Raw genomic sequence first — 115019 nt, forward strand, 5'->3', positions numbered from 1 at the left:
CCGGCAAGAAGATCCCGCTCAAGGCCAACGTCGACGACGCCCTGACCAACCCGGAAACCAGCAGCATCCAGAAAGTCATCGTGTGCCAGCGCACCGGTGGCGACATCAAGTGGAACCAGCATCGCGACATCTGGTACGAAGACCTGATGAAAGTGGCGGGCACCGTGTGCGCGCCGAAAGAGATGGGCGCCGAGGAAGCGCTGTTCATCCTCTACACCTCCGGCTCCACCGGCAAGCCCAAGGGCGTGCAACACACCACCGGCGGCTACCTGTTGTACGCGGCCATGACCCACGAGCGGGTGTTCGACTACCGCCCGGGTGAAATCTACTGGTGCACCGCCGACGTCGGCTGGGTCACCGGCCACACCTACATCGTCTACGGCCCGCTGGCCAACGGCGCGACCACACTGCTGTTCGAAGGCGTGCCGAACTATCCGGACATCACCCGGGTGGCGAAGATCGTCGACAAGCACAAGGTCAATATCCTCTACACCGCCCCGACCGCGATCCGCGCGATGATGGCGGCGGGCACGGCCGCCGTCGAAGGCGCCGATGGCAGCAGCCTGCGCCTGTTGGGTTCTGTGGGCGAGCCGATCAACCCCGAGGCCTGGGACTGGTACTACAAGAACGTCGGCCAATCCCGTTGCCCGATCGTCGACACCTGGTGGCAGACCGAGACCGGCGCCACCCTGATGAGCCCGCTGCCCGGCGCCCATGCCTTGAAGCCGGGGTCCGCGGCGCGGCCGTTCTTCGGCGTGGTGCCGGCTTTGGTGGACAACCTGGGCAACATCATCGAAGGCGAGGCCGAAGGCAACCTGGTGATTCTCGATTCGTGGCCAGGCCAGGCGCGTACGCTGTATGGCGATCACGACCGTTTCGTCGACACCTACTTCAAGACTTTCCGTGGCATGTACTTCACCGGTGACGGCGCCCGTCGCGATGCCGATGGTTACTACTGGATCACCGGTCGCGTCGACGACGTGCTCAACGTGTCCGGCCACCGCATGGGCACCGCCGAGATCGAAAGCGCGATGGTCGCCCACCCGAAAGTCGCCGAAGCGGCGGTGGTCGGTGTACCGCACGACATCAAGGGCCAGGGCATTTATGTCTACGTCACCCTCAACGCTGGCGAAGAGACCAGCGAGCAATTGCGCCTGGAACTGAAGAACTGGGTGCGCAAGGAGATCGGCCCGATTGCTTCGCCGGATGTGATCCAGTGGGCGCCGGGGCTGCCGAAGACCCGCTCGGGCAAGATCATGCGGCGCATCCTGCGCAAGATTGCGACCGCTGAGTACGATGGCCTGGGCGATATCTCCACCCTGGCCGATCCGGGGGTGGTGCAGCATTTGATTGATACGCACAAGACCATTACTGCGGCCTGACAGCTGCCCCCCTTTCCTGAAAGCCGGCACTCACTTTCAAGGACGAAAGAGGCTTGTATAGGTATAGGGGGTATACCTATACTCCCCAAACGAAAGTAAGGGGGGTATCCCGTGAGTCATATTGCTGCCAACAAAGACGATCTTCTCAAGCGTGTTAAACGCATCGCCGGACAAATCCAGGCCGTTGAGCGCGCACTGGAATCGGATCTCGACTGCGCGAAAACATTGCATCTTGTCGCTGCCACTCGCGGGGCTATCAATGGCTTGATGGAAGAAATCATCGAGGATCACGCTCGCGAGCATGTCGCGAACCCTGCCCTCAGTGAAGATGAACGCAACAAGGGTGTTGAAGAACTGCTTGAAGCCATTCGCCGCTACGCCAAGTGAACTCAAGGAGTACCGGCTCATGAGCAGCACCCACATCAAACATGTACACGACCACGTATTCCTTGGGCCTGCACACGAAGAAAATGCCAAACGCACGCTTTGGGTCGTGGCGCTGACCCTGGTGATGATGGTGGGCGAAATCAGCGTCGGCTATATCACCGGCTCGATGGCGCTGCTTGCCGATGGCTTTCACATGGCAACCCATGCCGGTGCATTGGGCATCGCGGCGGCCGCGTATGGATACGCCAGGCGCCATGCGTCCAGCCGGCGCTACAGCTTCGGTACCGGTAAGGTTGGAGACTTGGGTGGGTTTGCCTCAGCGCTCATTCTCGGCATGGTTGCGCTGGCAATCGGCGTAGAGTCCGTCATGCGGCTGTTGCAGCCGACAACGGTCCAGTTCGGCACCGCCACGCTGATTGCGATTGTCGGCTTGATCGTCAACATTGTCAGTGCACTGCTGCTTGGCCACGGTCACAGTCACAGTCACAGTCATGGCCACGATCACGATCATCATGACCACCAACATCACGGCAACGATAATAACCTGCGCTCAGCCTACGCCCACGTCATCGCGGACGCGCTGACGTCCGTCCTGGCCATTGTGGCATTGCTCGCTGGCCGCTACCTCGGATGGGTATGGCTGGATCCTGCAATGGGCATCGTGGGTGCCGTTGTCATCGCGCGATGGGCATGGACCTTGATGGGTGTCACCGCGAGCGTCCTGCTGGATCAAACCGATGAGCACGTTGCAGAGGAAGTTCGCGAATTGGTTGAACGGCCCGGCGATGCAACCATCACCGACCTGCATGTCTGGCGGATCGGGCCGCAAGCGCATGCAGCGATCGTCAGCGTCATTGGCCAAGCCACTGCAAACACCGAAAGCATTCGTGAACGCCTGAAGCCGGTTCACGAAATCAGCCATCTGACTGTCGAGTTTCGACCTGTCTGATTTACCCGACAGGGAACCCCCACGACTTCTCACAAAGGAGCCCGCCATGCCCTTGGGCAAACGTGAACTTGCGCGAATCGAGCGCCGTTTGATTGCAACACTGACCGCCGCCTGCGAAACGGCAAAATCTGAAATCAAAGGCTTTACCTGGCTCACCCACACGGCTGACATGAACGCGTTTGCCCAGACGCTGAAGGTGACCTGGGTGTTCGAAACCCTGGGCGATAAAAAACTCGCCCAGGCTGGCGCGAAAGCGCGGGTATTTCAGTTGACGGCCATCGCGCTGGATGAGGCAGGCATCGCCCTGGAGCCTTCGGACCACACTGTCCGATTCGACTCTGAGGAGGAATGCCAACGCGCCCATGATGGCGATTGGCAAAAACGCCTGGCATCGAGGGGCCATTGACCATGGCCAAGGACATCGAAAACCCATGCATTTCCGTATGCCAACTGCGCGGCGATCTGTGCGTGAGCTGCGGGCGTAGCAAGGAAGACATCAGGAAGTGGAAACGCATGAAGCGGCCTGAAAAAATGGCCGCGGCGCAAAGGGCGACTATACGTTTGAAGGGACTGAAGAAGATCTCGTGAGCCATTCACTCACTCGCCCTGCGACGCGGCGGGCGAATGAGTGAACAGCTACATCCCATCGAGCTACAAGGTGTAGGAAATACCGACCTGAACCGTCCTCGGCGCACCCGGGTAGGCATAGACGTTACCAAAGGCGCCTTCTTCATAATCCCGGTCGAACAGGTTCTTCACATCGAGATTGAGCCGGACCTTGTCATTGATTTTGTAGAAGCCCAGCAGATCGACAACGGTGTAGCTGCCCATCGAAAACGCCGTGTTGGCCGTCTGCCCTGCGCGCTCATCGACGTACTTGAGCCCCGTGCCCAGCCCCAGCCCCTCGAGCGCGCCCTCCTGGAACTCGTAGACGTTGAGCAGGCTTAAGCTGTTCTTGGGAATATTCATCAACCGGGTGCCCGACTCGATCACGTTGTCCTGGGTAACCTCGGCGTCGACATAGGCATAGCCGCCAATCACCCGCCATTCAGGGGTGACATTGCCAGCCACGTTCAGGTCAAAGCCACGGCTGCGTACTTCACCGGCCGCCACACTGAAGGTCGAGTCCACGGGGTCGGTGGTCAGGACATTGCGTTTTTCAATCTGGTAGATCGCCGCGTCCACACTCAGTTGGCGATCCAGCGCTTCCCACTTGATGCCCATCTCATAGGACTTGCCCTTCTCCGGGTCAAAACCACCCCCCTCTCGGCTGGCGCCGCTATTGGGCTTGAATGAGCGCGCGGTATTGGCGTACACCGCCACGGTGTCGGTCAGGTCATACAGCACGCCGAGACGTGGCGTCACCGCGTTATCGCTCGCTTCCCAGCTCCTGCCACCCGGCACGAAGGTTTCGTAGTCATGCTCGAAGCGCTCGAAACGGGCGCCCGCCAACACCTTCAAGCGCTCGGTCAACGCCACCTGATCCTGGACGAAGGCGGCGTAGGTCTTGAGGTTTTCCTTGTCGTCGGTCGGCGTACGGGTCAGGGCCGGGCGAGGCTGGCCATACACCGGATCGAAGATATCGATCGGGTAGGCACTCACTGCACCGCTGGAGCGCTGGATGATCGACTTGTAGTCGTAATCCTCGTATTCGACGCCAGTCAGCAAGGTGTGATCGAAACCGAGCGCGGTGAAATGCCCGGTGAGATTGAGTTGGGTGTCCTTGTCTGTCCACTCAAGCTTGCGGTAGTTGAAGTTGCGCCCCAGGGTGCGTCCATCGGCCGCCACGCCATTGGCTTCAACGGCATTGCCCTGCAAGGTGCCATCGAGCCACTGGAAACCACCGCCCAATGTCCAGTCGTCATTCAGGAAGTGCTCGAACCGCAACTGGGCCATGTTGTTGTCGTTGTGCAACTTGCCAACGTCTTTTTCACCGAAGAACGTGTCGCGCGACGCGGTGCCAATCTGATTCGGATAGCGCGTCAGGCCACGATCCAGGGGGTGATTGTTGCGCATGAAATCACCTTCGAAGATCACCTTGGTGTCGTCGTTGGCCTGCCACGAAATAACGGGGGTCACGCCATAACGTTCGGTTTCCACGTGATCGCGGAAGGTATCGCCGCCCTCGCCCACCACGTTCAGGCGATAGGCCAGGCGACCCTCTTCGTCGAGCGGGCCCGAGGCGTCCAGGGTGCCACGCTTCATTCCCTGATCATCGAGCTGGCTGCCCAGCGTGACGGTGCGTTCGGCCAGCGGTTGCTTGGAGACCACGTTGAACGTACCGCCGGGATCGCCCCGGCCGTAAAGCGTGGTCGCCGGGCCGCGCAATACTTCAAGCCGCTCGATGGTGTTCGCATCCGGCATGTTCGGGTAACCACGGTTGATCGGGAAGCCGTTGCGATAGAACTCACCGGTGGTAAAGCCACGCACGGTGAAGGTGGTCAGCCCCTGGCCACCGAAATTGTTGGCCCGTCCCACGCCGCCGGCGTAATCGAGCGCGTCCTGCAGCCTTGTGGCGCTGATGTCCTCGACGACATCCCTGGGTACTACGCTGATGGACTGCGGGGTTTCGTGGATCGCCGTGTCGGTACGGGTTGCGCTGGCAGAACGGGTGGCGCGATAGCCGTCCACTGGCCCCGTGGCGGTTTCAAGGTCCGCTGTGCCAACGATGTCCGTCGCTTGCAACTCCAGACCGGTTGCAGCGGTTGTCGCTGGCTCAGCCCAGGAGGAAGTGGAGAATGCCTGAAGCACACAGATAGACAGCAGGGTACGACGCATCTAGGAAGCCTTGAGAGAATAGCCAAATGGGACGGCATACATGCCAATAATTTCGCGGCGCATGGTATACCGTATCAATAGCTTTTGATAGGCGTTCTCATTCGTATTTTTGCGGGTAGTGGTCTGAAAACCGTGGGTACGGGGAATCGAACGCAGTAACAATGGTCGAATCCGTGGCAGGACAGCATGCTCCTGCCCAAATAACTGCCTGCGGGAGTCCCCATTGTCAGCCGTCTTTCTACGTCAAGCCTTGCGCCTGGCGATTCCACTCTTGTGCGTTGGCACTTCGTCTTCTGCTTTCGCCTGCCCCCAAGGTCAGTACCAGGTGTGTGTAGTCACCTGTTTTTGTGCCCCAGGCTCCAGGGAGGACACCGGGGAACTCTTCGAAAACATGAACCAGATAGCGGCCGCAGGATTACAGAGCTGGATCGTTCAATCGCGCAACACCGCGGCAACCGGCAATGTTCAAACCATCCCGCTGAATATTCGCGCCCAGCTTGAACCCTACTACGACATACAGGTGCTCGACTCGGCCCGCTACAAGATCGGCGATGATGAAGAGTTCAACGCCGCGAACACCATGCTGCAGAACCCCGATGTCAATGCCGTCACCCTTGTCGACATCATCGTCTTTCGCAGTCAGGACGATGCGCTGAACAACGTCGCGCTATGGGCGCACGAGTTGAAGCACGTGCAGCAATACCAGCAATGGGGCGTCGGCGAGTTTGCCACTCGCTACACCCGTGACTACTCCGCCGTGGAGGCACCTGCCTACGAGATTCAAACCCAGGTAGCGAAGGCGCTGAGAGCCAGCGTAGCCTCGCCAGAGCTTCCTCGAAATCCGTGAGTTAAAGGGGCCGCTACCAAAGACTGGCAGTGGATGGAGCGATGGAAAATGACAGCTAAGCTTCTTCTAACTGTGGGGCGGTCCATTCAGGTCCGCCCCTTCACAACAGCCTCGGAGAGGAGCCAATGAAACGCATCGTCATGCTCATCGCGATCTCTTTGCTTACCACTGCTTGCCAGAGCGATAACGGCGTCACCCGACTCGACAATTGCGTCTGCTATAAAACAGTCGAGGGACAGAAAACCCAGGCATCACCCATGGACTGGCAAGACACCGAAAAGGTGCGGGAACAATTCTCCCATTGCATTTGCCGAGCCTGGGTTGACCTGGAGAAGGCCGATGATCCCAATCAGTTTTTCGGGCCTGAGACGCAAATAAGAACGGAAATGAAGTCGCAGGAGAAATAGCTGTTGTGCCGGATACGCTCTGCGTCCGACAGCCTCGCATCCGCCATCAATGGATCCCTTAATAAAAACAAATGAAGACGACCGATAATCGAACACTTTATAAATCAAACTAACTCATTGATTTTTATGTGATTTATTAAAAAAATAAAAACCTATCGATAAAAATCCAGTCAAACCCACTTTTCAATGGATCCATATCTTGATTGACTGACACTGCACGGTGTCAGGTACAGCGCCTGCCCGCTCATAAAAATAACAAGGGTGTCGGGATGAATGACTTCTCAATCGGGCTCAAGCTTCGGCTTGCACCCACCAACGCGTGCCTTTCTCGCTTTGCCTTTACCCAGCCTCTTCTCGAGGGGCAGCCATGAGTGTCGATCTCAAGAGCGTGGTAGATGAACGTCCCATGGCGCGCTTCCAATGGTTGGCGGTGGGCATCTGTATTGTCCTGAACATGATCGATGGGTTCGACGTGCTGGTGATGGCCTTCACGGCCTCTTCCGTGTCCGCCGAATGGGCGTTGAACGGCGCGCAGATCGGGCTGTTGTTGAGCGCCGGACTGTTTGGCATGGCAGCAGGTTCTCTGTTCATCGCGCCATGGGCTGATCGCTATGGTCGCCGGCCACTGATTCTGCTGTGCCTGCTGCTCTCGGGGGCTGGCATGCTGCTGTCGGCCCTGAGCCAGACGCCGCTGCAACTGGCGCTGCTGCGTGGTTTGACCGGCCTGGGTATCGGCGGGATCCTGGCCAGCAGCAACGTGATTGCCAGTGAATACGCCAACAAGCGCTGGCGCGGGCTGGCGGTGAGCCTGCAATCGACCGGGTATGCCTTGGGTGCGACCTTGGGCGGGCTGTTGTCGGTGTGGTTGCTGACGCACTTTGGCTGGCGTTCGGTGTTCCTGTTCGGGGGCGCCGTGACCCTGGCGGTGATTCCCCTGGTGCTGCTGTACTTGCCAGAATCGCTGGACTTCCTGATCGCCCGCCGCCCGGCAAACGCGTTGGTGCGCATCAACCGACTGGCCGCTCGCCTCGGCCAGCCCGCATTGCGCGAACTGCCGGCCGCCCACTCTGCGCCGATTTCAGGCAGAGGGCGCCTGGCGCAACTGCTCTCGCCTGATTCACGGCGCACCACCCTGCTGATTTGGCTGTTGTTCTTCCTGGTGATGTTCGGCTTCTACTTCGTGATGAGCTGGACGCCGAAGCTGCTGGTCTCGGCAGGACTGTCGGCACAACAAGGCATCAGCGGCGGCGTGCTGCTGAGCGTCGGCGGCATCTTCGGCGCCGCGCTGATTGGCGGCCTGGCCTCGCGCTGGCGGCTAACCCGGGTGCTGTCGCTGTTCATGCTGATCACCGCAGGGCTTTTGGTGCTGTTCGTCGGCTCCGCTTCATCGGTATCGATGGCACTCGGCCTGGGTCTGTTGATCGGGCTGTTCTCCAACGGTTGCGTGGCAGGTTTGTACGCACTGTCACCGATTGTCTACGACGCTTCGGTGCGAACCACAGGGGTCGGTTGGGGCATCGGTATCGGCCGCATCGGCGCCATCCTTTCGCCGACTGTGGCCGGCCTGTTGCTCGACAGCGGTTGGCAGCCACTTCACCTGTATGGGGTGTTTGCCGTGGTGTTCGTGATGGCCGCCGTCGTGTTGCTGCAACTGCGGCCCAAGGTCCAGGCGCAACCGGGCAGCGCACTCAGCCAGGCCTGAGCCGATACAAAAAAGAGGTAGCGAGGCCCTGCCCTCGCTGCCGACTACACCTCCAGGAAAATAACAATAATGACTTACCTTTCTCTCCCTCCCCGGGCTTTGCTCGGCGGTGCAATGGCGCTTGCCTTTTTACCTGCGGCACAAGCCGAAAGCGGCGGCTTTTTCGAAGATGCCAAGACCAGCCTGACGCTGCGAAATTACTACTTCAATCGTGACTTCAACGATCCCGGCGCCAGCAAGAGCAAGATCGATGAATGGGCCCAGGGTGCGATCCTCAAGTTCAGTTCAGGCTACACCCCTGGCGTTATCGGCTTTGGCCTGGACGGTATCGCGATGCTTGGCGTCAAGCTCGACAGCGGCCCTAAGCGCAGCGGTTCGGAGCTGCTGCCGGTGCACGACGATGGTCACTCCGCCGACAACTACGGGCGCGCCGGGGTGGCGGCAAAGATGCGTTTGTCCGAGACGGAGCTGATGCTGGGCGAACTGATGCCCGACGTTCCGCTGCTGCGCTACGATGACGGTCGCCTGCTGCCACAGACCTTCCAGGGCAGCATGCTGGTGTCCCGCGAGCTCCCTGGCCTGAACCTGCAGGCAGGTCGATACACCGCCGTGAGCCTGCGCAATTCGTCGAACATGCAGGACCTTTCAGCCTGGGCGGCACCTACCGTCATGTCGGACGGTTTCAACTATGCCGGCGCCGAATACCGCTTCAACGAACAACAGACCCTGATCGGCGCCTGGCATTCGCAACTCGAAGACATCTACCAGCAAAGCTACCTGAACCTGCTGCATAAGCAGAAGTTCGGTGACTGGACCCTCGGCGCGAACCTGGGCTATTTCATCGACAAGGACGATGGCAGCGCCCTTATCGGTAACGTGCAAAGCCATACCGCCTACGGGCTGTTCTCGGCCAACCTGGGTGGCCATACCCTGTACCTGGGGCTGCAAAAGGTCAGCGGCGATACCGCCTGGATGTCCGTGTATGGCAGCAGTGGCCGCACCCTGGGCAATGACATGTTCAATGGCAACTTCAGTAACGCCGATGAGCGTTCCTGGCAGGCGCGCTATGACTACAACTTCGTCGCCGTCGGCATTCCCGGCCTATTGCTCATGACCCGCTACGGCCACGGCGAGAACGCCACCACCAAGGCCGGCAGCAACGGCAAGGAATGGGAACGCGACACCGAGGTCAGCTACACCCTGCAAAGTGGCCCACTGAAAAACCTTAGCGTGCGGGTCAACAACGCCACCAACCGTCGCAGTTTCAACAGTGATTTCGATCAGACCCGCGTGATCGTCAGCTACCCACTGTCCCTCTGACCCCTCCCCCCAGGGGCGCTTGTCGCCCCTGCATCCGTCCCCTCCTTGCGTTACTATGGCGAACCAACCTCTGGAAGTCGCCTGCATGAGCAAACCGGGTCAAATGGTGCTGGTCGCACTGCGCAAAATGATCGCTTCGGGCGAACTGGCAGCCGGCGAACGGCTGATGGAGATTCCGACGGCGGAACGTTTCGGCGTCTCGCGGATGCCGGTGCGCATGGCCTTCGTGACCCTTGAACAGGAAGGCTTGCTGGTGCGCCATGGCGGACGGGGCTATCAGGTACGCTCGGTCAGTGCCGACGACATCGCCGGTGCCGTGGAGGTGCGCGGGGTGCTGGAGGGCCTGGCGGCGCGCCAGAGCGCCGAACGCGGCTTGAGCGAACAGGCCCAGGCGGCGCTGCGCGAATGCCTGGTGCAAGGCGATGCACTGTTCGACAAAGGCTACGTGACAGAAGAAGACCTTGAGGCGTTCCATGACCTCAACATGCGTTTTCACCAGGTCATCGTCGAAAGCAGCGCCAACCCGGCCATTGCCGAAGCTCTGGCGCGCAACGACCATCGCCCCTTCGCTTCAGTGTCGGCGCTGGCGATCGATCGTCAAGACATGGCCCGCGAATACCGGCGCTTCAACTTTGCGCACATGCAACACCACTCGGTGTTCGACGCACTGGTCAGTCGCCAGGGCGCACGCGCCGAAGCCATCATGCGTGAACACGCCAATGCGACGCTGCGTTACGCCGAGGTCTTCGGCGCAATCAGCCATGGCGAACGGGTGAAGGTGATCTCGCGAGGCGAATGATCGGCTCGCTTAGAGATCCAGCACCAACAGTGCCGAACGAGCCCTCGAACAGCAGGGCGTGAACTGGTCATTGGCCGCCTGCTCTTCCTCGGTCAGGAACAGGTCGCGGTGATCGGGCACCCCTTCGAGCACACGGGTCAGGCAGGTTCCGCAGATGCCCTGCTCACAGGAAAGCGCAATCTCGACACCGTGGCTCTCCAGCACCTGGACCACCGTCTTGTCCGCCGGAATGTCGAACACCTGCCCGCTACTGCCCAGCTTGACCTGGAATGCCCCATCGGCAGCGGTGTCCACCGGCGCTGCGGCGAAGTATTCACGGTGCAATTGCCCCTCGCTCCAGCCCTGGCCCCTGGCGCTGTCGAGCACGTGCTGCATGAAACCTGACGGGCCGCAGACATACAGGTGCACGTCAGGGCCCGGATTGGCCAGGACCCTGGCGGCGTCCAGGCGCGAATCGGCCTGTTCATCGAAATGCAGATGCACGCGATCGGCAAAGGAAGCGCCTTTGAGTCGCTCGACAAAAGCCGCACGCTCACTGGAACGCGCACAGTAATGCAGCTCGAAATCGGCGCCGCTGTGGGCCAGTTCCTCGGCCATGCACAGAATCGGGGTGATGCCGATGCCCCCCGCGAACAACAGGCTGCGCCGCCCCTCGACCACCAGCGCAAACAGGTTGCGCGGTTCACTGATGAACAGCCGATCGCCACGGTTGATTTGCTCATGCAGGCTCCGGGAACCACCGCGCGAGCCGACATCCTTGAGCACGCCGATCAGGTAGCGATGGCGCTCTTGCGGGTGATTGCACAGCGAATACTGACGAATCAATCCGCCGGGCAGGTGCACGTCGATATGGGCCCCGGCACTGAAGCCGGGCAATGCCCCGCCTTGCGCGCAGGCCAACTCGTAGCTGCAGATATCCAGGGCTTCGTTGTTGCGGGATGTCACGACGACTTCAATCATGGCGCACCTTCAAGACCGGCCACCGCAGTGGCCGCGAACAGGATCTATGGGGGTGGACTGGCGTAGCGCCCAGGGGCGCTGCCCTTGGCTATTTGACCGCGGCAATCAGCTCGGCAGCCGGCGCTCGCTCACGAGCAATGAGGCGTTCCAGCACGCGCCTGGATTGCACGCCACCGGCATCGATATTGAGCTTGAGCAAGTTGCGCTCGGGATTGGCCAGCAGGTTTTTCTGCTGCTGTTCGAGCATGTCGAGGTCTTCGCTGAAAATCTTGCCCTGGCCCTCGCGGATGGTGGCGGTCAAGGCTTCGTCGTGGGGATTGAAATTGCGCGCCATGCCCCAGAAGTACCAGATCGACGTCTCGGTTTCCGGCGTAATGAAGTCGACCACGATGCTCGCGGCCTTGTGTTGCGGCTCGGCGTCGTACCCCCCCTTGCCGGCGTGGGCCACGCCGACCTCGATCAAGACGTGACTGGGCGGAGTGAAGCGGCAGATCTGCCAACGGTCTACCGGCACGTCGTCGGCCAGGTTATTGCCACGCAGGGCCATTCGCCAGAACGGCGGCGCCATGATGTTTTCCATGTGCCGCGCAGTGACCACCTCGTCACCCTGGACGGTGGTGACCGGTGCCGCTTCATCGATCTCTTTCTGGCCGATGCTCGAGGCGTGCACGTAGGTTTCGTGGGTGAGGTCCATCAGGTTATCGATCATCAGTCGATAGTCGCAATTGATGTGGAACAGCCCGCCGCCGTAGGCCCACTCATCGCTGACCGCCCACTCCAGATGATGGATCAACGCAGGATCAGCCTTGTCCTGCTCCCCGGGCCAGACCCAGATGAAACCGTAGCGCTCTTGCACCGCGTAAGTCTTGTTGCACGGAAAGCCCCGTACGCGCTGGCCTGGCATTTCGACAGTCTTGCCGTCACAGCCCATCACCAGGCCGTGGTAGCCACAGACCAGGTTGCCATTCTCGACGTAGCCCAGCGAAAGAGGGGCGCCACGATGGGGGCAAAAATCCTCGACGGCAGCAACGCGCCCTTCATGACCGCGATAGAAGACGATTTTCTCACCGCATATTTGCCGCCCCAGGGGCTTGGAAGCAATCTCGTCGGGGGTGCAGGCGACGTACCAGGTGTTTTTGGGATACATGGGATCTCCGGGACAGGCTTGTTGTTATGGATCCATTGAAGCGAATAAAACTGACTATAGTCAAGCTATTTAAGGATTAATGCACATTAATGGATCCATTGATCTCAAACAGCGATGCCCAACCTTTCGAACATTTGATCCGGGCGAAGTCGGTACTGACTACGTGGATGACACTTTTGAAGTGAACAGCTTCAGCGCCTGCCTCGATAATCGATAGCTTACTGACGAACTGTCGAGGTCAAGCATGACGAGCACAACAACGGAACAAGTCAGCCCGAAAACACTGAGAAGAGTGATCGTGGCTGCCGGCATCGGCAATTTCGTGGAGTGGTTCGACTTCGCCGTCTACGGCTTCCTGGCCACGACCATCGCCCAGCAGTTTTTCCCCAGCGGCGATGCCAGTGCCGCGCTGCTCAAGACCTTTGCGGTATTCGCCGTGGCGTTTGCGTTCCGGCCCCTTGGGGGGATTTTCTTCGGCATGCTGGGTGACCGGATCGGCCGCAAGCGCACCCTGGCGATGACGATTCTGCTGATGGCCGGTGCGACGACCTTGATCGGTGTGTTGCCCACTTATGCCGCCATCGGGGTCACGGCGCCGATCCTTCTTTCGCTGATCCGTTGCGCCCAGGGTTTCTCCGCCGGCGGGGAATACGCAGGTGCCTGTGCTTACCTGATGGAGCATGCGCCGAGTGATAAACGCGCTTGGTACGGCAGCTTCATTCCAGTGTCGACATTTTCCGCCTTCGCCGCCGCCGCCGTGGTGGCCTACGCGCTCGAGGCATCGTTATCGGCTGAAGCGATGGGCAGTTGGGGCTGGCGCCTGCCGTTCCTGATTGCCGCACCGCTGGGCCTGGTGGGTCTTTACCTGCGCTGGAAGCTCGATGAGACACCGGCATTCCAGGCGGTGACCCAGGAACATGCGGTCGCCCATTCCCCACTCAAGGAAACCTTGCGCAACCATGGCGCGGCCATCTGCTGCCTGGGCGCCTTCGTGTCGCTCACGGCGCTGTCGTTCTATATGTTCACCACCTACTTCGCGACCTACCTGCAAGTCGCCGGTGGCTTGAGTCGCGCCACAGCATTGCTGGTGTCACTGATTGCCTTGCTGTTCGCGGCGGCAATCTGCCCGTTGGCCGGACTGTATTCGGACCGGGTCGGGCGCCGGATGACGGTGATGACGGCGTGCGCCTTATTGATCGTGGCCGTGTATCCATCGTTCCTGATGGCCAGCTCCGGCTCGTTCGCAGCGTCGGTCGCAGGCGTCATGCTCCTGGCCGTTGGCGCGGTGTTGTGTGGCGTGGTCACCGCGGCCTTGCTCTCGGAAACCTTCCCCACCCGAACTCGCTACACCGCCTCGGCCATCACGTACAACATGGCGTATACGATTTTCGGCGGGACGGCCCCGTTGGTGGCGACGTGGCTGATCAGCACCACTGGCAGCAATTTGTCGCCGGCGTTCTACCTGATTGCGATTGCATTGCTGGCGCTGGCGGGTGGGCTGGCCTTGCCGGAGACGTCACGGATTTCCCTGCATGATGTGCAGGCGGAGGGGAAAGGCGCAGGTGTGCGGGCTGTGGCCTGATCGCAGATTTGCCCCCGATCCAATTGTAGGAGCGAGCCTGTTCGCGATGAACGTCCTGACAACGTGCTCATCCAGACAGGCGCGCTATCGTTGACGTCCATCGCGAGCATGCTCGCTCCTACAAGTGACTCGCCGTAAGGGCGAAACCATAAGCCGCCGTTACCGCAGCAATGGATATGCCCCCCAAAAAATGGCCGGGACAACCACACAACCACTGCAAATCCAACAATAATAGAGGCCAAACCCTAAAAGCAGAGCCCCCCCGCTTGAACATCGATAACCGAATCAAATTCCGGCATCTGCTGTGTTTTCTCGAGGTGGCGCGCCAGGGCAGCCTGGCACGTGCCTGCGACAAATTGGCGATCAGCCAGCCAGCGCTTTCCAAAACCTTGAAGGAACTGGAAACCCTGCTCGATGCCAGGCTGTTTGAACGGGGTAAAAAGGGCTCCACGCTGACCGAGGCCGGCGTGGCCTTCCTGCGATACGCAGGGCCGAGCGTGCAAGCGCTGCGCGACGGGGTCAACAGTTTACGCTCGGGCGCGCATGAGCCCATTACCGTACAGCTCGGCGTGCTCTCCACGGTCGAAAGCCTGTTGGTACCGGAAGTAGTCTGCCGCCTGCACGACCGTCACCCGGCGCTGGTGGTCAGTGTCGTGACTGGCCCAAGTGCCTATTTGCTGTCCCGACTGCGGGTCGGTGAGCTGGACCTGGTGGTGGGCCGGATGACCGATAGCCCACTGATACAAGGGCTCGCGTTCGAGCACTTGTACAGCGAATCCATGACCCTGGTGGTCCGCAGCGGCCATCCAGTGCTTACCGATCCGTCGGGACAGAAAAACCTCGAAGACTATCCGCTGGTATTGCCGTCGGCGGGGACGACGATCCGCAAGTTCGCCGACAGCCTGTTCGTCCAGCACGGGATCACACCATCACGCCAACGCCTGGAGACCTTGTCGGTGGCCCTGAGTCGGCGCTACGTGCTATGCAGCCAGGCCATCTGGGTCGCCCCTCTGGACGCTGTCAGGCAGGATTTGCGACAGGGCGAGTTGGTCGAGCTGGACCTGGGAATGCGTGAGCCGGGTGGCTCCGTGGGGCTGTGCACCAATCCCGCGTTACCGGTATCGCCGGCGGCGCAGTGGTGCGTGGAGGCACTGCGCGAGGTCGGCCAGGAGTATCGCGAAGGCCAGTATCCATAACCATCTGGATATGCATAAGGTCGATTTTTTCAATGTTGCGCTGGGCCGAACAAGACGACACTGGGCCACCAGTCGCTGCCACGCAGTGCCTCCGTCCCACCATAACAATAGGAAAAACGACATGTCTGATGCGCACGACAGCCGCTTCGTCATTCGTGACCGTAATTGGCATCCCAAGGCCCTGACGCCTGATTACAAGACCTCGATCCTGCGCTCCCCTCGCCAGGCACTGGTGAGCATTCCCCAGTCTGTATCCGAAACCAGCGGCCCGGATTTTTCCCATCTGCAGATGGGGCGCCACGATAACGACCTGCTGTTGAATTTCAATCACGGCGGCCTGCCCATCGGCGAACGCATCATCGTCGCGGGCCGGGTTTGCGATCAGTACGGCAAGCCGATTCCCCACACCCTGGTGGAAATGTGGCAAGCCAATGCCGGTGGTCGTTACCGGCACAAGAAAGACAGTTACCTGGCCCCCCTCGACCCCAATTTCGGCGGCGTTGGCCGTGCGTTGACCGACCGCGATGGCAACTACAGTTTCCGCACCGTCAAGCCCGGCCCCTACCCATGGCGTAACGGCCCCAACGATTGGCGACCCGCGCATATCCATGTCTCCATCAGTGGCCCCTCGATTGCCACGCGCCTGATTACCCAGCTGTATTTCGAAGGTGATCCGCTCATCCCGATGTGCCCGATCGTCAAGTCGATCGCCAACCCGGACGCGGTGCAGAGCTTGATCGCCCGCCTGGACATGGGCATGGCCAATCCCATGGATTGCCTGGCTTATCGTTTTGATATCGTCCTGCGCGGCCAGCGCAAGACCCACTTCGAAAACTGCTGAGGAGGCCTGCGAATGCCCGTTCAACTTCTGCCTGAAACCCCGTCGCAAACCGCCGGCCCTTATGTGCACATCGGCCTGGCGCTGGAGGCCGCCGGCAACGCGCCGCGCGAGCAGGAAATCTGGAACGAGATGGCCAGGCCTGGCGCGCCAGGCGAGCATATTCTAGTGGTGGGCCACGTGTATGACGGTAATGGCCACTTGATTCGCGACGCCTTCCTCGAATGCTGGCAGGCCAATCACGACGGCGTCTACGACAGCGCTTTCGACCTGGAAAAACCCTTCAATTGTTTTGGCCGTACCGCGACCACCGATGCCGGTGAATGGACGATCAAGACCGTCAAGCCCGGCAGGCTGAAAAACGCCTCGGGCGTTACCATGGCTGCGCATATCAACGTGGCGTTGTTTGCCCGGGGCATCAACATTCACCTGCAGACCCGCCTGTATTTCGACGACGAGCCCGAGGCGAATGCCGTGGATCCGGTGTTGAACCTGATCGAACAGCCCCATCGGCGCGAATCCCTGGTCGCCAGGCGCTGCACCGTGGATGGCAAGCTGGCGTACCGCTTCGATATTCATCTTCAAGGCGAAGCGGAAACGGTGTTCTTCGACTTCTGACGCGGCGTGGGCAGACACCATGCTGCCCACAACCCTGAAATCAGTACCGGCGCGCTTCAAGCGCGCTGGGTAAAACCCACTTCCAGTTCCGCTATGCGTACCTGCAGGCGCTCACCGTTCAACTCATCGGCCTGCGCTCCCCGTGTCATGAAATGAAAATTCGCTGTCGTGCAATGCGAGGTGGCCGCCCCCTGCTACACCCTAGAGTCGGAGCAAAATAACAACCGGGTCAGCACCCGGATACAAGAGAGCCGACATGAGCAGATCCACCCGAACGAGCGATTCCGCCACCCCCACCCAGCATCTCCCGGCAACCGGCCGTAAACGTCGCATCCGCAAGGAAGGCGATCTACCGGGCGACACCCAGCAACAGGAGCTGATCGGCACGGCTTCCAACCAGACCCTGGCAGCCAATCCACTGGTCAGCGTGCGCACGGCGGACCTGGCCAGCTCGGCCGGTTACCTGCTCAAGGCCGTGGGCTTGTCGCCGCTCAAGGCTGGCGCTCATCTGGGTGGCTACCTGAAGGAGCTGCGCGGCATCGTCGGCGGCAATTCCAGCATCGCGCCGAATCCCAAGGACAAGCGATTTGCCGATCCAGCCTGGCAATCCAACGTCTTCCTGCGCGCGCTGCTGCAAAGCTACCTGGCCGGCCAAAGCGAGCTGACCCGCTTCATCGAATCCACCGACCTTGCCCCACTTGAAAAGAGCCGCGCCCGATTCGTCGCGGAACTGCTGGCCGATGCAGTGGCACCGAGTAATTCGCCGCTGACCAATCCGGCGGCACTGCGCAAGCTGGTGGACACCGGGGGCATGAGCCTGGCCAGGGGCCTCCGCCAGTTCGGCGATGACATGCTGAACAACCGTGGGCTCCCAAGACAGGTCGACAGCACGCCGTTCACGGTTGGCGAAAACATCGCCACGGCCAAGGGCCAAGTGGTGTTTCGCAACGAGATGTTCGAGCTTCTGCAGTTCGCCCCCACCACCGAAAATGTCCATGCCCGACCCTTGGTGATGTCGCCGCCGCAGATCAACAAGTACTACGCCATCGACCTGTCGCCGGAGAAAAGCCTGATCAAGTGGATCCAGGACAGCGGCGTGACACTCTTCGTCATCAGCTGGCGCAACCCCACCCGCGAGCACCGCGACTGGGGCTTGGCCGAGTACGCGCTGTGTCTCGACCAGGCCGTGGACGTGGCACGCCAGATCACCGGCAGCCCGGACGTGAACATGTGGGGCTCCTGTTCGGGCGGCATCACCCTGGCGGCTTACCTGGGCTGGCTGGCGGCCCGTGGCGAAGGCCACAAGGTGGCCAACACCAGCTGGGCCGTGTGCGTACTGGACATGCCTTCGGCACTGGACGACACCACCCTGGGACTGTTCACCACTGCGTCCGCCCTGCGCGCGGCCAAGGCCAGTTCCCGGCGCAAGGGCGTGCTGAGCGGCCAGGGCATGGCCCGCATGTTCGCCTGGATGCGGCCCAACGACCTGATCTGGAACTACTGGGTCAACAACTACCTGCTGGGCAACAAGCCGCCGGCCTTCGACATCCTGGCCTGGAACAACGACACCACGCGACTACCCGCCCAACTGCACGCGGACTACCTCGACCTGGTCCAGCTGAACCCCTACAGCAACCCGGGCACCCTGGAGATTGCCAGCGAGTCGATCGACATGACCCAGGTGAAGGTCGGCGCCTATGTGATCGGCGGCACCACCGACCACATCACGCCCTGGCAGGGCTGCTACGGCACTGCCCGGCTGTTTGGCGAGGACGCCACCTACGTACTGTCCAACGCCGGTCACCTGCAAAGCCTGGTGAACCCGCCGGGCAACCCGAAGTCGTTCTACTACGCCGCACCGGCCGCCGCCGAGACCCCGGAAACCTGGCTGCAGAACGCCGGTGAGCGCCAGCAAGGCAGCTGGTGGCCGCATTGGCGCGAATGGATCGGCCAGCGCTCGGGCGAAAGCCGGCCGGCGCCGAAGAAACTCGGCACGCGCAAATACCCGCCCCTCTGCCCCGCACCTGGCACCTATGTCATGGAGCGTTGAGGCTGCCTTTTTGGCCTTGAGCTGAGCCCACGACACCGTGGGTTTCAGCCTGCCCCTTGTGGGAGCGAGCCTGCTCGCGATGGGCGTCAACGGTTATACGGGCCGTCTGAATGAGAAATGAGTCGCACAACTTCTTATATCTTTATTTTGGCGTTGTTATTTTGCTTTAATCATCGCGATAAAACCACTATCAGATCTGATAGTGTATTTTTCTTCTGGCATGTGCGTGAATACCCGTGCATTTCAAGTGAACGAAATAACTGCGATCACTTTATCTTTTTAATTATTCAGGAGTGGAAGATGAACAGCTGCACGAATGATTTAAAAAGTGATGAGACAGCACTTACTCTTCACGAAAGCTGGGCAGAGCCTTATGCCATACATGTTGCCTGGCCAGGCGCTGACGAATTCAAACGATATCAGTTTCATGGAGCCCCAGGCTGGCCTTTTAAAACATCTGCACGCGAGACAACCATAACTGGATTGCAACCTGATACGACGTATAGATTTTATATTGCAGGGATGAGGCACAATGATCAATGGAGCGAAAACGGGCCCACGCTTACGATCAAAACAAGAAGTACTACATTTCCGATCTGGGAGACCGAGGTCACCAAAACATCATTCAAGTTGAATTGGGATGCTGATGGGAAGAGAGTTCTAGTAGACGTTGACGGGATACAAACGACTCATAGTTTACCCGCTTACAAAGTCATTCAGTCACTCGAACCGGGCCAAATGGTCAAGTGCAAGCTCAGGCTCGAGACCCAATCGGAATGGAACGATTTTACTTTTACTATTCCCAGGGACCTGCCGACCCCCCCTACCTTTCTTGAAGCCTATGATCAGTCGTCTGATCGGGTATCCTTGTATTGGAATAGCGGAGGTGTCGATGGGGGGACCCCCCGCTATCGAATAGAAAGAGACGGAAAGCTACTTGGCATAAAAGATCGGCCTCCCTATATCGACACAACGCCTCAACAGGGCTGCTCGCATGTCTACTCCGTTCAAACCATGGATGATCAGTCTAATCTTTCTGAAAAGATTACTCACACCGTGGATTTTGATGACTTTACCGCACCCACTGACCCGACTAATCTGTCAACTTCGCACCTTACCTTGACTCTGAAGTGGGATGAGTCTTACGACAGTGCTGGACAAGTTTTTTATGATGTCGATCAAGATGGCGATTATCTGGGCACCACGAAAGAGGTAGAATTTGCTATTACCGGCCTGGACTCAGGTCAACGGTATACCTTCGGTGTGACGGCTAAAGACCCTAGCGACAACAAATCCAATCGAGCAACGGTAACTTACCCCGCAATCGGTGTTCCGCTCAAACACCAACGGTAACCCTCTTACGCAGTTGGCTTATAACATCAATGGGTTGGGCAGCGCTCGGGCAACCCCCTGCCCCTCTGCCCTGTCCCTGGCACCTGTGCCATGGCGCGGTAAGGCTGCCCTCGGGGGAGCGAGCCTGCTCCTACAACGATAAATACGTCTTTCAGTCAGTAACCGGCCAGGCGCGGTCGACACCGCGCCGATTTGCATCTCATCGAAGGTGCAGGGCAAATCACGACCTACAGCTCCTGCGACTCCGTACTTCGTCAGTTTTGCAGCCAATGCGGCTCGTCGTTGTTCTGGTCAAAAAGCCAATACGCTGACTGGATCTCCATTGCGCTGGGTACCCTGGACACGTGCTTCACGTCTGAAAAACAGCGGCATCTCGAAGTGGCGTCCAAGGCGTCCTGGTTTGAAATTCAGGATCGGTGGCCCCAGTCTTGAGCGAGGTTTACGCTTCACCCTTAAATCAGCCCGCCCCTTCCTGACGCTGATACTGCCGCGGACATACTCCAAACCTCGCACGAAACTCACGGGAGAAATGAGCACCGTCGGAGAAGCCACAATCCATGGCGATCTGCGTGATGCTGCTCTGGCTGTTGAGCAACAGCCAGGCACCGTACTCGACCCGCAGCGAGCGTTGGAATTCCATGGGTGAAAGCCCCAGCGCCTGCTGGAACGCACGCGTCAGCTGGCGCCGCCCGAGCCCGACATAACGCGCAATGGCATCCAGGGTGGGCAGGCTGTCCATGCGTTGCTCGATATAGTGCGCAGCCTGGCGCACGCGCTCATCCTTGATGTCCGCCAGGTTGGCATAGAAATGCGCCTGGGGTTGCCGCCCCTGGCGTATTCCCTGCAGCATCATGTGCCGCACCGCCTGCTGGGCTTTCTCCCGTCCGCAATGCCGAGCCACCAGGTACAAACCCAGGTCGATGGCTGCCGTCGAACCGGCGCAGGTGATCAGGTCGCCCTCATCGATGAACAGGTGATCCACCGCCGCCGGGGTCTTGGGAAATCGTGCACGAAAGGCATCCAGCACATTCCAGTGCACGCACACCGAGCGATTGCCGACCACGCCCGCCTGCGCCAGGGCGAACGTGCCGGTGCAGATGCCCAGCAACCGCGTACGACTCTTCGCTACGCGCTGCAGCCAGTCGCGAAAATGGGCCGGCAGATGGGTGTTGAGATAATCGTTGCCACCGCAGATAGCCACGTAGTCGAACGCGTCCAAGTCTTGCGCCAGTCCCGAGGACACTTCCAGGGCGATCCCGGCACTGGAGGTGCGCGGCAAGCCGTCGACACTCATCACACGCCACGCCGTATGGATCTGCCGGCTGCCACCCCCCAGGTCGGCGGACAAGCGCAACACATCGATAAACCCTGAAAACGCCGCCAGTGTGAATTGATCCAGAAGGACCAGCCCCACCGACAGCTGCGGACGGTTTCCCGCCCCGGGGTCGAGGGCGTCAGGCAGATGGCAATCTCGATTTAGCTGAGTCATTTTTGGCATGACCTAACTATTCAACTTTAAGACCCCGAAGTGCAAGCGCTCGCCTCAACGATACGAGCAAGATGCAGGCAAGGGGAACAAGTCCAACAACGCCCCAGAGGACACACGATGAAACTGAAGACAGGTAAGAAGATCACCGTCGCTCTTTTAGTTACCGGCTGCATATCCTCACAGGCCGCCCTGGCTGAACAGCAAAAGCTGACCGTTGCGTTGTATGGCGGTAATTGGGGTGAAGCCTTCCTCAAATGTGTTGCAGAACCTTTCACGCAAGCGACCGGGATCGCCGTTGCACCCGAGGTCGGCACCTCGACCACCACCCTGGCCAAACTCCAGCAACAGAAGTCCAGCCCGACCATCGATGTAGCCTGGATGGACGGCGGCATCAGTGAAATGGCCTATGCCGCCGGGGTTGTCGCCGATCTTGATCCTGCGGCCATTACGAACCTCAAGAACGTGCAGGAAAAAGCCGTATACACCCAAGATGGCCATACCTTTGCTGTCAGCAGCGGCTTCTATTCCCTGGGCCTGACCTACAACACCAAGGAAATCAAAGAGGTGCCCGCCAGCTGGAAAGACCTGTGGAAGCCTGACTACGCCGGCGCCATCGCCCTGCCCTCGCCCGCCAACTCTTCCGGTGTGCCGTTCGTGTTTTTCATGGCGGATGTCTGGGGCATCGACCGCGCCAACCTGGAGCAGGTCTACGCCAAGCTGGGCGCACTGGACACCGCGCTGTTCTTCGACAGCTCGGGCGCCGCCACCAACGCCTTCCAGAGCGGCGAAGCCATCATCGGCGCGCATTTCAATGTGGGTGCCTGGGACCTGATCGACAAAGGCGCGCCCATCGGTTTCACCATTCCCAAGGAAGGTGCCTGGGCCACCGATGCGCGCCTGCACCTGATCAAGGGGGCGAAAAACAGCAAGGCCGGCGAACAGTTCATCAACACCGCGCTGACCCAGGAAGCCGCGTCCTGCCTCGCCGCCAAGCTGTACCTGGGTCCGGCGGTCAAAGGTGTCGAGGTTGCTGAAGAGGTGGCCCGCAAACTGCCATGGGGCGCGGGTGGTTCGATCGATAGCCTGCGCCTGTTCGACTGGAGCCAGATCAACGCGCAACGCGCCAGTGTCACCAACGACTGGAACCGAAAAGTCACCGCCAACTAGCTCAAGAGGTCTGCAATGTCAGTTTTGTTGAGCATCGACAGCGTCTGTAAACACTTCGGGTCGTTCCAGGCGCTGGACAACATTCACCTGAACATCGAGCAAGGCGAGTTCATCGTCCTGCTCGGGCCCAGCGGTTGTGGCAAGACCACCTTGCTGCGCTCGATCGCCGGTTTCATGCAGCCCGATTCCGGCACCATCGCCATCGACGGCCAGGATGTGAGTCGTTTGCCGCCTTACCGTCGCCCGCTCAATACCGTGTTCCAGAACTATGCGCTGTTTCCCCACATGACCGTACTGGAAAACGTTGCCTACGGACCGCGACGCCAGGGTGTCAATCGCAGCGAGTCACGGCTCAAGGCCCGGGAAGCCTTGGCGATGGTCGGCCTCGAAGCCCTGGAAGACCGCTATCCCCGTGGCATGTCAGGTGGACAGCAGCAGCGCGTGGCCCTGGCCCGCGCCATCGTCAACCAACCGAAACTGCTGTTGCTCGACGAGCCCCTTTCGGCGCTGGACATGAAACTGCGCAAACGCATGCAGCTTGAACTCAAGCACCTTCAGGCCAAGCTGGGTATCGCGTTCATCTTTGTCACCCACGACCAGGAAGAAGCGATGACCATCGCCGATCGCATCGTGGTGATGAATGCCGGACGCATCGAACAGGTCGGAAACAGCAGCGAGATCTACAGCAAGCCCGCGTCGCGCTTTGTCGCGGACTTCATCGGCGAGGCCAACCTGATCGGCTATCAGGCCAGCGATAGCGGCGAGATTCGCCTGGCGATCCGGCAGGAACCGATCTCACGCACGGAAAAAAACCTGCTGCCACGGGGAGTGGCCGTGCTGCGCCCCGAGCATGTGCTGGTGCTTGATGCATCGACCCCGGCAACGGCCGGTTGCCATGAAATCCACGGCACAGTGACCGATGTCGTCAGCGTCGGCAGCCACACCCTGGTCCACTCCTTGATCGACGGGCAGCCCATCGTGGCCCGCACCATGGGCTTGCCTCGGGCCGACCTGATTGCCGGAAAATCCGTGCGCCTGGGCTTCAATCCCGAGCACCTGCACCTGATCGGAGAGCCGGTATGAAACGCACGGCGCTCGCTCCGTGGTTGATGCTCTTCGCCGCCCTGGCGTTTTTCACGGCATTCTTTCTCGCACCTTTCGCGGTGGTGATCGTCGCCAGCCTGACCCAGGGCGCGGATCAGACGTTCACCCTGGATCACTACATTCGGGTGCTGGGCGACCAGTATCACTGGGATGTGATTCTGGTGACGTTTCGCATTGCCGCACTGACCACTCTGATCTCGCTGCTGCTGGGTTATCCGTTGGCCTGGTATCTGGTGCGCGTGGTGAAGTGGCGTGCCTGGCGCCGAGCCTGCGTCATCCTGTTGGTGGTGCCGATGTTCACCAGCAACATCGTCCGCTCGTTCGGCTGGATGGTCCTGCTGGGGCGCAAGGGCCTGGTCAACCAGAGCCTGCTGGAAACCGGACTGATCGATACGCCGATACGTTTCCTGGGCACGGAACTCGGGATCCTGATCGGCATGGTGTACATCCTGCTGCCCTTCATCGTGCTCGCGGCCGGCAATGCCCTGGCCCAAGTGGACCCGGCCTTTGAGCAGGCGTCCGGGGACCTGGGGGCCAGCCCCCGCGCGACGTTTTTCCATGTGGTGCTGCCGCTGACCATGCCCGGCATCATTTCCGGCTCGATCATGGTGTTCACCTTGGCGGCAAGCGCCTACGTCACGCCGGCGCTGCTCTCCGGGGGAAGGATCTCTGTGCTCTCGATGCTGATCTTCCAGCAATACAGTTCGGTCTTCGACTTCAACTATGGCGGGGCGCTGAGCGTGGTACTGCTGATCTTTACCCTGGTAATGGTCGGGCTGGCCGGGCGTGTCGGGAATATCCGGGGGAACAACCCATGATCACTCAACTCCTGGTCAGGCTGGTGGCCTGGGCCGTGCTGGGATACCTGCTGCTGCCACTGGTCGTCATTCTCGGCGTCTCCGTGACCGCCACATCATTCCTGGCATTCCCGCCCCAGGGCTGGACGCTGGACTGGTACGCCAAGATGCTCAGCGACCCAAGCTATGTGGCGTCCTTTGCCACCAGCACCGTGCTGGCCCTGGCGGCGACCTTCGCCGCGGTGCTGCTCAGCGTTCCGGCGGCCCTGGCGATGGCTCGCTACGACTTTCCCGGCAAAGGCACGATCCTCGCCGCCCTGACTTCCCCGCTGGTGTTCCCGCACATCGTGCTTGGCGCGGCGCTCTTGCAGTTCGGCGGCTACTTCGGATTGACCCGCAGCTTCCTCGCGTTGCTGATCGGCCACACCATTATCGTCTCGCCCTTCGTCCTGCGTTCGGTGCTGTCGATGTTGACGCCCGAGCAGCGCGCCTTGGAGGAAGCCTCGAGCGATCTGGGCGGCACCCCCTGGGCCACCTTCTTCCTAGTGGTGCTGCCACAGATCCGGCCGGGGCTGGTAACGGGATCGATCTTTGCCTTCATCTCGTCATGGATCAACGTGGAACTGTCGATCTTCAACACCACGCCGGACCTCAACACCATCCCGGTCAAGCTTTTCAACTACGTGCAGTACACCGTCGACCCGACCATTGCCGCCGCCTCCGGGGCCACCATCCTCGTCGTCGTTGTCGCCGTGATCATTCTGGACCTGTGCATCGGTCTCGACCTTTTGTCTGAACGCAAATAACCCTCCCCCATACATCCCGTAAGCCAGGAGTTTCGTCATGCGCATGCAAGACACGTTCGATGTCATCTACACCCATACCGAAGGCGAACCACTGTGCATCGTCCACAGCGGCATTCCCTACCCCGCCGGCTCCAGCATCCTGGCCAAGCGCAAGTTCCTCGAGCAGAACTATGACTGGCTGCGCAAGGCATTGATGCAGGAACCGCGCGGCCACAAGGACATGTTCGGAGTGTTCCTCACCCCGCCTTCGAGTAGCGAGTACGACGCCGGATTGATCTACATGGACGGCAGCGTGTACTCGCACATGTGCGGCCACGGCACCATTGCCGTGAGCATGGCGATGGTCGCCCTGGGCCTGGTGCCACGGGGTGAAAACGGCATCACCAAAATCCGCTTTGAAACCACCGCCGGCCTGGTGGTGGCCGAGGTGGCGTCGCAAGGCGACACCGTGCTCTGGACCCGCTTCGAAAACGTACCGGCCTACGTCGCCGCCCAGGACATCCCGATCCATCTGCCCGGCTATGGCGACCTCAAGGCGGATTTGGTCTGGGGCGGCAACTACTTCGGCATCGTCGACCTGAGCCACTGCGACTTGCGCATCAGTCCCGACAACGGCAGCGAACTGTCGCGCCTTGGCCTGCTGGCCCGCGACCAGATCAACAAGCAGCTGAAGATCCAGCACCCCACCGAGGCCCACATCAACGACCTCAACTTCATCACGTTCTGGCACCCGGCAACCATCGAAGGCGCCTTCTACAAAAACGTCCACGTCTTCAGCGCCGGTCAACTCGACCGCTCCCCCGGGGGCACGGGCACCAGTGCGATGATGGCGATGTTTGAAGCCCGTGGAAAACTCGGCCTGAACCAACCCATTCTGTCCGAAGGACTGTTGGGCAGCGGCACGTTCGAAGGTTGCCTGCTGGGCGAAGTCGACCTCAACGGCACGCGCGCGGTACGCCCGACCGTCAAGGGCACGGCCAGTATCCTGGGCACCTCGCGCTGGGTGATCGAGCGCAACGATCCGGTAGGGGCAGGCTTCGTGGTCAACTGACACGCAAGCAGACTCTGGAGAATAAAACGCCCGGGCATTCCCCGGGCGTTTGTCATGAGCGGGGCGTCAAGATGGCCAAGGCAAGCGCCACGATGAAGAGCGCCGGCACGTCACCTGCCAAGTGCCCCATTTGTCCTGGCTGGGTGACCGCCTGGACGGCCATGATTGCTCCATGTACGGCGCTGGACCATACGGTGAACCAGATCAGGCTCAGATTGGCTAATGGGTCACGCGCGGCCAGGATCAAGAACACGCCAAGTGTGGCGTAGATGCCAACGACCATCATCGGGTAGTCCGAGTGACCGACGTGCCAGGCCCAGCCGGATGGCCAGAACAACATAAGTGGGTAGAGAGCAAGGCACGCGAGGCCGGACAAAACCAGCACCACGCGCAAATACCTGAGGCGATTGACTACGGTCATGGCGGTCTCCTCTTTGGGCCTGGCTGTAATAGACCTAACGCTCTCACGGGCTTGGTGGATTACACGCCTTGTGCTGTCGTCTATCCCTGACCAGGCCAGGCTCACCCAGGGAAAGCGCCAGTCAATGGGTCTGGTTCGACGGATAGAGACCGGCAAGCCGCGCTATCACCACGCCAACGTAGAAGACCCCTGAAAATTCTTCGACCATCACCAGTGAGCGGGCGTGGTTGGTCAACGGGAGCACATCTCCGAAACCTGTGGTCGTGAGCGTCGTGAGGCTGAAATAGATCAGTTTGAAAAAAGTGCCGGGCTGTTCGAAGTCGAGGTGCGCAGGGCCGAATGAGCCAGCGCTGGAGATCTCGACCAGGGCATAGACGAAGGACCAGACGAAGGCCAGCATGATGTAACCCGCCAGCGCGCCATGCAGCTTGTCGGCTGTAATGGGTCCGCGCTTGAGGATATAGCGAAGCACTCCGGTGAACGAGACGGCAAGAGACGCCGCAAACACTATCCCGGCAACGAAAAGAATCGCGACACTTGCAGCCCACAACGCCGACCATTGAAGACCAACCCCAAGCAACGCCAGGCCCAGTTTGAGGATGAACCCCCGCCGCGTCTGCCTGGTGGCGAAAGCGCCCACGAGCAGCACGATTGAAAACAGAGTGCCGAGCATCGTACGAGCAACTATACCGTCCTCAAGAAACGGAAACAGGAGGATCAATCCTAGTAGGAGCAGCAACAGATAGGTACAGGGCCCTCGCCCTATCACCATCTGACCTAGATCCTCGTCGGATTCGGCTTTATCTTGCGGGTTTGTCATAGATGTTTCCCATAGTCCGAAGCAACGCTCGAGACCTGTCGCTGCACGGTGGAAATCTGACCTGGCTTTAGAAGCGTCGAAAGTGAAATTCTAGTCGCGAATGCCTGTGAGTGGTGTCAGCCTGACAGCTATGGGTTGATGCCTGCCGATCGACAGAACTCGCCATTCAATCCCCGGCAATCTTGTCATTTGCCAAGGCTTAGGGCAGGGTCGATACCAATGACATCTCTGCCAAAGGAGTCACTCCATGTCAAAGCTATATCCCAGTATCGATCCTGAGGGGCTGGTCGAGTACTCAGTGGTCTACACCGACCGCTCGCTCAACCACATGTCGCAGTCGTTTCAAGGCGTGATGAAGAACATTTCCAAGACCCTGAAACAGGTCTACAACGCCCAGGCTGTTGCGGTGGTCCCGGGCAGCGGCACATTCGGCATGGAGGCGGTGGCGCGACAGTTTGCCACCGACCAGCAGTGCCTGGTGATACGCAATGGCTGGTTCAGTTATCGCTGGAGCCAGATCCTCGAGATGGGCAACATCCCGGCAGCCACCACGGTGCTCAAAGCCCGACCGGTCGAGACGGGTCGCCAGGCTGCCTACGCCCCACCCCCTCTGGACGAAGTGCTGGCAGCCATTGCGGCGCAAAAGCCGCAAATTGTCTTCGCCCCACACGTTGAAACCTCATCCGGGATTATCCTGCCCGACGACTACCTGCGGGCCATCGGCGACGCCGTGCACGCGGTGGGTGGCCTGTTCGTGCTGGACTGCATCGCCTCTGGCACGCTTTGGGTCGATATGCACAAATGCGCCGTCGACCTGCTGATCAGCGCACCGCAAAAAGGCTGGAGCGCCTCCCCTTGCTGCGCCCTGGTGATGTTCAGTTCCCTGGCCCTCGAGCGGATCGAGCAAACGCAAAGCAGCAGCTTCGCCTGCGACCTGAAAAAGTGGCTGCAGATCATGCAGGCCTACGAACAGGGCGGACATGCCTACCATGCAACCATGCCCTGCGACTCCCTGGCGCGATTCAACGAAGTGATGAAAGAGACGCAAGCCTACGGTTTCGACAAGGTCCGCGACGAACAACAGGCGCTGGGCGATCGGGTGCGCGCCATGCTGACCGGCAAAGGCATCAAGAGCGTGGCCGCAGCCGGCTTCCAGGCCCCTGGCGTCGTGGTGAGCTACACCGATGATGCCGACATCAAGAGCGGCAGGAAATTTGCCAACCACGGCCTGCAGATCGCCGCCGGAGTGCCGTTGCAATGCGACGAGCCGGCCGACTTCCAGACCTTCCGCATCGGTCTGTTCGGGCTCGAAAAGCTGAACAATATCGAGCGCACGGTCAATATCCTCGAGCAAGCACTGGACGAAGTGATCGTTAACTAAGCCCTCGACTTGCCTGCAGCATTGACCGGTTTTGTGAATGCCAGGCAGTCATCCTGCCCTGGGCCCTGCCGGCCCAGGGCGCTGGTTTTCGCCCCATATGACGCTGTGATCCTGGGCAGAAATCGGCCGGGAGCAGATTAATCTCGAGAAGCGTTACTTGCCGCTGGCGTCGAGATAAAGGTGGCCGAGAGCAGGAGCTTTGGTCACGAACTTCATCTTAAAAACAAGTGTTTTAATGGATCACCCTGACATCCATCTGATACGGTTTATTTTCGACCCTCTGAGCCGTTTTTCGTTAAGCAACAGTCTATAAAGTGCAAGCCCGATATACTTTAAAACAACAACAAGCAGCCAAATGACTTTGGCGCTTGGGCACACTGACGCGCTCAAGAACTTAATTATCCAGGACCGGCAATAGAACCCTGTTTCATCAGAAACAAATGGGAAAACTTACTATTCACCTGATGTGGAGAGAGTGCCGTGCGAAAGCTTGGCTTGGGCTTCCTGGTAACTGGCGTTTTTGGACAACTATCAGTACTCCTATGGACCTACCCGTCCACAGGACCCACTTGTCAAAATAACGTCGACAATTCATACATCCAGCAAAAAGTGACAAAGCTCGAACAGCTACTCGATGAAACCAGTCATAAAGTGGCGGAAGAGCTCAGTACAAAACAGTTCGATGAACTCGCTCCCATTGCGAAAAACGGATTCGATATACCCGATTCAACGGAGGCTGACGCCTTACAGCCGTTGTTCGAAAAACCAGCCGAATCACCCGTACTCACGCTGCCTTCATTGCCCACACCGTCTCACAAATGGACGATTGTGCTCAGCGGCCTGATTACGTTTACCGGCCTGCTCCTGGCACTCTTCGCCCGCAAAAAAACCTTTGACCCGCAATGGCATGTCTTTCGCACCGTGCCAGGATCGCTGATCACGCTGGAACGCCCGTGTTTGACGTGCGGCGGCTATATTTCCCACGCTGGAAAACCTGCTTTGGCCACGACTTCATCCGGCCTGTGGGTGATTGAAATTGCGTTGAACACACCCAGCCGACATCGCGCCAAGGAAGCCATTCAACAGCTGGAGTTGCCGGTAGCGCGTAAAGAAAACAACTTTGTAGTCATCGGCCCGTATAAACAGAAGCAGGACGCGGCCCGAGTCATGAAAGAGCTGAGTGAACATCATGGTGTGAGAGGATGGATGATGGCGGGAAATTGACAGCATTCTATTTAGCGCCTCATCGACCTCGAACAATCGGCTACTTATTTCAGGACACAAGAGCGCATCACAAAGGAAAGGAGAGCCGAACTTGCCCGCGAAGAATTTCCTGGCGACCCATTACAAATTCAATTTGAACTCAGCGAACTGAAAGCTGAGAACTCTCAGAATAAAATTTGAGTTGAAGCGTGAAGTACACATAAATGAGATTGATGACTTCCCGAATGAGTGGCAGACCCAATAACGCCTGCAACTATCCAAGCTACTAACCCTCAATATTCAAACCCAACTTCAACACCGGGAATTATTACCCAAAATACCCACCACCCTCCTCCCGGTTCAAACCGGCGCGTAACAATCCACTACACGCCGATACTGGCTGGGAGAAGCACCAATATGCTGACGGAAAAACCGTGTGAAATGACCTTGCTCGGAGAACCCGAGGTTCTCCGACAACAGGCCCAATGTTCCACTGCGCTCACGCTCAAGCCAGGCAAAAGCCCGGCGCATGCGCGCGTCGTTAAGCAAAAGGGTCGGCGTCATGCCAGTATCTTTCTTGAACAGCGCAAAGAAGTGCGCCCGCGACAGACCACACGCCCGTGCGGCGTTGTCGATCGGGTTCGGATCATCGAGGTGCTCAAGCAGCCAGGCGATGCCACGGCGCACGCGCGCGTCCCGGAATTCACCTGAGCTCGGCGCCCCCAGTTGCGACAAATGCCGCCAGCTGGAAAAGTCCTCGATCAGTTCGATCAGGAAATCGAACAGCATGAATTCCATGCGCTCTTTCGGCACGATCCCGCAACCATGCGCTTCGGCGACCAGGATGTCGGCCAGGGTGCGATTACGGCTCGACAGCTCAATGCACGGCTGGGCAAAAAAGTCCGGCCGACCGCTCAGCGCCAGCGACTGCTGGGCAGTGGCCAGCCAGGCGGGCTCGATGTAGAGCGCCAGGATGACGGTAGCACCGGCACCCGGCTGCGGATCATAGAAATGCGGCTCCCATGCGTTGACCAGCACCGCCGTGCGATCACTGAGCGGAACCCGCCGACCGTTGACGTTGAAGTAAGTGTCCTCGCCAGACACTTTGACCAGCACATGGCATTCGGAATGGGTATGGGTGACCAGCGAATGATCCATATTCAGCAAGGCGACCCGGCCAAACCTGCCGTGGAAAACCCGTTGGGCTATCGACATCAGATTCCTCCGCTCGCTTGAAGCGATATTGTTATCGGCCTCAATGCATTTCATCAGGGCGTCTATCTATTTCTCAAGCCCGTCGATCGGTCCATGGTTCAGCAACACTTGGCTGGCCACTATCGCGCGCGAATGACCAAGCGTCTACCTCGACTTTCGCAGCCCCCTCGTTCGTCGGAAAAACCGCCCTACAAGGCACGGCGTTCTTTGCCGTGATAAACGCGCAGGATATCGGCCACCACCGCCAGGGCAATTTCCGCCGGGGCCTTGCTGCCCAGATCGAGCCCGATGGGCATGTGCAAACGGGCGATCTGTTCATCCGTCAGACCACCGATGCGCTTGAGCCGCTCGGCGCGCTTGGCGGAGGTTGCCTGGGACCCCATGGCGCCAATGTAGAACGCCGGGGTGTGGACCGCTTCCATCAGCGCCAGATCATCGATTCGCGGATCGTGGGTCAGCGCCACCACCGCGGTCGCCGCGTGGCAACCTCCCGCTGCAATGAACATCGAGGGCAGCACGCGCTGCATCTCCACGCCTTCGAGCTGGACATGCAGCATCTCTTCCCGGGGGTCGCAGGCGATGACTTCGCAGCCGATGGCGCGGGCAAAACTGGCGCAAACTTCAGCGACCGGCGAGAGCCCTGCCAGAATCAGTCGTAATGCAGGGCCAACGCTGATGCGCACCCTTTCGTCGACGACTTGTACCCGTTCGCTGCCGTGTCCGGTGTCCGGGTCCAGGCGCAAGGCACCGCTGCTCAACTCGACGTGACGCAGCAGGCGGCGCTGCCCCAGTAACGCCGCTTGCAGACTCTCCAGGTGTGCGATCCATTCGAGACTGGCAGCACGGTGCTCGACCAGCACGATCAGCACACCCCCACAGGGCAATCGTAGACGGTGGCGTTGCTCGACGCTGTCGCCATAACTGACGATCTGCGCCGGTTCGCGTAATTCACCACGCGACAGGCTTTCGAGAAACTCCTCTTCGACGCAGCCACCCGACAGCGAGCCGACGTGTTCACCTGCACCATTGGTCACCAGCATCGCACCCGGCGCACGCGGCGCCGAGCCATAGGTGGAGAGCACCGTGCACAGCCACTGGGACTGTCCGGACCGCGCCCATTGCAGTGCCTGGTCGATCACCTGAACATCGAGATGGCGCATGTTTTCAGTACCTCAAGTAATGCGTGGTGCTGCATGCAGGGTTACGTTTACGGTAACCTGCGAGCAATCCTGTTCAATTGTTGGTTCAACATGTCGCCACAACAATTTTTGCAACTTGGGCCGGTGCAGCTGGAATATCGCCAACTGCCTGGGGCTGACCCATCGCGACCGACGCTGGTGCTGTTGCACGAAGGCCTGGGCAGCGCCAGCCAATGGAAAGACTTTCCCCTGCGCCTGGCCCAGGCGAGCGGTTGCGGTGTGGTCACTTACAGCCGTCAGGGTTATGGGCAATCGAGCCCGGTGACCCTGCCGCGTCCGCTGGACTACCTGAGCAGCGATGGCCCTCGTGAACTGCGGCAATTGCTCGATGCCTTGCAACTGCCGCAAGTGGTCTTGCTCGGTCACAGTGACGGTGCATCCATTGTCCTCGCCTATGCCGCCGCCAACGATCCGCGCGTGTTGGGCAGCATCGCACTGGCGCCTCACGTGATTGTCGAGGCGCAGAGCCTCGATGGTATTCGCCACACCACTGAGGTCTGGCACCAGGGCGAATTGCGCGAACGCCTGGCACGCCACCACGGGACCAATGTCGACGGCGCTTTTCACGGTTGGAGCGACAGTTGGTTGCACCCGGACTTTTCCCTGGTCGATCTCGAAGCGCAGTTGGCTTGTATCGAAAAGCCGCTGCTGGTCATTCAGGGTCGCGAAGACCACTACGCCACACCCGAGCAACTGCTGGTCATCGAGCGACAGGTGCCTGGGCCGTGCCGTTGTGTGTTGCTGGATAACTGCCGGCACTTTCCCCAGACCGAAGCAACCGAGCGGACCTTGCAGCTGATCTGCGAATTCCTGGAGCGCCTCCCCGCCTGAATGCACCGAGCGTGACTCAATCATGGGCCACCTCATCCAGCGTTGCTACGCGCTCCGGCAGTTCGCGCCAGCGACGCACGACCCCCAGTTCGATATCGAACATGTCCAGCACCCTTCCTACAGTGTGATCGACCATGTCTTCCAGGCTGGTCGGCCTGGCATAGAACGCTGGCACTGGCGGAGCGATCACTGCGCCGAGTTCAGATAACTCGGTCATGCTGCGCAGGTGATTGCGGTGCAATGGCGTCTCGCGAACCATCAACACCAGGCGCCGGCGCTCCTTGAGCACCACGTCGGCGGCGCGGGTCAGCAGTGTCGAGGTCACGCCGCTGGCGATCTCCGACAAGCTGCGTATCGAACATGGCGCGATGATCATGCCCATGGTCTTGAACGAGCCGCTGGCAATGGCCGCGCCGATGTCCTGATTGACGTAGCTGACGTCAGCAAGGGTTTTGAGCCGAGACCAGGACATCTCGGTCTCATGGGCCAAAGTAATCAGCGCTGACTTGCTGACCACCAGATGGGTTTCAATCGGCGTGTCGCGCAACAGCTCCAGCAGACGCACGCCATAAACGGCGCCAGAGGCACCGGAAATTCCTACGATCAGCCGCTGCGGCCGGCTACTTCCCGGAGCGCCCATGGTCGCCCTCCTCTATCGGACCTTCTTTGAAGAAATGGATGGTGTCGAGCGCGGTGGTCATGGTTTTGCCGATCATCTCGATGAACAGCATTGCCGCCGGGGTCAGTGGTCGACGCGCGTCGTGCACACACACCATGCGCCGGCTGATCCCGGGTGCGGCCAGCGGATAGGCGCGCAACGCGCCTTCGTGCAATCCGCGATGCAGGACGGTTGCCGGCAGCACGCTGACCCAGTCGCTGCGACGCAAGAAGTCCTCGATGACCGCCAGATCATCCACCTCCAACTGCGGGGTGACTTCAACGCCTTGGGCGGCAAGGTGTTGGTCGATCACCCTGCGCAACCCGTGACGACGCGAGGGCAGCACCAGTTTGAACCCCGCCAGACTGGTCAACGGCAATGGCAGCGCTCCGCTGAGGCGAATGGCTGCACCGGTGGCGACCAGTAATTCCTCATCGAAGATGTCGTGGCCGATCAGGTGCTCATACTGGAAGCTTTGGTTGATGACCGCGAAATCCAGCATGCCGTTCAGGACCTTCGCGATCAGTTCCTGGCTATAGCCCGAGGTGACGCAAAGTTCGACCTGCTGGTGATGCTCGACAAAATGCGCCAGGGTACTGGCCAACGCATTGTTGGCGGCAGACGCGATCAGCCCGGCGCTGATGCGACCGCCAATCTGGCCACTACGGTCGATCAGAGTCTGACGCGCCGCCAGCAGCTGGCCAAGGATCGGCATGAACAAGCGATAAGCCTGATCTGCGGCCTCGGTCGGCGCCATGCCTTTGGAGCTGCGCTCGAACAATGTCTGCCCGAGTTCTTCCTCAAGCCTGGCGATCTGCATCGACAACGCCGGTTGCACGATATTCAAGCGCTGCGCCGCCCGGGTGACGGAGCCCTCTTCGTAGAGGCAGGTAAAATACTTCAGATGGCGCAGCTCCATGATCACCCCCGCGTTCGCGCTCAACCAAGCGTGCCGACGTTCTGATAAATGTGTTTGAGCTCGCTGAAATCCAGCAGCGCATCGACGCCATGCAAGCGCCCCAGACCGCTCTTTCGGTAGCCACCGGTTTCCGCCTCGGCGAACAATTTGTTGTGGTCGTTGAGCCACACCGTACCGTTGCGCAGTGCCCGAGCGACACGCCAGGCGCGAGCGCCCTGCTCGGTCCAGACACTCGCGGACAGACCGAACTCGGTATGGTTGGCGCGCGCTACAGCCTCGGTTTCGTCTTCGAAGGACTCCAGTACCAGCAACGGGCCAAAAATTTCTTCCTGGCAAAAGAATGCGCTGCTGTCGCGATGGGCGATCAGCGACGGCGCGAGAAATGCGCCTTTGCTGAGTTCACCCTGCGGGCGACCTCCGGCCAGCAGCACTTCGTCACAGCTGTCCAGCGCCTCGCCAATGCGCCGCTCAACGCTGTCCCGCGATTGCCAGTCGATCAGCGGTCCCATGTTGTTCGCTGGATCGAGGCCATTACCCAGGCGGATCTGCCCCAGTGCGGCGCTCAGCGCGGTTTTCATTTCGGCAAAACGGCTGGCATGCACCAGCACGCGCCGGGCAGCAGTGCATTGCTGGCCAGAGATAATGGTGGCCGCCGCTGCCAGTTTCGGCGCGATGGCGGCAATATCGGCATCTTCAAAGACCAGGCAGCAAGATTTCCCGCCCAGTTCCAGCGAGAGCTTCTTCATAGTCGCCGCGCAGTCGCGCATGATGCGCTGGCCTGTCGCGGTCGAGCCGGTGAAGCTGAGCACATCCACCCGTGGCGAAGCCACCAGATGCGCTGCCCCGGCATGCCCGCTCTCGGCGAATAGATTGACCGCCCCAGCCGGCAGGCCTGGCAATGCGAACAGCGGCTCGAGCATCGCCGCATTGAACAGCGCGGTTTGCGGCGCGGGTTTGATCACTACTGTGCAACCCGCCGCGATCGCTGGCGCCAGAGCACGAACCAGCAGCACCGCCGGGGCATTCCATGGAATGATCAGCCCGGCCACCCCGGCGGGTTCGCGCAGCATGCTGGAGAACTCACCGGGCGCGACTTCGAGCATGTGCCCCGGGTTGTGCCGGGCCAGGCCGGCGTAATAAAGAATCTCGGAAATCGCCCCGCCGATCTCCCCTCGGGACTGCGCCAATGCCTTGCCGTTCTCGCGGGTCAGCAATTGCGCGAGTTGTTCCTGACGCGCCTTCAGGGCGGCAGCCCACTCCAGCAATAGCTGCTGACGCAGGCGTGGATTCTGCGCCCATTGCGGGTCGTTGAAGGCTCGGGCAGCCGCTGCCACCGCCGCTTCAGCTTCGGCCTCGCCGCCGTCGGCAAAGCAGCCGATCAGTTCGCCGTTTGCCGGGTCGAGACTGTCGGTCCAACGATCCGCTGAGGTCCATTGTCCATCGATGAAGTGTTGGCTTTGCATGAATCCTCCTTCAATCAATGGGTCACCGAACCGCCGTCGACCACAAGGGTCTGGCCGCTCATGAAATCACTGTCGGTGCAGGACAGAAACAGCAGCGCGCCGATCAGATCCTGTGGCACTGCTTCGCGTTTGATGCAGCGGCTGGCAATGTTGTTGCGCACAATATCCCCGGCCCAGGCGGCATTGGCCTGGACGTTGGCGCTCATGGTCAGGCCGGGCGCCAGGCAGTTGCAGCGGATGCCGGCGTCGCCGACTTCTCGCGCTATCGAGCGTGTCAGGGCAATCACCGCGCCCTTCGACGCGACATAAGCCGCCATCATCGGCGCGCCTTTGAAGGCCGTCGCCGAGGCAATGTTGACGATCTTGCCGTAGCCCTGACGGCGCATCACCGGCATAACCGCCTTCGCGCACTCGAAGGAACCGCGCACATTGACCGCCATGATCCGATCCCATTCCGCCGAGCTGGTCTGCTCGAACGGTTTGAGCTCCAGGGTGGCGAACAACGCGGCGTTGTTGATCAGCACGTGCACACCGCTGAACTGCGCCACGGCTTCCTCGACCATGGCTTGCACGGCGGCACCGTCGGTCACGTCACAAGCGATCGCCAGGGCCGTACCGCCCTTGTTGCGGATCGCGGCAGCGGTTGCGTCAGGCGCCTTCAAATCGCAAAGCACCACCGTCGCACCCTCGGCCGCCAAGGCCTGGGCATAAGTGGCACCGATACCTTGCGCGGCACCGGTAATGATCGCGACTTTTCCATTCAATCTGCTCATTGCGTTTTCCTTTACTTGAAGTTGCCTTGGGTTTCCGGAATCACCACGCTGCCGATCAGGTAGATCACCGACAGGCCGGCGGCGAAAATCGCCAGCACCATCGGGATCTGCGCAGGACTGCTGCTGAACAGGGACACAAAGGTCGGCATGGTTCCACCGAGGGCGAAACCGATGTTCCAGGACAATCCTGTGCCGCTGGCGCGCAGCTCGGTGCTGAAGCGTTCGTTGAGGAAGATCAGGATCGGCGCGATGATCGCCCCGCCCATGAAGGCGATGCCCACGCAATACAGCGCAGTGCGGGTCAGCGAACCCGGCTCGGCGACACCGAGGAACATCATCGGCAAGCTCACCAGGTTAATCACACCCAGTAGCATGAAGGTCTTCTTGCGACCGATCAGGTCACTCAGGTAACCGAAGGCCAGTGCTCCGACAATGGTTGCCACCGACCCGTACATGAGCATCTGCGAAGTTTGCGTATGGGGCACTTTGGCGACCACGTTGAGCAAGGTCGGCAGATAACCGCAGGCCAGGTAATACGTTGCTCCGCCGCCGAATGTAATCAGCAGATTGACCAGCATCACGCTGCGGTACTCGCGACCAAACAGACGCTTGAGCGGCGAGACGACCACTACCGCCGGCCCCTTGGTCTTGCGCGCTTGTTGCAGTTGCTGCCAGACCGGGGTTTCTTCCAGATAGCGGAACATCACCAGCCCGAAAAACGTGCTGAGCAGGCCGCAGAAGAACATGTAGCGCCAGCCCCAGACGTCAAATTCCGCCCCGGGAAATATCTCCGACAACACTAGATAAGTGACTGACGCCAACAGCGCGCCCATGCCGGCACCGGCGCCACCGATCAACCCGGACATCAGGCCGCGATAGCGCGGCGAGATGGATTCGGTGCCGATGGTGTGAGTGGAGGCCACGATGCCGCCAACGAAAATGCCCTGAATCACCCGCAATAGCAGAAACAGTATCGGGGCCAATATGCCGGCCTGATGAATGGTCGGCAGCGCGCCAAACAATGCGGTGGAAATACCGACGCCGACCATCGACACCATCAACGCTCGCTTGCGGCCGTGCTTGTCGGCATACGCGCCGAAGATTGCCGAACCCAGGGGGCGCACCAGCAGGGCCACGGCGAATGAGGCGTATACCGCGGCCAGCGACAGTGTCGGGGTGTCCGAGGGGAAAAACATGCGGCCGATGATCGGCGCCACGTAGAGCAGAATGAACAGGTCAAACAAATCCAGCGCCCAGCCGAATGTCGAGGCAAATGCCGCGAGCAAAGCCTTGCCCGGTGGAATGTGCGGTGTATCGGTAGCGGCGCTGGTTGGCGGTGCAGTTGTTGTTGTCGTGGTCATGGTTGCCTCACGCAAGACGTGTCTTGAGTTGGTTGGAACTATCGGGAACAGACCGCCGAACACCAGCGGCCACCGGGTTCAATCGTGCATCTGGAGCACGCGCTGCCAGTCCTGCGGCGCCGCGTGCGCCACCGTGTCGAGTTCGACTTCCTGTTGGCCTGGCACCTGGATTCGTTTGAAGCGCATGGTCGGTGCCGACAGCGGCACCGTGGCGTCGTAGCCCATCTTCGAGCCGACACCGTCACGGGTGGAGGGGTCGAGTTTCGATCCCTGGGACTCGTGGATCAGCACCAGGTCGCGGTCGGCCTGGAAGCGGGTGGCGATCGCCCACTCGACTTCGGTGGGGTCATGAATGTCCACATCCAGATCCACCACCGTGACATGCTTAATGTCGTAGTGACCGCCCAGCGCGCCGAGGATGACGTTCTTGCCCTCGCCCTCGGAGCGTTTGTCGATCTGCACATAAAGGTGATAACGGCACACCCCGCCCTTGCTCAGGTGCACGTCACGCACGCATGGAAAGCTGCGGCGCAAGTACGCGAGCATGGTCGCTTCGCGCGGGATGCCACCGAGCAGCAAGTGCTCCAGGCCGCCGCCGACGATGGTGTGAAAAATCGGGTTGTGACGATGGGTCACGGCGTCGACTTCGATCACATGGCGTTCGGCGCGCTCGCCGTAGTACTGCGGAAACTCGCCAAACGGCCCTTCCATCTCTCGCGCCTTGGCCAGCAACCGGCCTTCGATGACGATCTCGGCATCGGCAGGCACGCGAATCTGGTTGGTGACACAGCGCGTCACCGCCAGCGGCCGGCCATGCAACGCACCGGCAATTTCCAGTTCGTCGTGATCGATCGGCACGATGGCCTGGGACGCCAGCAGGGTCAGCGGATCAGCGCCAATGACCACCGCCACGTCCAGATCCTCCCCCAGCGCCTCGACTTCCTGAAAGAAGGCCAGCGCATGGCGTGGCAGCAGCAGTGCACCCAGGCGATTGGGGCTGCTCACTTGCAAGCGGTGAATCGAAACGTTCTGTACCCCGGTGCGCGGGTTTCGGGTAATCAGCAGGCCAGCGGTGATGTAAGGGCCGCTGTCGTGCTCGTTGTGGGTGGGAATTGGCAGCAGTTTGTTCAGGTCGATCTCGCGATGCACCACTTGCTGACAAGCTGCATCGCCGACTTCGCGCCACGGCAGCGGATTGAGGCTGGCGGCTTCGAAACGCGCCAACACTTCAGCGGACTCCACGCCCATGGCCTCGGCCATCCACTGCCGGTCGGACAGCAGGCCGGACACCACCGCAATCGAGTGGCCGCCAGGTTGGGGAAACAGCGAAGCGCTCTTGCCGTCCAGGCGATTGGCAATCGCTGCAACGCCGAAACGCAGGTCCACGCCGGGGCGTATCATTGCCAAGCGCTGCTGGCGCTGCAAATGGTCGAGCCAGCCACGCAGGCTGGCGCCTGCTGGCAGGTCCCCGGCCATGTCGGCTTCGGGGGTGGAAAGAGTCACAGGCTGCATGGCCTTACCTCGTCATTACGGTTTTGGTGGCATGCCCGGTCACCCGACGGCACGCCCGTTGAAATCGCTGGGGTTCAGCGCCCGGTTGCGCTCGCACCGATGGGTTTGGCGCTGTCGGCTCGCTCGGGCTTGCCGCCCCGCAGCAAGTGGCTCAGGGTCATGATCACGAGTGGCGTGGCCAGTGCGATGTAGGCGTTGTCGATGCCATAAGGGTTGCCCATCAGGAACCAGCCGATGGTGATGATCAGTGACGCGATGATGCTGATGAACGCACCCTGCCGCGTGCCGAATGTCGGCGCGTAAAACACCATCAGCACCAGTACCGCGAGTGAGGCACGCAAGGCCTTGGCGAGGAAGGTCACCACCAGAACGTCGGAGGCGTACAGCGCCAGCGTGATGGGCAGCAGGCCGGCGATGATGGTCGCGGTCCGGGCAAAATTGAGGTTCTTGCGATCATCACGTTGTGGGTTGAAGAACGGCTGATAGAAGTCCTTGAGCAACAACGTGGCGATGCCCATGGTGAGCGCGGCCATGGTGCCGAACAGCGCCCCGGCCAGTCCCGCAACGACGATCCCGGCCATCCATTCGTGCATGTGCCCGAGGATTTGCGGAAAGGCCTGCAACGAGGGAATCTGCGGAAACAGCACCGCACTGCACATCCCCACCATCGCGGCGATCAGGCCGTAGGGAATCAACATCAATGCACAGTAGAAACTCGCGTGCTGGGCCTTGCGCCCGTCGCTGACGGTATTCACCGCCTGCACCACGTACTGGGTGGCGAACGTCGCGCCGATACCGGCCACCAGCCAGGCGAAAATCTTCGGCCAACCGACGTTACCGACTTCGAACATCGGCGCTGGCAGTCGCGCCACCAACTCGCCCATGCCGCCCACCTTGCTCAAGGCAAAACCCAAGGCGAGGATGATCCCGGCGTACATCATCAATGCGTGCAAGACGTTGGTATAGATCACTGAGCGCATGCCACCGATGCCGACGTACAGCACCGAAACAATACCGACGATGATGATCGCCGACGTCCGCTCGATGCCCAGCAAGGTCGCCAGCACTGCCCCGCCGCTGGCATAAATCGAGACCGCTACGATCGATAGCGCGCAGATCATGATCACTGAGGTGGCAAAGCGTACCGGCTCGCCGTAAGTGCGGGCCAGCGCCCCGGAAATGGTGTTCTCGCCGAGGTCCTTGTACTTCTTCGCCAACAGCATGGAGAAGATCACGAACCCGACGCCCAGGGCCGCGATGTTCCAGGCGGCGGAAATGCCATAGGTGTAGCCCGCCTGGGCTGTACCAATGCTCGCGGTGGTGCCGATGAACTCGGACATCATCAGAAAACCGATCAGCACCGCCGGGAAGTCCTTGCCTCCTGTTGTAAAGTTTTTTGCGCTTTGTGTAGAGCGTCGAACCCACAAACTGATCAACGCCAAGACCACCATGTAGGCGGCCACGATGGTTAATACGAGCCAGCTAGAAGCCATAAGTGGAACTCCGATTTTTATATTTATTGGACGGATTTCGGTGCAGCCGATCTCACCCTAAGAGCCCCGCAACAGGTTTTCCATTAACGAATATTGATGCGCCCTATCAGTTTCACTGAAGGGGCGGCAGGCCCTGCTCCATAGGGGGGGCACACCGTTGCCGACGCACTCCCGGGCCTGCTCGCCGGCACACATTTATTCGCCGGTGAACACGGCCGCACGCTTGCTGTGAAACGCCTCGACGCCTTCCTTGAAGTCCTTGGAGCTACGCAAGCGGCTGTAGCAGTGACCTTCCATTTCGATCGCGACGGTCAGCGGTGCATCTTCGTTGTCGTTGATCAGTTTTTTTGCCGTGCGCTGAGCCAGCGGCGAGAAGCGACGCAGCTCATCGACCAAGGCATCGACGGTGCTTTCCAGTTCGGTGTCCGGCACGACCTCGGTAGCGATACCCCAGGCATAGGCCTGGTCGCCCGTGATGCGTTTGGCGCGCATCACCATGTGCTTGGTACGGGTGATGCCAATGATTTTCTGCAGGCGTGCGGAGCCACCCGAGCCCGGGATCTGCCCCAGGTTCTGCTCAGGCAAGGCATAGCGCGTGGTTTGCGACGCAATGCGGAAATCGCAGGCCAGGGACAGTTCGAAACCGACACCGAAGGTGTAACCGCGGTTGGCAACGATCACCGGTTTTTCGCAACGTGCCGGTGCCGCGACGTTCCAGGCCAGCTTGGAAACGTGCTCTGGCGACGCTTCAAGAAAACCCTTGATGTCGCCGCCGCTGGAGAAGTGTTCACCCACCGAGCGCAGCACGATGACGCGCACGTCCTTGTGTGCATCGAGGGCTTCGAAGACCAGGCGCAGCTGATCGCGCTGCCCCATGGAAATGACGTTCAACGGCGCCCGGTTGAGGATGATGTCGGCGCGCTCGCGGGACACATCGACTTCTACCTGGAAGCCATCGAATTGAGTCTCGAGAAATTGCTGGATCGATTGTTGTTGCATGGGAGTGTCCTCTGGATGATTAGCTGATGGCCTTTAAGGCCTGTTCCTGGAATTGGGCCAGCAGCACGCGCCGCAGCACCTTGCCAACGGGAGATTTTGGAATCTGGTCGATGAACTGGTAACGCCGTGGCCGCTTGAATTTGGCCAGGCCCGAAGCAATGCAATGGGCATCGAGGTCGCACTCCGAGACTTCGGCGCGCAGCTTGATGAACGCGGCAATGATCTTGCCCCACTGCTCGTCGGGCAGGCCGACCACCACCACTTCTTCCACGGCCGGGTGCAGGGAGAGCATGTTTTCGATTTCCGCCGGGCTGACGTTTTCGCCGCCGGTGATGATCAAGTCATCGACCCGACCCGTGACGAACAGATCGCCCTCCAGATCGAAGTAGCCGATGTCACCAGTGAAATACCATCCGTCACGCAACGCCTTGGCGGTCGCTTCGGGGCGGTTGAGGTAGCCTTCGAATGCCTCGTCACTCGCCAGGTCAGCGATGATCTGGCCCTCCTCCAACGGATTGGCCTGCACGTCTGCCGTTTCTGCATCGAGCGGCACAACGCGCACTCGCTGGTTCATTGCACTGCGCCCTGACGAACCGGGTTTGCGGCTGGCTTGCTGGTCGATGGTGAAGGTGTAGATTTCCGAGCTGCCGTAATGATTGACGAACAATTGCGGCTGGAACGCCTCCTCGACGCGACGCATCAAGCCGTCGCTCATCGGCGCACCGGCAAAGCCGATTTTCTCCACACTGGCGACTCGCTCGCGGGCGAAGGCCGGGTGTTCGATGAGCATGTGGTAGAGCGTCGGCACCAGGTACAGGTTGCTGACCTTTTCCCGCTCGATGGCCTGCAGCGTGGCTTCCACATCGAACTTGGGCACACAGACGAAATGTCCGTCGATCAGCGCCATGGACAGCAACGAACGCACGCCCATCGTGTGATAAAGCGGCATGACTCCCAGCGTGCACTCGCTCTGGCGGTAAAGGTTTTGCGCTACGTGGGCAACCGCCGCGGCGCGTTCGCAACGGTGGCGACGCAGCACGCCCTTGGGCTTGCTGGTGGTGCCGGAGGTGTACAGCAGCAGTGAAAAGTCTTCGGCGTTGGCCTGCAGAATGATTGCCGCAGGCGCTTGCGAACACAGTTCCTCGAAACTCAGGTCGGAGTCGGCGGCACGCAGACCGGCGGCGATCCGTGGCAGCCTTGTGGCGGCGCTGCAACCGGCTACGGCGGCCACGGTCGCGTCGTCGTAGGCCAACGCGCGGATTTGCGCATCTTCGATGCAGTAGCCCAGTTCATCGGCAGTCGAACGCCAGTTCAACGGGGTCATGACGACGCCCGCAAACTGACAGGCCCAATGCAGGGTCGCCATTTGCCAGCGGTTCTGCATCGCTACCAGCATTCGGTCGCCGCGTTGCAGCCCCAGGCGTTGCAGGCCCCTGGCTGCGCTCTGGATATCGACGAACCAGTCTTCATAGGTTTTCTTCAATGCACCGTCACTGACCGCCACGGCGTGCGGTCGGCGTTCAACGGCTGCGAGGAAGCTGCGTCCGAGATCGAACATTTTTGTTATACCCCTTTGTTCGTTTGGCGCTGGGCGGCGACTTCGAGCACGGCCTGGACGATGCCGGTGTAGCCCGTGCAGCGACATAGATGCCCCGAAAGCATGTCGCGTACCTGGGTCTCGTCCGGGTTGGGTACCCGTTCGAGGAAATCCACGCAGGACATGAGAATGCCCGCAGTGCAAAAGCCGCACTGCAAGGCGTGATGACGGCGAAAAGCTTGTTGCAGGTCGCTCAGTGTGTCGTCGTCGGCCAAGGACTCGACGGTCTCGATACGCCGCTCGTGCCCCTGAACCGCGAGCATCAGGCAGGAACGCATGGCGACGCCGTCCACCAGCACCGTGCAGGCACCGCAGACACCGTGTTCGCATCCAACATGGACACCCGTGGCACCGAGGTCGTGGCGCAGGAAATCGCAGAGTTGGGTGCGCGGTTCAGCCAACGCTTCGCGGGAGCGGCCGTTGAGTTCCAGGCGAATCGGAAAGGTTTGGTCGGCAGTTACACGCATGTCAGGCTCCTTCGATCAGCTGATGACCCAGCTCGCGAATCAGTTGGCGGCGATAGGCAGCACTGGCCTGCACGTCGTCTTGTGCATCGAGCGACCAGGCGGTTTGATTGAGCGCATCGGGCAGTGCTGCACCACGTGGCAGACTGCGACGTTGCGGACGGTCGGCGACCCCACCGATGCCGAGTTCGACCTGGTCCGCGCCGATGGCCGCGGCCAGGGAAACAATGGCGAAGTCACCGTGGCGCATGGCGATTTCACGGAAGCGATAGGTGATGCCTTCGCGCTTGAGCGGAAAGCGCACCTCGACGACCAGTTCATCCGCACGCTTGTCGGTGGTGAGAATGCCCTGGAAGAAGTCGGCAGCCTTGACGATGCGCTTGCCTTTTTTCGACTCCAGGACGATCTCGCCGCCCAGCGTCACCAGGCACAGTGGCAACTCGGCGCTGGGGTCGGCATGAGCCACCGACCCACAGACGGTGCCGCGATTACGCGTCTGGAAGTGGCCGATCCAGGGCATCGCCAGCGCCAATAAAGGCACCTCTTCCATCAGGCTCGAACGCGCCAGCAACTGCGCCTGTCGCACCCCGGCACCGACAGCCAGGCAATCCTTGCGCAGCTCGATATAAGCCAGCTCATCCACATGATTGATATCGATCAGCAATTTGGGTTGAGCCAGGCGCATGTTCAGCACCGCCATCAGCGATTGGCCACCGGCGATGATGCGAGCTTCCTGGCCGTACTCGGCGAGCAACTCAACCACCTGACGCCGGGTGTCAGCCCGAACGTAATCGAAAGCAGCCGGTTTCATTGCGCACCTCCCTTGCCGAACAGCGCGCCGAGCGAGGCACGCAGCCGCGCCCACCAACCGGTGGAGATGGCTTGGCCGCTGACCCGTTGCGACAGGCGAGTAAATATTTGTCCGATGATCACTTTCGAGGCCCCTTGCAACATGCGGCCGCCGACGGCGGCGACTTTGCCGCTGACCGCCACCTGGTATTGGTATTCCAGGCGTGTGTGGCCATTTTCCAGTTCAACGAAACGCACCTTGGCCTGCCCCTGGGCCGACCCCATCGAGCTGCTGCCGGAACCGGACAGACGCAACGAATGCGGCGGGTCCAGATCGCTCAGGGCAACCTTGGCCTCGAAGCGCGCGCGGATCATGCCGACGCCGACGGTGACGTCTGCGCGGTAACGGTTTTCGCCTTCGAGCACGAGGTCGTGGCAACCGGGAATGATCGCTGCCAGCGTCTGCGGGTCGAGCAAGGTATCGAACACCTGTTGCGGCGAGGCAGGAATCACCACCGAGTCGTTGGCCCGCAGTGCCGGTCCACCGGCGGCTGCGTCGAGGTTGTCATCGGCTTCCATACCGGCGGGCCGTGGCGGTTCGTCGATGCCAATGAGCGTGCGTACTTTCGATGGCGTCAGTGGCAGACGGATGTCCGAGCGACCGAGGGCGTCGGCCACCGCGTTGGCGATGCACACCGGCGTGCTCATATTGTTGCCCTCGCCGACACCCTTGGCGCCCAATGGGGTGAAGGGCGATGGCGTTTCCATGTGCAGGATCACCGGTTCGATCACTTCCGGTGCGGTCGGCACCAGATAATCGGCGAAGGTCCCGGAGAGGAAGCTGCCGTCCTCGCCATAGGCGAACTCTTCCATCAGCGCCGCGCCGAGGCCCTGGGTGAAGCCACCACGAATCTGGCCATCGACCAGTGCCGGGTTGAGCAGGCGGCCGGCGTCATGGCAGGTGACGTAGCGATCGATGTGGATCTCGCCGGTCATACGGTCGATTTCCAGGCCACAGATGTCGAAGACAAAGCCGTAGCACAGCGAGCTATTGACCTGGTCCTGGTCGTCCGGTGCCACCAGTTGCGGAGGGCTCCAGAAGGCGGTTTCGCGCAGGCCGCCGCTTTCACCTTCCGGCAGCAGGCCCGGCGACCAGTGGGTCGCACCGGCAATCCGATGAAATGGCGCCACCGCCCCGCCATTGACCACAAAAATCTTGCCGCCGGCGAAACGAATATCTTCGGGACTGGCCTGCAATTGCTCGGCGGCAATCGCGGCGAGGCGATCACGGATCTTCAGCGCGGCCTTGTAGACGGCACCGGCCACGGCGCCGGCGAAGCGGCTGGAATAGTTGCCAGAGGCAATCGACCAGGCGTCCTTCTGGGTATCGAGCTCGACGTTGACCACGATGGATTCCAGCGCAACCCCGAGCACTTCGGCGACGACCTGCGCCACGGTGGTTTGATGGCCCTGCCCTTGCGGCGCCGAAGACACGTGCACACTGACGTCACCCAATGGGCCGACGTTGATGGTTGCGGTGGCGACAGCGCCGTTTTTCGGACCGGCCTTGCGCCGCTCTTCGGGTGTCATCGCGGTGGTGATGTAGCCCATGTTGGAAATCGAGGGTTCGATCACGGCGGCATAACCAATGCCATAGATTCGGCCTTCGGCACGGGCCTGATCACGACGCTTGAGCAACTCGTCGAGTCCTCCGTCGGCCGCCGCCAAGGCAATGCCTGCCTGGTAATTGCCGGAGTCGAGCAATGCACCGGCCGCCGCGCGATAAGGGAAGGCATCGGCCGGCACCAGGTTACGGCGGATCACATCCAACGGATCGAGCTTCAACTGCACGGCGATGTGTTGCAACAGCCGCTCCAGGGCGAAATACACCTGCGGGCCACCGAAACCACGGTTCAGGCCGGAAGGGGTTTTGTTGGTCAACACCACTCGGTTGCGCACTTGCAAATTGCGGATCGCGTAAGCCCCCGTGAGGTTGCCGTGCATACGGTAGAAAGTCGCCGGTTCAGGCGCTCTCAGGTAGGCGCCACAATCGTCGATCTGGTCATAACGCAACGCGGTGATGCGGCCATCGGCTTCGACCGCGGCTTCAATTTCGGTCACCCGATTGGTCGCCGAAGAAGCCCCCTGGAGATGTTCCAGACGGTCCTCGACCCACTTCACCGGTGCACCGACCTTGCGTGACGCCAGCCCCATCATCACCACGTAAGGGAACACCCCTTGCTTGATACCAAAGCTGCCGCCGGAATCTTTCGGCGTGCGCAAACGCAAGCGGTTGCCAGGCACATTCAGTGCCCGGGCCATGACCGTGTGCAACGCATAGGGACCCTGGAAATTGGCCAGCACGTCATAGATGCCAGTGGCGCGCTCGTACTGAGCCAGCACCACATAGCATTCAATGGGTGTGCAGGAACTGCGCGGAAACTTCACTTTGAGCGAGACCTTGTGCGGCGCCTGCTCGAACGCCTGTTCCGGCTCGCCATAGCGAAAGTGCCGTTCGTTGACCACGTTGCTGCCGACCGCTTCGTGCAGGATCGGCGCCTGTTCGGCGGTGGCCAGTTCAGGATCGATGATCGGCGACAGCCGCTCGTATTCAACGCGCACACCTTCGATGGCGTCCTCCGCCAGATAGCGGCTCTCAGCGATCACCACGGCCACCGGCTCTCCGACATAACGCACCTTGTCGACGGCGACGCACCAGTGCTCCATCGGCTGACGTACACCTACCGGGAAAGGCAGCGCCCAGCGTTTGACGTCTTCGCCGACCAGCACGCCGTGCACGCCTTTCATCAGCAGCGCTTTGGAGAAGTCCACCGAGGTGATCCGCGCATGAGCGTGGGGCGAACGGATGATCGCCGCATGCAGCGTACCCGGAGGGATGGCAGCGTCATCGGCATAACAGCCGAGGCCGCGCAACAATGCGGCGTCCTCGACCCGGGCCTGGCGGGCGCCGATGTGGCCGGTCTGGCTTTCGGTAGCAGGTTGGAAACTAGTCATTTTTTCGCGGCTCTTGTTGTTTTGCAGCGCGATAGCGTTAGAGCCGAGTGTGTGAGAAAGGCGCAGGGAGCGCCTTGCCTGGGGAGATGGAGTTCTGCGCCAGGGTCTGAAAATTTGCCTTAGCGTCTGATTTTCAGGATGGGGACCGGCCAGGCTAGCCGGTCAGGGATAGGCAAGCGGGATGACACAGGAACGCTTCGATTTCTGCACAGGGCATCGGTTTGGCAAAGTAATACCCCTGGAAGACATCGCACTGACTGCCCGTCAGGAAATCCACCTGGGACGCCGTTTCCACCCCTTCGGCGACCACCGTCAGGCTCAGGTGGTGTGCCATGGAGATAATGCCCTGAGTGATGGCGGCATCATGACGATCAGTGCTGATTTCCTGAATGAACGAGCGGTCGATCTTGATCTTGTCGATGGGCAAACGCTTGAGGTAACTGAGGCTGGAAAAACCGGTGCCGAAATCATCCAGGGCAATGCGCACCCCCAGCGCCTTGAGCCGATGCAACGTGTCGATCGCCTGTTCAGCGTTATGCAACAGAATCGACTCGGTGATCTCGAGCTCCAGTTGCTCACCCCCCAGGCCGTATTTCTCCAGGGCGGCTTGGACGCACTGGACGAAATTGCCACGCTGAAAATGCATCGGCGAAATATTCACCGCCATCGAAATGCCCGTGATGCCCTGCTCGCCTAGCTGGCGCAGCTGCGCGCAGGCCGTATCGAGCACCCAAAGGCTCAGCGGGATGATCTGGCCACTGTCCTCTGCCACCGGCACAAACACCGCCGGTGAGATAAATCCTTTTTCCGGATGCGCCCAGCGCAGCAACGCTTCGATCCCGACCACCCGCCCCGTGCGTGCGTCAATCTGCGGTTGATAATGCAGTCTGAACGACTGGGTTTCGATAGCCTTTTGCAGGTCATTGCGCAGGCTCGCGTGCTCGCAAACGCGCTGATTGAGATCGCTGGTGTACCACTGAAAGTTGTTGCGCCCTTGCTCCTTGGCTTTGTACATGGCCATGTCAGCCTGCTGGAGCAGCTGCATCGGCTGCTCGATGTGACCATCGCTCAGGGTGATGCCGACACTTGCACTCACGTGCAGGTCAATGCCCTGGATGCAGTAGGGTCTGGCAATGCTGGCCATCAATCGCTCGACCACTGGTACCACGTCCTCATCAAGCAGCAGGTCCGGCAGCAGCACGACAAACTCGTCACCGCCCATGCGCACGATGGTGTCACCGGGCCGAACCTGCCGGGTCATACGCTGCGCCACCTCAATCAGCACCTGATCGCCGAAGTAATGCCCGATCGAATCGTTGATGGATTTGAATCCATCCAGATCAATGCACATGACCGCCAGGCGACGCTTGCGTCGACGACTGATGTGACAATCAAGCATCAGCCGCTCTTCAAGAGATACACGGTTAAGCAAACCGGTCAGCCGGTCATGGCTGGCGTTGAAGCTCAGTTGGCGCTCGTAATGCTTCTGCTCGCTGATGTCCCGGGCTATGCCAAATACCCCGACGATCTCTCCGTTGACCATGATCGGCAGGTTGGAAATGTCCATGGTCAGCAAGTTATCGCTCTCGTCGAGAAGCCGTGCCTCGAAGCGTTGAGGCTCTCCGGCGCGAGCGGCGTAAAAATGCCGGCTGACCCGTTCCAGGTCTTCTTCGAGCAACAGGCGGGAAAAGTGATGACCGAGGAAATCGGTGGCGGTGTGCGGTTTCAGCTTCAGACCTGCTGGATTCACACTCTGGATGTTGCCGGCCAGATCGAGGGCGAACACCGGGTTGGGGTTGTAGGTGAACAATGAGCGAAAACGCTGTTCGCTGGCCTCCAGCCGTTGGCCGTCACGCTCATGGCGGATCGCAATGACTGCCAGTTGGGCCGCGCAGGCCAGGCGTTGAATCTGCGCCTCATCCGGCGCGTGGGTCCGGTTCTGGTACAGGGCAAATGTACCCAACACGCTACCTTGATGGGAGAGTAACGGCACCGACCAGCAGGAACGCAGGTTATGCCCCAGCGCCAGGCCGCGAAAACGCTCCCACTTCGGGTCCCGGGCGATATCTTCGGTGACCACCAGCTCGCGCCGGAACGCTGCGGTGCCGCAGGTGCCTTCCTGTGGACCAATGGCCATTCCATGAATCGCCTCGCTGTACTCGACCGGCAGGCCGGGCGCCGCGCCGCTCAGCAAGCGTTTGCCCTCGGCATCAGTGAGCAGGATGGAGCAGAAGGTTTCGGGGCTCTGTGCGTCCTGCATCTGGCAGATGGCGCTGAGTATTTCGCCCAGATGATGGTCGGTCGCAATCATACCGAGAATGTCAGTTTGCGACTCGGGGAAGGTCTTGCTGTGAGAACCAGGACGAGTATTCATGGTAGTTCCTGAAGACTCTCGAGGTCGTCCGGTCTTCAGAGAGCCTGAAACAGTGGGCGGCCGAGCACTGTCCACTAGTGCGTCGGACGCGCACTCTATAGAGCAGCGACTCGCTAAAAAAAGACTCAGATACAACATAAAAAACCGTATCAGATGACCGCCGTCCTGGTTACCATCCTGCGATCCTGTGCATTCCTTTGCGACTCAATGAAGTTGCCGTTGCCTCTGTAGTTCCCGCTTCAACCAAATGCTTGCCGGTTCTACACCTTGCGAACATCGAACCTCATAATTGCGTCCACTTATACTGCTTTTAGTGGCTGCAAGATCAATGAAGTCTTCTGCACTGTTCAACATGTTCTTGCCTTCGAGGTAATCCAGCTTCTTCTCCAGGTGCGCCCGAGCGCGGGGACCTGGGTATTCGCTTCCATTGCGCACAAACTGACACTCACTGCGTTCGACAAAATCCAGCAAGGCCTTTATCTCTCGACTGGTTTGAGGTGTGACTTGAGCCTGCACACCCGTGACGATTGCGACGAGGCTGATACCCGCAGCCATCATCAATTGGCTGATAAGCCGCGCCGTACCACCTACCCACATCCGCATGATTCATCCTGGTCACGAAAGTAAAATGAAGGGAGTGACCTCCAGTATTTTCTCGCTATAACATTTTCTCCAGCCCGATATTGCTGCTGAGCCACGAACTGAAGCGTCGCCACCACCCCCCCGGCTCAGTGGTCAACGTATGTTGTTTGCCGTCATCCTCGGTGACCCAGACCAGCTGTGCCTTTTCCAGCAGGACATGATAACTGAGAGGTGGTGCCATGCCTTCCAGGGCCAGTTCGCGCACCCGTCCGGCGAGTTGCGGGTTATCCACCAACACCCCGACTTCGGTGTTCCACAATAATGAGCGCGAATCGAAGTTGTACGAACCGATGAAAGCTTTCTGCTGGTCGAAAATCATCGCTTTGCTGTGCAGGCTGGAATCGGAACTATTGGAGGATCCGTTGTGAAAAAGGTGTGGTCCGTTGTCGCTGTCGCCATTGTCGCCGGACTGGCGGCGTAATTCGAACAACTGCACACCATGCTTGAGCAAGGTTTTGCGATAAGGGGCATAGCCACCGTGCGCGGCAGGCACATCGGTGGCTTCCAGTGAATTAGTCAGCAAGCTGATCGACACGCCAGCGTCGGCGCGACGGGTCAAGTACACCAACCCCGGTTGGCCGGGCACCATGTAGGCAGAAACCAATATCAGCTCCTTGGTGACCCCGTTAAGCTCAGGTGCCAACTGGGTGGTCAACAGCAAGTGCGGGGCGGGTTCGCCCTTCGACAAAACCTTACTCGGTGCATCCCACATCGCCTGGTTCCAGGCCCAGATCAGCTCGCGGCGCCAGACAGGCAGGCGCGGGTGAGTGGTGTAGGTCATCAACTGCTGGTACAGAGCAGGATTCTGTTTACGCGTTTCCTCGAGGGATTCGTCCAGTCGGGTCCGGGTATTTTTCAGGTCCCTGGTTGTTGGCCGGGTCGAGAGAAACTGCTCGATCGGCTTGCTCAGGGCACTGTTCCAGTACTGGTCAAAACTATGACCCAACTGTTCTGCAACCGGGCCGACACTGAGCATGTCGATGTCGGTGAAATTCTTGTTGGGCTCGGCATCGAAATACTCGTCCCCCAAATTGCGCCCTCCGACGATTGCCACGCTGTTGTCCACCACCCACAATTTATTGTGCATGCGCCGGTGTTGCTGCGACAGGTTCAACAGCCGGCCCATTGTTCGCGTCACGACAGTGCTGCGGCCCAAATGCAGTGGATTGAACACGCGGACCTGAATCTGCGGGTGGGCAGCCAGCGTCGCAATGATTCGTTCCAAGTCATCGCTGGTCGTGTCATCGAGCAGAATCCGCACGCGGACTCCCCGGTCGGCGGCGTCGAGCAGCTCGCTCACCAGTATCCGCGTAGTGATACCGTCGTGGACGATGTAATACTGCAAGTCGAGGCTGCTTTGAGCGTTACGGATCAGCTCGGCGCGGGCTGTGAAAGCCTCTGCACTATCGGATAGCAAGCGAAAGCCCGATTGGCCCTGATGAGGGGCTACCTGGGCCTGAATAGAACGACCGAATGCCGAATCCCTCGCAGGCAACGCCTGACTGGGTTCGTGAGGGACATCGAGTGTCGTGCAGCCACCCGATAGCAAGGCGAGTAACAGGAGAGCTGGCAGCGGCTGTTTGATTCTCACGGAGCGTACACCGGGTGCTGGCGATCAGGGATGCCGGATCCCGCAGAATGGACAGTGGTATCCATCAGCCTTCGGGTCGTATCGACCTTGCACACTGTTTCTTCGATCTGCAGTGTTGTTTTTGGAGCGTAGTTCATCCGCTGGTAATTGAAGTATTTGCCCCAGGCGAAAAAGATCGCACCGACAGCAGTCGGTAAGTAAAAAAACTGATTGCCAAAGATTATGAAAATGACACCGCGACGCATTTTCGTATTTACCTTTTTCATTCAGAAGCTGGTTTCGAAGCCACAGCAGTGGTTAATCCGACGCTTGAGGCAATAGAGGAAAAAGGCAACGCCTTTTTTTGAACAGATTGGGCCATTGCTTCTTCAGATTGCCTTAAGGCTTGGCAGGCAGGGTACTTGCTCTTTCGAAGCATCCATCTGTCGAGGCCACCATGACACGCCACTCAACGCCACAGCACTACGGACAACTGTCGATCACCCTGCACTGGCTAATGCTGCTGTTGTTTGTCGGTGTCTACGCTTGTATCGAAATCAAGGGGCTGATGCCGCGCGGTGGCCATTTGAGGAGTTTGTTTCTGGGGCTGCATGGAGTGTTCGGCCTGAGCATCTTCGCCCTCGTCTGGGTTCGTCTGCTCGCACGCCGTCTTGCGCCGCGCCCGCCTATCGCACCGGCCTTGCCCGCCTGGCAAACCGGCATGTCACACTTGATGCATTCGATGCTGTACATACTGATGATCGCCACCCCCCTATTGGCCTGGCTGCTGCTATCGGCAGAAGGCAAACCGATGCCCTATTTCGGTTTTTTCCTGCCCTCGCCAATAGCGGTTGATCCGTCATTGGCCAAGCAGTTCAAGCACTGGCACGAACTGCTTGGGAGCACCGGTTATTGGTTGATCGGACTGCACGCGGCGACCGGGTTGATTCATCATTACTGGGTGGGTGACAACACGTTGACCCGCATCCTGCCCAGACGTTGATTCAGCGCCAATCCAGATAGCGAAACAGCTCTTCTTCCTGATCAAAATGCATTCGCACAAGCGTATCCAGCCGAATCAACTGGTGCTGAATCTCATCTGCCGATGCCGTTTCGGGGGCGGCACAGAAGTCACGGCTCATGCGCGCCAGCAGATGGATCAGGCGAAAAATCTCCCGGTGTGCGTGGCTCATGGCTGACATGGGATCCTCGCCCGGCATGCTTTGCGTCAGTTGCGGATACAGTGTGTTTTCGTCTTCACGTTCATGGCGTGCCAGGGTTGTTTGCAGCTTGTTGACCAGCGCCTGCAAATCCGACTGTGCTTGTGCCAATGGACGCCGGGCAAAATCAATGGCCAGTTGATGCAGGTCGCTCAGTACTGAAGACAATGCCTTGTGCTCGTCCTGCAGGTGATCGATCTGTTGCGCTGCCAGCCTTTGTTGGCGCACCCCGCGTAGCGGCCCCAATGCACGCAAGGCGTTGATGATGATCGCCACATCGATGCCCTCTTGCACAACGGCACCGATAAGCGGCGGCAGATAACCCAGGGCCGCCACCACCATGGCCAGCAACGACATGCCCATGCCGACCAGCACACCCTGGCGGGCGATGTGACGGGTTTGGCGGGCAATGTCCAATGCCTCCACCAGACGATCGAGACGGTCTACCAGCAGCACCACACCCGCGGCTTGTGCAGAAGCCGTGGCACCACTGGCCCCCATGGCCACGCCGACGTTGGCCGCCGCCAACGCGGGGGCATCATTGATGCCATCGCCGACCATCAAGGTACTGGCGCGCAAACACCCTTCCTGCACCGCTCGCACTTTGTCCTCGGGGATCAGCCCTGCTCGCAGCTCGTCAATCCCGGCGGACAGCGCAACCATTTCGGCGGTTTCCAGGCGATCGCCAGTGAGCATGACGATCCTCTCTATGCCCCGGGCGCGCAGGCGGCGCAGGGTTTGCGGTGTTTCTCGACGCACGTTGTCCGAAAACACCAGCAGGCCGGCAAGTTCTCCATCCACGTCAATAAAGCTTCCACTGCACGCCAGGTAATCCATATGGCGCAACATGGCTGCGCCCCAGTCGGACGCAGGTGCATCGGCATGAGCAAAAGACAACGTGCCGAAACGCACCCGCCTGCCATCGACCACCCCGCAAAGGCCGGCGCCCGGACTCTCATCCACCTGTCGGGGGATGCTCAGAGGCAATTGACGCTGGTGCGCGGCGTCGACAATGGCCTGGCAGATGGGGTGCGTCGAGGCCTGCGCCAGCGAAGCGGCCAGGCCAAGCAAACGCAAGGGGTCGGCAAGTCCATTGACCTCGATTGATTGCAGACGGGCATGGCCGCTGGTCAGTGTTCCGGTCTTGTCGAGAAACACCTGTTTGACACCGGCCAACGCCTCCAGGGTCGCGCCGTCCTTGATCAGTATTCCGCGCCGCGCCGCCCTCGAAATACCTGACATGATCGAAATCGGTACCGCCAGTATCAACGGGCACGGCGTGGCCACCACCAATACCGCCAGCGCTCGCAAGGGATCGCTACTCAGTTGCCAGGCCGCTGCGGCAATCAGCAAGGTCAACGGGATGAAGAACAACGCATAACGGTCGGCCAAGCGCACGAATGGCGCGCGTGAACGTCGCGCCTCCTCGGCCAGCCGAACGATCCCGGCATAGGTGCTCTGTGCGGCCGTTCGCGTGGCGCTCAGCAGGAGAGGTGCACCGACATTGGAAACACCACTGGGCAGTTGCTCGCCTTCTCGACGAGTGACGGGCAACGATTCGCCGCTGAGTGCCGATTCATCCAGTTCGGCGGTGGGGCTCAGCAGGCGCCCGTCGACCGGTACCACCTCCCCCAGGCGCACCAGCAATGTTTGATTGGGCTGGATCTGTTCTACGGGGATCTCGCGCAACCCGCCCGCCTCCTGCAACCAGGCAAAACGTGGCGCCCGGTCGATGAGGGCACGAAGCTCGCGTTCGGCGCGTTGGCTGGTAAAAAACTCCAGGGTACGTCCGCTTGCGAGCATCAAGGCAATCACCGCTGCCACCAGTGTCTGCGCAAAGGCCAGGGCGGCGGTGATCGACAGCAACGCGATCATGTCTACACCGGCCTCGTGCCGGGCCAGACGCCTGACGATCTCGACCAACAGTACCAAGGCCATCACCACGCTTCCTGCGGCCCAGCACATCGACGCCCAGTCCGGTCTTTGCCAAAGGTGCGCAACACCCCCCGCCACCAGCGTCAGGGCGCTGAGCAGGAGCAGCGCGGGATCCAGCCATTTACTGAACATGGAGGTGTTTTCCTCGAAGGGCGATTCACGTTGTCGAAGCAAAAACGCCCGTGGCCCATTGAGGTAAAGCTTAGGTCTCGATTGTCTATCGCGTCCGATCTGGTTGATGGGCAGAGGCCTTGGCCAGTGACGAGATGACAGCGGCATCGGAGCGAACAGTTTTTGCCCTCTTTCTGATTTATATCAAGCGACTTTTGGGCATTCCCATGGACATTAGAGTCAGCGTTCGCACCATCGCATGGGGTGAATGACGCTGGCTTTGGAAGGTCAGCGCCGGGTTGATTTTTTCAGGGCGGACGGGTGTACGGACTGTTTTGAGCCTGCCCTTTAACCAAGAGGAGTCGTGAAAAATGAGCAATTCCGTGAAAAAAATGCCGATCCAGACCGAAGACAAATCAAGCCAGCATCCAGCGACCTCAGACATTTGGCGGCCCCTGGAAAAACTGCGGCAACAGGTCGATCACCTGTTCGACGAGTTCAATCGCGGTTCTGGGCTATCGCCCTTCAGCCGTGGGTTGTTTGATGTCGAACCCTTCTGGCGGCGCGAACTGAGCGGCCATGGCCTGCCTGCCGTGGACATCACCGAGAAAGACAAGAGCTTCGAAATCACTGCCGAACTCCCCGGCATGGATCAAAAGAACATCGAGCTCAAACTGTCCAACGGCAACCTGATCATCAAGGGGGAAAAGAAAGAGGACAAGGAAGAGAAAAGTAAGGGCTATCATCTTAGCGAACGTCACTATGGTTCCTTCGAGCGCACGTTCAGCCTGCCCAAAGGGGTCGATGCCGAGAAGATCGAAGCGAGTTTCAGCAAAGGCGTGCTGAGCATCTCGTTGCCGAAAAAGCCCGAAGCCATGAAGGCCGACAAGGTCGTGCCGATCAAGGCCGATTGACCGCGTAGCTGCCCCCCTGCCGGGAAACCGGCCGGGGGGTTGTTCTTCGGTCGCTTGACCACGACCCTTGTACGCCAGTGCATCAGGATTGGCGTAAGCTGAGCGTGAATACACCTTCATCCGGCGGTTGCCTCCGAGGTCACGGTACATGCGCTTTCTTTTCGAAGTTTCAGGTAAGGCGCATTTCCTATCCCGCCTCCAAGGAGCCGCTGCATGCTGACCCTGCCCCCGCTTCTTTTTGCCCTCAAAGGCACTGAAATCTACGCCGGCCGCGTCGCTCAACGGCTTGGTTGCCAACTGGCACGCCACGAAGAGCGTGACTACGAAGACGGCGAACATAAATGCCGCCCGCTGGATCCGGTTGGCGGTCGTGACGTCGTGGTGTTCCATTCCTTGTATGGGGATGGCCAACAGAGCGCAAACGATAAGCTGTGTCGCTTGCTGTTCTTCTGCGGTGCGCTCAAGGATGCCGACGCTCGTCATGTGCAAGTGGTGACGCCCTACTTGTGCTACGGGCGCAAGGATCGCCGCAACCAGCCTCAGGACCCGACCATAACGCGTTATGTAGCCGCCCTTATTGAAGCCAGTGGCGTGGATCGACTGATCGCCCTGGACGTGCACAATCCGGCAGCGTTTGACAACGCCTTCCGCATTCCAACCAGGAACCTGCAGTGCACCGAATTGTTCGCCGGGCATTTCGCCGGGCTGGTCGGCGACGCTGAAGTGGTTGCGGTTTCCCCCGACTCAGGGGGTAGCAAGCGCGCCGAGCAGTTTCGACAAGCCCTGGAACGGCAACTGGGGCGTCCGGTTGGCAGTGCCCTGATGGAAAAGCACCGCGATCACGCCACGCTGACGGGCACTCTGTTGATCGGTGAAGTCTCAGGCAAGACAGCCATTGTTTTCGACGACCTGATCAGCACGGGTGAAACGCTGACGCATGCCGGCCTCGCCTGCCAAACGGCGGGTGCCGCCCGACTGTTCGCAGCCGCTACCCATGGTTTGTTTACCGCAGGCAGTCGGCTGTTCGACCGGCCTCTTTTTGAACACATTGCGATCGCTGACTCCGTGCCGCCGTTTCGCCTGCCGCCTGACTGTGCCACGCGTCACCTGCAGATACTCGACAGCACGGCCCTGACCGCCGCCTTGCTGGCGGAAAATGCTGCTTTTGATCCTGCCTGAGCATTTGCCCGCCCCACCAGGCGAGCGGAACCCCGAGACGACTTCAAACCGCCAGTACGCTGCAGGGCACTTGATACAGGATATGTTCGGTCGTACTGCCCAGAGGGTGCTCCAGGCCTTGGTACTGGGCTCTGCCCATCACAATCACATCCACATGATTCTGGCTGGCGAATTCACTGAGTGCCGTGACGGGGTGACCCAAGACGAAATGCCGGCGGTCGGCGGGCACACCGTATTGCCTGGCGAATGCAAGAAACGACTTTTCCAACGCTTTGCGCACCCCTTTACTCAACGCTGACAGCTTCAAGCTATCGCTCAACTCTTCCAGGTAGTCCTCTGACATTTCATGGGCATAGAGCAGGTGCAATTCGGCATCACACTGGATGGCCAGGCTGGAGGCCTGTTGAATGATGCGGCCATTGAGTTCGCTGTGCCCGGATTCGCCAGCCGACACGTCCACTGCCGCCACCACCTTGCGGGGCAAGGCGTGACCGGCCCCGCCTACCAGATAAACCGGTACTGGACACTGGTGCAGCAGGCGCCAGTCCAGCGAGTTGAAGAGCGCGCGTTTGAGCACGGATTCATGTTGGATTTCCTTGATCAACAGGTCGGGCTGTAATTCTGCGACGTAATCCAGAATGCCTTGCTTCATTTCATCAGCCCAGGCCACCTCGCTGGTCACGTCGATTCCTTTGCCGCGCAGTAGTTTTTCCTGATCCTTCAGCCAATCGCGATGGTCCTGCAGGTAACGTTGCCGGGCCTTTTCCCGGTCGCTATCTTCGAGCAGCGACAACAATTTCAACGATGGAACCAGGGCCGCGATATGCAACCTTGCGCCACTGGCCCGGGCCAATGCCGCAGCATGGGTGATGGCCGGAGAATGACCCAAGGCAAGGTGGATGATGAGTAACAACCGTCGATACTGGCTCATGATTCGACTCCGGGTGTGAGGTCGACGCTATCGCGATACTCCGGCACCGACACCGACCACCCAAGTTCCAGGCTGATACGGCGGCGCAGCGCATCCGATGCGTTTGGCTCGCCATGCACCACAAATGTGTGCTTGGGCGGGCGCTTGAAGCCACGCAACCACTGCATGATTTCATCGGCGTCAGCATGCGCCGACAGCGTTTGCATCGGCACCACCTCAGCGTTTATCGGCACCTCCTTGCCATGGATACGCACCGTTCGAGAGCCCGCTACAATTTGTGCCCCCCGAGTGCCACCGGCCTGAAAGCCCGGCATCAACAGCGTGTTAAGCGGATTGGGAGCCAGCGCCTTGAGGTGGTGGACAACGCGCCCGCCGGTCGCCATGCCGCTGGCGGCGATAATGACCGCCGGGGTGCGTTGCTGATCAAGCGCTCTCGAATCCTCGACCGTGCGGACGAATTGCGCCACATGGCACATACCCTCGCAGTCCTCCAGGGATAATCTGTGCTCGCTGCGAAACCGCTGGTACAGGCCCGTGACGTCGGTGGCCATCGGGCTGTTCAGGTAGATGGGAATATCAGGAATCGCACGTTGGCGTTTCAATTGATAAAGGTGGTACATCAGCAATTGGGCGCGTCCCACCGCGAACGATGGCACCAGCGTAATACCCCGGCGCAACGCGGTACGGTTGATGACCTCAGCCAATTGCTGTTGCGGCGATTCGTCTGGATGTCTACGGTCGCCGTAAGTCGACTCCACCAGCAGGTAATCCGCCTGTTCGACGGTTTGCGCAGCGAACATCAAAGGATCGTCAGGTCTGCCCAAATCCCCTGAAAACACCAAGGTCTGGCCATCGGCAATCACTTCCACCGTCGCTGCCCCCAGAATGTGCCCGGCGCCCCGCAGCTCAATGGTCATGTCCGGGACAATCTGGACACTGTGGTTCAGCTCCACCGGCCGTAACAACTTCAGTGCATGCTCAGCATCTTGCTCGGTGTAAAGCGCCAATGCCGGGCTGTGCTTTGAAAAGCCATGCCGGTTGGCGAACTCAGCCTCTTCTTCCTGCAACCGGCCACTGTCCAGCAGCAGGATTTTCACCAGCTCACAGGTCGCTGGCGTGGCATAGACCGGGCCGCGATAACCATTGCGCACCAGTACGGGCAGATAGCCGCTGTGGTCAAGATGGGCATGGGTCAACACAATGGCGTCGAGGTCGTTGACCGGAAGCTGGAACGGGTCGCGGTTGTGTAATCGCAGTTGCTTGTAGCCCTGGAACAGACCGCAATCGATCAACACATGTTGGTTACGATGTTCCAGTAAGTACTTGCTGCCCGTGACCGTGCCCGCGGCACCCAGAAATGTGATTCGCATGGCCGTTTCCTTGCGCTTGCAGGGGAGCGCTATTGATCGCGCCTTTTGCACCCAGGCAAGTTGATTTTTATCAACTGTGAGCGACAGCGCCCTTTTCAGTCCGGTGGGGGTGATGGCTTGACGATCATCAAACTGCACGGGGCCCTGTTCAATACACGTTCAGCAGTACTGCCAATGAACGGGTCTTTGCCGTAGTGATAAACGGTGCCCAACACCACCACGTCGAATGCATTCTGCTGCGCGAAAAGCACGATGACCTTGTGGGGGATACCGGTCAGCGAGTGTCGGCACGTTTCTTTTATGCAATAGCGCTCAGCAAGCGCTTCGAAGGCTTCTTGCTGCGCATCTTCGATCGCGTCCCTCAAACTGTCATCAAGACTGTCTATCGGCACACTCAATGGTGCATCGCTTATTACAGACCAATGGCTGACGTTGAGTACGTGCAGCGCTGCACCACAGCTTGCCGCTAACGTAGACGCCACATCGAGTATTCGGTCATTGAGGCCCTGCGTCAGCTCTTCCAGATGGGACAGATCGATTGCCGCGAGGATTTTCAACGGCTTGGGGTGCGCGGCACTGGTCACCAGGTGCAAGTGCGCAGGACATGCGCGCAGCAAGTGCCAGTCCAAAGTTCGATGAAAGGCCCGGTCGAGTGCCGGCACGTAATGAGTATCCTTGATCACCAGATCCGGATGAAAGTCATTCACGTACTCAAGCACGTGCGTCAGGCTCGATCTGGCCCAGACTACTTCGGTGGTCACCTGCATGCCGATGCATCGTTTGAAGCGGGCTTGCTGCTCCAGCCACTGCCGATGCACTTGCAGATACCCTTCCCGCGCCTGGGCCATCGCCTCATGGTCGAGCAGACCCGCCACCGCCAGTGCCGGGACATAATCGAACGCGACAATATGCAAAAACGCACCGGTCGCGCAGGCCAGTGCATAGGCACGCTCAAACGCCGGGGTAAGGGTCATTTCGCCGGGGGCTATCAACAGAATGCGTTTGAGTTTGAGCATCACGTGCCTCTCCCTGAAACGTTCACTGCAAATGCAGTGACCCAAGTATCGGGCGGTACACATTGGGAGCACTGATTTTTGTCAAACAAATCGCTGGCCGTACGCCCTTCCCGTGCTCATGGAGAGATAGTTGATTTACCTCAACGATTTTCCTGCGCCCAGGCGTAAAAAAAATACTGACCGGCCATCATCGTTCGTCCCTGGTCGATGCCACGACGCAGAGCCACGTCCATGAAAAAGAATCACCAATGGAACCTGTCCTACTTCGCGATAGCGTTTGTCGTGCTGACCCTGGTTCAAATTCTGTTTTTCGAACGCAATGTCGTGCAAAGCATTCCGTACAGTCAATTTGTGCAATTGCTCAACGAGCAGAAGGTCAGCGATCTACGGGTCGAGAAAGATCAGATCAGCGGCAAACTGCAAGAGCCTATCAACGGGCACAACCAGTTTTCCACGGTGCGGGTGGATCCGGCGTTAGCAACGGAACTGGGTCGTTCGGGCGTCGGATTCACGGGGGTCAACGAAAACACGTTGCTCAATGGCCTGCTGGGCTTGCTGCTGCCCTTTGTCCTGATCATGGTGATCTGGCATTTCCTGTTTCGCGGGCTGGCGGAAAAGCAAGGTGTCGGAGGATTGATGAGCATCGGCAAGTCCCGGGCCAAGGTATTTGTGCAGCGCGAGACCGGCGTGACCTTTGCCGATGTGGCCGGCATCGATGAGGCCAAGGCCGAACTGGTGGAAATCGTCTCTTTCCTCAAGGACAAAGCCAAATACTCACGCCTGGGGGCGCATATCCCCAAAGGCACTTTGTTGGTCGGCCCTCCGGGAACCGGCAAGACCCTGGTGGCCAAAGCCATCGCCGGTGAAGCCGGCGTGCCTTTTTTCTCGATATCGGGGTCGGAGTTTGTCGAAATGTTCGTGGGCGTAGGCGCCGCCCGAGTGCATGACCTGTTCGAACAGGCGCGCCAGGCGGCACCTTGCATCATCTTCATCGACGAACTGGATGCACTGGGCAAAATGCGCGGCGTCGGTGCGTTTGGCGGCAATGACGAAAAAGAGCAGACCCTTAATCAATTACTGTCAGAACTGGACGGGTTCGATCCCCGTGAGGGCGTCGTGCTGCTGGCCGCGACTAACCGGCCAGAGATTCTCGACCCGGCACTGCTGCGGGCTGGACGGATCGATCGGCAGGTGCTGATCGATCGCCCCGACCGAAAAGGCCGCCAGGCCATCCTCAAGGTCCATCTGCAAAAAATCACTGTGGAACCCGCGATCAATGCCGAACAGATTGCCGACCTCACCACCGGCTTTACCGGTGCTGACCTTGCCAATCTGGTCAACGAGGCCGCCATCGTCGCCACCCGTCGTGGAGCGCAAGCGGTCGGACTCGACGACTTTACGGCCGCCGTGGAACGCATCGTTGCAGGGATTGAACGCAAGAGCAGTGTGCTGCGCCCCGAGGAACGCCAGGTGGTGGCGTATCATGAGATGGGGCATGCCCTGGCTGCCAGCAGTCTTCCGGCCATGGATCCGGTGCACAAAGTGTCCATCGTGCCTCGCGCGATTGGCTCGCTGGGGTATACCCTGCAGCGTCCAACCGAAGATCACTTCCTGATCAGTTGCCAGATGCTCAAGGACCGGATCGTTGTCCTGATGGCCGGGCGCGCTGCCGAATACCTCGCCTATGGCCAGATTTCCACTGGAGCTGCCGATGACCTGGCCCACGCAACAGATATCGCCCGACAATTGATCACCCGGTTTGGCATGAGCGCCGAGCTCGGTCAGTCCGTGCTGGAGCGACAAAACACCACGTACCTGGGTGAACGCATGCCGGCGCTGGGTGATAAAGACTATTCGGAACAGACTGCCAGGGAAGTCGACCTGGGTATTCGCGCCCTGCTCGATGAAGCCTATGGACGAGCCAAGGCGTTGCTCGAAAGTCGTCGAGCCGATCTGGACACCGGTGCCCATCTGTTGCTTGAGAAGGAAACCTTGTCGCCCGAAGACTTTCCAGCGCTCATACCTGTACAGCGTGGTCCAGATTCTTCTTAAATACCCCGTAAAAACGGAGTCATCCATGCTGGCAGTCACGCTGATCAATACGCTGGTGGTCATCATCGTCGTAGTGATCCATTACGAATGTCTGTTGCGCTTGAACGATTGGCTGCCTCGGCTCAAGCTGTGGAGCCGCTTCAGAATTGTCGTCGGGGTATTTGGCGCCCTGTTGGCCCATGCGGTAGAGGTCTGGTGCTTCGCGCTGGTTTATTACCTGATGGTGCACTCCGGCCAATGGGGCGGCCTGACGGGCAACTTCGACGGTTCGCTGATGGACTGCGTTTACTTTTCCTTCACGACCTACACGACGATCGGCTTCGGCGATATTTCACCGGTGGGCAACCTCAAGTATTTGACCGGCTTGCAGGCCCTGACCGGGTTGGTGCTGATCACGTGGACCGCATCCTTTCTGTTCCTTGAAATGCAGAAGTACTGGAAGCGCAAGTAATGGTTTTGTCGCCGACCTCCAGTCAGTTGGTTACTCTCGGTGTCCATTGCCAGTTGAGGATTTCGGGCATGTCCTGTCCATGCTCAATGAGGTAGAGCTTGTGTTTTTCCAGGATCGACCAATAGCGTGAGCGCGCGTCCTGCAACTGATCGTGCAACCGGGGCACCCGCTCGATGACGTCCAGCGCCAGCCGAAAACGATCAAGGTTGTTGAGCACTGCCATGTCGAACGGCGTCGTGGTCGCGCCCTCCTCAATGAAGCCCCGCACATGAAAATTCTCATGATTGGTGCGCTTGTAAATCAACCGGTGAATCAGCGCGGGATAGCCATGGAAGGCGAAGATGACCGGTTTGTCGACGGTAAACAGTTCGTTGAATGCCGTGTCCGGTAAACCATGGGGATGCTGGAAGGAAGGCTGAAGCACCATCAAGTCGACGACATTGATCACCCTCACCCGCAAATCCGGTACGTACTCGCGCAACAAAGTCACTGCGGCCAGGGTTTCCAGGGTTGGCACGTCGCCGGCGCAGGCCATCACGACGTCCGGGTCGTCGTCCTCGTGGCAGGCCCAGTCCCATCGGCCGATACCCGCCTGGCAATGGCGCAGGGCCGCGTCGATTTCCAGCCACTGCCATTCCGGTTGTTTACCGGCGACGATGACGTTGATGTAGTCGCGGCTCTTGAGGCAGTGGTCAGCCACCGAGAGCAGGCAATTGGCGTCGGGCGGCAGGTAGATGCGCACCACGTCCGACTTTTTGTTCGCCACCAGATCGATGAAGCCCGGGTCCTGGTGGGAGAACCCATTATGGTCCTGGCGCCAGACATGGGACGTCAGCAGAAAATTCAGCGAGGCGATCGGTTTACGCCATGGCACCTCGGCGGCGGTTTTCAACCATTTGGCATGCTGGTTGACCATCGAATCGACGATGTGGATAAAGGCCTCGTAACAGGACAGCAATCCATGGCGTCCCGTCAGCAGATACCCTTCGAGCCAACCCTCGCACACTTGTTCACTGAGAATTTCCATCACACGGCCATCGGCCGCCAGATTGAGGTCCTCAAGCTCCAGCGGGTCCATCCACGCCTTGGCGCTGACGTCATAGACCGCATCGAGTCGGTTCGAGGCGGTTTCATCCGGGCCAAACAACCGAAAGTTGCTGGCGCCCAGGTTGTTTTTCATGACGTCGCGCAGGTAGGTGCCCATGACCCGTGTCGCTTCGGCCCGCAGGGTGCCGGGGGCGTCAAACTTCACCGCATAGTCGGTAAAACGCGGCAGGTTCAAGGGTCGCAACAACAGGCCGCCATTGGCATGGGGATTGGCGCTCATGCGCCGCTGTCCGGTGGGCGCCAGGGCGGCTAGTTCGGGGAGCAAGGTGCCGTTGGCATCGAACAATTCATCAGGCCGGTAACTGTTGAGCCATTCCTCCAGCTGGCGCAGGTGCAGCGCCTGGCGGAAATCGGCCAGCGGGACCTGATGCGCCCGCCAAGTCCCCTCGACCCGATGACCGTCGACAAACTTCGGCCCGGTCCAGCCCTTGGGCGTGCGCAGTACCAGCATTGGCCAGAGTTGGCGCTCCGATGGCTCATCCTGCGGATGCTGGCGCGCAACGCGCTGAATCTCGGCAATCTTGAGCGTAATCGTGTCCAGTGTCCTGGCCAGCGCCTGATGCACCGCCATGGGGTCATCGCCTTCGACAAAATAGGGATCGTAGCCATAGCCATACATCAGCGCCGACAGCTCGTCCTCGCTGATTCTGGAGAGCACCGTGGGGTTGGCGATTTTGTAGCCGTTCAGATGCAGGATTGGCAGCACCGCGCCGTCACGCGCGGGGTTGAGGAACTTGTTGGAGTGCCAACTGGCCGCCAGCGTCCCCGTTTCGGCCTCGCCATCACCGATCACGCAAGCGACGATCAAGTCGGGGTTATCGAACGCCGCACCGTAGGCATGGGCCAGGCTATATCCCAGTTCGCCGCCCTCATGAATCGACCCTGGAATTTGCGCCGACACATGGCTGGAAATGCCATACGGCCAGGAAAACTGCCGAAACAGACGGATCAGGCCATTGCTGTTGCGCTCTACCGAGGGATAGCACTCGGTAAAAGTGCCTTCCAGATAAGTCTGCGCCACCACCGCCGGCCCGCCATGGCCGGGACCGGCGATGAACAAGATGTTCAGGTCGTGCTGGTTGATCAACCGGTTGAGGTGCGTGTAGATCAGGTTCAAGCCCGGCGTCGTGCCCCAATGGCCCAATAACCGTGGCTTGATGTGTGCCAGTGCCAGGGGTTCCTTCAGCAACGGGTTGTCCTTGAGATAAATCTGCCCGACCGCCAGGTAATTGGACGCCCGCCAGTAGGCATCCAGCCCTTCCAGTTGCTCGGTACTCAGAAAGTCGCTCATCGCAATTCTCCAGCCGTATCCCGTACACCGATCAATAGGTTGATTCTGTGGGTCTGCAAGCGTTCAGACTTGATTTACCTCAAGTTTCCACTGCTCTGATACTTTTTTGTAACAAAGCCGGATCAGGGTCCATTCGTCTGATCACTCAGTTCCGGGCGTCCATTCTCAACGCCCAGCGGCAATAGACACTATGCTCAATAGGCTGATATCGAGGGCTTCCACGTGACTGAAACTCGATCGTATCGCGATCAACATCTCAAAACGGCGTGCTCCAGTTGCAGCGTATTGGAACTGTGTCTGCCGTTAGGCTTGACCGGTGCGGAAATCGAGCGCCTGGACACGCTGATCATTCAACGGCTGAAGGTCAAGAAAGGTTCGGCACTCTACCGCGCAGGCGACCCATTGCGTTCGCTGTATGCCGTGCGATTGGGTTCATTCAAGACCAGCGTGCTTTCCATCGACGGTCGCGAGCAGGTCACCGGGTTTCAGATTCCAGGTGAAATGCTCGGCCTGGACGCCATCAGCACAGATCAGCATACCTGCGATGCGGTTGCCCTGGAGGACAGCGAGGTCTGCCCCATTCATTTTGCCCACCTGGAAAAACTTGCCCGAGAGTTGCCTTCATTGCAGCACAACCTGAACAAAATACTCAGCCGGGAAATCGTGCGTGATCACGACATGATGATGATGCTGGGCAACATGAACTCGGATGAACGGTTGGCCGCTTTTTTGCTGAATATGTCGCAACGCTTGAACTCCCGTGGTTATTCGTCGCGCAACTTCGTGCTGAAAATGCGCCGGGAGGAAATCGGCTCTTATCTGGGCCTGCGCCTTGAAACCGTCTGTCGGGGCATCGCTCACCTGCGTGACCAAGGTCTGGTGGAAATAACCGGCCGCGACGTCAACATTCAGGACATGGATGGCCTCAAGCAACTGATAGTGGGCTGTCATCGTCACCTGAGGTGAACCTGCCGCCTGGAGTGTGTTCATGCGTGCCATGGTCCTGCATCGCCCCGGCCAGTCACTGCAATTGCAAGATCGCCCCATTCCCACGCCCGACTCACAGCAGCTGCTGATCAAGGTCCTGGCGTGCGGCGTGTGCCGCACAGATCTGCACCTGGTGGATGGCGAATTGCCCCAAGCGCGGCTGCCACGCGTGCCGGGGCATGAAATTGTCGGCGAAGTCACGGCCGTCGGTGCCGACGTCGCTGCCGAATGGATCGGCCGGCGGGTAGGCGTGCCCTGGCTCGGTTGGACCTGCGGGCACTGCATGTTCTGCCGTTCGGGACGGGAAAACCTCTGCGACAAGGCCCGGTTTACCGGCTGCCATCTGGACGGAGGGTATGCCGAGTACACCGTAGCCGATGCACGTTTTTGCTTCCCGATTCCTGAAACACTTTCCGACACCCAGGCCGCACCGCTGCTTTGCGCCGGGCTGATTGGCTTTCGGGCCCTGCAAATGGCCCGAGGCGCCCACCATCTGGGCCTCTATGGTTTTGGCGCGGCGGCACACCTGGCCATTCAGATCGCCCGTGGACGTAAACAGAAGGTGTATGCCTTCACCCGTCCAGACGACAGCGAAGGCCAGGCTTATGCCCGGTCGCTGGGTGCCGAATGGGCCGGGCCCTCGGATCAACCTCCGCCGCATCTGCTCGATGCCAGCCTGATTTTCGCCCCGGTCGGTGCCTTGGTGCCACTGGCACTGGCGGTCACCGTCAAGGGAGGCTGCGTGATTTGCGCCGGCATCCATATGAGTGACATTCCCGCCTTTCCCTATCGACTGTTGTGGGGCGAGCGCAGCGTTCGATCGGTCGCCAACCTGACCCGTGAAGATGGCACAGCGTTTTTCGAAGCCCTGCAACACACGCCTGTTCACTCTGACGTCACCCGTTTTGCCCTGGAGGATGCCAATCAGGCGCTGGAACGGTTGCGGAGCGGGCAGTTCAACGGCGCAATCGTACTCATACCCTGACGCGCTGCCTCACCGCCAGGATGCTCCCTGGCACCGAGTACAGCGCCCGCTCGGTATTGCTGCCGATCAGCCGGTCGATCCCCACCCGATGCACAGTGCCCATCACCACCACGTCAGCCAAATACTCCTCGACGAACCCACTGATCACCGGTACCGGCAACCCCATGACGAAATGGCGTCGTTCCGGCGGCACGCCGTAGCGCTCCGCCAATGTCACGAACGCCTGGTGCAGGGACTGACGCAGCTCCTCGATCACGTCCACGCCCCACCCTCCCCCGGCCAGTGGCGCATCGCTGTTGAAGAGGGGTGACAGGTCATAGGCGTACAGCAGGTGCAACGGCGCATCGCATTGCAAGGCCAGGGCATTGGCGGTCTGGATGATGGTGTCATTCAAGCCGCTGATTTGTGTCGCCGGATCGAAGGGGTCCACGGCTGCCACGATTCGATGCGGCAAGCTGTAGCGGACATGGTTGACCAAGTGCACGGGGACCGGGCACTCGCGCAACAAGTGGCAATCGAGTGGCGTGATGAATACTCGCTTGAGCATCGGTTCAAGGCTGACATCCTTGATCAGCAGGTCGGGCTGCAAATCCTCGACCGTTTTCAGTATGTCCAGCAACGGATGGGTGGTGAAGACGGCTTTGACTGTCACATCCAGCCCCATATCGTTGAGCCGATCGAGCTCTTCGGCCTCCCAGCGGCGGTAGCGACGCATATAGCGTTGATGCTCTGTGTCGTCGACTTTCTCGGCCCACAAATGAACCACCGGCACCGGTTCGGCAAACACCCTTACATCCAGGACGGCGCCGGCGGCCTTGGCCAGCGCGACGGCACGCTGTTCGGCGGGAGAGCGTTGCAGGTTTTGATCGACGATCAGCAGCAACCGTTGATATTGACTCATCACACACCTCCATTCGATCCCGGTCATCACTCGCCGGCATGCTTCAACACTGCGCCCTGATCGCGCTCGCGTGCTTGATGTAAATCAACCCGCACGCACTGACGCCTGTCTCTGATCCAGATCAAATTCCAACCTGGACAGCAGGGTAAAAAGAACTCGAGCGCGGATTTTTTGCCGCCCGCACGTCCTTGAAACTGCACTGGAGGAATACCCCATGCTCACTGTCAAAGACCACAATGATCGGGCTGCAGCCGCCTATGCCGCCGTCGATGGCCAATACTGGATTGAAGCACTCAGGGACGGCCGCCACGTGTTGATCCGGCCGCTGACGGAACAGGACCGCGACCGTGAATATGACTTCATCAAGCGGCTGTCTCCCGAATCCAGGCACATGCGTTTTCTCGCACAGATCAACGAGCCTGGCACGACGATGCTCAACCAATTGATGGACACCGACAACAAACAGCGCGTGGCCTATATCGCCCTGGTCCACGATAACGGGCAACTGGTCGAGGTTGGCATCAGTCGTTATGCGGCCACCGGGGAACATGAATGTGAATGCGCCGTCACGGTGGCCGATCTGTGGACGCACCTGGGCCTGGGCACATTGCTGATGGGGCACTTGATCGAGGCCGCCCGTCGCAACGGCTTTCGCCAGATGTATTCCGTGGACGCCGCCAGTAATGCGCCCATGCGCGACCTGGCCAAGGCACTTGGCTTCGAGAGACAGTGTGATCCCGACGACAGCCGCCAGGTCATCCATCGTCTTCACCTGTAGAAAAGTCGCCCCGCGATGCGTCGGCCAACGGCGCATCGCGGGGCGTTCCCCTCGTCAGGATTGCAGCATTTGTCGCGGCTTGATCGCCCATACGCTGCACGGTGCCTGATGCAGCAGGTGCTCGGCCGTGGTGCCCAGCAACTTGCTCAAACCCTTGTGCTGCACCGTGCCCATGACAATGACATCGGTGCGGTGTTCGGCGGCAAACTCACAGATACTCGGCACCGGCGCGCCTTCCCTGAAGAAACGATGCTGCACCGGCACGCCATGGCGTTCCGCGATGGCCGCAAACGCCTCCTGCTGAGCCGTTCCCAACATTTCATACACCCCGTTAGCCAGTTGCAATGCGCCAAAGCCCATGTCCTGGGCATATACAACCGTCCAGTCATACACATGCAGCAGGTCAAGATCGGCATCGCAGATCGCGGCCAGTTTCGCCGCTGCGTCGATAATGTGGTCGTTGAACACGCGGTCCTGATCCTCATCGCGCATTACATCGATGATGGCCAGCACATGACGCGGCCGCGGATTCAGCGGGGTGGTCACCAGATGCACCGGCACCGGGCAATCACGCAGCAGTTGCCAATCCAGCGGCGTGAAAAACACGCGCTTGAGCGCCGATTCTTCCTGGGCGTCCTTGATGATCAGCGTCAGTGGCATCTCGTTGATAAAGTTGAGGATCTCTGCATAAGGATCCTGTACCCACACCACCTCGCTGGTGACCTCGACGCCATGCTTGCTCATCAATCCGGCCTGATCCGCGAGCCATTGCCGATGAGTTTGCAGATAGCCGTCCCGGGCCAGGCTGAATTGTTCCGGGGCAAACAACCCGGCGACCGCCAACGCCTGTGAGTAGTCGAACGCCACGATGTGCAACGGCAAATGCATCGCCTGCGCCAACGCCGCGGCCCGGTCGAAAGCCGGGGTATGCTTCATGGCTGAAGGGGCGATCAGGAGTAAACGTTGGGTCTGCGACATGGGGCACCTCGGCGCGCGGCCATTTCAATCCGGTAGTAGATGCTCAGATTGATCGATTGCTGTTGCGCGCCCTTGATATTTGTCAGTGATACGCACGATGTCCGTCAGTTCAGGCTCATCCCCGCCCACATTGCCAGTGTCAGCAACACCTGGCCCGGAATCACGTAGGCGGCGAAACGACGTCCGCCGCTGACCCACGCCACCACGCATTTGCTGACTGAGTTGCTGCTGATCGCTATCAACAGAGGCCCGACAATAGCGTCGAACGGTAAACGGCCGGACTTGGCCAACGTGGCAATCGACGCCGTCGAGGAATGCGCATCGGCAAAACCTGAGATCGTGGCGGTGAGCATGACCCCCAGCTGGCCAAAATGGCTAAGCATCATGGATGAAACAAAGGTGATGCCGGTCATGGTCAACGTGACGATCAGGGCCAGCTTGAGGTTGAACGCACCTCCGACCTTGATCGGCTGGTTGGCGCCGGCCGTCGGCTTGGGGAGCATCAGGCACAAGCCATATAACGCTGCCGCGACAGCACCGCCGATCAGGGGCCCCCACATATGGCGCAGCAGACCGGTGTCGACCGCCCCCAGGATCAGGCCGACCTGGGTAACGGTGGCCATGTTGGACAGGATCGCGGCCGCGCTCAGCAGCTTTATGTCGTCGGGCTGCCGGGCGACAAGATGGCCCATGGCGGCGATCGTCACGGCGCTGGAGGCAAACCCGGAGGCAATGGCGCTGATGGGGTAACCGTAACGGATACCCAGGGTACGCACTGCAACATGCCCGATCGCCCCCACTGCCATCAGCAACACGGTCAGTGTGCAAATAGTACGCAAATTGATGGCAGCATAGGGGCCGATAAAACGATCCGGCGCCAAGGGCAGCACGACCAGCGCAGCGGTCAGCAGGATCAGGCCGTCCCCCAGCTCGGCATCGGTCAACTGACTGCGGGCGAAGTAGTGCAATTTCTGTCGATAGGCCAACAGTCCCGCGATGGCCACGCCAATCGCAATCGCCAGCGTCGGCCAGGCGCCACACAGCCCACCCAGTATCAGGACACTGAGCAGGGCCACTTCACTGGTCACACCGGGATCGTCGCCAACGCTGCGCCAGTACGCTACGGTGAAGAGCACGCCGAGGATGATCGCGACGATGCTTATCAGCAGGTTGCCACCGAGCTGCATCGCCACATAACCCAGCAATGCAGTGATCGCGTAAGTGCGCAAACCGGCACACGCACGGTTCTCCTCCTGTCCTTTGTGCCGTTCGCGCTCAAGGCCGATGAGCATGCCAATCCCCAGCGCAGCAGCGGCACCCGCCATCCCGAAAGTTTCATTCATTGGGTTGTCACCTGCACCAAGCCCGGCCCCGTGCTGGCCCACGCCCTTCTGACTACACGAGATCGGTGCGAGCCTGCGGTATTCGGCTGGCACGGGCTGCCGAGTCTCGAGCATTCGGCCAGACATGGGGTGCTTCGATACGTGCCTTGAGCTGATCAACGAATGCCTGCGCTTGCGCCAGGCTATTGAAATTCACTTCCAGAGCATCAATGCACACACCCCAGCGATGGCTGGCGGGTTTCTCCGTGATCTCAATGAACATAAATACCTCCATCCGACAACGAGAATCACCCCGTGCGCAATCGGGCACAAATTGGCAACGGCGTCCGGCACCGGCACGCAATCCAAAGACTGCACCGCCGTGACAGAAGAAGGATTGATAATGGTCAACTAATTCTTCACTGGACGCGGCTTTGGGCAACCGCACGTCGAGCGATGGCGTCCGTCCCCCTCCTCATTTGACAAAGATCAAGTCCACCGTTCCGGTCGCAAGCACCATGACTGCAAGGTTCAACTGCCCAAGGCCCCGGTTATCGGGGTAAGCCAACGCGCGATTACCTAAGGGAGATCCGTCATGTCTGATCAATCACGTTTCATGCTGATCGTTTCACCGTTGATGGAAAACAGCCCTGCCTTCGACCGTGCCGCCGCATTGGCCAAGGCCTCGGACGCGGCACTGCACATCGTAGCGTTCGATTACCTCGAAGGGCTGGCTACGGCTGGAATGGTCAACGAACAGGCGCTGGAACAGATGCGGCTGGGTTATGTCGAGCGCCATCGCCAATGGCTTGAAGACCAGGCTAGACCGCTGCGCAAAATTGGCGTTCACGTCACCACGGAAGTGGTCTGGGTGCAGAGGCCCTTGCAGGAAATCCTCATCCATCTCAAGGAACAGCCGATGGCCGTATTGATCAAGGCACTCGAACATGAATCCCTGCTGTCACGCCTGATGTTTACCCCGTTGGATATCCACCTGTTGCGTGAATGCAAGGTGCCGCTGCATTTTGTCAGTCATATGCACCATGCTTTGCCGCGCAAAATCGTCGCTGCAGTCGACCCTTTTCATCGTGATGACCAGTATGCAGATTTCAACGACAGGATTTTGCGCGAGGCGTCAAAACTGGCCGCCATTTGCAACGCCGAGCTCGACGTGGTCTACGCCCACGATCTTTCATCCATCAGCGCAGATGAATTTGGCTTCAGTAATGGTTCGGCATTTTTTTCTTCGAGCAAAGCCAAAACCCTTTTCGATGCGCAAGCTGAAGCGTTCCGCGAGCTTTCGCAGCGCAACGGTATTGGACCGGAGCGCCAGCACATGATCATGGGCAATCCGGCCAAGGTGCTTTCCAGCTATGTCGGGGCCTATGACACTGATGTGATTGTCATGGGGCGCGTCGGCCACGGTGCCATGGAGCGTTTGGTTGGCAGCACTGTGGAACAGCTGCTGTACAAGATGCCCTGCAGCGTGTGGGTGATTTCACCCGAAGACATCTGAAGGATGGATCTTTGCCGATCAGGACAAACACGTGACGGGAGAAAGAGGAATGAGCGCTCAACCGATGAAAGCCGCCTATCTGCTTCTTGTCTGCCTGCTTTCCCTGGTATCCGCAGTCGCGGGAGCCGACACGCTGGAACGGGTGCGCAACACTCACTCGGTAGTGTTGGGGTATGTGCCTGACTTCGCACCGTTCAGTACCCAGGACGGTGACAAGGCCAGCGGATATGCGATCGATCTCTGTCAGGGCATCTTCAACGCACTGAAAACCGAGTTGAACCTGCCTTCACTACAAGTTCGTTATCAGCCCGTTGGATTGGGCGAAGAAACCAGCGCCGTCAGCACTGGAAAAGTCGACATTCTCTGCACCCCGACGCCGGCAACACTGGAACGTCGAAAAACAGTCAGCTACTCCATTCCTGTCTACACGGCCGGCCTATCGGCCGTGGTCAACAAAAAGGCGCCTAATGCGCTACTCAAGGTGCTGAAAGGCGACGTGGTCAAAACCGGCCCAACCTGGCGCACAGACGTCAATCGCGCATTGGCCAACATGACGTATGCCACGATCGCCGGCGGCGTCACCGAACAGTGGATCAATCAACAGATACGGTCATTGGGCGTGGTCGCCACACTGGTCACGGTGCAAGACGCGGCCGCGGGTCTCAAGCGTGTTGCCGATGGCAAGGCAGATGTTTTCTTCGCTGAACGTACAATGCTCAAACATGAGCTCACCGACAAATACGTCAGCGGAAATCTCGTACTGCTTGATCGCATCTTTGAGTACTCAACGACCTCGATGATGGTCGATCGGGATGATGAAAACTTCCGACTGTTAGTTGATAGCGCGCTAAGCGAGATGTATCGCAGTGGTGAGATTGAGCGCCAATATGACAAACACCTGGGAGGCGTCAGTGATACCTCCCGAATGTTTTTCAATCTCTACGCTCTTCCTTGATGACGACAGGGGTCAAGGGGAAGCTCACGGCGGCGAGAGCTTTCCAAGCAGCGGGTGTTGAACTGGCGCGTCCAAGCCACAGACGCGCCAGGCTAATGGTCTACCGCGCCATCGCCGTTACTGCTTCGTCCCCGGCAGCAGTTCAAAGTCCGGGGTGAACGGGGTCATGGCGGCCATCAGCTGGGCGAACGGTTTGCGATCGCCTTCAAAGGTTGCCTTGCCGTCCGCGACGAGCTGATCGAAGCTGGTCTGCCTGGCCATCACGCCTTCGAGTGCCGAGCGATCGAGGGTGAGGGTCAGGTCGGGGTTTTTTGCCTGCTGGCCCTTGATGCTGGTCAGCGTTGAATTGCTCAGCTCCACCACGAATTGTTCGCCGTTGTCCGGGGTCTTGAGGTTCAGGACGAAATGCAAGTCCGCAACCTTGCTGCCATCCAGGCTGATGCCGAGATATTCGAGCCACAACTCCGTGCTCATGGCGCGGATAAAGTCCGGCCCGCCGGATCTTGGCGCCCGGCCCTTGGGCATGCCGTTGCGCAACTCATAGGCCGCCGCGAGGAAGCTGTTGCGCACGCCGGCACTTTCCTTCTGATAGCCCACCTGCTCATAGACGTCCGCCAGCAGGTCCTTGGCCTGGGTGTTTTGCGGTTCGGCGTACACCAGCTTATTGAGAATCTCATAGGCTTCACGGTATTTGCCTTGATCGTACAAGGCTTTGCCCTTGGCCATGATCTTTGCAGCCCCGCCCATCATTTCAACGTACAGCGGTGCCGAATCCTTCGGTGACAGCGGCATCAGCGTGGCCGGGTTGGCATCCCAATAACCCAGGTAGCGGTTGATTACCGCGCGGCTGTTGTGTTCTTCCGAGCCGTGATAGCTATGCGTCGCCCAAGTGTTCTTCAGGCTCTCGGGCAACGTGTAGACATTGTGGATCTCGTTGATGGTGACGCCCTGGTTCGCCGCATGCAGGACAGCGTTGTTCAGGTTGGCATAGGCATCGCGTTGCGCGCGCATCACTTCCTGGATTCGTTCATTGCCCCAGCGCGGCCAATTGTGCGCGGCAAGCATCACATCCGCCTGCTGGCCGTAGCGATACAGGGCGTTGTTGATGTTCTTCGACCACACCAGCGGATCGCGCACCAGGGCACCGCGCAGGGTGTAGATGTTGTGAATGGTGCCGGTGACGTTCTCGGCCGCCCAGAACGCCTTGAATTGCGGGAACCAGGTATTCATTTCCGACGGCGCTTCAGTGCCAGGAGTGTTCTGGAACTCCATTTGCACCCCGTCGATGGTCACGCTTTCGAAATCCTTTTCGATGTATCGATTAGGTTCGATCAAGCCGATGTTGCCGGAGGCGGCGTTTTTGCCGATGGCCATGTCGACATGACCGTAGGGACTGCGTGGCAACAACAGGCCGTATTGAAAGAACGCGCGTCGATTCATGGCATTGCCAGCGTATACGTTTTCAGCGACCGCATGCTCCATGAAGCCCACGGGGGCGATCAGCGCAACCTTGCCGCTGCGCACGTCCGCTTCCTCGACTACGCCACGGACACCGCCAAAGTGGTCCGCATGGGAGTGAGAAATCACCACGGCCACGACCGGGCGCTTACCCAGTTTTTCATTGATGAAATCCAGCGCCGCCCTGGCGGTTTCCTTCGAGGTCAGGGTGTCGAAAACGATCCAGCCGGTGTCGCCCTTGATGAACGTGATATTGGCCAGGTCAAAGCCGCGGATCTGGTAGATCCTGTCCGGAACCACTTCGTACAGACCATAGGCCATGTTGAGCACGGCCTGGCGCTGCAACGAAGGATTGACCGTGTCGAAGTCCTTGCCCTCGAGCAGGAAATCATAGCTGCCCATGTTCCAGGCGACGTTCCCCGCATCGGCCATGATCTTGTTGTAGGCCGGCGCTGCGATGAAGCCTTTTCTGGCTTCTTCAAAATCGCGCTTGTCTGCAAAAGGAAGGGTGTTGCGCACACCTTTCTGAAATTCGACGGTGTAGGTCGAGGGCGGTTTGCCCTTTTTATCGAAATGCTCAATCGCGGCCGGTACGGCAGTTGTCTGAGCAGCAAAGATGCTGGGGTTGAAGCCCGTGGACAGTGCGATGGCCAGCGCGCAACTGAGGGTCTTGTTGTTCATGAAATGTTCCTTCGCCAGAGTATCGATGCCTTGATGGCGCGGGTTTGCTCTTGTTCGTCTTGACCCGCCCGGCAAGGAATAGCATATTCATTTGATTACGAAAAATTCCGTTTTACTTGATATCGATAACATTAAGGTTATGACATGACCCCGCGCCGCCTACGCCAATTCCTGGCATTGATCGAACATGCCCATTTCGGCCAGGCGGCCAAAGCGTTGGGCGTTTCGCAACCTGCGCTGAGCAAAAGTATCCAGCTGCTGGAACAGGAGCTCGGCGTTACGCTGTTCGATCGGCGCACCGAGGGTGTGACCTTGACGGCGTTCGGTCAGGTGCTGCAGGCCAAAAGCCAGCGCTTGTTGATGGCTGAAGAGGACCTTCGGCGGGACATCGCCCTGCTGGCAGTGGGCGACATCGGCACACTCAAGGTGGCCTTGGGGCCGTACCCCAGTGTCATCAGCGGCTATCGCGCCATTGCCCGGTTGCACGCCCGCCATCCCAACCTCAAGGTGACGGCCCATGTTGCCGGTTGGCGAGAAGTTGCGCAGCAGGTCGCCAACGGTGCAGTGGATCTGGGGATCGCTGAAATCAGCGCGTTGCAAGGCGAAAAAGAATTCAACTGCGAGCTATTGGGTGAACATCAGGGGCGCCTGTTTTGCCGACCCGGCCATCCGCTGCTTGCGCAACGCTCCCTGAAGCGGGCGCAAGCACTCGATTACCCTTGGGTGGCGTCGCGTATTCCATCCCGCCTGGCCGGCCTCATACCGCCCGCGACATTAGGCTGCGCCGGTGCCTATGACACAGTGACAGGCGATTTCGTGCCGGCGATTGAAATTGACGTCCCCATGCAAATCGTTCAATTCGTGTTGAACAGCAACGCGCTGGCAATCGGCACGTTGGCGGCCTTTGAGCGCGAGTTGCTGGCGGGTGAAATCATACCGCTGCCGTTCCACGATCAGGCGTCGTATGCCCATTATGGGTTTATCTCCCTCAAGGAGCGCTCGCTGCCTCCCGCCGTCGAGGCTTACATGCGCGAAGTGCGCGCGGTGGAAGAGGACGTGACGCGGCGGGAACGAGAGCTGGCCGCGTTGATCATGAGCTAGCGCAAAATCAGTCACCGGACTCATGCCGACGGTGGCTCTCGCAACCGGCCGTGGTCGGCTGTGGATTTCTAGCCCTGGAAAAACGCCCGAATAACCAGCATGCAGGCCAGGCCGATCATGATCACGCCGGAAAATCTTCCCACCCGCCGTGCAACACCTGGCCGGGTTCGCAATGCCTTGTTCGCCCCGAAACCCACCATTGAATAGACCACTGAGCAGCTCGCCGTATAAACCAGGCCGAGCGCCACGAGTTGGGCAGGGATGCTCCAGCTCGCAGCTTCAGACGTCCACGGCGGCAAAAAGGCGAGGAAGAAGATGAACGCCTTGGGATTCAAGCCGCTGACAAGCGCACCCTGGCGGAACCAGGTCAGCCAGCTGCCCGCATTTTCGGCTGCGCTATCAGCATGCGGCACCGGCGGATTGCGCAGCATCCCATAGCCCAGCCACGCCAGGTACAGGGCGCCCACTACGGTGAGGATGGCCATGAGAACCGGGTTACCGGCAATCAATGCGCCCACTCCCACAGCAATCAGAAAGGTCAGTACCACATACCCGGCCAGCAGCCCCAGAACGGAAGCGCCAACGCCTCGGTTGCGAATCCCTGCCGAGATCGCATAGGCCCAGTCAGCGCCGGGTGTGAAGACAAAGAGCAGTGAAAAGGCCCAGAAAGCCGCCAGTGTTGATTCGCTCATGCTGGCTCCAGGGGACTGAAGAATATCTGTGATCCGTGCATGTTTAACCCAGGAAAAAATCGCCACCGTACACGTCCCGCAAACCAGGTTTGAGGTAGGTACGGTGCGCGATAAGCGTCAGAGATTCACTTGTGCAGCGAGAGACCCTTGATGGCCTTGTCGACTGCTTTTTTGGAACCGCGAAGGGCAATGCCGACGAAATCCATGTTGGCCGGATCTTCCTCGAGGAAGACCTTGCGGTTCGCCTCGTCGTGACCGGTAGAGAACATGGCGAACACATACGGCAGCATGGTCAGCTCACGCTCCAGGCCTACACGGTGGGCCTTCTGGATTTCCTCAAGGCTGGCCTCGAAGATCAGCATTGGCTGGCCGGACATGCTTGCGTAGCAATGGCCATTGGCATCCACGTAGGGCTCTCCCATGACCTCAGGCGCTGCGGACGGGATACCGGTGGCCAGAAAGGCGACGACGTTCATCCGCTGCCACATGGCAAGGTCATTGCGGACGATGATCGCTACTTTGGTGTCGAACATTGCGTACTCCTTCAAAACTGAAACGTGATGATGGAGTCGATGGCTGGCTTCAGTCTGTTAGATTTGTGCACAACCGCTGATAGGCTGCCGGGGTAAGGCGGTAAGCGCGGCGGAACCATACGCCCATGTGGCTTTGATCGGAAAAGCCCACTTCGGCGGCCACTTCGGCTGCGGGCTTGCCAGCGGCCAGCAACGCTCGAGCAGCCCGCAGTCTGAGCCGGATCAGATAGGCATGGGGCGCCTGGCCGTAGGTTCGCTTGAACTGCCGGGTAAGCCTGAAACGGTCGATGCCCGTGTAGTGGGCGAGCTCATCCAGGCTGACGTCCGTGGCCATCAGGACATGCAGGAAATCCCTGGCCCTTTCCATCACCGGCGCCGACTCGGCCTTGTCTGATGGCCGGGCGGGTCGCAGGTGCCTGGAAAGTATCTGCATGAGGAGGTCCAGGCTCTCATCTCTGGCCAGACGCCCTTCGTTTTGATGAATGGCCAGGAAGGCACGCTGTATCGCGTCCCTAAGGGGTACATCATCGGTCAGTGTGTTGCGAAAGGCGGCACCGAGCGAGGAAATATCTCCCACGCCGAGGCGGTCGGTCATGCTCGATACCCAGCGCTGAGGGAGATAGAGCATGCCATAGGTGAAGCCCTCGGGTTCGGGAGCGAAACCGTCATGCAGAGCACCAGGCTCGATCAATATCGATCTGCCAGGTGTGCTGGTATGCGTCAGGCGATTGCAGCTGAAGCGCTGCACGCCCTGGTGCGTCACGCCCACCAACATCTCATCGTGATCGTGGGGATCGTAGGCGTGGCCCTGGAAATGCGCATTCACGCTTTCGATCCCGGTTTCCTGATCGCGGCGAATGTTGATCCAGTCACTTGCGATTTGGTCATCGGACGGAAGAGTCATTTGGCCACCTATACTCTGGTCATCGATGCTGAGCCGGCATTTAAGACGGCCATTCTACCCGTTCGGGATTGCGCGGGTTACTCGGCGTGGTCCATTGCAGCGCAGCCTGCTTCACCGATCCACGGATAGCGACTGGCATTTACGGGTGAAGCTGACAAAACCGTAATCTTCAGCTCAGTCTTCTGAAAGGTCGCCCCCCTTACCCTCTTCATCGAACGTGGCAACATCCTGATTGCTCCGTCATCCGACTGACAGGGAACACAGCGTCATGCGACCTGAAACTTCTAGACGAACCTTTGTGAAGGGGCTCGCCGCCACCGGGATTCTCGGGGGCCTCGGGCTATGGCGCACACCTGTCTGGGCGATTACCAGCCCGGGCGAGGCGAATGTCCTGGCCGGTACCGACTTTGACCTGTTCATCGGCGAAACCCCGGTCAACATCACCGGCAACCGGCGTACCGCGATGACCATCAATGGCGGTATTCCCGGCCCCCTGCTGCGCTGGCGCGAAGGCGACACGGTTACGCTACGGGTGAGGAACAGGCTCAACGCCGATACCTCCATTCACTGGCACGGCATTTTGTTGCCGGCCAACATGGACGGCGTACCGGGGCTGTGTTTTCACGGCATCGAACCCGGTGGGATGTATGTCTATCAATTCAAGGTCAGGCAGAACGGCACGTACTGGTATCACAGTCATTCGGGGCTTCAGGAGCAGTCAGGCGTCTACGGCCCGTTGGTGATCGATGCGAAGGAGCCGGAGCCGTTTGAGTACGACCGCGATTATGTGGTGATGCTGACCGACTGGACCGACGAAGACGCGGTCGACTTGATGAAGACGCTGAAAAAACAGTCGGATTACTACAACTACAACAAGCGCACCGTGGGCGACTTCATCCACGACGTCAGCGAGAAAGGCTGGGGCTCCACCGTCGCAGATCGAAAGATGTGGGCCGAAATGAAGATGAATCCCACAGACCTGGCCGACGTCAGCGGCGCGACTTACACCTATTTGATGAACGGCCAGGCGCCTGACATGAACTGGACCGGTGTATTCCGTCCCGGAGAGAAACTGCGCCTGCGCTTTATCAACGGCTCGGCCATGACCTACTTCGACGTACGCATACCCGGTCTGAAAATGACAGTAGTCGCGGCGGACGGCCTGCATGTCAAACCGGTGAGCGTCGACGAATTTCGCATCGCGGTGGCAGAGACGTTCGATGTGATCGTCGAGCCGACCCAGGATGCCTACACCCTGTTTGCCCAGTCGATGGATCGTACCGGCTATGCCCGCGGCACGCTGGCGGCGAAGGTGGGTTTGTCCGCGCCAATCCCCCCCCTCGACCCGAGACCGCTGGTGACCATGGATGACATGGGCATGGGCGGTATGGATCACGGCAGCATGGGCGGCGACATGGCGGGCATGGATCACAGTCAGATGACCGGCATGGACCACAGCTCAATGCAAGGCATGGCCGGCATGGATCACAGCGGCATGACCGGCATGGGCGAAATGCAGTCCCATCCCGCGACGGAAAACAACAATCCGCTGGTGGACATGCAAGCCATGACCACTTCACCCAAACTCGATGACCCTGGCCTCGGCCTGCGTGACAATGGTCGTCGCGTCCTGACCTATTCCGACTTGCGCAGCACCTTCGCAGACCCGGACGGCCGCGACCCCGGCCGCACCGTGGAACTGCACCTCACTGGCCACATGGAAAAGTTCGCCTGGTCGTTCAACGGCGTGAAGTTTTCCGACGCCGAACCGCTGCGCCTCAAGTACGGCGAGCGAATCCGCATCGTATTGGTCAACGACACGATGATGACGCACCCCATTCACCTGCATGGCATGTGGAGCGACCTTGAAGACGCGAACGGCGAGTTCATGGTGCGCAAACACACTATCGACATGCCGCCAGGCTCACGGCGCAGTTATCGGGTGACTGCCGACGCGCTCGGCCGCTGGGCCTATCACTGCCACCTCCTGTACCACATGGAAATGGGCATGTTCCGTGAAGTTCGCGTGGAAGAATGAGGTGCTACCCATGATCAGGATAACTCCGATTTTTCTGGCGCTCGTGACCGCGAGCCTGACACTGTCACCGGCAATGGCCGCCACAAACGATATGCAGGGCATGGATCATAGCCAGATGCAGGGCATGGACCACAGCCAGATGCAAAGCATGGACGACGGCCAGATGCAGCCTGCCGCGCCTGCCGAAAGCCGCACGCCGATCCCGGCGTTGACCGATGCCGACCGCGCCGCCGTGTTCGTCAGCCCCCATGGCCATAACGTCCATGACTCCGCGCTCAACTATTACTTGCTTGCCGACAAGCTCGAATGGCAGGACGCTGATGATGGCAGCACCCTGGCCTGGGATATCTCAGGCTGGATCGGCGGTGATATCGACCGCCTGTGGCTGCGCTCGGAAGGCGAACGCACCAACGGCAAGACCGAAGATGCGGAGGTCCAGGCACTGTGGGGCCACGCCATCTCCCCGTGGTGGGACGTAGTGGGCGGCGTTCGCCAGGATTTCAAACCTGGCGACCCACAAACCTGGGCGGCGTTCGGCGTGCAAGGCATGGCCCTGTACAACTTCGAGACCGAAGCCACGGCCTTCATCGGTGAAGGTGGTCAAACCGCCGCGCGCCTGGAAGGCGACTACGACATCCTGCTGACCAACCGACTGATTTTGCAGCCAACCGCCGAACTTAATGTCTACGGCAAAAACGACCCGCAACGAGGCATCGGTTCCGGCCTGTCCAACACTGAAGCGGGCCTGCGCCTGCGGTATGAAATCCGCCGGGAGCTTGCCCCTTACATCGGCGTGACCTGGAACCGCACCTACGGCAAGACAGCCGATTATGCCAGGGAAGAAGGCGAGGATCGCAGTGAGGCACGCCTGGTCCTTGGTGTTCGGCTGTGGTTCTAGTACACGTTAACTTAACAATCAAAAAAATGACCGCTTGAAGCGGTGAGAGGCCTTGTATGCGATTGATCAAAACCACCGCTGTTGCCATCGCACTTTCCAGCGCGCTGCTGATGAGCACATTCGCTCAGGCGCACCCGAAATTGCTCTCCTCCACCCCGCAGGAAGGTGCGGTCGGCCCGGCCCCCGCCAAGATCGAACTGCACTTTTCCGAAAACCTCATGACCCAGTTCTCTGGGGCGAAACTGGTCATGACCGAAATGCCGGGCATGGCCCATGCCCCGATGCCCATGAAGGCCAAAGTCTCTGGCGGCAGCGACCCGAAGACCATGGTTATCACGCCGCTCTCTCCATTGCCCGCTGGTAGCTACCAGGTCGATTGGCGCGCGGTGTCGTCGGACACTCATCCGATCACAGGCAACGTTTCGTTCAAAGTGAAGTGACTGATGAGCGACTGGGCCAGCATTGCCCTGCGCTTCGGCTTGTACATGGATTTCATGCTGCTCTTTGGCGTGGCACTTTTCGGGTTGTACAGCCTTGAAGGACGAGAGCGAGTGTCGGGGGCCGTGTTGCCGTTTCGGTCCATGCTGGCGGGGACGACGGCGCTGGGTGTACTCATGTCTGTCGCCAGCATGGTACTGATGGCGAGCGCCATGAGTGGGGAGTCGGACTTCGCCGAGCTGCACCCGCATATTGAAATGATGGTATTGGAGACGGATGTAGGCTTTGCCTGGGTGGTGCGCATCATCGCGTTGGTTGTTGGCGGTTCAGTGGTGCTGCTCCACCAACGTGCACCTGTCGTTAGCTTGTCAATCGCAACGATTGCCGGTGGTATAGCCCTGGCCAGTCTCGCCTGGAGCGGCCATGGGGCGATGGATGAAGGCGGTCGTCGTTATTGGCATTTTGCGATGGACATACTGCACCTGCTGGCGGCAGGCGCCTGGCTGGGGGCATTGGTCGCCTTTGCCAGGATGGCAATGCTCGACACGCTTCAAACAGCAGAAAGCATCAGGTTGCTGGCCCGGGTCGTCAATCGATTCGAATCGGTGGGCGCTTTGATCGTAGTCGTGATCACGGTGACGGGGGTCGTGAACTACCTGTTCATCGTGGGTCCAGAACTCGATGCCGTGCTGCTGAGCACCTACGGGACTTTGCTGCTCATCAAAGTGGTGTTGTTTGCCGGGATGTTGGTGCTGGCCGCGTTGAACCGATTTCACCTTGGCCCGCTTTTGCAACGATCGTTGCGGGAGCGGGAGTATCGAGTGGCGGCTAATGCGTTAAGGCGCAGCGTGTTGGTCGAGTTATCGGCAGCGGTGTTGATTGTGGCGCTGGTGGCCTGGTTGGGAACATTAAGTCCTGATATGGAGATCGCAGTAACCTGAGCAGGGAGTGAGGCCGGAAAAATGCCCGCATCAATTGCCCGGGGCCTCGACTACGCATAGGCGTATCTGCCGTAGCTCGGTAAACTAGCTAGTCGGGGCATTTTTTCAACTCAGGAATCAACGTGGCCAAATCTATTGAGGACAATGCGTCTCTCGAGTCTTTTTCGCTCGAGAGTCCCTCCCCGCTGTATGCGAGGGTCAAGCAAATCATCATGCAGAAGATTCGCTCCGGTGCCTGGTTGCCCAATTCCAAGGTGCCGTCGGAAAGCGAGCTGCTGAATTTGTTGGGGGTCAGTCGCATGACCATCAACCGCGCCTTGCGCGAGCTGACCATTGAAGGCTCGCTGGTGCGGATGCAAGGGGTTGGCACCTTCGTCGCGGAGCCCAAGGGGCATGCCGCATTGTTCGAGATCCACAACATCGCCGAAGAAATCGAGGCCCGGGGTCATGAACATCGCTGCGAAGTGATCGTGCTCGAAGAGATGCCTGAACGGGCTCGTGCTTCGATGCCCTTCCCCCTCGAAGGGGTCAAGCGCCTGTTCCATTCGGTGGTGGTGCATCACGAGAATGGCGTGCCGGTGCAGATCGAAGAACGCTTCGTCAACGCCGAGGTAGCACCCGCTTACCTGCAGCAGGACTTCACCAAGATCACGCCTTATGCCTACCTGATCCAGTTGGCGCCGTTGACCGAGGGCGAACATGTGGTCGAGTCGATCCACGCCAAATCCGCCGAGTGCAAGCTGTTGCAGATAAAACGCTATGAGCCGTGCCTGTTGATTCGCCGCCGTACCTGGGCAGCCAAAGGCCAGGTCGGCTGTGCGCGACTGGTCTATCCGGGGTCGCGTTATCGACTGGAAGGCAAGTTCGGTAACTGATACCACGGGTCGAGCGGCCCCCGCTTGCCGCTCGACCTGCCTGTTGTTGCAGATACCCTGCCGACATTGTTACCGCCACCGCCCGGAGTGGCAAAAAGGTGACATTTAGTCGTTCCCTGCCGCACAAAAGTGTTACGCAATGCTCGTCTTCGCATCAGCTTATCGCAAAGTTGCAACAGAATTTTCTTTGAGCTTCGCATGAAGCAATTTTTCTTTGATTTCTTAAGTCATTGAATTAATTCGGATTATTTGACTTTTAAATTTTTACTCAGGTCGTAAATTCCGATTTTGGCCCCTCACTTGCATTCACTTGTACATACAGGTTGATATAAGCGCAGATAGATAAGCTAAACCGCGCCGCCAACCCGCTAACCAGTGAATGAGAGGAGATGACCATGACCGCCAAGACCACCCGCCTGCGTGACGTCGAAATCCGCGCTGCCCGCGGCAGCAAACTGACCGCCAAGAGCTGGCTGACCGAAGCGCCGCTGCGCATGCTGATGAACAACCTTGACCCGGAAGTCGCCGAGAACCCCAAGGAACTGGTGGTGTACGGCGGTATCGGTCGTGCCGCACGTAACTGGGAGTGCTACGACAAGATCGTCGAAAGCCTGACCCACCTGAACGACGACGAGACGCTGCTGGTGCAATCCGGCAAGCCGGTCGGCGTGTTCAAGACCCACGCCAATGCCCCGCGCGTCCTGATCGCCAACTCCAACCTGGTACCGCACTGGGCGAGCTGGGAGCACTTCAACGAGCTCGACGCCAAAGGCCTGGCCATGTACGGCCAGATGACCGCCGGCAGCTGGATCTACATCGGCAGCCAGGGCATCGTCCAGGGCACCTACGAAACCTTCGTTGAAGCCGGTCGCCAGCACTACAACGATGACCTCAAAGGCAAGTGGGTGCTGACCGCCGGCCTGGGCGGCATGGGTGGTGCGCAGCCTCTGGCGGCCACCCTGGCCGGCGCTTGCTCGCTGAACATCGAATGCCAGCAAAGCCGTATCGACTTCCGCCTGACCAGCCGTTATGTCGACGAGCAAGCCAAAGACCTCGACGACGCTCTGGCGCGCATCGCCAAATACACCAAGGAAGGCAAGGCGATCTCCATCGCCCTGCTGGGCAACGCCGCTGAAATCCTCCCGGAACTGGTCCGTCGCGGCGTGCGCCCGGACATGGTCACCGACCAGACCAGCGCCCACGACCCACTGAACGGCTACCTGCCGGCTGGCTGGACCTGGGAACAGTACCGCGACCGCGCCATTACCGATCCGGCCATGGTGGTCAAGGCCGCCAAACAATCGATGGCCGTGCATGTCCAGGCCATGCTGGATTTTCAAAAGCAAGGCATCCCGACCTTCGACTACGGCAACAACATCCGTCAGATGGCCCAGGAAGAAGGCGTGGAAAACGCATTCGACTTCCCGGGTTTCGTACCGGCCTACATCCGTCCGCTGTTCTGCCGTGGCATCGGCCCGTTCCGTTGGGCTGCACTGTCGGGCAACGCTGAAGACATCTACAAGACCGACGCCAAGGTAAAAGAGCTGATCCCGGACGACGCCCACCTGCACAACTGGCTGGACATGGCGCGCGAGCGCATCAGCTTCCAGGGTTTGCCGGCTCGTATCTGCTGGGTTGGCCTTGGCTTGCGCGCCAAGCTGGGCCTGGCGTTCAACGAAATGGTGCGCAGCGGTGAGCTGTCGGCGCCCATCGTGATCGGTCGCGATCACCTGGATTCCGGTTCCGTTGCCAGCCCGAACCGCGAAACCGAATCGATGCAGGACGGCTCCGACGCCGTGTCCGACTGGCCACTGCTCAACGCCCTGCTCAACACCGCGAGCGGCGCGACCTGGGTGTCCCTGCACCACGGCGGCGGCGTCGGCATGGGCTTCTCCCAGCACTCGGGCATGGTGATTGTCTGCGACGGTACTGACGAAGCGGCCGAGCGTATCGCGCGCGTTCTGCACAACGACCCGGCGACCGGCGTCATGCGTCACGCCGATGCGGGCTATCAGATCGCGATCGACTGCGCGAAGGAGCAGGGCCTGAACCTGCCGATGATTACCGGTAAATAACGCACCCCCTGTAGGAACCGGCTTGCTGCGGGCGGCGCTCCGACGAAAGCGGTTCGCCTGCCCCACCGGGGTGCCTGCATCGCCAGCAAGCCGGTTCCTACAGAAATCCCCCCATACGAGGAAACTGCCATGAGCAGCAGCCCGTTTACCCAACAACTGCAAGGCGTTCGCGTGCTGGACTTGAGCCGCGTCCTGGCCGGCCCGCACTGCACCGCGATGCTGGCGGACCTTGGCGCCGACGTGATCAAGTTCGAAGTGCCGGGACACGGCGATGACAGCCGTCACCTGGGCCCCTTCAAGGACGGCGAGAGTGTTTACTTCGGCCTGATCAATCGCGGCAAGCGCAGTGTCGAGATGGATTTCAAGTCCACCGAAGACTTGGCCCGCCTGTATGAACTGGTGCGCGACGCCGACGTCGTCGTGGAGAATTTCCGCCCCGGCGTCACCCGTCGCCTGGGCATCGATTTCGATACCCTCAAGCAATACAACCCCAGGCTGATCTACGCGAGCATCTCCGGCTTCGGCCAGCATGGTCCGCTGTCAACCAACCCGGCCTATGACATCGTCGCGCAGGCGATGTCCGGGCTGATGAGCGTCACCGGTTTTGCCGACACAGGACCGACCCGTAGCGGCGAGGCCATCGGTGACTTGTGTGCCGGGGTCTACGCCGCCTGGGCCATCAGCTCGGCGTTGTTCGCCCGCGAGCGGCACGCGCCGGGCCCGCAATACATCGACGTCGCCATGTTCGATGTGCTGTTCAGCCTGCAAATGACCGGCCTGTCCAATCTCTTTGCCAATGGCGTCGCGCCGGGCCTGGTCGGCAACCGCCATCCAGTGTCGACCCCCTTCGATACCTATCGCGCAGCGGATGGCCAGGTGGTCATTGCGGTCGCCAGCAACAAACTGTTCCAGCGCCTGTGCGAATGCATGGGCAAGCCAGAACTGGCCAGCGACCCACGCTTCGCCGATGACCCGCAACGCACGCAAAACGAGCCGGCCTTGCGCGCCGAAATCGAACACTGGACCGGCCAACTGAGTGTCGACCAGGCCTGCGACACGCTCCTCGATGCCGGCGTACCGTCCTCCCCGGTGTGGAACCTCGCCCAGGCTGCCGACAGCGAACAGGCACAGGTTCGTCAATTGCTGGTTCGCCCCGCGGGCTGCGAGCAGCCACTGGTGCCGCAACCGGTTTTCTTCAATGGCCATAAACCCCACGCCCTCACCCTCGCCCCTCGCCTGGGCGCTGACAACGCGGCATTCGGACTGAACAAACAGGAGATTTCCCATGAACTTTGAACTGGACCAGGTCGAACTGGCCGTTATCGAAACCGCTGAAAAACTGGCCCGCGAGGTGATCCAGCCGCGCGCCCAGCATTACGACGAAACCGAGACGTTCTGTGCCGAGAGCCTGCAAGCCCTGGCTGAACTGGGTGGCATGGGCATCAACCTGCCCGAAGAATATGGTGGCCTGGGCATCGGCAGTCTGGCGATGAGTCGCGTGGTCGAAGCCGTCGCCGGCGCCTGTGCCTCAACCGCGTCGGCCCTGACCGCGCACTTCCTGGCGACCGACTCGATCCTGATCGGCGGCACCGAAGCGCAAAAGCAGGAATGGCTGCCCCGCGCTGCCAGCGGCGAGTTGCTCGGGGCATTTGCCCTGACCGAACCGGCCGCGGGCTCCAACCCGGCCGACATGCGCTGCCGGGCGCAGGCTGAAAACGGCGGCTGGAGAATCCGTGGCAGCAAGCACTACATCACCAACGCCCGTGAAGCCGGTTTCATCGTGCTCTACGCCAAGACCGACGCCGACGCCGGGCACAAGGGCATCAGCGCCTTCATGATTCCCCAGGGCACTGCGGGCATCAGCTTCTCCAGCCCGGAAAAAACCATGGGCCTGCGCGGCAGCACCATCTATGAACTGTCCCTGGATTGCTGGCTGCCGGCATCGGCACTGCTGGGCAGCGAAGGCGCCGGTTTCAACACCGCCATGGCCGTACTCGACCGCGGCCGCGTCGAAGTCGCCGCCATGTCCCTGGGGGTTGCCAATGCGGCGTTGCAGGCAAGCCTTGCCTGGGTGCGCGAACGGCAGATCGGGCCCAAGCCGCTGGCGGCCTATCAAGGCACCCAATGGCGCATCGCTGACATGCATGCGCAGCTGGAAGCGGCTCGCATGCTCACCTGGAAAGCCGCCGCGCGCCGTGACAGCGGCGAACGCTTCAGCCTGGAATCGGCCACTGCCAAGTTGTTCGCCGCCGAATGCGCCGGCTTCATTACCGATGCCGCGCTGCAACTGCACGGCGGCTACGGCTACATCCGCGACCTGCCGCTGGAGCGCTATGTGCGCGACGCACGGATCCTGCGGATTTTCGAGGGCACCTCGGAAGTGCAGAAAATCATCATTTCGCGAAGCGTACTCGACGCCCAGCGCTAACCAGGCAAAAACCGGGGCCTGACTTGCAGGCCTCATCCCGAATGTCCCCACCTGAGAAGGCTGTCGTATCCCACGACACCCGAGAGGAACCGCCATGTCCGCCTCCAAAGAAAGTGCGCAGCGCAAGTCGTATATAGAACGGCGATCCATCGATTACATTCCCGAATCCGAGCGCCATGGACGGCTGCTCAGTCAGTTCACCCTGTGGTTCGGCGCCAACCTGCAAGTCACCGCCATCGTCACCGGAGCCCTGGCCGTGGTGCTGGGCGGCGATGTGTTCTGGTCGCTGATCGGCCTGCTGATCGGTCAACTGCTGGGCGGCGCGATCATGGCCTTGCACGCAGCCCAGGGCCCGCAGCTGGGCCTACCGCAAATGATCTCCAGCCGTGTGCAGTTCGGTGTCTACGGCGCCGTCATCCCCATCGTTCTGGCCTGCCTGATGTACGTGGGGTTCTCTGCCAGCGGCTCGGTGCTCGCCGGCCAGGCTATCAGCCAGTTGGTGAACGTCAGTGATGGCACCGGCATTCTCATTTTCGCGGCGATGATTGTCGTGCTGACCGTGCTGGGCTATCGCACCATCCACTGGATCGGACGGCTGTCGAGCCTGATTGGCGTGGTGTCGTTTTTCTACCTGTTCTACCGCTTGCTATCCGCCCACGACATCGGCGAACTGCTGGCCAACCGGCACTTTTCCCTGAGCAGCTTTCTGCTGGCGATCTCGCTGTCGGCCTCCTGGCAGATCGCTTTCGGCCCCTACGTCGCCGACTATTCGCGCTATCTGCCCAGAAGCACATCGGCCTTGAAAACCTTTCTCGCCGTTGGGCTGGGATCGGTCATCGGCACCCAGATCTCCATGATCTTCGGTGTGTTCGTCGCCGCGCTGGCGGGGGATCAGTTCGCCGGGCACGAGGTGTCCTACATCGTTGGCCTGGGTGCAAGTGGCTTTGTGGCGTCGCTGCTGTTTTTCAGCATCGTGTTCGGCAAGGTCACCATCACGACCCTCAACGCCTATGGCAGCTTCATGTCATTGGCCACCATCGTCAGCGGTTTTCGCGGCAACCAGGAAATTTCCAGGGTGTCGCGCCTGCTCTACATCCTGGTCATGGTCGGCGCGGCGACAGCACTGGCCTTGATGGGCCGCCACTCATTCCTGCATGACTTCTCCGCCTTCATCCTGTTCCTGCTGGCGTTTTTCACCCCCTGGAGCGCGATCAACCTGGTGGACTTCTACCTGGTGACCAAAGAGCGCTACGACATTCCGGCCCTGTCGGATCCTGATGGCCGCTACGGACGCTGGAACCTGCCCGGCATCGCGGTGTACACCCTCGGCGTGGTGATCCAGATGCCATTCATTGCCACCAGCTTCTACACCGGCCCGCTGGTCGAAACCCTCGGTGGCACTGATATCTCATGGCTGATCGGCCTGATAGTGCCCGCCTTCATCTACTACTGGGTGGCACGGGGTTCGCACCAACGCGTGCCTTCGCGGCTGATTCTTCCGCAAGAGTCCAATCCGCTCTGATCCGGATGCAGGGCGGCGCGCCAGGGCCGCCCTGCCCGTAACCCTGAACAATCACTTTTTCCCTGATGAAACCACCATGCTTGCAATCGACGCCTCCACCCATTCGCCACTCAGCGCTCGCGACCGGCTAGTTGACGCTGCAGTCGAGCTATTCGCAACACGTGGCTTCCAGGCCATTGGCTTGCGTGACCTGGCAGGCCACGTCGGGTTGCAGGCCGGGTCGCTTTACCATCACATCGACAATAAACAGGGCCTGTTGTTCGAACTCATCGAATCCGCTTTGTCCGACTTGCTGATCATCACCAGGCGTCGCATGAAAGGCGCCAAGACCCGCGCCGAACGGGTACGTCGCTTTGTCCAGGCCTTCGTAGGCTTTGCCTTGACCGAAAAGCACCGATTGATCCTGGTGACCCGCGAGGTCGTGAACCTCGACGAAGCCCACAAACACCACGTCGACAAGTTGAAGCATGCGCACCGCGCGATGTTGAGCGACATCATCGCCGATGAACACGCACGCAAAGACAAACCCCATGCCGAGACCTGCCTGATCACCCATGCAGTGATGGGTATGCTTTATGGCCAGTTGCACTGGAACGAATTGGAGATTGCTGAACGGCAGCTGACGGAACTACTCACCGGTTGCGTCCTACGCATTATCGCAAGCAGCAAGGTGGATTCTCGACAAGCAACGTATTGAGTGGCCACGATTGGGTGGAATGCTGCGTGAAAGGCAGCAATCCACCCATTCTGTTGAAAAATTCGGATTTCAGCTGGACCCAGGCTCCTCAGAGCAGGCAATCAGGGTGCAACACGGCTGAATACTGATCCTAATCAGGGGCTTCGGGAGGTTATCCAGAATACCAATGACCCGAATGCGACGTCCGTACAGTTTGGTGTGCGAACAGCACTTCGCTCACCCTGAGATTATTCAACGCATGGACAAAAACTGCTTGGCAAACGACTCAGTACGCCATGGCATGAATGGAAGGATCATTCGCTACGCGATCATTTTCTTTCTTGATGTTCACATGCATAGCTACCCGAGCCACATCCAAGGTAACGCGGGGCACTTGGTAGGTTCCTCTACCCTCCATCCAGCTAAGCACCTCGGCTAGATGCCAAATGGCGGAGCTACCTTCATGCACTGGAGTCGGGAAGTTTGGATAGTTAATCACCAGCTTGCGCATGTTTTGGCGAGTAACACCCATCACCTCAGCCACATCGGTAAGGCCTACAAGATCGGGTGTCGCTTCAATCAACCTAGCTTCGGGCACCGCACGACGTACATCTGCCAGTGCACTTTCCACTGCTTCTCTCGCGGTAGCAGATTCGCGTACAAATTCGAGACCGAGGCGTCCAGGCTGGCCTACGCCCACCAACAACCGCCGCCTGTACCCGCCTCCGCCGTGACGCTCAATGATGAGCAGATCCACAGCACGATGATGGGCAAGAAGTTGTATGGGACCACTCGGCAAGGCAATCATCCGTATTCGATCAGTTTTTTTCCTGATGGAACAGACGTATTCGAGATGGCGCCAAACCCACCGGAGAAAGAACGCTGGACGCTCAACAAAGGGGTTGTTTGCATCATTCCCAAGAACTACCCCACGGAATGCAGCAAGGTGAAGGTGGCTGATAATGAGTACTGGTTTGTCGATCCGAAAAGCGGGAAAGTCAATGCGCACTTAAAGCTCAAGCCATGATTCGAGGCTTGCAGCGGGGCCGCCGAACTACGTCAGCTCAAAGCGCTCTAACGCGTAATCCTTGCCGGCCAGGGTCAGTTCAAAAATGGTGGAGCCGAACGTCCCCCTTGTGACTTTTTGCCTCACAAGACGTTTGGCCTGGAGTTGCTTCAGACCGGTTTCAACTTCCAACGTGCTGAGGGAGACCAGCTTGCAAATCGAGTCCAGATTTGCAACTTTCCTGAAGTTTGCATGATAGGCCAGCGCTTCCATCAACAGCGTCTGGTTTTCCGTCAGCCGTGGAAACTGCGGGTTGTTCTTTTTGTAAATTTTTCGCTCTATCTCGTGTAACTCGCCGTCCGTTCCTTCGGTGATGCGGGCGTAGAAAATCGCTACGGACAGCATGGCGATTAAAATCGCGATAATCATCAGCAGCGACCAATTCGGCATTGGCGTTTCCAGCAATAGCCAATCCCGGAAAAATAGCAGCCAGCCCGTGATCACAGCCAGCAACGTCAGGTCGAAGTAAGTGTCGAGCAGTGTCATGGCAGCCCCAGCGACAAGCAAAATTCCAGCCGGATAGGCCATGGCCTTGAACATGAACGGGGAGTGCTTGCCTTGTGCTGCCATGCTACTCGTCTCGAGTATGGGAACAGATGTCATCAGCATAGCAGTGGAAAAGTGCCTCTTGCAGGAGAGCTGCAAAGATCAGCTACCGATCCAGCAAAGGTGCCAGCAGTGCGCACATGCCGCGCCAGTGCGAACCCTCCCAGTAAATTCGTTGGCAGCCGTCGCAGCGCAGGAAGTGCGAATAGAGGGCGCCAACCCGTGGCGGCACCTGCAAACGGGCGAGTTCCGCGCTGATCTCGTGCAGCGGCAGGTTGCAATGAAGGCACAGGCTGAATGGCCGCGCGCTACGCGCCAGGTCCAGGCGCTCGTATATTTCACGCAGCTGCAGCGAGGGTTTAAGGGCATGCACGTAGCAGCCATGGCTGATGATCCGCCGCTTGAGCAGTTCGCGGTCGCGGGTCAGCACGATGCGCCCTTGGGTTGCTGCGATCTCGGCGATCTCGCCATCCTCAAAGCCATTGTCGTAGAGCGTGTCGAAACCGCTCATGCGCAACAGGCTGGCCAGCCCACCCAGGTGCGCATCGGCGATGAAGCGCAGCACCCGTAAAGGTTGCGCACGCACCTTCAGCAGCGGGCTGATGTCCAGCGCTTCGAACTTGGGATACACCGCCAGCCGGTCACCATCGATGATCACCCGATCCAGGCCCACCGACTCACCGTTGAGCAGCACCAGCTCAACCTCCGTGTGCGGGATCCCGAGCGCCTCGATCATGTGCTTGACCGTCGCCCCTCGTGCGCACTCGCAGGTGAATGACTGCAGCCGCCGCTCGGCCGGCAGGAAATCGTTGAGCTCCTCATAGAAGCGGAAATTTGCACGGGTCATGCTTTACAGTATGGCAGGGCTGCAGGATGCGCGAGTCGGGTTTGAGCATCTGCAGTGCCAGGCTCAATCAGCTGGCCTGCGCTACCCGGCCAGCTATCCCACCGACGTCGCCCTTGCAGCCCGCGCCGGCTCACGGGATGTCACCAGGCCGATGAAGGAAATCGCCAACGCCAGGCCGATGGTCGTGCTCACTTCGGTGCGGTGTTCGGGCGTGATCATCATCACCGCCAGCGCCGCGCAGATGAACAGGATGACCAGCCAGGTGAGCCACGGGAACAACCACATGCGAAAGGCCAGCTCGACCTTCTGCCGGCGCAACATGCGCCGCATGCGCAATTGCGACACGGCAATCGCCAGGTACACCAGCAAGGCGATGGCGCCGGAACTGGCGAGCAGGAACTCGAACAGGCCGGCGGGCATGAAGTAGCTCCAGACAGTGATCGCGGCGCCCAGCACCGTGCTGGCGATGACGGCGGCCCGCGGCACGCCTTCGGAGGAGGTCGCCTTCAGCGCCTTCGGTGCGTCGCCACGACGGCCCAGCGAGTACAGCATGCGCGAGGCAATGTAGATCGAGGAGTTCATGCAACTGGCCACGGCGATCAGTACCACCACGTCCACCATGAACTTGGCATGGGGAATGTTCATCAGCTCAAGCGCGCGCTGGTAGGAACCCACGGAAGCCAACAGCGGATCATTCCAGGGCACCACGGAGATCACCACGAAAATCGACAACAGGTAGAACACCCCGATGCGCCAGATCACCGAGCGCGTGGCCTTGGCAATGTTTTGCGCGGGGTTATTCGATTCGGCAGCGGCGATGGTGACCGCTTCCGTACCGATGAAGCTGAACATGATGGTGATGAAAGCGCCGACCACCGCGGACAAGCCGTTGGGGGCAAAGCCGCCGTGCTGGGCCATCAGGCCGCTCAAGCCGCTGACTTCGCGATCGGGAACCCAGCCCATCAGCACGGCAAAACCCACTCCGATGAAACCGATGATCGCCACGACCTTGGCCATGGCGAACCAGAATTCAAACTCCCCGTACTTGGACACACTGAACAGATTGGTCACCACCAGGGCAATGATCGAACCCAGGGCGAACAGCCAGGCATCGACCTGGGGAAACCACTGGTGCAGCACATGGCCGGCTGCCAGCGCTTCGATGGGAATCACCAGGACCCAGAACCACCAATAAAGCCAACCGATGGTAAACCCGGCCCAGCGCCCGATGGCCTGGTCGGCATAGGTAGAGAACGATCCGGTATCGGGGTTGGCCACCGCCATTTCCCCGAGCATGCGCATGACCAGCACGACCAGCAGGCCGGAGAACAGATAGGCCAGCAAGACGGCCGGGCCAGCCGCGGCAATGGCATGCCCCGACCCGACGAACAGGCCGGCACCAATGATGCCGGCGATGGAAAGCATGGTGACGTGACGAGGCTTGAAGCCCTGCGCCAATTGGCCGTTCGAATCCTTGAAACTGGGGCTTGTCATTGTGGGCACCGCGGCAAAAGATGCGCCACCTTACCCGGCTTTTCCGCCAAATCAATTACCTGATCACGCCACCTCCGTACCTGATATCGACACGAGGCCCGTGTCCGGTCGCAAGCAGAACTGATCAGTCATCAACGGCTGGTCCCTTGTCTTCGGCCACAGTCATGGTGTGGGGAAACACCACGCCCACCCGCCCGGCATACTTCATCCAGGCCGCCTTGAGCCGTTGCACCGTCTCGGGTTGGGCGGCAGCCAGGTCGGTGGTTTCGCCGCGGTCCTGCGCCAGATCGAACAATTGCCATTGCGGCGGCTGGGCGTTATCGCCAAACCCGCCCTGTGGGCGCATGCCAAGCAGCTTCAGGTTTCCCTCGCGGTAATAGGCATTGCCGAACAGCTCTCCGGCCAGGCTGTCGTCAATGTGCGGGCTGCCTTTACCGGCGAGCATCGCTAGCATGGATTTGCCGGTAATCGGATGTTTACCCGCGTCCGTTGGTGCTTCGATACCCGCCAGTTCGAGAAAGGTCGGCGCCAGATCATCTACCCGCGCAACGCCGCGCTCCACACCCTGGCGACGCAATGCCTTGGGCAACTGGACGATCGCCGGCACGCTGATGCCGCCTTCTGCGGTGGAGCCTTTGAACAGGTGGAAGGGAGCCGCGCTGACCTCGGCCCAGCGCAGGCCATAGTCGATCTGTGATCCCTTCTGCCCGAGGTTGGCATAGCTATTGTCGGTGCGCGCGCCGGGTGGATAGAACTGGGCGTGGTTCTCCCCCGCCGCCCCGTTATCCGACATGAACACGATCAGGGTGTTGTCGTATTGGCCACTCTGGCGCAGGTAATCGATCAGGCGGCCGATGTTGTGGTCGAGGTTATCGACCATGGCAGCGTAGATTTCCATCTTCCGCGCCTCGACCTGTTGCTGCTCAGGGCTCAATTGCTCCCAGCCCGGCAGCTTGGGATTCACCGGCAACGGTTTCGCCGGCTGGGCGTCGCCCGCCATCAAGCCCAGCTTTTTCATCCGCTCGATACGCGCCAACCGTACGCTGTCATAGCCCTGATCGAACCGCCCCTTGTACTTGTCCAGGTACTCCTTGGGCGCTTGCAGCGGCCAGTGCGGCGAGGTGAAGGCCGCGTAGGCGAAAAACGGCTTGCTGTCTTTCTGGGTGTTTTGCAGGTAGCCGATCAGCTTGTCAGTGTAGAAGTCCGAGGAATAGAAATTCTCCGGCAACTCCACGGCCTTGCCGTTTTCGCGGTAGTGCACTTGCTCGATTTTTGTCGGGTCGATGCTGGAGGGTTTGAAGTGCGATGCACCGCCCTCCAGCAAAGTGAAAGACTGCTCGAATCCTCGTTGATCAGGTCCTTGATCCGCCTCCAGCCCCAGGTGCCATTTGCCGACCATCAGGGTGCTGTAGCCGCCCTGTTGCAGCAGTTCGGCAATCGAGTAAGAACGCTGGTTCAGATACCCCTCGTAACCCGGCTTGCCCCGTTGAAACGGTTGCAAGGCTTCAGCCATGGTGCCGAGCCCGGCGAGGTGATTGTCGGTGCCGGACATCAGCATCGAGCGGGTGATCGAACAGGTCGGCGCAGCGTACAGGTTGGTGAACTGCAGGCCATCCCTGGCGAGTTGATCCAGGGTTGGCGTACTGATTTCGCCGCCATAGCTGCCCAGGTCGGAATAGCCCAGGTCATCAGCCACGATCAGCAGGATGTTAGGCTGCACGGAGCCTGAGCTGGCCGCCATGGCCAGGCTGCTACCCAGCGCCAGCACGGCCGTCAGAAAGGTGTGAGGCAGACGCATGTGTTCTCTCTTATTGTGGTTGATCGAGGGTTGTTCGGTGCCTGGCTTACGCTTCAAATATCGCCACCGCGCGAACAAACCCCGCCGATGCGTGCTTGATCTTGTAGGGAAAACACGACACCGTGAACCCACTGGCCGGCAGGGATTGCAGATTGGCGAGCTTTTCCATTTGCCCATAGCCGATATCGCGTCCGGCCTTGTGCCCCTCCCAAATGATCGAGGCATCGCCGTCGGCTGCAAAACGCTCCCGGGTGTACTTGAACGGTGCGTCCCAACTCCAGGCATCGGTGCCGACCACCCGCACCCCACGCTCCAACAGATACAAGGTGGCTTCACGACCGATTCCGACACCGGCATCCAGATACCCCGGTTGACCGAATAACGCCCCGGCACGGGTGTTGACCAGCACGATATCCAGTGGCTGCAATTGATGGCCAATTCGCCCCAGCTCGGCTTCGATCTCGTCGGCCGTCACCACATGACCGTCCGCCATGTGCCGAAAGTCCAGCTTCACTCCCGGTTGCAGGCACCAATCCAGCGGTAACTCATCGATGCCGAACGCCGGCTGACCGCCATCGGTGGTCGAGGCGTAATGCCAGGGCGCATCCATGTGCGTGCCGCTGTGGGTGGTGATGTGCAGTCGCTCGGCCGCCCAGGATTCGTTGCCGGGCATCTGCTCGAGCTGCAGCCCGGGGAACATCGCGGCCATTTCCGGCCAGCCTTGTTGGTGATCCATGTAATCGATCTTCGGCAACAACGGTGGCGGATCGGTATAGGGGTTGTTGTCGAGGGTGACCGAGAGGTCGACGAGACGACGCTTAGGCTTGTTTGGCTGTGACATGAAGGGTCTCTCCGGTCAGGGGCAAGTGTCGGGGGGCGGCGGGATAAAGGGAGTTGCGGACCAGCGCGGCAGCATTACGGTCATGGCTGAAACCGGCGGCCCGGGCCTGCGGGGTTTTCAGGGGCGGCATTCGGCCGAACAACGCTTGCAGGGCGGCGTCGGGCGCATAGCTGATCAGCTTGCGGCGCTCCTGCCCATAGCGCTCGGCCAGTGCGTCGACCACTTGGCTGATGGACAGATGCAGAACCGGCAACTGCCACACCCGTTGCGCGCCCAACGCGGCGCCATCGAGCTCTGCAGCGTGGATCAGGTTGTTCACACAGCAGCGCGCCGACATCCACCAGGCTGTCGCCTCTGGCGAGACCGGGCAGCGATAGGATTCGCCTTCGGCAAAGGCCCGCATCAAGTCGCTCATAAATGCCGAACGCAAGCCATTGGGCTCGCGGGGCCGGGCGACAATGCCCGGCAGGCGCAACACGCGACCATCCACGTCGCCGCGCCGGGCAAGGTCGCTCACGGCGCTTTCCACCATGGCCTTGTGCGTGCCATAGGACAGTTGGGGGTGCAACTCGGCAGCCTCGTTCATCCGTTCCGGCAAATCACCGCCATACACTGCGACGCTGCTGGCATACACCAGGACCGGCGGCTGGGTTTTGTTGCGCAGCTGGTTGAGCAATTCCAGGCTGGCCATCAGGTTTACCTGGTAACCGAGTTCATACTGCTCTTCTGCCGCACCCCCGGGAATGCTGACCAGATGGAACACCACGTCGATGCCGTCGGCCAACACCCGGCGCATCAAGGCCGGATCGGTCACGCTGCCGAAATGACGACGCAGGCGAGCGTCTTCCGGCAAGCCCTGCAAGTCCCTGTCCAGCACCAGCAACGAGCCAATGCGCTGGCCGCGCAAGCTGCCCCGCGCCAGCAGGCAGCGCACCAGCTCTCGTCCGACAAAACCATTGGCACCGGTAATCAACACACGCATAAGCCGCTCCTCAGCCTTGGGCCTGGACCACGCATTGATCGATGCCGCCGAACAGCGACTGGCCGTCGCTATCCAGGACATCCATGCGCACGCGGTCGCCAAAGCGCATGAAGCCCGTCTGTGCGGCACCGTGCTCGATCATTTCAATGGCGCGACGCTCGGCAATGCAGGCCGAACCCGCACTGCGCTCGGCATTCGAGACCGTACCGGAGCCGATCAGCGTGCCCGCGCGCAGCCGGCGAGTCAGCGCCGCATGGGCGATCAACTGGCCGAAGCTGAAGTTCATCTGCCCGCCGTTCGGATGACCGAACCATTGGCCATTCCAGTGCACCTGCAACGGCAAGTGCACTCGCCCATCGCGCCAGGCATCACCCAGCTCGTCCGGGGTGATGGCCAGCGCAGCGAAGCTGGACGAGGGCTTGGCCTGCAAGAACCCGAAGCCGGTACGCATTTCCCGCGGGGCCAGGGCGCGCAAACTGACGTCGTTGATTTGCAGAATCAACTTGATGTGCCGCAGCGCCCTTTGTGCGTCGCAACCCATTGGCACGTCATCCACCAGGACCACGAACTCGCCTTCGAAATCGATGCCCTGGCTCTCGCTCGGCAGCGCGATATCGTCGCGCGGACCAATGAAATCGTCGCCGGCCCCCTGGTACATCAGCGGCGTGTGTTCGACGCCGTCGATGGGATCTAGGTTGAACGCTTTCTGCATCAGCGCACCGTGACTGAGGAAGGCCGAGCCGTCGCACCACTGATAGGCACGCGGCAAGGGCGCCATGGCCTGGCTTGGGTCGAAGGCAAAGGCATCCGCCGCTTCGCCGGCATTCAATTGACGGTACAGCACCTGCAAACGCGGCTCGCTGCTGCTCCAGTTTTCTATGGCGTGCTGCAAGGTCGGCGCCACGCAGCTGGCGTCCAGTGCCCAGGCGAGGTCTTGCGAGATCACGACGAGCTGACCGTCGCGGCTGGCGTTTTTCAGGGTGGCGAGTTTCATACCGATGCTCCTTGCTCAGGGTTCAACTCTGCGGCGAAGCGCCCGTCGAGAAGAATGAAGACCATACGTGCCATCGCTTCGGTGCGGTTGCTCCAGGCGTGGTTGGTGCCGCGCTGCACCACGACGTCGCCGCGCTTGAGGTGCACCTCCTCCTGATCCAGTACCAGCCACACTTCCCCCTCGGTGACGATGCCGTAGTCGAGCGTCTCGGTGCGGTGCATCAATTTGTGCCGGGAGTCGGCTTTGCCGGTGCCGGCGTGGGATTGGCCAATTTCGGCGAACGCTGCCGCGGCCTCTTCAGCGCTGACCTGGTTCTGCACGCTGTCTGGTGGAATATCCACCACCCGAATCACGCTGCCCTGTGGTCCGGGGCTCAGTTGCAACGGTTTGCTGCTGGGATCGTTGGCGTTGTCCAGCAACGCCGGGCTGGCGCTGCTGTTCCACAGTTCATGAAACACCGTGCCCGGCACGGACGACAGCGGGAACACGTTCGGCGTCGGCCCATTGCTGGCGACGATCGCCTGGCCATGTTGATCGTGACCGGTAACCACTCGTTTGAATTCAGGAAGCGCTTGCATGGAATATCCTCGTTCAGTTTCCGTCGCCGATGGTGGTGCCACCGGCAACAACATTCGCATGAGGTGACAGGCCACCGAGCCGGGGCACGGCCAGACAAAACGCCGCCACCAACAGTTGCAGCCCTCCGACGATGGCCAACGCATGCGGTAGCGCGGTGACGACGCCAGCGGTCAGGCCGAGAACCACCAGGGGGCTGATAAATTCGCCGGCAAAGATGGCCGCGGTAAAACACCCCGCCGCCCGCCCGCGTTGATGGAAATTGACTTGCGCCATGATCCAGGTGATCAGCGTGGGCAGCATCAAGCCGATGCCCAGGCCGTTGATCGTCACGGCAACCACGACCTGCACATGGGTCAAGGCGTCAGCCATCAACAGCCCGCCGATGCCCGCCAGTACGAAGGCGATCAACAGCATGTGTTGCCCCCGCATCCCGCTGAACAAACGGAAGCTCAACGCCCCGATGAGCACGCCCAGTTGATTGGCGCCCATGGTCATGCCGATCTGTTGCGGGGCATCCACGTGCAGCAGGTTGAGCAGGTAGCCGGCCTGTACCGGCACGATAAACAGGCTCATGCCCGCCAACAGCGACAACACATACATGGGCATAAGGGCGCGCCATGGAAATTTGCCTGCCGGCACCGGCGGCGTTGCTCGCTCTGGCTGCGTGCGAGGCAGCGGCTCCCACAGTTTCCAGGCCATCAGAGGCAGGAAAACCAGGCCTACGGCGTACAAGCCAAACGGGGTACGCCAGTCGTTTTGTCCGAGAAAGCCACCCAGCGCGATGAACACCGCCGCCGACAACGACGTGGCGACCATCTGCAAGGCAAACAATCGCTCACGCCTGGCACCGCTGTAGTAGTCGCCCATCAATGTGGTGCAGCAGGTCATGATCCCCGCCTCGGCCAATCCGATGCCCGCACGACTGAGCACGATTGCCGCAAGTGAGTCGAGCCAGAGCGGCAGCACGCCGCAGAGCACGTACAACAACATGCAGGCCAGCAACAATGGCTTGCGCCCCAGGCGATCGGCGATCAGACCGGCGAACGGCGCCAGCAAGGCGATCATCAAAGCCGGCAAGGTCAACACCACAGGCACCAGCACGGCGCTGCCGGGCACGTCGGCAAAATGCGCCTGCATCCGTGGTAATACCGGGGCCAGCAACACCGCGCCCAGCACCGGCAAACAGCTACCCAGCAGCAACAACAGCGATTGCGCCAAGCCGGCTTGTCGGCTGGCGTTTTCTACGGGGGAATTAGCGACCATGGCAGAGCTCCTTGATTCGCAGCTGATGAACGTCGGCAATAACCGCCGACTCAGACCCCGCCACGTTGGCTGACGTCATTGGCACAACGGCACCCTGTGCCTCGCTGCGTGCGGGTAACAGGAAGTACGCCAGCGCCGGCAGCAACACCAAGGCACCGACCATGTTCCAGACGAACATGAACGCCAGCAGCACGCCCATGTCGGCCTGGAACTTGATCGGTGAAAACGTCCAGGTCGCGACGCCAATGGCCAGGGTGATACCGGTCAGCATCACCACCTTGCCGGTAGAAACCAGCGCGCGGTAATAGGCTTCGGACAGGCTTGCCCCCTGGCGCAGATGACCCAGGAGGATGCTCATCACGTACAACGCATAGTCGACACCGATGCCCACGCCCAAGGCGATGACCGGCAGCGTGGCGACTTTCACGCCGATGTTCAGCCAGACCATCAAGGCTTCGCAGAGGATCGACGTCAGCATCAAGGGAATCACCGCGCACAGCGTGGCGCGCCAGGAGCGGAAGGTGATCAGGCACAGCACAATGACCGCGCCGTAGACCCAGACCAGCATCTCGCGGTTGGCTTGCTTGACCACGATGTTGGTCGCCGCTTCGATGCCGGCATTACCGGCGGCCAGAAGGAATTGCACCTCGTCGGTGTTATTTGCCGCGGCGAATTTTTCCACGTGTTCGACCAGGCGCGTCAGCGTTTCGGCCTTGTGGTCGGTGAGGTAGGCATACAGGGTCAACAGGCTGCAGTCTTCGTTGTACAACCCGCGCGGCGCGCTGGCGGTGATCATGTTGAGCATTGCCTGGTTGTTCTGCAGCTCATACCACTTCGGATTGCCTTCACTGAGGCCGACCAGCATGCGCCGGTTCAACAGCGCCAGGGAATTGGTCGAATCCACGCCCGGCAAGGCACGCAGTTGCCAGTCCAGGGCATCGACCTTGGCGAGGATGTCGTAGCGCGCACAACTGCTGGGCGGGGTTTTCACCATCACCGCAAACAGGTCGCTGCTGGCGCCGTAATGACGGGTCAGAAAGGCATCGTCCTGGTTGTAGCGCGAATCTGCACGGAGCTCCGGCGCACCGGCGTCGAGGTCGCCAATTTTCAGTTGCAGGCTGACCAGAAAACCCACCGCCGCCAGCGCGAGGCTGATGGCAATGCACAGGCTGGCCCAGCGCCGATGGGTGAACAGGTCCAGAAAACGCCAGAAGGCATGGCGCGTCTGCCCGGTTTGCTCGGCCTGTTCGCTCTTGAGGCTCAGTTGTGCCGCGCGCGGGGTGACACCGACATACGAGAGCAACACCGGCAGCAGGATCAGGTTGGTGAAGATCAACACCGCCACGCCGATGCTGGCGATCACCGCCAGGTCCTGAATAACCTGGATCTTGATCAGCATCAGCACCGCGAAACCCACGGCATCGCACAGTAGCGCCGTCAGCCCGGCGAGAAACAATCGGCGAAAGGTAAAGCGCGCGGCCACGACCCGGTGCATGCCGCGACCGATGTCCTGCATGATGCCGTTCATCTTCTGCGCGCCGTGGCTCATGCCGATGGCAAAAACCAGGAATGGCACCAGCACCGAATACGGGTCCAGTTGGTAGTCCAGCAAGGGCAGCAAACCGAGCTGCCAGACCACCGCCACCAGCGAGCACAGCACCACCAGTACGGTGCTGCGCAGGCAACGGGTGTACCAGAAAAGCACAGCGGTGGTGATCAGGATCGCGACGGCAAAAAACAACAGGATCTGCTTCAGGCCGGCAATCAGGTCACCGACCTTTTTCGCGAACCCGGTGATGTGAATGTCGATGTTGGCGCTTTGATACGTGCTACGCAGTGCCTCCAGTTGCTCGGACAACTCCGCGTAGTCAAGCGGTTTGCCGTCGGCGGTGGAGGCCAGCAAAGGCACGTAGATGATGCTCGAGGTCTGGTCGAACGCCACCAACTGCCCGATTTCATTGGAGCGCTGGACATTGCGCCGCAGCGCTTCGAGGTTGGCGGCGGTGCCGCTGTAGTCATCCGGTATCACCGGGCCGCCATCGAGGCCGTCTTCGGTCACGGCGACCCAGCGCGTGGCGGGTGTCCAGAGCGACTTCATGTAGGCCCGGTCGACACCCGGCGTCAGATAGAGTTTGTCACTCATGGCTTGCAGGGTTTTCAGGTACTCGGCGTCATAGATATCGCCATGTCGGTTGGCGACCACAATGCGCAGGGCATTGCCCAGGCCGGTGAGCTGTTTCTGGTGCTCAAGGTAGTTGGCGATGTAGGGCTGCTGGGTAGGGATCATCTTTTCGAAGCTGGCATTGAGCTCGATACGGGTGGCTTGATACCCAAGCACCAGGGTGGTCAACACACACACCAACAACACCCACAGGCGGTGGTTGAACAATGTGCGTTCCACCACTGAACCGGAGCGCGGATCGAAATTCGCCAGGCTTGCCGTGGCGTTGTCGAGAGACTTCATAACCTCACTCCGAAGCGGTAGCGATTGACGGCGACAGGCGCGTCAACCCAGTAAAACCAGCCAGCGTCACGCTGCCGTCAGCGGCCTCGATGACACTGGCAACGGGCTTGCCGAGCGGTTTGCCATAAGGCTTGAGCAATGCGCCGGGCTGGTTGTTGGTGCGAAACAAGGCGCCACTCTGATTGACCAGCAGTAGCTGGCCGTCAGCGGTGCGAACTGCGTCACTGAAAGACACCGGCATCGACACCGGGGCAGGCTGGAAACTTTCGCCCAGGTCACGGGAGGTAAAAGCATTGCCCTTCAAACCTGCCACCAGCAACACGCCGTCGTCGCGCATCTGCAGGGTGAAGAAGCTCCCCCCGTAAGGGCTTTGCAGCTGGGTGAATGACAGGCCGGCATCATCCGAACGAGCGAGATAACCCTGCTCGCCCGCCAGGAACCAGTGCTCGCCCTGTTGAACGATGGAAGACAAGTGCGCGCCCATCGGGTTATCTATTTGCCCCATGATGGAATGCCAGGTGGTGCCGCCATCGTCGGTGCGAAAGGCCAGGCCGTACGCGCCGACGATCAGGCCGTGCCGGGCATCGACGAATTGCAGGGCGAGAAACGGTTTGTCGGCTCCTTCGGCACCAAGTCGTTCGGCCGTTTGCACACGTGCCGCGGCGGCATCCGGATCGCTCGCAGAAGACAGTTGAGCAGTGGCGCCTACCAGCTCTAGCTGTGCGGCACGCACGCCGTCCATTTGCACAACCCAGTGTTCCCCACCGTCACGGGAAGCCAGCACGACACCGGCATGCCCCACGGCCCAGCCGGTATTGGCGTCGACAAACTGCACGGCCGTCAGACTGACCGAAACCGGCACGTCGGCTTGCCGCCAGTTGACGCCGTTGTCATCGGAAAGCAGCACGATGCCCCGCTCCCCCACCGCCACCAACCGCGCCCCTGCACGAGCCAGGTCCAGCAGCACCGCGGATTTCGCTTGCGGCGCCTGCATCGCCGGGGTGTTCAGTGCGTCGCCCACCGCCTCGGCGTGCGCCAGGCTAAACGGCATCGCCATAAGCCACACCAGCCGAACAATCACCTGACAGAATCTGTTCATACCGACCTCGAAATACCGTTTGAAACCGGATCACGCTGCGCAAGCCACGATCCGGCCGAACTCACCGTCCGTTTCAACGAACGCCAGCACCCGCCATCGCCGCCGGCGAGAACTCGGAGGCCTTGTAGCGATCGACCATGGCGTACTGCTCAGGCTGGCCGGTGTAGACGTTCTGGATAAACCAGGCGCCGGAAGTCAGGTCATAGAAACCCGAGGACAATTGCGCTTGCGCGGGCAGGTCCGGCAGGACCGCCGGCAACGACCACAGGGTCTTGGCCAGTTGGCCGTTGGCGTCCCAGCGATCGCCCAGCATGGCTTGCCAGGTGTCTTCGTCGAGGTAGTAGCGGCCCTTCGGCAACTGGTGACGCTTGCCCGGTGCCAGATCGGCCTCGACCACCCACACCCGGTGCAATTCCCAGCGCACGTAATCCGGGTTCATGTGGTGGGCCAAAAACAGGTCTTCAGGTTTGGCGGCGGTTTGCACCTTGTTGGTGTTGTAGGGGATGTACATCTCCTGCTTGCCCACCAGTTTCCAGTTGAAGCGGTCCATGCGGCCCTGGAACACGCTCAATTCGTCGAACGACATCACCCCGGCAGTCGCCGGTGTCGGTGTATCGCAGCAGGCATTGGGCAGCTTGCGTACGCGGCGCTGACCGGTCAGGTAGACGTGCGCCTGGGACAGGTCGCCATTGATGTTGGTGCGGCCCATGATCTGCTCGCCGGCGCGCAACGGCGGCCCGACGTTGAGCAGACGGAACAGCCAATAGTCACCGGCGAAGGATTCCGGCGTCCCTTCCTGGTAGTAATACGGCATCTCCTGGATAGCCTGGCCGTCGGTGGTCATGACCTGCTTGCCGTCGGCGGTCATCAGGTAATGACGGAAATGCATCGATAGCGAGGTACCGCGCCAGTTCAACAGATGGTTCCACATGGCTTCTGCGCCATTTTGCGGGATCGGGAACGGGATCCCGCCAAAGGCGCCTTCAGGCACGGGACCGGCGCTGCTGTCGACCAGCCTGGCGCGGGTGGCGTTTTTCAGAGTGTTGTCATACACCCATTGCGGCGCGGCGGCTGTGCGCCGGGTCGAGTACACATCGATGCGATAGGTGTCCGGGAAACGCTTGAACATTTCCTTGGTGCCGTCGCTGAGTTTGCCTGCGTACTGCGCCAGGTTTTTCGAGGTGATGCTGAACAGTGGCTTGTCTGCGGCGAACGGATCGGAACGCTTGCCGCCTTCCTTGAACGAAGGATCGACCTTGGTATAGCCACCGTCCCAGGCCGGAATGGAGCCATCGGCATTACCGGCGCGCTCGGCCCCGAAAGGCGTGAGGTTTTTCGACAGTTTGGCCGCGTCTTCCGCCGTCGCCGCCCATGTCATCTGACTGCAAATGGCCAGGCTGCCGAGCAGTGCAAAGCACAGGGCCTTGAGCTTGAAGGCACCGGTTTTCTTATTGTGGGTCATGCGCAAGTCCTCTTAAAACGTGGTCTTGACGGAGAAAGCCAGGTAGTCCCGGTCTTTCAGCGATTGCTTGTAATTGAACTGGCTGGCGGCGTTGAGGTTGGTGTCCTCGGCGCCGTAGTAATGCGTGTAGGTCAGGCCGGCGGTGACGCGATCCAGGTAGGTCGCGGTGATGCCGATATTCATGTCGCCGCCGTTGTCCGGGCCGAAGGAGCTGACAACGGCCGATTTGCCCAGCGGGAAATAGCTGAGTCCGACGGGGATGCTGATATCGATGCCGGAGAAAAACTGGCGGTAGGTTGGTGTGTAGACCACCTTGAATCCCAGGCCGTCATCGGTGGCATTGGGGTCAAGGGCGGCACGGTTTTTGGTGACACTCAGCAGGCGGTTCCAGGCGATCTCACCGACCAGTCCCGATTCCCGGGCAAGGAAGTTCGGTCCGAACGAAGCCAGCACGTTGAGGTTGACGTGAGCGGTGCGGCCGACCGCGTACAGGGCATCGTCATCGTTGTCGGCGACGACACCAGGCAGGACAGTCTGGCCGTTGGAAACCAGTGGCATGTTCCAGCGCATCGAGGCTTCGCCAGCGAAGCTGTATTCGTCCATCGTGGTGGAAAAACTGGCACCGAAAGCACGAATATCCTCGGGGTACACCCAGTAATACTCACCGATCTGGCCGGTGCTGAAGTTCGGCGCACCGGTCGACGGCTTGAGATACAGCTTGGGGGTCTTGTCGTGGTACTGGATCGCATACAGGCCGTACTCGACCGTCTCGGCGCTGTACTTCAACTGCAAGCCGCCCTGCCCCGAGCTTTTCGCTTCCTTGTCATTGCCATGGAAGAACGCTGCCGGGCTGCTGGCGTTGCCTCCGAGAAACGCTGGAAACGGCGCCCCCACGATCAAGCGTTCGTTGCCTTCACCAATGGTGTCACTGGTGGAGAAGTAGCTGCCGGCGCCCGGCAGGCGCGTCTCTTCCCATTCCAACTGGTAAAAGGCGCCGAGCGACACGTCGTCGGTCAGTTGAAAAGTCCCCGACAGCTGACTCACCGGCCGGGTGATTTCCTTGAATTGGGTGTTGGGTACCGACTGCGCCTTCACCACATCGACCGGCGCCATGCCACCGGCAATGCCGTTGGCCCCGAAGAACAGGCTCTCGCCCCAGATCAACCCGTGGCGCCCGGCGCGCACGGACGTGGCGTGATCGGCCAGCGAGCCGTTCCAGTACACGAACGCATCAAGCAATTCACCGTCGCCGCCATGCAGGTGGCGGGTGTCGTCGGTGAATTCGTCGTAGGCCACGGAACGGGCGTTGGCCCGGGTCGGGTCGTCGTTATCGTTGTCGTGTTGATAGGCGGTGTCGTACCAGGCGGCCCCACTGAGGCGCGCACCGACATTTTTAAACGACATATCCAGTTCGGAAAGGATGTCCGTACGGTTGGAAATCAAGCCCTTTTTGAAGGCCCGGTCGCCGTCGTCCTGGTTGAGTGCCACTTGGCCCTCGGTCAGTTTGCTGCTGGGATTTTGCGTGCGCCAGGCAGCGCTGTACTTCACGGTGTTATCCCAACGCAGGTTGAAATCCGGATTGCCGGTATCCACCGAAAAGGCAAGGGCCGCCTGGCTGCACAGCACCAGGGCCGCGGCCAGACTGAAAGCAAAGGGTGCAGACGTGCTGACCGGGCGGCGCGCAAGCGTCGCAGTCGTGGAACTAACCATCGCGTTAACCTCTTGTTTTTATAGTGGTAACTGCTGCGGGTGAATCAGATGGGCTCAGCCGTCCGCGCGAGCATCTGCCTGACCAGGCCAATGCGGTCGAACTCGCGGTCGTGTTGCATTTCCTTGTCACCGGCCAGCACCGAGCTTTCGCTGATGTATTTGCAGCGCTCAAAACGGCGCGCCATGAAGCGCTGCAGTTGTTGCTCGACGCTGCCGTCGCGGGTCAGTTCTTCACTGAGCACGATGGCGTCTTCAATCGCCATGCCGGCACCCTGACCGAGGTGCGGCGTGGTCGCGTGGGCGGCGTCGCCGATCAACAGGACGCGGCCGCGATACCAGGGCTCGTCGACGAACACCACTTCCATCGGCTTGTAGACCACTTGGCTGCTGTCGGTGATTTGCTCACGCAGTTCGCCGATGAGGCCGGTAAAACCCTGCAAGCGCTGACGCATCTGTTCGGCCAGGGTCGTAGGGTCCATCCACGGGTTGGACGGTTCGTGGGACGTGAGGAACAGGTACATCAGGTCACCCGCCAGCGGCACCAGGCCGGCATTGCCTTCGGCGCTCTGATAGTTGGCGAGGTGGTCGATCTGCGGCGCGCGCGGGAAGTTATAGCGCCACACCGATTGGCCGGTGAAGCGTGGTGTGTAGGTGTCGCCGAACAGCAGATCGCGAACCCTGGAGAACAGACCGTCAGCGCCGACCACCAGGTCATAGACCGCACTGCTGCCATCGGTGAACAGCACATCCACGCTATCGCCTGTGTCCTTCAAGGATTCCACGCTCAGCCCCAGGCGTACTTGAGCACCGAGCTCCAGCGCCGTTTCGCTGAGGACCTTGTGCAGCGCCAAGCGTGAAATACCGACGTTGGCCGGGTACGCAGGCCCTGCCAGGCGTTGACCCGGGATGCGCGCCAGCTGCTGACCGGCCGGGCCATAAATGGCGACGTCTTCAAAGGCGTACGCCGCATCGAGGTAACCGTCGAGCACGCCCAGCTTGGCCATCTCGCGGACCACGTTGCTTTGCTGGATGATCCCGACGCCGTACACCGTCCACTCTGACTTGAGCTCGATCAGATCGACTTCAATGCCCTTGCGCCGCAGTGCGATGGCCGCACACAAGCCACCAATGCCACCGCCCACGATCAGAACTTTGTTCACTGCACTCATGGTTTTCTCACTTGTTATTCTTGTGATTCGATGCAGCGTCGGGCACTGCGTCGTTGGGTCCAGCTTCCCGTCAAAGCAGGGATTTGACTAATCGCGAGTAGGGATGCGATGTATCTCCAAACGCGATACCTCGACGGCGGGCGGCGCGATCCGAATGCCGGGCATTTGCAGCACCAGCCAGCCCTCCTCCACGCGCCACGGCAATGCCTCCAGCGATTGGCCCAGACAGGGGCCGTAGACGCATTCACCGGTACTCGGCAGAAACTGCGCACCGTGGGCGTAACAGACGATCAACTGGCCGTCGGCGGATAAAAAACGGTCTTTGCGGTACTCCAGGCGTACGTCCAGGTGCGGGCAACTGTTGCGATAAATCCGCAGCTGTCCCTCGTGCACCAGGGCGAAAACACTGTCCCTGCCGCGCTGCAATGGATCGAATCCGCGGGATTGCCCTTCCACCAGTTCGTCTATCCGGCACAGGGGGAAATCGCTGTGGCTCATGGCTGACATCCGTATTCACCCCTGTTTGGGTGGCGGGCCGCCGGGAGCCCATTTTTCTTTCGAGTTGAACAGGAACAGCTGCGAGTTATCCGCTGATAACGGCGCGCGACGGGCCTCCCAGGCGTCATCGTGTTTGTCCATGTCGGCGTCGTATTCAATGTGGCAACCCAACGGACTGTTGAAGTACCAGAACCAGTTGGAGCCAAAGAGGTGGCGGCCAGGGCCCCAAAAACTGGTCCAGCCCTTTTGCTCGAAACGTGTGCCGGCCAACAGCACTTCGGTGCCACTGCCCATGTGGAAGGTGAAGTGCTCGCAGCCCTTCATGTGTGGCGGGGTCTGGATCATGAACAGGCAGTGGTGATCATCGGAACCGGCCGGGCGCATGAACGGCCCGGCACCGATAAAGGTGTCCGTGGTCCGAAAGCCCAGGCGTTCGGCATAGAACGCTTCGGCCTTGGCCGCGTCGGGAACGAAATACACCACGTGGGACAAGGTGCGTGGCACCGCACTCATGTCGAGCGTAATGCCCGGCTGGTTCAACGGCCGTTGCGGCGAGTGGCCGGCGGCGTTGGTCAGGTCGTCCGGGGCGCTATAAGCCTTGCGCACGGTGACCTGGAAGGCGATTGCGAAGCCCATGTCGTCGATGCTGTGCAGCACGCCGTTTTCCCGGGAGACCTGACGGTCGCGCGCCAATTCGTCCTCGATTGCGTCGAGGTCCGCCACGCTGGCGACGCCGTAGACGGTTTCGCGTATCGACGGTGCCGGGCCAAGCGCAACCGGCAGGTTCGGATCGTCCGCTCGGCGAATGATCACGGCAGTGCCGTCCAGCGCTTCGAAGCGCCCGCCATGGCTGTCGACGTCAACTGGCGCCAGGCCGTAGTCACGCAGGCAATCGGTACAGGCTTGGATGTCATCGACGCCAAAGATCAGGGCATCAAGGCCAATGATGTTCATGGCTACCACTCCATTGAAATTATGATCCGGAGACTGCTGCCGAGCGCTCGACAAGGCCGATCAGCGGGGCATGGAATCCGGTGGTGGTGTCGGCCAGAGGTCCGACTGCGGCGAAGATTGACGTGGGATTTGGCAGCTGACTAATCGCGAGTGGGGATGCGACCTATCGGCAAACGCGATACCTGGATGTGCAGGAGGATGGCGCACAAACGGGGTTGACGAGACGATGAATTCACCGGAATGTATCGTCAAAATAAATACAACAGCGGGCCTGCCTGATGCGTTTCAACCACCTGGATCTCAATCTGCTGGTGGCACTCGATGTGCTGCTCGAAGAGCAGAACATCACCCGTGCCGCCGAGCGCCTGCACATGACGCAGTCCGCAACCAGTGGCGTGCTCGGGCGTTTGCGCAGTTATTTCGAAGACGAGCTGCTGGTGCAGGTGGGGCGCAAGATGCAGCCCACGCCCTACGCCCGGGAGCTCGCCAAACCGATCCGCGAAGTACTGCTGACGATTCAATCCTCGATCACTGCCAAGCCGGTGTTCGACCCCACCACCAGCAAACGCCATTTCCGCCTGGTGACCTCGGATTACCTGATCAGCGTGCTGTTCGCCCAGGTGATTCAGAAGATCCATCAGGAAGCCCCGAACATCACGTTCGAGATGCTCGGCCCTGGCGACAATTCCGGTGAGCTGCTGATTCGCGGCGAGGTCGACCTGATGATCGTGCCTGAGCGCTACATCATCGACGGCCACCCCCACAAGCTGCTGTTCGAGGAAGAACATGTCTGTGTGGTGTGGGACGGCAACACCCAGGTCGGGGACAGCCTGACCCTGGAGCAGTACATGGACATGGGCCACGTCTCCGTCGGTTTTGGTCGCACCCGGCACTTGAGCATCGAAGAATGGTTCATGAACCAGTATGGTTTCAACCGCCGTATCGAAGTCATCACCAACGACTTCAACACCCTGCCGCAACTGGTCGTCGGCACTCAACGCATCGCCACCATGCACCAGCGCCTGGCGCGCCTGTATGCCCAGCACCTGCCGCTGCGCATCCTCAATCCTCCGGTGAAGATTCCGGTCATGCGCGAGGTCATGCTCTGGCACCGCAGCGTGGACGGCGATCCGATGCACCGCTGGCTGCGTGAGCGCATCAGCGAGTTCATCCAGCATCTGGAACGCGATCCTATCGCCGCTCGCGATACCTCTCATCCCGAGTCGCGATTGGTCAATTAACCGGGGCGTCCTTAACGTGCCTTGTGAATGCTCAAGGCAACCACAAGGACAACAACCCTCATGTTCCGTTATTTCCCGACCAATTATGTGTGGAATCTCTCAGTCAACCTGGCCATCGAAATGGGCGCCCGCATGGGCGAAATCGAAGAGATGTGCGCGCCGCTGCAGGAGGCCGCCCGGCAGCCCGACGCGGCCGGTACCAAAGCATTCCGCGAAACCTGGGCGAAGATGGCCGACAAGCTCTGCGGGCTTGCCGAAGAAGACGAAGGCCTTGGCCGGCTGTTTTCCGCTGGCGAAAAATACAACCGCGCCGCCACCTACTACCTCACCTGCGAGCGCTTGCAGGCCCATGGCGCGCCGGGGCGCAGCGAGCTGTACCAGCGCTTTTTGCAGACCTTCAAGCGCGGTATCGAACTGTCGCGGGAGAACTGCGAACGCGTCGAAATCCCCTACGAGGGCAAACATATTTCCGGCTTGCTGGTGCGTGCCGAAGGCGTGACCGGCCCGGCGCCAATCCTGGTGCAGGTCAATGGACTGGATTCGACCAAGGAAATGAAATACCGCGTCGGCCTGCCCGCCTGGCTGGCAAAACGTGGCATCTCGTCGTTGATCATCGACCAGCCTGGTACGGGTGAAGCCCTACGCCTGCATAACCTGATCGCTCGTTTCGACAGCGAGCATTGGGCCAGCCGCGTGGTCGACTGGCTGGAAACCCGAAGCGACGTGGACGCCAAGCGCATCGGTCTGGAGGGCGTCTCTCTTGGCGGTTATTACTGCCCGCGCGCGGTAGCCTTCGAGCCACGGTTTGCCTGCGGCGTGGTGTGGGGCGCGAACCATGACTGGCGCGATGTGCAAAAGCGCCGCCTGGAAAAAGAAGGCAGCTTCCCCGTACCGCACTACTGGACGCACGTGCAGTGGGTGTGGGGTGCAAAAGACATGGATGAGTTCATGGCCATCGCCGAAAACGTACACCTGGACGGTGTGCTGGATCGCATCAAGGTGCCTTTCCTGGTGACCCACGGTGAAAAGGATTCGCAGATCCCACTGAAGTGGGCACACCGTACCTACGAGCAACTGGTCAACAGCCCCAAGCGTGAACTGAAGATCTTCACCGAACGTGAAGGGGGTGTGCAGCATTCCAGCTTTGATAACAGCATCAACGCCGGACAGTACATCGCCGACTGGATCGCCGAAACCCTGGGCGGGCACACTGGTTGACCGGTTCTCCTGTAGGGAGCTGGCTTGCCAGCGATGACGGCATCACGGCCAACACCGCATCGCCAGCAAGCCGGCTCCTACAGACTTGTGTCACGCCAACAATCCAG

Annotated in this window: 100 protein-coding genes and 3 pseudogenes; 49 read left to right on the forward strand and 54 right to left on the reverse strand. The window is 60.0% G+C overall.

Features of this window, described 5'->3' with window-relative positions:
- The 5 genes from acs to QLG10_RS18370 all read left to right on the forward strand — a co-directional run.
- Positions 1–1382: acetate--CoA ligase (gene acs, locus QLG10_RS18350; RefSeq protein WP_282487790.1), on the forward strand; the 1382-nt coding region annotated here is incomplete at its 5' end.
- Between the two features lie 111 nt (positions 1383–1493).
- A complete protein-coding gene (locus QLG10_RS18355; RefSeq protein ID WP_188264997.1) occupies positions 1494–1769 on the forward strand; it encodes a metal/formaldehyde-sensitive transcriptional repressor in 276 nt (91 codons plus the stop codon).
- A gap of 19 nt (positions 1770–1788) precedes the next feature.
- Positions 1789–2718, forward strand: a complete 930-nt coding sequence (gene dmeF / locus QLG10_RS18360) for a CDF family Co(II)/Ni(II) efflux transporter DmeF (protein WP_282487791.1) — start codon at positions 1789–1791, stop codon at positions 2716–2718.
- A gap of 46 nt (positions 2719–2764) precedes the next feature.
- Entirely contained in the window at positions 2765–3124 is a 360-nt protein-coding gene (locus QLG10_RS18365; RefSeq protein ID WP_282487792.1) for a hypothetical protein, read from the forward strand.
- 2 nt (positions 3125–3126) lie between these two features.
- Complete coding sequence (locus QLG10_RS18370; protein WP_110754644.1) at positions 3127–3306, forward strand: DUF1289 domain-containing protein; 180 nt, start codon at positions 3127–3129, stop codon at positions 3304–3306.
- 63 nt (positions 3307–3369) lie between these two features.
- On the opposite strand, the gene QLG10_RS18375 is transcribed toward QLG10_RS18370, so the two are convergent.
- Positions 3370–5496 carry a TonB-dependent siderophore receptor gene (locus QLG10_RS18375; RefSeq protein WP_282487793.1) on the reverse strand — a complete coding sequence of 709 codons (2127 nt, stop codon included), beginning with the start codon at positions 5494–5496 and terminating at the stop codon, positions 3370–3372.
- 391 nt (positions 5497–5887) lie between these two features.
- Between QLG10_RS18375 and QLG10_RS18380 the strand changes: the two genes are divergently transcribed.
- From QLG10_RS18380 to QLG10_RS18400, 5 genes are all read left to right on the forward strand, one after another.
- Positions 5888–6343 carry a DUF4157 domain-containing protein gene (locus QLG10_RS18380; RefSeq protein WP_349016957.1) on the forward strand — a complete coding sequence of 152 codons (456 nt, stop codon included), beginning with the start codon at positions 5888–5890 and terminating at the stop codon, positions 6341–6343.
- A 125-nt stretch (positions 6344–6468) separates the two neighbouring features.
- The gene (locus QLG10_RS18385) at positions 6469–6750 is read left to right on the forward strand and encodes a hypothetical protein (protein ID WP_020795360.1); all 282 of its coding nucleotides are present in this window, start codon (positions 6469–6471) and stop codon (positions 6748–6750) included.
- Positions 6751–7117: 367 nt separating this feature from the next.
- A complete protein-coding gene (locus QLG10_RS18390) occupies positions 7118–8452 on the forward strand; it encodes an MFS transporter (protein WP_282487794.1) in 1335 nt (444 codons plus the stop codon).
- Between the two features lie 114 nt (positions 8453–8566).
- On the forward strand, positions 8567–9772 hold the full coding sequence (locus QLG10_RS18395; RefSeq protein WP_282487820.1) for an OprD family porin: 1206 nt from the start codon (positions 8567–8569) through the stop codon (positions 9770–9772).
- 85 nt (positions 9773–9857) lie between these two features.
- Positions 9858–10571, forward strand: coding sequence for a GntR family transcriptional regulator (locus QLG10_RS18400; protein WP_110754631.1), 714 nt, complete (start codon positions 9858–9860; stop codon positions 10569–10571).
- A 9-nt stretch (positions 10572–10580) separates the two neighbouring features.
- On the opposite strand, the gene QLG10_RS18405 is transcribed toward QLG10_RS18400, so the two are convergent.
- Together QLG10_RS18405 and QLG10_RS18410 are read right to left on the reverse strand one after the other, a co-directional pair.
- Positions 10581–11531: a PDR/VanB family oxidoreductase gene (locus QLG10_RS18405; RefSeq protein ID WP_282487795.1), complete on the reverse strand. Its 951-nt coding sequence runs from the start codon at positions 11529–11531 to the stop codon at positions 10581–10583.
- Between the two features lie 88 nt (positions 11532–11619).
- Positions 11620–12678, reverse strand: coding sequence for an aromatic ring-hydroxylating dioxygenase subunit alpha (locus tag QLG10_RS18410; RefSeq protein ID WP_020795364.1), 1059 nt, complete (start codon positions 12676–12678; stop codon positions 11620–11622).
- Between the two features lie 244 nt (positions 12679–12922).
- On the opposite strand from QLG10_RS18410, the gene QLG10_RS18415 reads away from it, so the two are divergent.
- The 7 genes and pseudogenes from QLG10_RS18415 to QLG10_RS18445 form a co-directional block, all read left to right on the forward strand.
- Positions 12923–14260: an MFS transporter gene (locus tag QLG10_RS18415; RefSeq protein WP_110754627.1), complete on the forward strand. Its 1338-nt coding sequence runs from the start codon at positions 12923–12925 to the stop codon at positions 14258–14260.
- Between the two features lie 266 nt (positions 14261–14526).
- On the forward strand, positions 14527–15456 hold the full coding sequence (gene pcaQ / locus QLG10_RS18420; RefSeq protein WP_110754625.1) for a pca operon transcription factor PcaQ: 930 nt from the start codon (positions 14527–14529) through the stop codon (positions 15454–15456).
- A 121-nt stretch (positions 15457–15577) separates the two neighbouring features.
- Complete coding sequence (gene pcaH, locus QLG10_RS18425) at positions 15578–16297, forward strand: protocatechuate 3,4-dioxygenase subunit beta (RefSeq protein WP_020801257.1); 720 nt, start codon at positions 15578–15580, stop codon at positions 16295–16297.
- A 12-nt stretch (positions 16298–16309) separates the two neighbouring features.
- Positions 16310–16912 carry a protocatechuate 3,4-dioxygenase subunit alpha gene (pcaG, locus tag QLG10_RS18430; protein ID WP_033043919.1) on the forward strand — a complete coding sequence of 201 codons (603 nt, stop codon included), beginning with the start codon at positions 16310–16312 and terminating at the stop codon, positions 16910–16912.
- Positions 16913–17168: 256 nt separating this feature from the next.
- Positions 17169–18962 (forward strand): alpha/beta fold hydrolase, encoded by a 1794-nt coding sequence (locus tag QLG10_RS18435; RefSeq protein WP_110754624.1) that lies wholly within the window; start codon positions 17169–17171, stop codon positions 18960–18962.
- Between the two features lie 117 nt (positions 18963–19079).
- Positions 19080–20315, forward strand: a complete 1236-nt coding sequence (locus QLG10_RS18440; protein ID WP_223194219.1) for a hypothetical protein — start codon at positions 19080–19082, stop codon at positions 20313–20315.
- A 183-nt stretch (positions 20316–20498) separates the two neighbouring features.
- Positions 20499–20747, forward strand: a pseudogene (locus QLG10_RS18445) (GFA family protein); the annotation flags it as partial.
- Between the two features lie 25 nt (positions 20748–20772).
- On the opposite strand, the gene QLG10_RS18450 reads toward QLG10_RS18445, so the two are convergent.
- Positions 20773–21804 carry a GlxA family transcriptional regulator gene (locus QLG10_RS18450; RefSeq protein WP_177411680.1) on the reverse strand — a complete coding sequence of 344 codons (1032 nt, stop codon included), beginning with the start codon at positions 21802–21804 and terminating at the stop codon, positions 20773–20775.
- A gap of 117 nt (positions 21805–21921) precedes the next feature.
- Between QLG10_RS18450 and QLG10_RS18455 the strand changes: the two genes are divergently transcribed.
- From QLG10_RS18455 to QLG10_RS18475, 5 genes are read left to right on the forward strand one after another with little or no spacing between them, the layout of a single operon-like run.
- A complete protein-coding gene (locus tag QLG10_RS18455; protein WP_110754618.1) occupies positions 21922–22971 on the forward strand; it encodes an ABC transporter substrate-binding protein in 1050 nt (349 codons plus the stop codon).
- A gap of 15 nt (positions 22972–22986) precedes the next feature.
- Positions 22987–24054 carry an ABC transporter ATP-binding protein gene (locus tag QLG10_RS18460; protein WP_110754616.1) on the forward strand — a complete coding sequence of 356 codons (1068 nt, stop codon included), beginning with the start codon at positions 22987–22989 and terminating at the stop codon, positions 24052–24054.
- Entirely contained in the window at positions 24051–24893 is an 843-nt protein-coding gene (locus tag QLG10_RS18465; protein WP_110754614.1) for an ABC transporter permease, read from the forward strand. Before QLG10_RS18460 ends, QLG10_RS18465 begins: the two co-directional genes overlap by 4 nt.
- Positions 24890–25678 (forward strand): ABC transporter permease, encoded by a 789-nt coding sequence (locus QLG10_RS18470; protein ID WP_110754612.1) that lies wholly within the window; start codon positions 24890–24892, stop codon positions 25676–25678. The genes QLG10_RS18465 and QLG10_RS18470 overlap by 4 nt, the downstream gene beginning before the upstream one ends.
- A 37-nt stretch (positions 25679–25715) precedes the next feature.
- Positions 25716–26729 carry a proline racemase family protein gene (locus QLG10_RS18475; protein WP_110754610.1) on the forward strand — a complete coding sequence of 338 codons (1014 nt, stop codon included), beginning with the start codon at positions 25716–25718 and terminating at the stop codon, positions 26727–26729.
- A 52-nt stretch (positions 26730–26781) separates the two neighbouring features.
- On the opposite strand, the gene QLG10_RS18480 is transcribed toward QLG10_RS18475, so the two are convergent.
- Positions 26782–27150 carry a DUF6632 domain-containing protein gene (locus QLG10_RS18480; protein ID WP_110754608.1) on the reverse strand — a complete coding sequence of 123 codons (369 nt, stop codon included), beginning with the start codon at positions 27148–27150 and terminating at the stop codon, positions 26782–26784.
- Positions 27151–27271: 121 nt separating this feature from the next.
- On the reverse strand, positions 27272–27970 hold the full coding sequence (locus tag QLG10_RS18485) for an ion channel (protein WP_282487796.1): 699 nt from the start codon (positions 27968–27970) through the stop codon (positions 27272–27274).
- Between the two features lie 247 nt (positions 27971–28217).
- Here QLG10_RS18485 and QLG10_RS18490 point away from each other — a divergent pair, with 247 nt between their 5' ends.
- Together QLG10_RS18490 and QLG10_RS18495 are read left to right on the forward strand one after the other, a co-directional pair.
- Positions 28218–29351 carry an aminotransferase class V-fold PLP-dependent enzyme gene (locus QLG10_RS18490; protein WP_110754604.1) on the forward strand — a complete coding sequence of 378 codons (1134 nt, stop codon included), beginning with the start codon at positions 28218–28220 and terminating at the stop codon, positions 29349–29351.
- Between the two features lie 480 nt (positions 29352–29831).
- Positions 29832–30575 carry an SPOR domain-containing protein gene (locus tag QLG10_RS18495; protein ID WP_110754602.1) on the forward strand — a complete coding sequence of 248 codons (744 nt, stop codon included), beginning with the start codon at positions 29832–29834 and terminating at the stop codon, positions 30573–30575.
- A 339-nt stretch (positions 30576–30914) separates the two neighbouring features.
- On the opposite strand, the gene QLG10_RS18500 is transcribed toward QLG10_RS18495, so the two are convergent.
- Positions 30915–31769, reverse strand: a complete 855-nt coding sequence (locus QLG10_RS18500; RefSeq protein WP_110754600.1) for an AraC family transcriptional regulator — start codon at positions 31767–31769, stop codon at positions 30915–30917.
- 188 nt (positions 31770–31957) lie between these two features.
- Entirely contained in the window at positions 31958–32929 is a 972-nt protein-coding gene (locus tag QLG10_RS18505; protein ID WP_110754598.1) for an XdhC family protein, read from the reverse strand.
- Between the two features lie 90 nt (positions 32930–33019).
- On the opposite strand from QLG10_RS18505, the gene QLG10_RS18510 reads away from it, so the two are divergent.
- On the forward strand, positions 33020–33799 hold the full coding sequence (locus QLG10_RS18510; protein ID WP_110754652.1) for an alpha/beta hydrolase: 780 nt from the start codon (positions 33020–33022) through the stop codon (positions 33797–33799).
- A 16-nt stretch (positions 33800–33815) separates the two neighbouring features.
- Here the strand turns inward: QLG10_RS18510 and QLG10_RS18515 are convergent, their stop codons facing one another.
- The 16 genes and pseudogenes from QLG10_RS18515 to QLG10_RS18590 form a co-directional block, all read right to left on the reverse strand.
- On the reverse strand, positions 33816–34439 hold the full coding sequence (locus QLG10_RS18515) for a UbiX family flavin prenyltransferase (protein WP_110754596.1): 624 nt from the start codon (positions 34437–34439) through the stop codon (positions 33816–33818).
- Positions 34420–35376: a LysR family transcriptional regulator gene (locus QLG10_RS18520; protein ID WP_110754594.1), complete on the reverse strand. Its 957-nt coding sequence runs from the start codon at positions 35374–35376 to the stop codon at positions 34420–34422. Before QLG10_RS18520 ends, QLG10_RS18515 begins: the two co-directional genes overlap by 20 nt.
- Before the next feature lie 20 nt (positions 35377–35396).
- The gene (locus QLG10_RS18525; RefSeq protein ID WP_188265005.1) at positions 35397–36839 is read right to left on the reverse strand and encodes an aldehyde dehydrogenase family protein; all 1443 of its coding nucleotides are present in this window, start codon (positions 36837–36839) and stop codon (positions 35397–35399) included.
- 14 nt (positions 36840–36853) lie between these two features.
- A complete protein-coding gene (locus tag QLG10_RS18530; protein WP_110754590.1) occupies positions 36854–37612 on the reverse strand; it encodes a glucose 1-dehydrogenase in 759 nt (252 codons plus the stop codon).
- Positions 37613–37623: 11 nt separating this feature from the next.
- Positions 37624–38973 carry an MFS transporter gene (locus QLG10_RS18535; RefSeq protein WP_282487797.1) on the reverse strand — a complete coding sequence of 450 codons (1350 nt, stop codon included), beginning with the start codon at positions 38971–38973 and terminating at the stop codon, positions 37624–37626.
- A gap of 78 nt (positions 38974–39051) precedes the next feature.
- Positions 39052–40485: a UbiD family decarboxylase gene (locus tag QLG10_RS18540; protein ID WP_110754586.1), complete on the reverse strand. Its 1434-nt coding sequence runs from the start codon at positions 40483–40485 to the stop codon at positions 39052–39054.
- Positions 40486–40559: 74 nt separating this feature from the next.
- The gene (locus QLG10_RS18545; protein ID WP_282487798.1) at positions 40560–41978 is read right to left on the reverse strand and encodes a sodium:solute symporter family protein; all 1419 of its coding nucleotides are present in this window, start codon (positions 41976–41978) and stop codon (positions 40560–40562) included.
- Positions 41979–42173: 195 nt separating this feature from the next.
- Positions 42174–42977, reverse strand: coding sequence for an enoyl-CoA hydratase-related protein (locus tag QLG10_RS18550; protein WP_020800292.1), 804 nt, complete (start codon positions 42975–42977; stop codon positions 42174–42176).
- Positions 42978–42996: 19 nt separating this feature from the next.
- Positions 42997–44535 carry an AMP-binding protein gene (locus tag QLG10_RS18555; protein WP_188265007.1) on the reverse strand — a complete coding sequence of 513 codons (1539 nt, stop codon included), beginning with the start codon at positions 44533–44535 and terminating at the stop codon, positions 42997–42999.
- 5 nt (positions 44536–44540) lie between these two features.
- Positions 44541–45041, reverse strand: coding sequence for a (2Fe-2S)-binding protein (locus tag QLG10_RS18560; protein ID WP_008060977.1), 501 nt, complete (start codon positions 45039–45041; stop codon positions 44541–44543).
- A 1-nt stretch (position 45042) separates the two neighbouring features.
- Positions 45043–45849 (reverse strand): FAD binding domain-containing protein, encoded by an 807-nt coding sequence (locus QLG10_RS18565; protein ID WP_188265008.1) that lies wholly within the window; start codon positions 45847–45849, stop codon positions 45043–45045.
- On the reverse strand, positions 45846–48842 hold the full coding sequence (locus QLG10_RS18570) for a molybdopterin cofactor-binding domain-containing protein (protein ID WP_282487799.1): 2997 nt from the start codon (positions 48840–48842) through the stop codon (positions 45846–45848). The genes QLG10_RS18565 and QLG10_RS18570 overlap by 4 nt, the downstream gene beginning before the upstream one ends.
- A gap of 154 nt (positions 48843–48996) precedes the next feature.
- Complete coding sequence (locus QLG10_RS18575) at positions 48997–51216, reverse strand: EAL domain-containing protein (protein ID WP_282487800.1); 2220 nt, start codon at positions 51214–51216, stop codon at positions 48997–48999.
- A 204-nt stretch (positions 51217–51420) separates the two neighbouring features.
- Positions 51421–51819 carry a DUF5329 domain-containing protein gene (locus QLG10_RS18580; RefSeq protein WP_110754577.1) on the reverse strand — a complete coding sequence of 133 codons (399 nt, stop codon included), beginning with the start codon at positions 51817–51819 and terminating at the stop codon, positions 51421–51423.
- A gap of 55 nt (positions 51820–51874) precedes the next feature.
- Positions 51875–53449: a phospholipase D family protein gene (locus QLG10_RS18585; protein WP_282487801.1), complete on the reverse strand. Its 1575-nt coding sequence runs from the start codon at positions 53447–53449 to the stop codon at positions 51875–51877.
- A pseudogene (locus QLG10_RS18590) lies at positions 53446–53637 on the reverse strand (hypothetical protein); the annotation flags it as partial. The gene QLG10_RS18585 and the pseudogene QLG10_RS18590, both read right to left, overlap by 4 nt.
- 248 nt (positions 53638–53885) lie before the next feature.
- On the opposite strand from QLG10_RS18590, the gene QLG10_RS18595 reads away from it, so the two are divergent.
- The gene (locus QLG10_RS18595; protein WP_188265013.1) at positions 53886–54431 is read left to right on the forward strand and encodes a cytochrome b; all 546 of its coding nucleotides are present in this window, start codon (positions 53886–53888) and stop codon (positions 54429–54431) included.
- A 1-nt stretch (position 54432) separates the two neighbouring features.
- Here QLG10_RS18595 and QLG10_RS18600 read toward each other — a convergent pair whose 3' ends face one another.
- Positions 54433–56715 carry a heavy metal translocating P-type ATPase gene (locus QLG10_RS18600; RefSeq protein WP_282487802.1) on the reverse strand — a complete coding sequence of 761 codons (2283 nt, stop codon included), beginning with the start codon at positions 56713–56715 and terminating at the stop codon, positions 54433–54435.
- A 350-nt stretch (positions 56716–57065) separates the two neighbouring features.
- Between QLG10_RS18600 and QLG10_RS18605 the strand changes: the two genes are divergently transcribed.
- Positions 57066–57608, forward strand: coding sequence for an Hsp20/alpha crystallin family protein (locus QLG10_RS18605; RefSeq protein WP_110754569.1), 543 nt, complete (start codon positions 57066–57068; stop codon positions 57606–57608).
- 213 nt (positions 57609–57821) lie between these two features.
- Positions 57822–58787, forward strand: a complete 966-nt coding sequence (gene prs, locus QLG10_RS18610) for a ribose-phosphate diphosphokinase (RefSeq protein ID WP_110754568.1) — start codon at positions 57822–57824, stop codon at positions 58785–58787.
- 43 nt (positions 58788–58830) lie between these two features.
- On the opposite strand, the gene QLG10_RS18615 is transcribed toward prs, so the two are convergent.
- From QLG10_RS18615 to QLG10_RS18625, 3 genes are all read right to left on the reverse strand, one after another.
- Entirely contained in the window at positions 58831–59718 is an 888-nt protein-coding gene (locus QLG10_RS18615; protein ID WP_110754566.1) for a universal stress protein, read from the reverse strand.
- A complete protein-coding gene (locus tag QLG10_RS18620; RefSeq protein ID WP_020800308.1) occupies positions 59715–61088 on the reverse strand; it encodes an MBL fold metallo-hydrolase in 1374 nt (457 codons plus the stop codon). The genes QLG10_RS18615 and QLG10_RS18620 overlap by 4 nt, the downstream gene beginning before the upstream one ends.
- Before the next feature lie 95 nt (positions 61089–61183).
- Entirely contained in the window at positions 61184–62104 is a 921-nt protein-coding gene (locus QLG10_RS18625; protein ID WP_110754563.1) for a universal stress protein, read from the reverse strand.
- Positions 62105–62335: 231 nt separating this feature from the next.
- On the opposite strand from QLG10_RS18625, the gene ftsH reads away from it, so the two are divergent.
- Both ftsH and QLG10_RS18635 read left to right on the forward strand, forming a co-directional pair.
- Positions 62336–64156, forward strand: coding sequence for an ATP-dependent zinc metalloprotease FtsH (gene ftsH, locus QLG10_RS18630; protein ID WP_282487803.1), 1821 nt, complete (start codon positions 62336–62338; stop codon positions 64154–64156).
- A 25-nt stretch (positions 64157–64181) separates the two neighbouring features.
- Complete coding sequence (locus QLG10_RS18635; RefSeq protein ID WP_248679308.1) at positions 64182–64607, forward strand: potassium channel family protein; 426 nt, start codon at positions 64182–64184, stop codon at positions 64605–64607.
- 22 nt (positions 64608–64629) lie between these two features.
- Here the strand turns inward: QLG10_RS18635 and QLG10_RS18640 are convergent, their stop codons facing one another.
- Complete coding sequence (locus QLG10_RS18640; protein ID WP_248679307.1) at positions 64630–67005, reverse strand: phosphoketolase family protein; 2376 nt, start codon at positions 67003–67005, stop codon at positions 64630–64632.
- A gap of 222 nt (positions 67006–67227) precedes the next feature.
- Here QLG10_RS18640 and fnr point away from each other — a divergent pair, with 222 nt between their 5' ends.
- Together fnr and QLG10_RS18650 are read left to right on the forward strand one after the other, a co-directional pair.
- Positions 67228–67971 (forward strand): fumarate/nitrate reduction transcriptional regulator Fnr, encoded by a 744-nt coding sequence (gene fnr / locus QLG10_RS18645; protein WP_110754557.1) that lies wholly within the window; start codon positions 67228–67230, stop codon positions 67969–67971.
- A gap of 22 nt (positions 67972–67993) precedes the next feature.
- Positions 67994–68977, forward strand: coding sequence for a zinc-dependent alcohol dehydrogenase family protein (locus QLG10_RS18650; protein ID WP_282487804.1), 984 nt, complete (start codon positions 67994–67996; stop codon positions 68975–68977).
- On the opposite strand, the gene QLG10_RS18655 is transcribed toward QLG10_RS18650, so the two are convergent.
- Positions 68967–69878 carry a universal stress protein gene (locus QLG10_RS18655; protein ID WP_110754552.1) on the reverse strand — a complete coding sequence of 304 codons (912 nt, stop codon included), beginning with the start codon at positions 69876–69878 and terminating at the stop codon, positions 68967–68969. The two genes, QLG10_RS18650 and QLG10_RS18655, sit on opposite strands and share 11 nt — an antisense overlap.
- A 214-nt stretch (positions 69879–70092) precedes the next feature.
- On the opposite strand from QLG10_RS18655, the gene QLG10_RS18660 reads away from it, so the two are divergent.
- A complete protein-coding gene (locus tag QLG10_RS18660; RefSeq protein WP_282487805.1) occupies positions 70093–70656 on the forward strand; it encodes a GNAT family N-acetyltransferase in 564 nt (187 codons plus the stop codon).
- A 54-nt stretch (positions 70657–70710) separates the two neighbouring features.
- On the opposite strand, the gene QLG10_RS18665 is transcribed toward QLG10_RS18660, so the two are convergent.
- The 3 genes from QLG10_RS18665 to QLG10_RS18675 form a co-directional block, all read right to left on the reverse strand.
- Positions 70711–71634 (reverse strand): universal stress protein, encoded by a 924-nt coding sequence (locus tag QLG10_RS18665; protein ID WP_179054684.1) that lies wholly within the window; start codon positions 71632–71634, stop codon positions 70711–70713.
- A gap of 104 nt (positions 71635–71738) precedes the next feature.
- Positions 71739–72977, reverse strand: coding sequence for a DUF4010 domain-containing protein (locus tag QLG10_RS18670; protein WP_248679305.1), 1239 nt, complete (start codon positions 72975–72977; stop codon positions 71739–71741).
- Between the two features lie 52 nt (positions 72978–73029).
- Entirely contained in the window at positions 73030–73239 is a 210-nt protein-coding gene (locus QLG10_RS18675; protein WP_110754545.1) for a hypothetical protein, read from the reverse strand.
- Between the two features lie 312 nt (positions 73240–73551).
- Here QLG10_RS18675 and QLG10_RS18680 point away from each other — a divergent pair, with 312 nt between their 5' ends.
- Complete coding sequence (locus QLG10_RS18680; RefSeq protein ID WP_110754543.1) at positions 73552–74472, forward strand: universal stress protein; 921 nt, start codon at positions 73552–73554, stop codon at positions 74470–74472.
- A 64-nt stretch (positions 74473–74536) separates the two neighbouring features.
- A complete protein-coding gene (locus QLG10_RS18685) occupies positions 74537–75427 on the forward strand; it encodes an amino acid ABC transporter substrate-binding protein (protein ID WP_248679319.1) in 891 nt (296 codons plus the stop codon).
- 117 nt (positions 75428–75544) lie between these two features.
- On the opposite strand, the gene QLG10_RS18690 is transcribed toward QLG10_RS18685, so the two are convergent.
- Positions 75545–77566, reverse strand: coding sequence for an alkyl sulfatase dimerization domain-containing protein (locus QLG10_RS18690; RefSeq protein ID WP_110754539.1), 2022 nt, complete (start codon positions 77564–77566; stop codon positions 75545–75547).
- A gap of 144 nt (positions 77567–77710) precedes the next feature.
- Here QLG10_RS18690 and QLG10_RS18695 point away from each other — a divergent pair, with 144 nt between their 5' ends.
- Complete coding sequence (locus QLG10_RS18695; RefSeq protein ID WP_110754537.1) at positions 77711–78667, forward strand: LysR family transcriptional regulator; 957 nt, start codon at positions 77711–77713, stop codon at positions 78665–78667.
- Between the two features lie 68 nt (positions 78668–78735).
- Here the strand turns inward: QLG10_RS18695 and QLG10_RS18700 are convergent, their stop codons facing one another.
- The 3 genes from QLG10_RS18700 to QLG10_RS18710 form a co-directional block, all read right to left on the reverse strand.
- Positions 78736–79359 carry a LysE family translocator gene (locus tag QLG10_RS18700; RefSeq protein ID WP_110754535.1) on the reverse strand — a complete coding sequence of 208 codons (624 nt, stop codon included), beginning with the start codon at positions 79357–79359 and terminating at the stop codon, positions 78736–78738.
- Between the two features lie 125 nt (positions 79360–79484).
- Positions 79485–79892 carry a DUF2000 domain-containing protein gene (locus tag QLG10_RS18705; protein ID WP_110754533.1) on the reverse strand — a complete coding sequence of 136 codons (408 nt, stop codon included), beginning with the start codon at positions 79890–79892 and terminating at the stop codon, positions 79485–79487.
- Positions 79893–79941: 49 nt separating this feature from the next.
- A complete protein-coding gene (locus QLG10_RS18710) occupies positions 79942–80796 on the reverse strand; it encodes an AraC family transcriptional regulator (protein ID WP_282487806.1) in 855 nt (284 codons plus the stop codon).
- A 268-nt stretch (positions 80797–81064) separates the two neighbouring features.
- Between QLG10_RS18710 and QLG10_RS18715 the strand changes: the two genes are divergently transcribed.
- The 10 genes from QLG10_RS18715 (at position 81065) to QLG10_RS18760 (ending at position 92708) form a co-directional block, all read left to right on the forward strand.
- Positions 81065–82834 (forward strand): copper resistance system multicopper oxidase, encoded by a 1770-nt coding sequence (locus QLG10_RS18715; RefSeq protein WP_282487807.1) that lies wholly within the window; start codon positions 81065–81067, stop codon positions 82832–82834.
- Positions 82835–82844: 10 nt separating this feature from the next.
- Positions 82845–83732 carry a copper resistance protein B gene (locus QLG10_RS18720; RefSeq protein ID WP_282487808.1) on the forward strand — a complete coding sequence of 296 codons (888 nt, stop codon included), beginning with the start codon at positions 82845–82847 and terminating at the stop codon, positions 83730–83732.
- A gap of 56 nt (positions 83733–83788) precedes the next feature.
- On the forward strand, positions 83789–84172 hold the full coding sequence (gene copC, locus QLG10_RS18725; protein WP_020800326.1) for a copper homeostasis periplasmic binding protein CopC: 384 nt from the start codon (positions 83789–83791) through the stop codon (positions 84170–84172).
- A gap of 3 nt (positions 84173–84175) precedes the next feature.
- Entirely contained in the window at positions 84176–85111 is a 936-nt protein-coding gene (gene copD / locus QLG10_RS18730) for a copper homeostasis membrane protein CopD (protein ID WP_282487809.1), read from the forward strand.
- Positions 85112–85245: 134 nt separating this feature from the next.
- On the forward strand, positions 85246–85986 hold the full coding sequence (hutC, locus tag QLG10_RS18735; protein WP_256229185.1) for a histidine utilization repressor: 741 nt from the start codon (positions 85246–85248) through the stop codon (positions 85984–85986).
- Between the two features lie 395 nt (positions 85987–86381).
- Positions 86382–88061, forward strand: a complete 1680-nt coding sequence (gene hutU / locus QLG10_RS18740) for a urocanate hydratase (RefSeq protein WP_282487810.1) — start codon at positions 86382–86384, stop codon at positions 88059–88061.
- Positions 88062–88190: 129 nt separating this feature from the next.
- Positions 88191–89357, forward strand: coding sequence for a CoA transferase (locus tag QLG10_RS18745; protein WP_248679348.1), 1167 nt, complete (start codon positions 88191–88193; stop codon positions 89355–89357).
- Positions 89347–90489 (forward strand): acyl-CoA dehydrogenase family protein, encoded by a 1143-nt coding sequence (locus tag QLG10_RS18750; protein ID WP_110755206.1) that lies wholly within the window; start codon positions 89347–89349, stop codon positions 90487–90489. The genes QLG10_RS18745 and QLG10_RS18750 overlap by 11 nt, the downstream gene beginning before the upstream one ends.
- Before the next feature lie 94 nt (positions 90490–90583).
- The gene (locus QLG10_RS18755; protein ID WP_110755205.1) at positions 90584–92011 is read left to right on the forward strand and encodes a cytosine permease; all 1428 of its coding nucleotides are present in this window, start codon (positions 90584–90586) and stop codon (positions 92009–92011) included.
- A gap of 76 nt (positions 92012–92087) precedes the next feature.
- A complete protein-coding gene (locus QLG10_RS18760; RefSeq protein WP_282487811.1) occupies positions 92088–92708 on the forward strand; it encodes a TetR/AcrR family transcriptional regulator in 621 nt (206 codons plus the stop codon).
- Positions 92709–92973: 265 nt separating this feature from the next.
- On the opposite strand, the pseudogene QLG10_RS18765 reads toward QLG10_RS18760, so the two are convergent.
- Positions 92974–93390: pseudogene (locus QLG10_RS18765) on the reverse strand (hypothetical protein); the annotation flags it as partial.
- Between the two features lie 27 nt (positions 93391–93417).
- Here QLG10_RS18765 and QLG10_RS18770 point away from each other — a divergent pair.
- Positions 93418–93714 carry a hypothetical protein gene (locus tag QLG10_RS18770; RefSeq protein WP_282487821.1) on the forward strand — a complete coding sequence of 99 codons (297 nt, stop codon included), beginning with the start codon at positions 93418–93420 and terminating at the stop codon, positions 93712–93714.
- A gap of 27 nt (positions 93715–93741) precedes the next feature.
- Here QLG10_RS18770 and QLG10_RS18775 read toward each other — a convergent pair whose 3' ends face one another.
- From QLG10_RS18775 to QLG10_RS18850, 16 genes are all read right to left on the reverse strand, one after another.
- Positions 93742–94323: a hypothetical protein gene (locus QLG10_RS18775; protein ID WP_110755208.1), complete on the reverse strand. Its 582-nt coding sequence runs from the start codon at positions 94321–94323 to the stop codon at positions 93742–93744.
- Positions 94324–94405: 82 nt separating this feature from the next.
- Positions 94406–95146 (reverse strand): Mut7-C RNAse domain-containing protein, encoded by a 741-nt coding sequence (locus tag QLG10_RS18780; protein ID WP_282487812.1) that lies wholly within the window; start codon positions 95144–95146, stop codon positions 94406–94408.
- Between the two features lie 93 nt (positions 95147–95239).
- Positions 95240–96640, reverse strand: a complete 1401-nt coding sequence (gabP, locus tag QLG10_RS18785; protein ID WP_110755199.1) for a GABA permease — start codon at positions 96638–96640, stop codon at positions 95240–95242.
- Positions 96641–96764: 124 nt separating this feature from the next.
- Complete coding sequence (locus QLG10_RS18790) at positions 96765–98438, reverse strand: arylsulfatase (RefSeq protein WP_282487813.1); 1674 nt, start codon at positions 98436–98438, stop codon at positions 96765–96767.
- 46 nt (positions 98439–98484) lie between these two features.
- Positions 98485–99279 (reverse strand): cyclase family protein, encoded by a 795-nt coding sequence (locus QLG10_RS18795; protein WP_110755197.1) that lies wholly within the window; start codon positions 99277–99279, stop codon positions 98485–98487.
- Positions 99257–100261 carry an NAD-dependent epimerase/dehydratase family protein gene (locus QLG10_RS18800; protein WP_248679366.1) on the reverse strand — a complete coding sequence of 335 codons (1005 nt, stop codon included), beginning with the start codon at positions 100259–100261 and terminating at the stop codon, positions 99257–99259. The genes QLG10_RS18795 and QLG10_RS18800 overlap by 23 nt, the downstream gene beginning before the upstream one ends.
- Positions 100262–100271: 10 nt before the next feature.
- Positions 100272–101255, reverse strand: coding sequence for a fumarylacetoacetate hydrolase family protein (locus QLG10_RS18805; RefSeq protein ID WP_282487814.1), 984 nt, complete (start codon positions 101253–101255; stop codon positions 100272–100274).
- Entirely contained in the window at positions 101252–101833 is a 582-nt protein-coding gene (locus QLG10_RS18810; protein WP_110755194.1) for a cupin domain-containing protein, read from the reverse strand. The genes QLG10_RS18805 and QLG10_RS18810 overlap by 4 nt, the downstream gene beginning before the upstream one ends.
- Positions 101834–101846: 13 nt before the next feature.
- Complete coding sequence (locus QLG10_RS18815) at positions 101847–103097, reverse strand: MFS transporter (protein ID WP_110755193.1); 1251 nt, start codon at positions 103095–103097, stop codon at positions 101847–101849.
- Positions 103087–105561 carry an MMPL family transporter gene (locus QLG10_RS18820; protein WP_282487815.1) on the reverse strand — a complete coding sequence of 825 codons (2475 nt, stop codon included), beginning with the start codon at positions 105559–105561 and terminating at the stop codon, positions 103087–103089. The genes QLG10_RS18815 and QLG10_RS18820 overlap by 11 nt, the downstream gene beginning before the upstream one ends.
- A 4-nt stretch (positions 105562–105565) precedes the next feature.
- Entirely contained in the window at positions 105566–106660 is a 1095-nt protein-coding gene (locus QLG10_RS18825; protein WP_248679372.1) for a YCF48-related protein, read from the reverse strand.
- Between the two features lie 73 nt (positions 106661–106733).
- On the reverse strand, positions 106734–108122 hold the full coding sequence (locus tag QLG10_RS18830) for a DUF1329 domain-containing protein (RefSeq protein ID WP_282487816.1): 1389 nt from the start codon (positions 108120–108122) through the stop codon (positions 106734–106736).
- A gap of 12 nt (positions 108123–108134) precedes the next feature.
- Positions 108135–109832, reverse strand: coding sequence for a DUF1302 domain-containing protein (locus tag QLG10_RS18835; RefSeq protein WP_110755189.1), 1698 nt, complete (start codon positions 109830–109832; stop codon positions 108135–108137).
- Between the two features lie 44 nt (positions 109833–109876).
- A complete protein-coding gene (locus QLG10_RS18840; protein ID WP_282487817.1) occupies positions 109877–111001 on the reverse strand; it encodes an FAD-dependent oxidoreductase in 1125 nt (374 codons plus the stop codon).
- A gap of 87 nt (positions 111002–111088) precedes the next feature.
- Complete coding sequence (locus QLG10_RS18845) at positions 111089–111499, reverse strand: Rieske (2Fe-2S) protein (protein WP_248679379.1); 411 nt, start codon at positions 111497–111499, stop codon at positions 111089–111091.
- Between the two features lie 15 nt (positions 111500–111514).
- A complete protein-coding gene (locus QLG10_RS18850) occupies positions 111515–112453 on the reverse strand; it encodes a VOC family protein (protein WP_110755186.1) in 939 nt (312 codons plus the stop codon).
- A 278-nt stretch (positions 112454–112731) separates the two neighbouring features.
- Between QLG10_RS18850 and QLG10_RS18855 the strand changes: the two genes are divergently transcribed.
- Positions 112732–113694, forward strand: coding sequence for a LysR family transcriptional regulator (locus tag QLG10_RS18855; RefSeq protein ID WP_110755185.1), 963 nt, complete (start codon positions 112732–112734; stop codon positions 113692–113694).
- Positions 113695–113754: 60 nt separating this feature from the next.
- Complete coding sequence (locus tag QLG10_RS18860) at positions 113755–114912, forward strand: prolyl oligopeptidase family serine peptidase (protein WP_282487818.1); 1158 nt, start codon at positions 113755–113757, stop codon at positions 114910–114912.
- Positions 114913–115019 lie beyond the last annotated feature (107 nt).

The sequence above is a fragment of the Pseudomonas sp. V98_8 genome (assembly GCF_029967975.1).
GTDB classification, from domain to species: domain Bacteria; phylum Pseudomonadota; class Gammaproteobacteria; order Pseudomonadales; family Pseudomonadaceae; genus Aquipseudomonas; species Aquipseudomonas umsongensis.

Excerpts from the sequence above, each read along its gene's own strand:
- dmeF (WP_282487791.1), top strand. The coding sequence starts at position 1,789 with ATGAGCAGCACCCACATCAAACATGTACACGACCACGTATTCCTTGGG.
- QLG10_RS18365 (WP_282487792.1), top strand. The coding sequence starts at position 2,765 with ATGCCCTTGGGCAAACGTGAACTTGCGCGAATCGAGCGCCGTTTGATT.
- QLG10_RS18370 (WP_110754644.1), top strand. The coding sequence starts at position 3,127 with ATGGCCAAGGACATCGAAAACCCATGCATTTCCGTATGCCAACTGCGC.
- QLG10_RS18375 (WP_282487793.1), bottom strand. The coding sequence starts at position 5,496 with ATGCGTCGTACCCTGCTGTCTATCTGTGTGCTTCAGGCATTCTCCACT.
- QLG10_RS18380 (WP_349016957.1), top strand. The coding sequence starts at position 5,888 with ATGAACCAGATAGCGGCCGCAGGATTACAGAGCTGGATCGTTCAATCG.
- QLG10_RS18385 (WP_020795360.1), top strand. The coding sequence starts at position 6,469 with ATGAAACGCATCGTCATGCTCATCGCGATCTCTTTGCTTACCACTGCT.
- QLG10_RS18390 (WP_282487794.1), top strand. The coding sequence starts at position 7,118 with ATGAGTGTCGATCTCAAGAGCGTGGTAGATGAACGTCCCATGGCGCGC.
- QLG10_RS18395 (WP_282487820.1), top strand. The coding sequence starts at position 8,567 with ATGGCGCTTGCCTTTTTACCTGCGGCACAAGCCGAAAGCGGCGGCTTT.
- QLG10_RS18400 (WP_110754631.1), top strand. The coding sequence starts at position 9,858 with ATGAGCAAACCGGGTCAAATGGTGCTGGTCGCACTGCGCAAAATGATC.
- QLG10_RS18405 (WP_282487795.1), bottom strand. The coding sequence starts at position 11,531 with ATGATTGAAGTCGTCGTGACATCCCGCAACAACGAAGCCCTGGATATC.
- QLG10_RS18410 (WP_020795364.1), bottom strand. The coding sequence starts at position 12,678 with ATGTATCCCAAAAACACCTGGTACGTCGCCTGCACCCCCGACGAGATT.
- QLG10_RS18415 (WP_110754627.1), top strand. The coding sequence starts at position 12,923 with ATGACGAGCACAACAACGGAACAAGTCAGCCCGAAAACACTGAGAAGA.
- pcaH (WP_020801257.1), top strand. The coding sequence starts at position 15,578 with ATGTCTGATGCGCACGACAGCCGCTTCGTCATTCGTGACCGTAATTGG.
- pcaG (WP_033043919.1), top strand. The coding sequence starts at position 16,310 with ATGCCCGTTCAACTTCTGCCTGAAACCCCGTCGCAAACCGCCGGCCCT.
- QLG10_RS18435 (WP_110754624.1), top strand. The coding sequence starts at position 17,169 with ATGAGCAGATCCACCCGAACGAGCGATTCCGCCACCCCCACCCAGCAT.
- QLG10_RS18440 (WP_223194219.1), top strand. The coding sequence starts at position 19,080 with ATGAGTCGCACAACTTCTTATATCTTTATTTTGGCGTTGTTATTTTGC.
- QLG10_RS18450 (WP_177411680.1), bottom strand. The coding sequence starts at position 21,804 with ATGACTCAGCTAAATCGAGATTGCCATCTGCCTGACGCCCTCGACCCC.
- QLG10_RS18455 (WP_110754618.1), top strand. The coding sequence starts at position 21,922 with ATGAAACTGAAGACAGGTAAGAAGATCACCGTCGCTCTTTTAGTTACC.
- QLG10_RS18460 (WP_110754616.1), top strand. The coding sequence starts at position 22,987 with ATGTCAGTTTTGTTGAGCATCGACAGCGTCTGTAAACACTTCGGGTCG.
- QLG10_RS18465 (WP_110754614.1), top strand. The coding sequence starts at position 24,051 with ATGAAACGCACGGCGCTCGCTCCGTGGTTGATGCTCTTCGCCGCCCTG.
- QLG10_RS18470 (WP_110754612.1), top strand. The coding sequence starts at position 24,890 with ATGATCACTCAACTCCTGGTCAGGCTGGTGGCCTGGGCCGTGCTGGGA.
- QLG10_RS18475 (WP_110754610.1), top strand. The coding sequence starts at position 25,716 with ATGCGCATGCAAGACACGTTCGATGTCATCTACACCCATACCGAAGGC.
- QLG10_RS18480 (WP_110754608.1), bottom strand. The coding sequence starts at position 27,150 with ATGACCGTAGTCAATCGCCTCAGGTATTTGCGCGTGGTGCTGGTTTTG.
- QLG10_RS18485 (WP_282487796.1), bottom strand. The coding sequence starts at position 27,970 with ATGACAAACCCGCAAGATAAAGCCGAATCCGACGAGGATCTAGGTCAG.
- QLG10_RS18490 (WP_110754604.1), top strand. The coding sequence starts at position 28,218 with ATGTCAAAGCTATATCCCAGTATCGATCCTGAGGGGCTGGTCGAGTAC.
- QLG10_RS18500 (WP_110754600.1), bottom strand. The coding sequence starts at position 31,769 with ATGTCGATAGCCCAACGGGTTTTCCACGGCAGGTTTGGCCGGGTCGCC.
- QLG10_RS18505 (WP_110754598.1), bottom strand. The coding sequence starts at position 32,929 with ATGCGCCATCTCGATGTTCAGGTGATCGACCAGGCACTGCAATGGGCG.
- QLG10_RS18510 (WP_110754652.1), top strand. The coding sequence starts at position 33,020 with ATGTCGCCACAACAATTTTTGCAACTTGGGCCGGTGCAGCTGGAATAT.
- QLG10_RS18515 (WP_110754596.1), bottom strand. The coding sequence starts at position 34,439 with ATGGGCGCTCCGGGAAGTAGCCGGCCGCAGCGGCTGATCGTAGGAATT.
- QLG10_RS18520 (WP_110754594.1), bottom strand. The coding sequence starts at position 35,376 with ATGGAGCTGCGCCATCTGAAGTATTTTACCTGCCTCTACGAAGAGGGC.
- QLG10_RS18525 (WP_188265005.1), bottom strand. The coding sequence starts at position 36,839 with ATGCAAAGCCAACACTTCATCGATGGACAATGGACCTCAGCGGATCGT.
- QLG10_RS18530 (WP_110754590.1), bottom strand. The coding sequence starts at position 37,612 with ATGAGCAGATTGAATGGAAAAGTCGCGATCATTACCGGTGCCGCGCAA.
- QLG10_RS18535 (WP_282487797.1), bottom strand. The coding sequence starts at position 38,973 with ATGACCACGACAACAACAACTGCACCGCCAACCAGCGCCGCTACCGAT.
- QLG10_RS18540 (WP_110754586.1), bottom strand. The coding sequence starts at position 40,485 with ATGCAGCCTGTGACTCTTTCCACCCCCGAAGCCGACATGGCCGGGGAC.
- QLG10_RS18545 (WP_282487798.1), bottom strand. The coding sequence starts at position 41,978 with ATGGCTTCTAGCTGGCTCGTATTAACCATCGTGGCCGCCTACATGGTG.
- QLG10_RS18550 (WP_020800292.1), bottom strand. The coding sequence starts at position 42,977 with ATGCAACAACAATCGATCCAGCAATTTCTCGAGACTCAATTCGATGGC.
- QLG10_RS18555 (WP_188265007.1), bottom strand. The coding sequence starts at position 44,535 with ATGTTCGATCTCGGACGCAGCTTCCTCGCAGCCGTTGAACGCCGACCG.
- QLG10_RS18560 (WP_008060977.1), bottom strand. The coding sequence starts at position 45,041 with ATGCGTGTAACTGCCGACCAAACCTTTCCGATTCGCCTGGAACTCAAC.
- QLG10_RS18565 (WP_188265008.1), bottom strand. The coding sequence starts at position 45,849 with ATGAAACCGGCTGCTTTCGATTACGTTCGGGCTGACACCCGGCGTCAG.
- QLG10_RS18570 (WP_282487799.1), bottom strand. The coding sequence starts at position 48,842 with ATGACTAGTTTCCAACCTGCTACCGAAAGCCAGACCGGCCACATCGGC.
- QLG10_RS18575 (WP_282487800.1), bottom strand. The coding sequence starts at position 51,216 with ATGAATACTCGTCCTGGTTCTCACAGCAAGACCTTCCCCGAGTCGCAA.
- QLG10_RS18580 (WP_110754577.1), bottom strand. The coding sequence starts at position 51,819 with ATGCGGATGTGGGTAGGTGGTACGGCGCGGCTTATCAGCCAATTGATG.
- QLG10_RS18595 (WP_188265013.1), top strand. The coding sequence starts at position 53,886 with ATGACACGCCACTCAACGCCACAGCACTACGGACAACTGTCGATCACC.
- QLG10_RS18600 (WP_282487802.1), bottom strand. The coding sequence starts at position 56,715 with ATGTTCAGTAAATGGCTGGATCCCGCGCTGCTCCTGCTCAGCGCCCTG.
- QLG10_RS18605 (WP_110754569.1), top strand. The coding sequence starts at position 57,066 with ATGAGCAATTCCGTGAAAAAAATGCCGATCCAGACCGAAGACAAATCA.
- prs (WP_110754568.1), top strand. The coding sequence starts at position 57,822 with ATGCTGACCCTGCCCCCGCTTCTTTTTGCCCTCAAAGGCACTGAAATC.
- QLG10_RS18615 (WP_110754566.1), bottom strand. The coding sequence starts at position 59,718 with ATGAGCCAGTATCGACGGTTGTTACTCATCATCCACCTTGCCTTGGGT.
- QLG10_RS18620 (WP_020800308.1), bottom strand. The coding sequence starts at position 61,088 with ATGCGAATCACATTTCTGGGTGCCGCGGGCACGGTCACGGGCAGCAAG.
- QLG10_RS18625 (WP_110754563.1), bottom strand. The coding sequence starts at position 62,104 with ATGCTCAAACTCAAACGCATTCTGTTGATAGCCCCCGGCGAAATGACC.
- ftsH (WP_282487803.1), top strand. The coding sequence starts at position 62,336 with ATGAAAAAGAATCACCAATGGAACCTGTCCTACTTCGCGATAGCGTTT.
- QLG10_RS18635 (WP_248679308.1), top strand. The coding sequence starts at position 64,182 with ATGCTGGCAGTCACGCTGATCAATACGCTGGTGGTCATCATCGTCGTA.
- QLG10_RS18640 (WP_248679307.1), bottom strand. The coding sequence starts at position 67,005 with ATGAGCGACTTTCTGAGTACCGAGCAACTGGAAGGGCTGGATGCCTAC.
- QLG10_RS18650 (WP_282487804.1), top strand. The coding sequence starts at position 67,994 with ATGCGTGCCATGGTCCTGCATCGCCCCGGCCAGTCACTGCAATTGCAA.
- QLG10_RS18655 (WP_110754552.1), bottom strand. The coding sequence starts at position 69,878 with ATGAGTCAATATCAACGGTTGCTGCTGATCGTCGATCAAAACCTGCAA.
- QLG10_RS18660 (WP_282487805.1), top strand. The coding sequence starts at position 70,093 with ATGCTCACTGTCAAAGACCACAATGATCGGGCTGCAGCCGCCTATGCC.
- QLG10_RS18665 (WP_179054684.1), bottom strand. The coding sequence starts at position 71,634 with ATGTCGCAGACCCAACGTTTACTCCTGATCGCCCCTTCAGCCATGAAG.
- QLG10_RS18670 (WP_248679305.1), bottom strand. The coding sequence starts at position 72,977 with ATGAATGAAACTTTCGGGATGGCGGGTGCCGCTGCTGCGCTGGGGATT.
- QLG10_RS18675 (WP_110754545.1), bottom strand. The coding sequence starts at position 73,239 with ATGTTCATTGAGATCACGGAGAAACCCGCCAGCCATCGCTGGGGTGTG.
- QLG10_RS18680 (WP_110754543.1), top strand. The coding sequence starts at position 73,552 with ATGTCTGATCAATCACGTTTCATGCTGATCGTTTCACCGTTGATGGAA.
- QLG10_RS18685 (WP_248679319.1), top strand. The coding sequence starts at position 74,537 with ATGAAAGCCGCCTATCTGCTTCTTGTCTGCCTGCTTTCCCTGGTATCC.
- QLG10_RS18690 (WP_110754539.1), bottom strand. The coding sequence starts at position 77,566 with ATGAACAACAAGACCCTCAGTTGCGCGCTGGCCATCGCACTGTCCACG.
- QLG10_RS18695 (WP_110754537.1), top strand. The coding sequence starts at position 77,711 with ATGACCCCGCGCCGCCTACGCCAATTCCTGGCATTGATCGAACATGCC.
- QLG10_RS18700 (WP_110754535.1), bottom strand. The coding sequence starts at position 79,359 with ATGAGCGAATCAACACTGGCGGCTTTCTGGGCCTTTTCACTGCTCTTT.
- QLG10_RS18705 (WP_110754533.1), bottom strand. The coding sequence starts at position 79,892 with ATGTTCGACACCAAAGTAGCGATCATCGTCCGCAATGACCTTGCCATG.
- QLG10_RS18710 (WP_282487806.1), bottom strand. The coding sequence starts at position 80,796 with ATGACTCTTCCGTCCGATGACCAAATCGCAAGTGACTGGATCAACATT.
- QLG10_RS18715 (WP_282487807.1), top strand. The coding sequence starts at position 81,065 with ATGCGACCTGAAACTTCTAGACGAACCTTTGTGAAGGGGCTCGCCGCC.
- QLG10_RS18720 (WP_282487808.1), top strand. The coding sequence starts at position 82,845 with ATGATCAGGATAACTCCGATTTTTCTGGCGCTCGTGACCGCGAGCCTG.
- copC (WP_020800326.1), top strand. The coding sequence starts at position 83,789 with ATGCGATTGATCAAAACCACCGCTGTTGCCATCGCACTTTCCAGCGCG.
- copD (WP_282487809.1), top strand. The coding sequence starts at position 84,176 with ATGAGCGACTGGGCCAGCATTGCCCTGCGCTTCGGCTTGTACATGGAT.
- hutU (WP_282487810.1), top strand. The coding sequence starts at position 86,382 with ATGACCGCCAAGACCACCCGCCTGCGTGACGTCGAAATCCGCGCTGCC.
- QLG10_RS18745 (WP_248679348.1), top strand. The coding sequence starts at position 88,191 with ATGAGCAGCAGCCCGTTTACCCAACAACTGCAAGGCGTTCGCGTGCTG.
- QLG10_RS18750 (WP_110755206.1), top strand. The coding sequence starts at position 89,347 with ATGAACTTTGAACTGGACCAGGTCGAACTGGCCGTTATCGAAACCGCT.
- QLG10_RS18755 (WP_110755205.1), top strand. The coding sequence starts at position 90,584 with ATGTCCGCCTCCAAAGAAAGTGCGCAGCGCAAGTCGTATATAGAACGG.
- QLG10_RS18760 (WP_282487811.1), top strand. The coding sequence starts at position 92,088 with ATGCTTGCAATCGACGCCTCCACCCATTCGCCACTCAGCGCTCGCGAC.
- QLG10_RS18775 (WP_110755208.1), bottom strand. The coding sequence starts at position 94,323 with ATGGCAGCACAAGGCAAGCACTCCCCGTTCATGTTCAAGGCCATGGCC.
- QLG10_RS18780 (WP_282487812.1), bottom strand. The coding sequence starts at position 95,146 with ATGACCCGTGCAAATTTCCGCTTCTATGAGGAGCTCAACGATTTCCTG.
- gabP (WP_110755199.1), bottom strand. The coding sequence starts at position 96,640 with ATGACAAGCCCCAGTTTCAAGGATTCGAACGGCCAATTGGCGCAGGGC.
- QLG10_RS18790 (WP_282487813.1), bottom strand. The coding sequence starts at position 98,438 with ATGCGTCTGCCTCACACCTTTCTGACGGCCGTGCTGGCGCTGGGTAGC.
- QLG10_RS18795 (WP_110755197.1), bottom strand. The coding sequence starts at position 99,279 with ATGTCACAGCCAAACAAGCCTAAGCGTCGTCTCGTCGACCTCTCGGTC.
- QLG10_RS18800 (WP_248679366.1), bottom strand. The coding sequence starts at position 100,261 with ATGCGTGTGTTGATTACCGGTGCCAATGGTTTTGTCGGACGAGAGCTG.
- QLG10_RS18805 (WP_282487814.1), bottom strand. The coding sequence starts at position 101,255 with ATGAAACTCGCCACCCTGAAAAACGCCAGCCGCGACGGTCAGCTCGTC.
- QLG10_RS18810 (WP_110755194.1), bottom strand. The coding sequence starts at position 101,833 with ATGCAAGCGCTTCCTGAATTCAAACGAGTGGTTACCGGTCACGATCAA.
- QLG10_RS18815 (WP_110755193.1), bottom strand. The coding sequence starts at position 103,097 with ATGGTCGCTAATTCCCCCGTAGAAAACGCCAGCCGACAAGCCGGCTTG.
- QLG10_RS18820 (WP_282487815.1), bottom strand. The coding sequence starts at position 105,561 with ATGAAGTCTCTCGACAACGCCACGGCAAGCCTGGCGAATTTCGATCCG.
- QLG10_RS18825 (WP_248679372.1), bottom strand. The coding sequence starts at position 106,660 with ATGAACAGATTCTGTCAGGTGATTGTTCGGCTGGTGTGGCTTATGGCG.
- QLG10_RS18830 (WP_282487816.1), bottom strand. The coding sequence starts at position 108,122 with ATGACCCACAATAAGAAAACCGGTGCCTTCAAGCTCAAGGCCCTGTGC.
- QLG10_RS18835 (WP_110755189.1), bottom strand. The coding sequence starts at position 109,832 with ATGGTTAGTTCCACGACTGCGACGCTTGCGCGCCGCCCGGTCAGCACG.
- QLG10_RS18840 (WP_282487817.1), bottom strand. The coding sequence starts at position 111,001 with ATGAGTGCAGTGAACAAAGTTCTGATCGTGGGCGGTGGCATTGGTGGC.
- QLG10_RS18845 (WP_248679379.1), bottom strand. The coding sequence starts at position 111,499 with ATGAGCCACAGCGATTTCCCCCTGTGCCGGATAGACGAACTGGTGGAA.
- QLG10_RS18850 (WP_110755186.1), bottom strand. The coding sequence starts at position 112,453 with ATGAACATCATTGGCCTTGATGCCCTGATCTTTGGCGTCGATGACATC.
- QLG10_RS18855 (WP_110755185.1), top strand. The coding sequence starts at position 112,732 with ATGCGTTTCAACCACCTGGATCTCAATCTGCTGGTGGCACTCGATGTG.
- QLG10_RS18860 (WP_282487818.1), top strand. The coding sequence starts at position 113,755 with ATGTTCCGTTATTTCCCGACCAATTATGTGTGGAATCTCTCAGTCAAC.